This is a genomic window from Pseudomonas silesiensis, from assembly GCF_001661075.1.
Classification (GTDB): domain Bacteria; phylum Pseudomonadota; class Gammaproteobacteria; order Pseudomonadales; family Pseudomonadaceae; genus Aquipseudomonas; species Aquipseudomonas silesiensis.
Map to the genome: position 1 here is coordinate 1,087,210 of NZ_CP014870.1, position 114,064 is coordinate 1,201,273.

A 114,064-nucleotide genomic window follows, 5' to 3' on the forward strand; every position below is an offset into this window, starting at 1 on the left:
ATGCTCGGCAGCGAGCAGGTGCGACCTGTCATCGGTGCCGTCGAGTCCGGCAGTATCGCCGCCAAGGCCGGTCTGAGCGCCGGTCAGGAAATCATTTCCATCGATGGCGAGCCTACGTCCGGCTGGGCGGCGGTCAACCTGCAGCTGGTGCGTCGCCTGGGCGAGAGCGGTTCCCTGCAGCTGCTGGTTCGCGAACAGGGCTCCACGGCGGAATCGCCGCGGGAGCTGGCGCTGGACAAATGGCTCAAGGGGGCCGATGAGCCGGACCCGATTCGCTCGCTGGGTATCCGTCCCTGGCGTCCGGCCCTGCCGCCGGTGCTGGCCGAACTCGATCCGAAAGGCCCGGCCCAGGCTGCTGGCCTGAAGACCGGCGATCGATTGCTCGCCCTGGACGGCAAGGCTCTGGATGACTGGCAGCAAGTGGTCGATATCGTCCGCCTGCGCCCCGATAGCAAAATCGTCCTGCGCATCGAGCGCGACGCTGCTCAACTCGACGTCCCGGTGACGCTGGCGGCGCGTGGCGAGAAGAAGGCACCCAGTGGTTACCTGGGGGCCGGGGTAAAAGCAGTCGACTGGCCGCCCGAGATGATTCGCGAGGTCAGTTACGGTCCGGTGGCAGCAATCGGGGAGGGTGCTCGACGCACCTGGACCATGAGTGTGCTGACCCTCGATTCGCTCAAGAAAATGTTGTTCGGCGAGCTCTCGGTAAAAAACTTGAGTGGACCGATAACCATTGCTAAAGTGGCGGGCGCTTCTGCCCAGTCGGGTGTCGCTGATTTCCTGAATTTCCTTGCTTATCTGAGTATTAGCCTGGGGGTTCTGAATTTGTTGCCTATTCCTGTACTGGATGGGGGGCATCTGTTGTTTTATCTGATCGAGTTGGTGCGTGGTCGCCCCTTGTCGGATCGGGTGCAGGGTTGGGGGATACAGATCGGTATCAGTTTGGTGGTCGGGGTAATGTTGCTTGCTCTGGTCAATGATCTGGGTCGACTGTAACGCTTCGCTGAATTGCGAATCTGCCGCGTTTTGCGGCAGTTTGTTTATTGCCAGTTGGAATAAGAAAGGACTTCATGAAACGTCTGCTGCTAACTGCGGTTCTCTCCGTATTGATGATCGCCGAAGTTCACGCCGAGTCCTTCACCATCTCTGATATTCGCGTCAATGGCCTCCAGCGGGTCTCCGCGGGTAGTGTCTTTGGTGCCTTGCCGTTGAACGTCGGTGAAAAGGCGGACGATCGTCGCCTGGTGGAATCCACTCGTGCATTGTTCAAAACCGGTTTCTTCCAGGATATCCAGTTGGGTCGCGACGGCAACGTCCTGGTCATTACTGTAGTCGAGCGTCCCTCGGTTGCCAGTATCGAGATCGAGGGCAACAAGGCGATCTCCACTGAAGACCTGATGAAGGGCCTCAAACAATCCGGTCTGGCCGAAGGCGAGATCTTCCAGCGCGCCACCCTCGAAGGTGTACGTAACGAACTGCAGCGCCAGTATGTCGCCCAGGGTCGCTACTCGGCCTCCGTCGACACCGAAGTGGTGCCGCAGCCGCGTAACCGCGTTGCGCTGAAGGTCAACATCAACGAAGGCACCGTCGCGGCTATCCAGCATATCAACGTGGTGGGCAACACGGTTTTTGCCGACGAAGACCTGATCGACCTGTTCGAACTCAAGACCAGCAACTGGTTGTCGTTCTTCAAGAACGACGACAAGTACGCCCGAGAAAAACTGTCCGGTGACCTGGAACGTCTGCGTTCCTACTACCTGGATCGTGGCTATATCAACATGGATATCGCTTCGACCCAGGTGTCCATCACCCCGGACAAGAAACACGTCTATATCACCGTCAACGTCAACGAAGGCGAGAAGTACACCGTTCGTGACGTCAAGCTGAGCGGCGACCTGAAAGTCCCTGAAGACCAGGTCAAGTCCCTGTTGCTGGTGCAGAAAGGCCAGGTGTTCTCGCGCAAGCTGATGACCACCACGTCGGAACTGATCACCCGCCGCCTGGGTAACGAGGGTTACACCTTCGCCAACGTCAACGGCGTGCCTCAGCCTCACGATGACGACCACACGGTAGACATCACGTTCGCCGTCGATCCGGGCAAGCGTGCCTACGTCAACCGTATCAACTTCCGTGGCAACACCAAGTCCGAAGACGAAGTGCTGCGCCGTGAAATGCGTCAGATGGAAGGCGGCTGGGCTTCGACCTACCTGATCGACCAATCCAAGACCCGTCTTGAGCGCCTGGGCTTCTTCAAGGAAGTCAACGTCGAAACGCCGGCCGTGCCGGGCGTCGATGACCAGGTCGATGTGAACTACAGCGTTGAAGAACAGGCTTCCGGTTCGATTACCGCCAGTGTCGGTTTCGCCCAGAGCGCCGGTCTGATCCTCGGTGGTTCGATCACCCAGAACAACTTCCTGGGTACCGGTAACAAGGTCAGCGTCGGTTTGACCCGCAGTGAATACCAGAGCCGCTATAACTTCGGTTATGTCGACCCGTACTGGACTGCCGATGGCGTGAGCCTGGGTTACAACGCGTTCTATCGCACCACCGACTACGACGACCTCGACGTCGACGTTGCCAGCTACGCCGTGGACAGCCTGGGTGCTGGCGTGAGCGTCGGCTACCCGATCAGCGAAACGTCGCGCCTGACCTTTGGTCTTACTGCGCAACAAGACAAGATCAAGACCGGCGTCTACACCGTTGACGAGATCTTCGACTTCGTTAACAAGGAAGGCGACAACTACCTGAACTTCAAGGCTTCGGCCGGCTGGTCCGAGTCCACCCTGAACAAGGGCGTACTCGCCACCCGTGGCCGTTCCCAGAGCCTGGTGCTGGAAACCACCACGCCTGGCAGCGACCTGTCGTTCTTCAAGCTCGATTACCGTGGCCAGGTGTTCCAGCCATTGAGCGAAAACTACACCATGCGCCTGCACACCGAATTGGGTTATGGCGACGGCTACGGTTCGACCGATGGCTTGCCATTCTATGAAAACTACTATGCTGGTGGTTTCAACTCGGTTCGTGGCTTCAAGGACAGCACCCTGGGTCCGCGCAGTACGCCTAGTCGTGGTACGAACCCGGGTACATTGGCCGATCCAGACCAGGATCCGCTGCCGTTTGGTGGTAACGTCCTGATCCAGGGCGGTGTGGAGCTGCTGTTCCCTCTGCCGTTCGTCAAGGATCAGCGCTCGCTGCGTACGTCGGTATTCTGGGATGTGGGTAACGTCTTCGACTCGAAGTGCGAAGACACCACCAACGCCAACGGTTCGTCGTCCAATACCAAGTGCAACGATATCAGTCTGAGCAACATGGCCAGTTCCGTCGGTGTCGGCGTGACCTGGGTCACCGCACTGGGTCCGCTGAGTTTCGCGTTGGCCATGCCGGTCAAGAAACCTGATGACGCTGAGACTCAAGTGTTCCAATTCTCCCTCGGCCAGACGTTCTAAGCGTCTGACCCAAGATAACGACAATGGATTTTGTAGGAGTGCATCGTGCGTAAGTTGACTCAATTGGTTCTCCTGGCGACCGTACTGGTAGCAGGTCCGGCTTTTGCCGACATGAAAATCGCCGTTCTGAACTATCAGATGGCACTGCTGGAATCCAACGCAGCCAAGAAGTACGCGGTGGATGCAGAGAAAAAATTCGGCCCTCAGCTGACCAAGCTCAAGACGCTGGAAAGCAGTGCCAAAGGCATTCAGGATCGTCTGATGGCGGGCGGCGACAAGATGCAGCAGGGCGAGCGTGAACGCCTGGAACTCGAATTCAAGCAAAAGGCCCGTGATTTCCAGTTCCAGTCCAAGGAGCTGAACGAAGCCAAGGCCGTCGCCGACCGTGAAATGCTGAAGCAGCTCAAGCCGAAACTGGACAGTGCTGTGGAAGAAGTCATCAAGAAAGGTGCTTTTGACCTGGTCTTCGAGCGTGGCGCAGTGATTGATGTCAAGCCTCAGTACGACATCACTCGCCAGGTTATCGAGCGCATGAATCAGCTGAAGTAATCCATGACAGCGACCATAAAACTCGGTCAGCTGGCCGAGTTCCTCGGCGCCACCCTGAGTGGCGACGCGGAGAAGGAAATTACTGGGCTAGCCACTTTGCAAGAGGCTGGCCCAGCTCAGTTGAGCTTTCTGGCAAACCCTCAATACCGCAAATACCTGGCTGACAGCCGGGCCGCAGCGGTGTTGCTGAAGGCCGCCGATGCTGAAGGTTTCGTCGGTGATGCACTGGTGGTGGCCGATCCGTACCTGGCCTATGCCCGTATTTCCCACCTGTTCGATCCCAAGCCTAAAGCGGTAGCCGGGATTCACCCGACGGCGGTCGTGGCGGTGGATGCGGTGGTCGATCCGGCGGCGAGTATCGGGGCCTTTGCCGTGATCGAAAGCGCGGCCCGCATTGCCGCCGGCGTGACCGTAGGCGCCCATTGCTTTGTCGGCGCCCGCAGCGAGATTGGTGAAGGCGGTTGGCTGGCCCCGCGGGTCACGCTGTATCACGACGTGCGCATCGGCAAGCGGGTGGTGATTCAATCCGGCGCCGTGCTCGGGGGTGAAGGCTTCGGGTTTGCCAACGAGAAAGGTGTCTGGCAGAAAATCGCCCAGATCGGCGGCGTGTTGGTCGGCGATGATGTAGAGATCGGCGTGAACACTGCTGTCGATCGCGGTGCATTGGCCGATACTGTCATCGGCAACGGCGTCAAGCTCGACAATCAGATTCAGATCGCCCACAACGTCCAGATCGGTGATCACACCGCCATGGCGGCGTGCGTGGGGATCTCCGGCAGCAGCAAAATCGGCAAGCATTGCATGCTCGCCGGTGGTGTGGGGCTGGTGGGGCATATCGAAATCTGCGACAACGTTTTCATCACCGGGATGACCATGGTGACCCACTCGATTACCGAACCGGGTTCCTATTCTTCCGGTACGGCCATGCAGCCGGCTGCCGAGTGGCGCAAAAGCGCGGCACGCCTGCGTCAGCTCGATGACATCGCGCGGCGGCTGCGACAGCTGGAAAAGCGAGTAGGGGAAGTGACCCCTGACGATAATGCTTCATCAGATGGCTGATACCATTTCCATATCAAGGGTGCACAGCCGCTAGACGGCCTCCTTGATTTGCTAGAGGAATGCGCGTCAGTCGCGCGCTCCCAATCTTTACATAGGCTTCCCCCCGAAATGATGGACATCAACGAGATTCGCGAATACCTGCCTCACCGTTACCCGTTCCTGCTGGTGGACCGGGTCGTGGATCTGGATGTGGAAGGCAAGCGCATTCGCGCCTACAAGAATGTCAGCATCAACGAACCTTTCTTCAACGGTCACTTCCCTGCGCATCCAATCATGCCGGGCGTATTGATCATCGAAGCAATGGCTCAGGCTGCCGGGATCCTTGGCTTCAAAATGCTCGACGTGAAACCTGCCGATGGCACGCTCTATTACTTTGTCGGCTCCGACAAGCTGCGCTTCCGCCAGCCGGTCTTGCCGGGTGATCAGCTGATCCTGGAAGCCAGGTTCCTGAGCTGCAAGCGCCAGATCTGGAAGTTCGAGTGCCAGGCTTCGGTCGATGGCAAGCCAGTCTGCTCCGCTGAAATCATCTGCGCGGAACGCAAACTATGAGTTTGATTGACCCTCGCGCAATCATCGATCCGTTGGCCATCCTGGCCGACGACGTCGAGGTCGGCCCCTGGTCGATCATCGGCGCAGGTGTGGAAATCGGCGAGGGGACAGTGATCGGGCCGCATGTGATTCTCAAAGGTCCGACCCGAATCGGTAAGCACAACCGCATCTACCAGTTTTCTTCGGTAGGCGAGGACACGCCCGATCTGAAATACAAAGGTGAAGAGACTCGCCTGGTTATCGGTGACCACAACGTCATCCGCGAAGGCGTGACCATTCACCGCGGAACGGTCCAGGACCGTTCGGAAACGACCCTGGGTGATCACAACCTGATCATGGCCTATGCCCACATCGGCCACGACAGCGTCATCGGCAACCACTGCATCCTGGTCAACAACACCGCATTGGCGGGCCATGTGCACGTCAAGGACTGGGCGATCCTGTCCGGTTTTACCCTGGTGCATCAGTATTGCCACATCGGCGCCCACAGTTTTTCCGGCATGGGTACCGCCATCGGCAAGGACGTGCCAGCGTACGTCACGGTGTTCGGCAACCCGGCCGAAGCGCGCAGCATGAACTTCGAGGGCATGCGCCGTCGTGGTTTCAGCGAAGACGCCATCCACGCCTTGCGTCGTGCCTACAAGGTGGTTTACCGCCAGGGCCTGACGGTGGAACAGGCGCTCGCCGAACTGACCGAACCTTCGGCGCAGTTTCCGGAAGTCGCGGTATTTCGTGATTCCATCCAGTCTTCGACCCGCGGCATCACGCGTTAATCATGGCTAATCTGCGTATAGCGCTGGTGGCCGGTGAGGCTTCCGGCGACATTCTGGGTGCCGGTCTGATGCGAGCGCTCAAGGCTCGGCATCCGGCGGTTGAGTTTATCGGGGTCGGTGGCCCGTTGATGCAGGCTGAAGGCCTGACCTCGTATTTCCCGATGGAACGTCTTTCCGTGATGGGCCTGGTGGAAGTGCTGGGCCGCTTGCGTGAGTTGCTCAAGCGCCGCAAGAAGCTGATCGCCGACCTCATCGCCGAAAAGCCAGATGTGTTCATCGGCATCGATGCCCCGGACTTCACCCTCAACATCGAACTCAAGCTGCGTCAGGCCGGGATCAAGACCGTGCATTACGTCAGCCCGTCGGTCTGGGCCTGGCGGCAGAAGCGGGTGCTGAAGATCCGCGAAGGTTGCGACCTGATGCTGACGCTGTTCCCGTTCGAGGCGAAATTCTACGAAGAGAAGGGCGTACCGGTACGGTTCGTCGGGCACTCCCTGGCCGATGCGATCCCGCTCGAAGCGGATCGCGCCGCCGCACGTGCCGAACTCGGCCTGCCGGACGGACCGCTGGTCGCACTGATGCCCGGCAGTCGCGGTGGCGAAGTGGGGCGTCTCGGTGCGTTGTTCCTCGATACCGCCCAGCGCCTGCGCGCCCTACGCCCTGGTCTGCGCTTTGTCATGCCTTGCGCCAGCCCCGAGCGGCGCAAGCAGCTCGAGGAATTGCTGGTCGGTCGCGATCTGCCATTGACCTTGCTCGACGGCAAATCCCATCTGGCCCTGGCGGCCTGCGACGCCGTGCTGATTGCCTCCGGAACGGCGACCCTTGAAGCCTTGCTGTACAAGCGGCCGATGGTGGTTGCCTATCGCCTGGCACCGCTGACGTTCTGGATTCTCAAGCGGATGGTGAAAAGCCCGTACGTGTCCTTGCCGAACCTGCTGGCCCAGCGCCTGCTGGTGCCCGAGCTGTTGCAGGACGATGCGACGGTCGAAGCGCTGGCCCAGACCCTGTCGCCGCTGATCGAGGGTGGCGAAGAGCAGACCCGCGGTTTCGATGAAATTCACCGGACCCTTCGTCTGGATGCCTCCAACCAGGCTGCGGATGCAGTGCTGAACCTGATCGGTCACGTACAATGAAAAAAACAAGCATGCAAATGGGGCTGGATTTCAACTTGGTCGCTGAAGTCGAAGAATTGGTTGCCGGCGTCGACGAAGTCGGTCGCGGCCCGCTCTGTGGCGCCGTGGTGACTGCTGCGGTGATCCTCGATCCGAGCCGACCGATTCTGGGGCTGAACGACTCGAAGAAACTGACCGAGGCCCGCCGCGAAAAGCTTTATGACGAAATCTGCGAAAAAGCCCTGAGCTGGTGCATCGCCCGCGCCGAAGTCGAAGAAATCGACCAGTTGAACATCCTTCACGCTACCATGCTGGCCATGCAGCGCGCCGTCGAGGGCCTGCACATCACGCCAAGGCTGGCGATGATCGACGGCAACCGTTGCCCGAAACTGTCGATGCGCGCCGAAGCGGTGATTCAGGGTGACGGCCTGGTACCGGCCATCGCCGCGGCATCGATCCTGGCCAAGGTCAGTCGCGACCGTGAAATGGCTGCTTTCGAATTGGTTTACCCGGGGTATGGCATCGGCGGCCATAAAGGCTATCCGACCCCCGTTCATCTGGAAGCCCTGGCCCGCCTGGGTCCGACGCCCATCCACCGGCGCTCGTTCGCCCCGGTTCGCCTGGCTTACGAGGCGCGGGCACACCTGATCGTGAGTTAGTCGCAAGGCTGATGTTTTTTCCAAGGCCCGGTACAATCCGGGCCTTGTTGTCTTTACGTTTACAGACAGGATCACTATGCCGGCTTCATTCGTTCACCTACGCCTGCACACTGAATATTCCCTGGTCGACGGTCTGGTGCGGATCAAGCCGCTGGTCAAGACCCTGGTCGGCATGAACATGCCTGCCGTAGCGGTCACCGACCAGAACAACATGTGTTCCCTGGTCAAGTTCTATAAGGCGGCCATGGGCGCGGGGATCAAGCCGATCTGCGGCGCCGACCTGTGGCTGTCGAACAAGGATCCGGATAACGCCCTGAGCCGGATCAGCCTGCTGGCGATGAATGCCGTGGGTTATCGCAACCTGACCGAACTGATCTCCCGCGGCTTCATCGACGGCCAGCGCAATGGCTCGGTCATCATCGAGCGCGAGTGGGTGGCCGAAGCCAGCGAAGGCTTGATCATGCTGTCGGCGGCGAAAGAAGGCGAGATCGGCCTGGCAATGCTCAGCGGCAACCCGGCTGAGGCGGAAAACCTGGCGCGCGAATGGATGGCGGTGTTCCCGGATCGTTTCTACCTGGAAATCCAGCGCACCAACCGTCCCAACGATGAAGAGCAACTGCACGGCGCCGTGGCCCTGGCCGAGAAAATCGGTGCGCCGCTGGTGGCGACCAACGACGTGCGCTTCATCAAGCAGGAAGACTTCGCCGCCCACGAAACCCGTGTCTGCATCGGTGAAGGCCGCGCCCTCGACGATCCGCGACGTTCCAAGAATTACAGCGATCAGCAATACCTCAAAAGCGCCGAGGAAATGGCCGAGCTGTTCAGCGACATTCCCGAGGCGCTGGCCAACACCGTTGAGATCGCCAAGCGCTGCAACATCGAAGTGAAACTGGGCAAGCACTTCCTGCCCAACTTCCCGATTCCCGATGGCATGACCATCGACGAGTACTTCCGCAAGGTTTCCTTCGATGGCCTGGAAGATCGCCTCAGCGTTCTGCTGCCCAAGGACACCACCGAAGACTACGAAGCCAAGCGTCAGGTCTATGTCGACCGGTTGAATTTCGAGCTGGATATCATCATCCAGATGGGCTTCCCCGGTTACTTCCTGATCGTGATGGACTTCATCCAGTGGGCCAAGAGCAACGGCGTACCGGTGGGTCCGGGTCGGGGGTCGGGTGCCGGGTCGCTGGTGGCCTATGTGCAGAAGATCACCGACCTCGATCCGCTGGAATATGACCTGCTGTTCGAACGTTTCCTTAACCCGGAACGGGTATCGATGCCCGACTTCGACGTCGACTTCTGCATGGATGGCCGTGACCGCGTGATCGACTACGTGGCCGAGAAATACGGGCGCAACGCGGTCAGCCAGATCATCACCTTCGGTTCCATGGCGGCCAAGGCCGTGGTCCGTGACGTTGCGCGGGTGCAGGGCAAGTCCTACGGCCTGGCGGATCGCCTGTCGAAGATGATTCCGTTCGAAGTCGGCATGACCCTGGAAAAGGCCTACGAACAGGAAGAAATCCTGCGGGACTTCATCAAGGTCGATGAAGAAGCCGCGGAAATCTGGGAAATGGCGCGCAAGCTCGAAGGCGTTGTGCGTAACGTCGGCAAGCACGCCGGTGGTGTGGTGATCGCGCCGACCAAGCTGACTGACTTTTCGCCGATTTATTGCGATGAGGCCGGTGACGGTCTGGTGACCCAGTTCGACAAGGACGACGTTGAAGCCGCGGGCCTGGTGAAGTTCGACTTCCTCGGTCTGCGAACCCTGACGGTCATCGACTGGGCGCTGAAAACCATCAACCGCGACCGCGCCAAGGTCGATGAGCCGCCGCTGGACATCGCGTTCATCCCGCTGGATGACAAGCCGACCTACCAGCTGCTGCAAAAGGCCGAAACCACCGCGGTGTTCCAGCTCGAGTCCCGCGGCATGAAGGAGCTGATCAAAAAGCTCAAGCCCGACTGCCTGGAAGACTTGATCGCACTGGTGGCCCTGTTCCGTCCGGGGCCGCTGCAATCGGGCATGGTGGACGACTTCATCAACCGTAAGCACGGTCGCGCCGAACTCGCGTACCCGCACTCGGATTACCAGTACGAAGGCCTGAAGCCGGTGCTGGCGCCGACTTACGGCATCATCCTGTATCAGGAACAGGTGATGCAGATTGCCCAGGTCATGGCCGGTTACACCCTCGGCGGTGCGGATATGCTGCGCCGGGCCATGGGTAAGAAAAAACCCGAAGAAATGGCCAAGCAGCGCGGCGGCTTCATTGAAGGTTGCAAGACCAACAATATCGAGGCGGACCTGGCCGGTAACATTTTCGACCTGGTGGAAAAATTCGCCGGTTACGGCTTCAACAAATCCCACTCCGCCGCCTATGGCCTGGTGTCGTACCAGACCGCGTGGCTGAAGACGCACTACCCGGCGCCGTTCATGGCCGCGGTACTGTCGGCGGATATGCACAACACCGACAAGGTCGTGACCTTGATCGAAGAAATTCGCACCATGAAGCTGCGCCTCGACGCGCCGGATGTGAATACTTCGGAGTTCAAGTTCACGGTGAATGACGAAGGCCGAATTATTTACGGCCTCGGCGCGATCAAAGGTGTGGGCGAAGGTCCGGTGGAAGCCATCACCGAGGCGCGTCAGGAAGGTCCGTTCAAGGATCTGTTCGATTTCTGCGCCCGTGTCGATCTCAAACGTATCAACAAGCGCACCCTGGACGGTTTGATCCGCAGCGGTGCGCTGGATCGTCTGGGGCCTTACTTCCATGACGAGCAGAAAGCCTATCAGGCCAATATCGACCGCAACCGGGCGGTCTTGCTGAACGCCATGGAAGGGGCGATCAAAGCGGCCGAACAAACCGCGCGCACCCACGATAGCGGTCATGTCGACCTGTTTGGCGGGCTGTTCGTCGAGGCAGATGCCGATGTCTATGCCAATCACCGCAAGGCCAAGGAGCTGACCCTCAAGGAACGCCTCAAAGGGGAGAAAGATACCCTCGGCCTGTACCTGACCGGTCACCCGATCGACGAATACGAAGGCGAGATCCGCCGTTTCGCCCGTCAGCGCATCATCGACCTGAAACCGGCCCGGGATACCCAGACGGTCGCGGGCATGATCATCGCCCTTCGCGTGATGAAGAACAAAAAGGGCGACAAGATGGGGTTCATTACCCTGGACGACCGCTCTGGCCGGATCGAAGCTTCGCTGTTCGCCGACGCATTCCACTCCGCGCAATCGCTGCTGCAGACCGACGCGATGGTGGTGGTCGAAGGCGAAGTCAGCAACGACGACTTCTCCGGTGGCCTGCGCCTGCGGGTCAAGCGGGTGATGAGCATGGAAGATGCCCGCACCAACCTGGCCGAAAGCCTGCGCCTGAAACTGCAGACCAAGGACCTCAAGGGCGATCAGCTGCGTTGGCTGGGCGAGCTGTTCAAGCGTCACCGTGGTGCGTGCCCGATCACCATGGAATATACGAGTCCCGATGCGAAGGCCTTGCTGCAGTTCGGCGAGACCTGGCGAATCGACCCGGCGGATGCCTTGATTCAAGCCCTGCGTGACCAGTTCGGGCGAGACAACGTCTTCCTCCAATACCGTTGACGGTCAGGCCCTATAGTTAGGGCCTGATCTCGACCTGAATTTTTAATCTCGACCTGAACGCGCCTCTCCCTTAAGGTAGGGCGCGAATAGACAACCGGCCGGCCCAAGCTCTCTTGGATGTCGACCCAAGACGGACGCCTATGAACCCGAATTTTCTAGATTTCGAACAGCCGATCGCCGACCTGCAAGCCAAGATCGAAGAGTTGCGCTTGGTCGGTAATGACAATTCGCTGAATATCGGCGATGAGATCTCCCGCCTGCAGGACAAAAGCAGCACGCTGACCGAAGACATCTTCGGCAAGCTGACCAGCTGGCAGATCGCACGTCTGGCGCGTCACCCGAAACGTCCCTATACCCTGGACTACATCGAACACATCTTCACCGAGTTCGACGAGCTGCACGGCGACCGTCACTTCTCCGACGACGCTGCGATCGTGGGCGGCATTGCCCGTCTGGACGACCAGCCGGTGATGATCATCGGGCACCAGAAAGGCCGGGAAGTGCGCGAGAAAGTTCGCCGCAACTTCGGCATGCCGCGTCCGGAAGGCTACCGCAAGGCGTGCCGCCTGATGGAAATGGCCGAACGCTTCAAAATGCCGATCCTGACCTTCATCGACACCCCGGGCGCTTACCCGGGTATCGACGCCGAAGAGCGCAACCAGAGCGAAGCGATCGCCTGGAACCTGCGTGTCATGGCGCGCCTGAAAACCCCGATCATCGCCACCGTGATCGGCGAGGGCGGTTCCGGCGGTGCGTTGGCGATCGGCGTGTGCGATCAGTTGAACATGCTGCAGTACTCGACCTACGCGGTTATTTCGCCGGAAGGTTGCGCTTCGATTCTGTGGAAAACCGCAGAAAAAGCCCCGGATGCCGCTGAAGCCATGGGCATCACCGCCGAGCGCCTCAAGGGCCTGGGCATCGTGGATAAAGTGATCGGCGAGCCGTTGGGCGGCGCCCACCGTGATCCGGTCAAGGCGGCAGCCTCGATCCGTGCCGAGCTGAGCTCGCAACTGTCGATGCTGAAGAAATTCGATAACGAAGCGCTGCTGGCCCGCCGTTATGAGCGTCTGATGAGTTACGGTCTGTAACTGGGCGCCGCTTCTGCCAACGATGCAAAACACTGTGGGAGCGAGCTTGCTCGCGATGACGGTATAACAGTCAACGAATAGGTTGAACGTTAAGCCGCTATCGCGAGCAAGCTCGCTCCCACATTTGATTTGTGCAAGGTGATGGATATGAGTCAGTCCAATATTGATCTGCACACCAGACTCATGCTGAATCTCGCACCTTGGCGCAACGCCACCACCTGGCGCATCGCCTTCTCTGGCGGCCTCGACTCCACCGTCCTGCTGCACCTGCTCGCCCTGCTCGCAAAAACCGAATCCCTGCCCGTGCTAAGCGCCATCCACGTCCACCACGGCCTTCAGGCTGCGGCCGATGCGTGGCCGGCTCATTGCCAGTCCGTCTGTGATGCGCTAGGTGTGCCGCTAGAGGTGGTTCGCGTCCAGGTTCAGCCCGGCGCCAGCCTTGAGCGTGCCGCCCGGGATGCGCGATATGGGGTGTTCGTCGAGGTCACTCAGGCCAATGAAGTGCTGCTGACCGCCCAGCACCGTGACGATCAGGCGGAAACCCTGTTGTTTCGGCTGTTGCGTGGCGCAGGGGTGAGGGGGCTGGCGGGGATGCCACTTCAGCGTTCGCTGGGCAAAGGTCATCTGCTTCGTCCATTGCTGGGTGTCTCGCGGGCAGAATTGGAGGCCTACGCCGCCGAACATCGGCTGAGCTGGATTGAAGATCCCTCGAACCAGGACCGGCAATACTCGCGCAATTACCTGCGCCATCAGGTGGTCCCGGTATTGACCGAGCGCTGGCCGCAAGCGGTGGCGACCATGGCCCGCAGCGCCGCGCATCTGAGTGAGGCGCAGGCATTGCTCGATGAGCTGGCGCAAATCGATCTTGCCAGTGCGAGCGCGGTCAGTGAATTCGATTGGCTGGGCTTGCCGTCCCTGGAGCTGGCGCCGCTGGCAGCACTCTCTGCCGCTCGCCAGCGAAATGCAGTGCGTCACTGGCTCGCGGCGCTGACGCGTCTGCCGGACAGCGACCACTGGTCGGGTTGGGACGATTTGCGTGATGCGACCGGAGATGCTCGTCCGGTCTGGCGCTTGGCGGACGGCGAACTCCATCGGGCCGGAGGCCGCATCTGGTGGCTGTCGGGACACTGGCTTGGCACTCCGCCCGCCGCCGGAACCTGGCCCGACCCCTCGCTTCCGCTGGCGTTGCCGGGCAACGGGGAACTCAGGCTCACTGGCCAAACTCCCGATGGGCCGCTGCAGATCCGCTATCGTGAAGGGGGAGAAATCATGCATCTGCCTGATCGCGGTCACCGTGACTTGAAGCGTTTGCTCAACGAACGCGGCGTCCCGAACTTCGCCCGTGGCAGATTGCCGCTGCTGTACCAGGGCGAGCAATTGCTGGCGGTGGCGAACCTGCGGGGCCTGAACGGCAGCGCCAGGGACGGCTGGCATTTACATTGGCAGCCACCACCTGCGATCAAGGTTTGAGCTGAAAGGGGCTTTCCGGTAGACTACGCTCCCTTCTTGATACAACTTCTGTGGATTCGCCTGAATTGCAGGAGTTGCCGATTACCAAGCAGTCTTTGCTGGGCGATTCCAAAAAATGTGTAGCGAGCAACGTACCGGTGTTCCACCTTCCGGTCTGTACCAACGCGGCGGTTTTTTCGAAGGTTGCACTGTGATTGATGCAGGTGATCGGGGGCTTCGGCCTTCCTTCGCTTTCCCCGGCGGCTCGGACCGCTTTAACGCAGACTTCTAGGGTTTTTCATGACGCGCTACATATTCGTCACGGGCGGTGTTGTTTCTTCATTGGGGAAAGGCATCGCATCGGCTTCATTGGCGGCCATCCTGGAGGCGCGGGGACTTAAGGTCACCATGCTGAAGCTGGACCCGTACATCAACGTTGACCCGGGCACCATGAGCCCGTTCCAGCACGGTGAAGTGTTCGTCACCCACGACGGCGCCGAGACTGACCTGGACCTGGGCCACTACGAGCGGTTCATCCGCACGACCATGACCCAGAACAACAACTTCACCACCGGCCGTGTCTACGAGCACGTCCTGCGCAAAGAGCGCCGTGGTGATTACCTGGGCGCCACCATCCAGGTGATCCCGCACATCACCGACGAAATCAAGCGCCGGATCATCAAGGGCGCTGGCGATGCCGACGTGGCCATGGTCGAGATCGGTGGCACCGTGGGTGACATCGAATCGCAACCGTTCCTCGAAGCGATCCGTCAATTGCGTTTCGAAGTCGGCGCCAAGCGCGCGATGCTGATGCACCTGACGCTGGTGCCGTACATCGCCACCGCTGGCGAAACCAAAACCAAGCCGACCCAGCACTCGGTCAAGGAACTGCGTTCCATCGGCCTGCAACCGGACGTGCTGGTGTGCCGTTCCGATCACCCGATCGACCTGTCCTCGCGCCGCAAGATCGCGCAGTTCACCAACGTTGAAGAACGTGCGGTGATCGCCTTGGAAGATGCCGACACCATCTACAAGATCCCGGGCATCCTGCACGCCCAGGGCCTGGATGATTTCGTCGTCGAGCGTTTCGGCCTGCAATGTGGCGGCGCCGATCTGTCCGAGTGGGAAGCCGTGGTCGACGCCAAGCTCAACCCCGAGCACGAAGTCACCATCGCCATGGTCGGCAAGTACATGGAGCTGTTGGACGCCTACAAGTCGCTGATCGAAGCGATGAGTCACGCCGGCATCAGCAACCGCACCAAGGTCAACCTGCGCTACATCGATTCCGAAGACATCGAAAACCAGGGCACTGCGCTGCTGGAAGGTGTCGACGCGATCCTCGTACCGGGCGGCTTCGGTCTGCGCGGCGTGGAAGGCAAGATCACTGCCGTTCAATTCGCTCGCGAAAACAAGGTGCCGTACCTGGGTATCTGCCTGGGCATGCAAGTGGCCGTCATCGAGTTCGCACGTAACGTGCTGGGCTGGAAAGACGCCAACTCCACCGAGTTCGATCGTGCCAGCGGTCACCCGGTCGTGGGCCTGATCACCGAGTGGGAAGATGCCACCGGCGCTGTCGAAACCCGTACCGAAGCGTCCGACCTGGGCGGCACCATGCGCCTGGGCGCACAGGATTGCCTGCTCGAAGCCGGCTCCCTGGTGCACGACTGCTACGCCAAGGACGTGATCGTCGAGCGTCACCGTCATCGCTATGAAGTGAACAACAACCTGCTGCCGCAACTGATCGAAGCCGGTCTGAAGATCTCCGGTCGTTCCGGTGATGGCGCGCTGGTCGAAGTGGTCGAAGCCCCGGATCATCCGTGGTTCGTCGCTTGCCAGTTCCACCCTGAGTTCACCTCGACACCACGCGACGGTCACCCGTTGTTCAGCGGTTTCGTTAAAGCAGCTTTGGTCCAACACCAGAAGAAGGCGTAATTCCAATGGCGCAGAAGATCATCCGCGTAGGCGATATCGAGATTGGCAACGACAAGCCAATGGTGCTGTTCGGTGGCATGAACGTGCTGGAAAGCCGTGACATGGCGATGCAGGTCTGCGAAGAGTACGTGAAGGTCACCGAAAAGCTCGGTATCCCTTACGTGTTCAAGGCCAGCTTCGACAAGGCCAACCGTTCCTCCGTGACCTCTTACCGTGGCCCCGGCCTGGAAGAGGGCATGCGTATTTTCCAGGACATCAAGCAAGCGTTCGGCGTGCCGATCATCACCGACGTCCACGAGCCTGACCAGGCCGCGGTCGTCGCTGAAGTCTGCGATATCATCCAGCTGCCGGCCTTCCTGTCGCGCCAGACCGACCTGGTGGTCGCGATGGCCAAGACCGGCGCGGTGATCAATATCAAGAAAGCCCAGTTCCTCGCGCCTCAGGAAATGAAACACATCCTGAGCAAATGCGTGGAAGCGGGTAACGATCAGTTGATCCTCTGCGAACGCGGATCGAGCTTCGGCTACAACAACCTGGTCGTCGACATGCTCGGCTTCGGCATCATGAAGCAGTTCGAATACCCGGTGTTCTTCGACGTGACCCACGCGTTGCAGATGCCGGGTGCTCGCTCCGATTCTGCCGGTGGTCGCCGCGCCCAGGTGCTCGATCTGGCGAAAGCCGGGATCAGCCAGTCGCTGGCCGGCTTGTTCCTCGAAGCCCACCCGGACCCGGACAACGCCAAATGCGACGGCCCTTGCGCCTTGCGTCTGGACAAGCTGGAGCCATTCCTGGCCCAGCTCAAAGCTTTGGACGAACTGGTGAAGAGTTTTCCGACGGTAGAAACCGCGTAATCCTCATTTCTCCGGTAAAGTACCGCACGAATTAATGCTCAGGCCCTCGGGCCTGGGCCTTATCGTCCGCAAGCCTGCCCGCTGCACATCACTTGCCGGCGATACAAGATTTCCTTCAGCTGCGTCGTTTTCGTCAACTTTGGAGTGTTTACAACAATGGCAAAAATCGTCGACATCAAAGGTCGTGAAGTTCTCGACTCCCGTGGCAACCCCACCGTCGAAGCGGACGTGCTTCTCGATAACGGCATCATCGGTAGCGCTTGCGCGCCGTCCGGTGCTTCCACTGGCTCGCGTGAAGCGCTCGAGCTGCGTGATGGCGACAAGAGCCGTTACCTGGGCAAGGGCGTGCTCAAAGCCGTCGCCAACATCAACGGTCCGATCCGCGACCTGTTGAAAGGTGCAGATCCAAGCGACCAAAAGGCGCTGGATCACGCGATGATCAAGCTCGACGGCACCGAAAACAAAGGTTCCCTGGGCGCCAACGCGATCCTCGCCGTTTCCCTGGCAGCCGCCAAGGCCGCCGCACAGGATCAGGATCTGCCGCTGTACGCTCACATCGCCAACCTGAACGGCACTCCGGGTGTCTACTCGATGCCGGTTCCGATGATGAACATCATCAACGGTGGCGAGCACGCCGATAACAACGTCGACATCCAGGAATTCATGGTTCAGCCGGTTGGCGCCAAGTCTTTCTCGGAAGGTCTGCGCATGGGCACCGAGATTTTCCATCACCTGAAAGCTGTTCTGAAGGCCCGTGGCCTGAGCACTGCTGTTGGTGACGAAGGTGGTTTCGCACCAAACCTGGCCTCCAACGAAGACGCTTTGAAAGTGATCTCCGAAGCCGTGGCCAACGCCGGTTACAAGCTGGGCACCGACGTGACCCTGGCCCTGGACTGCGCGGCGAGCGAATTCTACGAAGACGGTAAATACAACCTGTCCGGCGAAGGCCAGGTATTCACCGCTGAAGGTTTCGCCGACTACCTCAAAGGCCTGACCGAGCGCTACCCGATCATCTCGATCGAAGACGGCCTGGACGAGTCCGACTGGGCTGGCTGGAAAATCCTCACGGACAAGATCGGCGAGAAAGTTCAGCTGGTGGGCGACGACCTGTTCGTGACCAACACCAAGATCCTGAAAGAAGGCATCGATAAAAAGATCGCCAACTCGATCCTGATCAAGTTCAACCAGATCGGCACCCTGACCGAAACTCTGGAGGCCATCCAGATGGCCAAGGCTGCGGGCTACACTGCCGTGATCTCGCACCGCTCCGGCGAAACCGAAGATTCGACCATTGCCGACCTGGCAGTGGGTACTTCGGCTGGCCAGATCAAGACCGGTTCCCTGTGCCGTTCCGATCGCGTTTCCAAGTACAACCAACTGCTGCGTATCGAAGAGCAGTTGAATGGCAAAGCCAAGTACAACGGTCGCAGCGAATTCCGCGGCTGATTGCTAAATAGTAAAAAGACAACGGATTGTGTCTAAAAAGTCGCAACAGCGATGGATTTGCCACTAATCTGATGCCTTATCAGCACAAGCCTGGGTCTTCCAGGCTTCGTGCTATCAGCAGCTTCAAAGTTTTTGGCATGGCTGTCTTTTTTCACTGGATACCCGATATTCGATGCGCAGTCCCAATTGGTTGTTCCTCGTCTTGCTCCTGCTGCTGGCTGGCCTGCAATACCGCCTGTGGGTGGGTAACGGCAGCCTGGCGCAAGTGGCCGAGCTGACTCAGCAGATCGCTGATCAACATGCCGAGAACGAGGGCCTGCTTGAGCGCAATCGGGTGATGGACGCTGAAGTCAGCGAGTTGAAAAAGGGCATGGAGACCGTTGAAGAGCGGGCTCGCCATGAGTTGGGCATGGTCAAGGACGGTGAAACCCTTTACCAGCTGGCGCAATGAACCTCTCGTTACCGGCCTTCTGGGCCGTGATTCCTGCCGCGGGCGTCGGTGCCCGTATGGCCGCGGACCGTCCCAAGCAATATTTGCAACTGGGCGGGCGCACTATTCTCGAACACAGCCTCGGCTGTTTCCTTGACCATCCTGGCTTGAAAGGCCTGGTGGTCAGTCTTGCTATTGATGACCCTTATTGGCCGAATCTGGCGTGTGCTGGCGATTCGCGTATTCAGCGAGTTGAAGGGGGCGCCGAGCGTTCCGGCTCGGTACTCAATGCGTTGCTGCATTTGCATGCCCAGGGCGCTGACGATGAGGATTGGGTGTTGGTGCACGATGCAGCGCGGCCCAATCTGAGCCGTGATGATCTGGACAAGTTGCTGGCTGAACTGGCTGACGATCCGGTTGGTGGGCTGCTGGCGGTGCCGGCGCGCGATACCCTCAAACGGGTCGACAAGCTCGGTCGTGTAGTGGAAACCGTGGATCGCAGTGTGATCTGGCAAGCGTATACACCGCAGATGTTTCGCCTGGGGGCGTTGCATCGGGCGTTGGCCGACAGTCTGGTGGCGGATGCGGTCATCACCGATGAGGCTTCGGCGATGGAGTGGGCAGGTCTGGCGCCGCGGCTGATTGAAGGGCGGTCCGATAACCTGAAAGTCACTCGGCCCGAAGACCTTGAATGGTTGAGACAGCGCTGGGCTAATCGTCACTGATTGACTTTGGTACTGTGTTGCCCCAATCGCGAGCAAGCTCGCGATAGCGATGCTCCAGGCAACCAACATCTTGCTGACACTGCGCCGGATCTTCTAACTCCGATACTCCGGCCGCTCAGCCAACCCTCCCTTCAAATAATCCACCAACTTGCGCACCTTCGGCGACAGATGCCGCTGCTGCGGATAAAGCGCCCATACCGCCGTGTTCGGCGGCTGATGCGCTTCCAGCAACGAAATCAACGCACCGCTTTTCAAATGCTCCAGCACGTAGTAATCCGGCAACTGGCACAACCCGACACCCTGTAACGCCGCATCCAGTACCGCTTGCCCACTGTTGCAACGCCAGTTTCCCTGTACCCGCTGGGAAAATTCCCGCCCGTTCTGTTCCAGTTGCCAAATGTCCGAACTGCCGATGAGGCAATTGTGGCGACTCAGTTCCGACAAACTGTGTGGGCGACCATACCGTTCCACGTAGGACGGTGATGCGCACAAGTACATTCGCCGTGGTGCCAGCCGTGCCGCCACCAGCCGGGAGTCCTGCAAGCGACCCAGACGGATCGCCAGGTCCAGGCCCTCGTGCACCAGGTCGAGTTGGCGGTTGCTCAGTTCGATGTCGATACGCAGTTGCGGGTAAAGCCCCATGAAGCGCGTGACCAGCGGCACGATGAAGCGTTCGCCGTACGCCACGGCGCAGGTCATGCGCAGCATCCCTTTAGGCTCACTGGTCAGATCACCGACCGCTCGCAGTGCTTCTTCGCGACCATCCTGCAAACGTTGGCAATGCTGCAGGAAGGTTTGCCCGGCCTCGGTCAGGGTGACCCGGCGGGTACTGCGATAAAGCAGCCGCGTCTGAAGGCGTTCTTCGAGGCGTACGATTTGTCGACTGATGTGAGAGGAAGAAACCCCAAGACGTTCCGCAGCAGCCGTGAACTGACTGCACTCGGCGACTGCGACGAATTCGTCGATCCCTTCCCAGCGATTTTCCGACATCAAGGATTATCCCTGTATGGCAATAATGTTTTGCTTTTGTCCGGATTATTCACCGTAGAGCGCTGTATTACACTCCTTGTCTCGTTTTTATTCACTGGAGAATGCACATGATCAAGTCGCGAGCTGCCGTAGCCTTCGAGGCCAAGAAACCCCTCGAGATCGTCGAAGTCGATGTCGCCATGCCCAAGGCCGGTGAAGTGTTGCTGCGGGTGGTTGCTTCCGGTGTCTGCCATACCGATGCGTACACGCTGTCCGGCGCCGACCCGGAAGGCATCTTCCCGTCGATCCTCGGCCACGAAGGTGGCGCGGTGGTGGAAGCCATCGGCGAGGGCGTGACCTCCGTGGCGGTGGGTGATCACGTGATCCCGCTGTACACCCCGGAATGCCGCCAGTGCAAATTCTGCCTGTCGGGCAAGACCAACCTGTGCCAGGCCATTCGCGCCACCCAAGGCAAAGGCCTGATGCCGGATGGCACCTCGCGCTTTTCCTACAAAGGCCAGCCAATTTTCCACTACATGGGTACTTCGACATTTTCCGAATACACCGTGTTGCCGGAAATCTCCGTCGCCAAAATTCCTAAAGAAGCGCCACTGGAAAAAGTCTGCCTGCTGGGCTGCGGTGTCACCACCGGCATCGGCGCAGTTCTCAACACGGCCAAGGTAAAACCAGGTGACACCGTCGCCATTTTCGGCCTCGGCGGCATCGGTCTGTCGGCGGTCATCGGCGCGGTAAAAGCCAAGGCTGCACGGATCATCGCGATCGACATCAACCCGGCCAAATTCGAGATCGCCAAACAGCTGGGTGCAACCGATTGTGTGAACCCGAAAGACTTCGATCGTCCGATCCAGGAAGTCATCGTCGACATGACCGATGGCGGCGTCGACTTCTCCTTCGAGTGCATCGGCAATGTGCAATTGATGCGCGCGGCCCTCGAGTGCTGCCACAAGGGTTGGGGCGAATCGGTGATCATCGGCGTGGCCGGTGCCGGTCAGGAAATCTCCACCCGTCCATTCCAGCTGGTCACCGGTCGCGTCTGGCGCGGTTCGGCGTTCGGCGGCGTGCGCGGCCGTACCGAGTTGCCGAGCTACGTCGAAATGGCCGAGACCGGCGAGATCCCGCTGGATACGTTCATCACCCACACCATGGGCCTGGAAGATATCAACAAGGCGTTCGACCTGATGCATGAAGGCAAGAGCATCCGTTCCGTCATCCATTTCTGAGGTCGCCCATGAGCCTGGAAAACATTTCCTGCCAGAAAAGCTTCGGCGGCTGGCACAAACGCTATCGGCACCGCTCCGATGTGCTCGGCTGCGACATGGTGTTTGCCGTGTACCTGCCGCCGCAAGCGGAGCAGGGCGGCAAACTGCCGGTGCTGTACTGGCTGTCCGGCCTGACCTGCACCGACGAAAACTTCATGCAAAAGGCCGGCGCCATGCGCATGGCCGCCGAGCTGGGGCTGATCATCGTGGCACCGGACACCAGTCCTCGCGGCCCCGATGTGCCGGGTGATCCGGAGGGCGCCTGGGACTTCGGTCTCGGTGCCGGTTTTTATCTGAATGCCACCCAGGAGCCTTGGTCGCGGCACTATCGGATGCATGACTATGTCGTGCAGGAATTGCCCGCATTGGTCGAAGCCCATTTCCCTGCATCGGACAAGCGTGGCATCAGCGGTCACTCCATGGGGGGCCACGGCGCGCTGGTTTGCGCCTTGCGCAATCCGGGGCGCTATCAGTCGGTGTCGGCGTTCTCGCCGATCAACAACCCGATGGATTGTCCTTGGGGGCAAAAGGCCTTCTCCCGTTACCTGGGGGAAGACCGTTCGAAATGGCGTGAATGGGATGCCTGTGCATTGATCGCCGAGGCTGATGAGAAATTGCCGCTGCTGGTCGATCAAGGCGATCGCGACGATTTCCTCGCCACCCAGCTCAAGCCTGAAGCCCTGCAACAGGCCGCCAGGCTGGCGGGTCATCCGCTGACGTTGCGCCTGCAACCCGGCTACGACCACAGCTATTTCTTCATCGCCAGCTTCATCGACGATCATCTGCAACATCACGCACGCGCCCTAAGCGTCTAATGCAGGTAGAATCACGCCCTGACAAAAATCGGGGCGTTTTTTTATGCGTATTGGCCACGGCTATGATGTGCACCGTTTCGCTGAAGGCGATTTCATTACTCTGGGCGGCGTGCGGATCGCACACGGCTTCGGGCTGCTCGCTCATTCCGATGGTGACGTCCTGCTGCACGCCTTGAGCGATGCCTTGCTTGGCGCGGCCGCGCTGGGCGACATCGGCAAGCATTTTCCGGACACCGACCCGACATTCAAGGGCGCCGACAGCCGCGTGCTGTTGCGTCACGTCGTCGGATTGATCCACGCCAAGGGCTGGAAGGTCGGCAACGTCGATAACACCATCGTCGCCCAGGCGCCAAAAATGGCCCCGCATATCGAATCGATGCGCGCGCTGATTGCCGCGGATCTTCAAGTTGAGTTGGATCAAGTGAACGTGAAAGCCACCACCACCGAAAAGCTTGGCTTTGTCGGTCGCGAAGAAGGTATTGCCGTGCATTCCGTTGCCTTGTTGCTGCGCGCATGAACGACCTGCAATTGCTCGGTCCGCGTGCTTATGGTGAAGCCCTCGGCAGCGCCGTACTGAAGGCGACGGCGGAAGATTTCCAGGTCGATGAAGTGCTCGATATCCCTCTCAGTGGCGATGGCGAGCACCTGTGGATCTGGGTGGAGAAGCGCGGGCTCAATACCGAAGAAGCAGCGCGGCGGATCGCCAAGGCCGCGGGTGTGCCCTTGCGCACCGTCAGCTACGCCGGCCTCAAGGACCGTCAGGCGTTGACGCGTCAGTGGTTCAGCATCCAGCTGCCAGGCAAGGCTGATCCGGATTTGTCGCCTGCCGAAAACGATACCTTGAAAATCCTCAAGACCGGCCGACACAAACGCAAACTGCAGCGCGGTGCCCATTCGGCCAACGGCTTCACTTTGCGCCTGACTCGGTTCGCTGGCGACAAGGCGGCGATCGAAGAGCGTCTGCAGCGGATCGCCACGCAAGGTGTTCCCAATTATTTCGGCGCCCAGCGCTTCGGCTTTGACGGCGGCAACGTGGTCGATGCCCGTGCCTGGGCCGCGCGCAAGGCTTTGCCGGAGCAGCGCAACGTGCGTTCGCGCCTGCTTTCAACGGCCCGTAGTTTTCTGTTTAACCAAGTGTTGGCGGCGCGTGTCGCCGATGGCACCTGGCAGCGTGCCCAGGTAGGCGATTTGCTGGCCTTCACCGATAGCCGCAGTTTCTTTCCCGCCGGCGTTGCCGAGTGCAGCGACCCGCGTCTGGCGATTCTCGACCTGCACCCGACCGGTCCGCAGTGGGGCGAAGGTGACTCGCCGGCCTCGGGCGCTGTCCATGAAATGGAACAGGCAATCGCCGCACGCGAGGCGGATCTACGCGATTGGTTGATTAACGCCGGAATGAGCCACGAACGTCGCATCCTGCGGCTGCCCATTAGTGGGTTGACGTGGCATTATCCCGAGCCTGACATTCTGCAACTGGAATTCGTCCTGCCGGCCGGATGCTTCGCCACCGTATTGGTGCGCGAATTCGTCGATCTGGTGCCGGTGGGGCAGACGGACAGCCCATGCGTATTCTGATTTCTAACGACGATGGGGTAACCGCACCCGGTCTCGCCGCGCTTTATGCTGCGCTGGCGGATTACACCGAATGCGTGGTTATCGCCCCCGACCAGGACAAAAGCGGCGCCAGCAGTTCGCTGACGCTCGACCGTCCATTGCACCCGCAAATCCTGGCCAACGGCTTTATCAGCCTTAATGGCACGCCCACCGATTGCGTTCACCTGGGGCTCAACGGTCTGCTGGAGCAAGAACCGGACATGGTGGTGTCCGGGATCAACCTGGGCGCCAACCTGGGGGACGATGTGCTGTATTCCGGGACCGTGGCCGCCGCCCTCGAAGGACGTTTCCTGGAGCGTCCTTCGTTCGCCTTTTCGTTTGTCTCACGGCAAGTAGAGAACCTTTCCACAGCCGCTTATTTTGCGCGCAAACTGGTGGAGGCTCACGCGGACCTCGATCTGCCACCGCGCACGGTGCTGAACGTGAACATTCCCAATTTGCCGCTGGACCACATCCGCGGAATACAACTGACTCGTCTCGGCCATCGCGCCCGCGCTGCGGCACCGTTGAAAGTGGTCGATCCACGCGGCAAATCCGGTTACTGGATCGCTGCGGCGGGGGACGCCGAAGATGGCGGTCCGGGCACCGATTTCCATGCGGTGATGCAGGGCTACGTTTCAATCACCCCGCTGCAACTGGATCGCACCTTCAATGACGCCTTCAGAAGTATTGATGGCTGGCTGGAGGGGCTGCGCTAATGGCTCGTGAACAAGATCCCATGCTGCATCGCGGCATCGGGATGACCTCGCAACGAACCCGCGAGCGCCTGATCCAGCGTTTGTATGAGGAAGGCATCTCCAACGCCAAGGTGCTGGAGGTGATTCGCCGTACGCCGCGTCACCTGTTCGTCGACGAGGCGCTGGCCCACCGTGCCTATGAAGACACGGCGTTGCCGATCGGGAACAACCAGACCATCTCCCAGCCTTACATGGTCGCGCGCATGAGCGAGCTGTTGCTGGAGGCCGGGCCTCTGGACAAGGTCATGGAAATTGGCACGGGCTCGGGTTATCAGACTGCGATCCTGTCGCAACTGGTCGAGCGGGTGTTTTCGGTCGAGCGCATCAAGGTGCTGCAGGACCGGGCCAAGGAACGCCTGGTCGAGCTTAACTTGCGCAACGTGGTGTTTCGTTGGGGCGATGGCTGGGAGGGCTGGCCGGCGCTGGCGCCGTACAACGGCATCATCGTCACCGCAGTGGCGACCGAAGTGCCTCAGGCGTTGCTCGATCAGTTGGCGCCGGGGGGACGATTGGTGATTCCGGTGGGCTCCGGTGAGGTTCAACAATTGATGCTGATCATTCGGGAAGAACAGGGGTTTTCCAGGCGCGTTCTCGGGTCGGTGCGCTTCGTGCCATTGCTCAACGGGCCACTGGCCTGAGCATTTGTTTCGACGCGCTGAATTCTCTTCGAATGTCCCTGTCTTACAGCGGCATCGATCAATTAAACGGGGCGCATCGACAGGTAGCAAACGTGTGCCTCGCTTCATTAAAGGTAAAGCCTGCACGGCCCGTTATACTTGCGACTTTCTGCCGGAATACGGCAATCCACATTTTCAGCCACCACAAAGGGAGCGGCGGGTGAGTCTTACAGTCATTGCGCAGCGAATGGGTATAACGAGCTTTCAGCGCCTGGTGACTGGCCTCGTCTTGAGCACCTTGCTGGTTGGTTGCTCCAGCAACAAGTCGAGCGACGTGCGCGTCATCGAGCGCAACAAATCTGTCGCGCAGCGTCCGGCAGTGACGACGGGTCAGTATGTCGTCCGCCCCAAGGACACCCTGTTTTCCATCGCCTTTCGCTACGGCTGGGACTACAAGGCACTGGCTGCACGCAACAACATTCCTGCGCCCTACACGATCCATCCAGGTCAGACGATTCGCTTTGACGGTCGCACCGGTTCAACGCCGACAACCGTGGTCGGTTCGGCCAGTTCAACGCCTTCGTCGTCGAGTAGAACCACCGTCTTCCGTCGCCCCGCCAACGGTGCGACCAGCAGCACGGCGGTGGTTGTACCGTCCGTCGCCAACAAACCTGCAGCCGTTCCGATGCCTGCGGCGGGTCCCGCCCCGACCGGCTGGGGGTGGCCATCTAATGGCATTCTCATTGGTAAATTCTCTTCAAACGGCAGTTTGAATAAAGGAATTGATATCGCCGGGGATTTGGGACAGCCTGTTTTAGCTGCGTCTGATGGGACGGTGGTATACGCCGGGAGTGGCTTAAGGGGCTACGGCGAATTAGTCATCATCAAACACAGCGACACCTACGTCAGTGCCTACGGACATAACCGCAGGCTGTTGGTTCAGGAGGGGCAGCAGGTCAAGGTCGGACAGACAATTGCCGAAATGGGGTCCACGGGTACAGACCGGGTGAAACTGCACTTTGAGATTCGCCGACAGGGTAAACCAGTAGATCCGCTGCAATTCCTGCCGCGTCGTTGATCGTTAGCCAGCCTGTTCCGTCGCGTAGAGGGGACAGGCTCCAGCGTTGCCAAGGATAGAGGCGCCGCTTGAGCCTGGGGTCGAACTCACCAAAGGACTATAACAATGGCTCTCAGTAAAGAAGTGCCGGAGTTTGACATCGACGATGAGGTTCTCCTTATGGAGACCGGCATCGACACGGATACGATGTCGAATGATGAAGGGGCTGCTCCACCTTCCGTTCGTGCCAAATCCAAACACTCCGCCTCGTTAAAGCAACACAAATACATTGATTACACGCGTGCACTCGATGCCACGCAGCTGTACCTCAATGAGATTGGTTTTTCCCCTCTGTTATCCCCCGAAGAAGAAGTTCATTTTGCGCGCTTGTCGCAAAGTGGAGATCCTGCCGGGCGCAAACGCATGATTGAAAGCAACCTGAGGCTGGTGGTGAAAATCGCCCGGCGTTACGTCAATCGTGGCCTGTCGCTGCTGGACTTGATCGAAGAGGGCAACCTCGGACTGATTCGGGCGGTGGAGAAGTTCGACCCTGAACGTGGCTTCCGCTTTTCGACCTACGCGACCTGGTGGATTCGTCAGACCATCGAGCGCGCCATCATGAATCAGACCCGGACCATCCGGTTGCCGATCCATGTGGTCAAGGAGCTTAACGTCTACCTGCGGGCTGCACGGGAACTGACGCAAAAACTCGATCATGAACCCTCACCCGAAGAAATCGCCAACCTGCTGGAAAAACCGGTGGCAGAGGTCAAGCGCATGCTCGGCCTCAACGAGCGCGTATCTTCGGTCGACGTCTCGTTGGGTCCGGACTCGGACAAAACCCTGCTGGACACCCTTACCGACGACCGCCCAACCGATCCATGCGAACTGTTGCAGGACGACGACCTGTCCCAGAGCATCGATCAATGGCTCTCTGAACTGACCGACAAGCAACGCGAGGTGGTCATCCGCCGCTTCGGCCTGCGCGGGCACGAGAGCAGCACGCTTGAAGATGTAGGCCTGGAAATTGGCCTGACCCGGGAACGGGTCAGACAGATTCAGGTAGAAGGCCTGAAGCGTCTTCGAGAGATTCTCGAGAAGAACGGCCTGTCGAGCGAGTCACTGTTTCAATAAGTAGTTGCCAGGCACGCTGCGCAAAAACCCCGACTGGTTCGGGGTTTTTTGTTAATGCGGCAAAGGGTTTTGATCGGGCTGCGACATCACATCAGCTTTGTAGTCTCGTGCTGTAAGTCTTTGCTTACCCTCATGTAAGTGTTCGTTATTTTTACAACGTGGCAGTGTTCCATGTTTGTCTTGCCCCCGACTTATCTCGCTGATTTACGTGCTTATTTTATTAAGTTACCAGCATATGACAGCTGTTCCAGGGCTTTTGCGGCCGCTTGCTCCGGGGCGGGAACACTCTAGTATTCAACTTGTGTCCACGGACAGACACGCCCTTCAAGGATGAGGGGAAAGGACATCGCAGGACGCGATTCATCAGGACGATGAAAAGGAACACAGGGACTAAGGAAAAATGTGGGCGGGTCAAACCGCCCCTTTTTTTTGTCTGCAGAAAAGCCAAAAGATCTTCAGAAAAGCAAAAAGGCCCGCAAGGGGCCTTTTCGTGAACGCGGGAGCAATCAGCGTTCGAGGTCTTTGATCTTGCCTTTGACGCCATCCCACTCTTCGGCATCGGGCAGCGATTCTTTCTTCTCGGTGATGTTGGGCCAGATTTCGGCCAGCTCAACGTTCAGCTGAATGAACTGCTGCATGTCTTCCGGGACTTCATCTTCAGAGAAGATAGCCACGGCAGGGCATTCAGGTTCGCACAGTGCGCAGTCGATGCACTCATCCGGGTGAATCACCAGGAAGTTCGGGCCTTCGTAAAAGCAGTCCACCGGACAGACTTCTACGCAGTCGGTGTACTTGCACTTGATGCAGTTGTCGGTGACGACGAAGGTCATTTCTAGATTTCTCCTCAGGCGGCGGCAGCGGAGCCCCTTCACGTTGGGGTCGCCAGGTTCGGGAGCGATAGTCTGCTGGCCAGGCTATTAGCCAGCAGCATCCCAAACCGCGCGAGATTCTAACAGCTTGCAGGCAAGTGCGTTAGACCCGTGTCTTTAGTGTATAGAGCATTTCGAGCGCACGACGCGGGGTCATGTCGTCCAGATCAAGTTTGGCCAGCTCATCCAGCACCGGATGTGGCAGGCTGGCGAACATGTCGCTCTGCTGCGGCGCAGCCTGTTTGCCTTTCGCTGGCTTCGGCACTTCATGAGGCAGCGCTGTGGATTCCAGTCGGCTCAGATGTTCACGAGCACGCACGATCACTTCGCTCGGGACGCCGGCCAGCTGCGCAACAGCCAAGCCGTGGCTCTGGCTGGCAGGTCCAGGCAGCACGTGGTGCAGGAACACAATGCGTTCGTTGTGTTCGGTGGCATTGAGGTGCACGTTGGCCACGAGCGGCTGGGCTTCCGGCAGCACTGTCAGCTCGAAATAGTGGGTAGCGAACAGCGTATAGGCCCGCAGGTGCGCCAGGCGTTCGGCGGCGGCCCAGGCCAGGGACAGGCCGTCGAAGGTGCTGGTGCCGCGACCGACTTCGTCCATCAGCACCAGGCTGCGTTCGGTGGCGTTGTGCAGAATGTTGGCGGTTTCGCTCATTTCGACCATGAAGGTCGAGCGCCCGCCCGCCAGGTCATCGCTGGAACCGATCCGGGTAAAGATCCGGTCCACCAGGGACAGTTCGCAGCTGGCCGCCGGCACGAAACTGCCAATGTGCGCCAGCAGCACGATCAACGCGGTCTGACGCATGTAGGTGGATTTACCGCCCATGTTCGGACCGGTGATCACCAGCATGCGCGTATTGTCGTCGAGGTTCAGGTCGTTGGCCACGAACGGCGTGGTCAGCACCTGCTCGACCACCGGGTGACGACCCTGGCTGATGCGCATGCAGGGCTCGTCGACGAAACGCGGGCAGTTCAGGTCCAGGTTCAGTGCGCGCTCGGCCAGGTTGCTCAGCACGTCCAGTTCGGCCAGGGCTGCGGCGGTGTCCTGCAGGGGCGGCAACTGGGCGATCAGGTCTTCGAGCAGCGCTTCGTAGAGCATTTTCTCGCGGGCCAGGGCGCGGCTCTTGGCCGACAGTGCCTTGTCTTCGAACGCCTTCAGTTCCGGCGTAATGAAGCGCTCGGCACCTTTGAGCGTCTGGCGCCGGATGTAATCGGCGGGCGCCGATTCGGCCTGCTTGCTCGGCAGCTCGATGAAGTAGCCATGAATGCGGTTATAGCCGACCTTCAGGTGCGACAGGCCGGTGCGGGCCTTCTCGCGCGCTTCGAGATCGATCAGGAACTGCCCGGCGTTTTCGCTGAGCGATTGCAGGTCGTCGAGTTCGCTGTCGTAGCCGGTTTTCAACACGCCGCCGTCTCGAATGACCGCGGGCGGGTTGTCGACGATGGCTTTTGCCAGCAGGGCCGCCAGTTCCGGATAGGTGCTGGTGGTCCCGGCCAGTTGAATGATGTGTGGCGCTTCAAGTTCGCTCATCGCCATTTGCAGTGCTGGCAGTGCACCGAGTGCGTCGCGCAGGCGAGCCAGGTCGCGAGGACGGGCATTGCGCAGACCGATCCGCGCCAGGATCCGCTCGATGTCCCCGATTTCCTTGAGCTGCGGTTGCAGTTTCTCGAAGCGGTAGCCGTCGAGCAGGCAGGTGATCGACGTCTGACGCGCCAGCAATACGCTCAGATCGCGCAGGGGGCGGTTCAGCCAGCGGGTCAGCAATCGGCTGCCCATGGCGGTCTGGCAGCGATCGACCACCGATTGCAAGGTGTTATCACGCCCGCCGGCCAGGTTGGTGTCCAGTTCCAGGTTGCGCCGGCTCGCGCCGTCCAGCACGACGGTGTCGTCCAGGCGTTCATGCCGCAGGCTGCGCAAGTGGGGCAGGGCGGTGCGCTGGGTTTCCTTGGCGTAGCTGAGCAGGCAGCCGGCAGCGCCGATGGCCAGGGTCAGGTTCTCGCAGCCGAAACCTTTCAGGTCCTGGGTGGAAAATTGTTGGCAGAGACTTTTCAGTGCCGAGTCACGCTCGAAATCCCACGGCGCACGACGACGAACCCCACGGCGTTTTTCCGCAGGCAGATCTTTTGGCCAGTCATCCGGGATCATCAGTTCCACCGGATTGACCCGCTCCAGTTCGGCGAGCAGGTTTTCCCAGCCCTTGATTTCCAGCACCGTGAAGTTGCCGCTGGTGATATCCAGCACGGCCAGGCCGAACAGGCGCTCGTCACCCAGCACCGCGGCGATCAGGTTATCCCGACGCTCATCCAGCAGCGCCTCGTCACTCACCGTGCCCGGGGTGATGATCCGCACCACCTGACGATCCACCGGGCCTTTACTGGTGGCCGGGTCGCCGACCTGCTCGCAGATCACCACCGACTCGCCGAGCTTCACCAGTTTCGCCAGGTAACCTTCGGCGGCGTGGTAAGGAATCCCGCACATCGGAATCGCCTGGCCGGCGGACTGCCCACGGGCGGTCAGGGTAATGTCCAGCAACTTGGCGGCCTTCTTCGCGTCTTCGTAGAAGATCTCGTAGAAGTCGCCCATGCGGTAGAACATCAGCTGGTCGGGGTGCTGGTTTTTCAAGCGCCAGTACTGCTGCATCATCGGCGTGTGGGAGGACAGATCGGAGAGGGCTTTATTCATCGGATAATCAGGCAAATTCGTTGAAAGGTGTAGGGCAAAGGAGGGGCGTCGGCCCGGCTTTTCCGCGATGGGCGCAAGGTTAACATGGGCGGTCCACCCGACGCAGGCATGAAAGCCCTTGATGGCTGGCGAGAGGGGCAGGCAGAGTCCCGGCTCTACGGCCTGCGGGAACAGGTCAGGCCACACACATTTTGATCGTTTCCGAGCCTTGCATGCGCTATCCGCTCGTGTACGGTAGTCCCATTCAGCCCCTTCAGGAGAGGACCGTGAAAGAAATCACCCAACTGGCCGCTGAACTTGGCAGGCGCTTGCAGGTTCTCAATGCCCACGTCACTGCCGCCGAGTCCTGTACCGGTGGCGGGATCTGCGAGGCGATTACCCGCATTCCCGGCAGCTCGGCGTGGTTCGAGGCCGGTTATGTCACTTACTCCAACCGCCAGAAAATCGAGCAGTTGAATGTTCCTGCTCAATTATTTGCGACGGTAGGTGCGGTCAGCCGCGAGGTGGTCGAGGCGATGGTGCGGGGCGCGCAGGAAAAAAGCCGCGCGTATTTTGCCGTGGCGGTCAGTGGCGTCGCCGGGCCCGATGGCGGGTCGCCCAGCAAGCCGGTTGGCACGGTGTGGCTGGCCTGGGGCGTCGGCGAGCGGGTATTCAGCGAGGTGCAACACTTCCCCGGCAACCGCGACGAGGTTCGCCGACAAACGGTGAAGGCCGCGCTAGAGGGGCTACTGCGCCATGCTGCTGGAGAAATCTCAAATCAGGGGTAGGCGATCCTCGAGCGCTGTGGAATAATACTGTCTACTTATACAGGTGTTGGCCGTCAGGCCTTATTGATTACGTGAGGACTTTAATGGACGACAACAAGAAGAAAGCCTTGGCTGCGGCCCTGGGTCAGATCGAACGTCAATTCGGCAAGGGTGCCGTAATGCGTATGGGCGATCAGGACCGTCAGGCGATCCCGGCTATCTCCACTGGCTCTCTGGGTCTGGACATCGCGCTCGGCATTGGCGGCCTGCCAAAAGGCCGTATCGTTGAAATCTACGGTCCTGAATCCTCGGGTAAAACCACCCTGACACTGTCGGTGATCGCCCAGGCTCAAAAAGCCGGCGCGACCTGCGCATTCGTCGACGCCGAGCATGCCCTGGACCCTGAATATGCCGGCAAGCTGGGCGTCAACGTCGACGACCTGCTGGTGTCCCAGCCGGACACCGGCGAACAGGCCCTGGAAATCACCGACATGCTGGTGCGTTCCAACGCGGTTGACGTGATCATCGTCGACTCCGTGGCGGCGCTGGTGCCAAAGGCTGAAATCGAAGGCGAAATGGGTGACATGCACGTGGGCCTGCAAGCCCGCCTGATGTCCCAGGCCCTGCGCAAGATCACCGGTAACATCAAGAACGCCAACTGCCTGGTTATCTTCATCAACCAGATCCGCATGAAAATCGGTGTGATGTTCGGCAGCCCGGAAACCACCACCGGTGGTAACGCGCTGAAGTTCTACGCTTCGGTTCGTCTGGACATCCGTCGCACTGGCGCGGTGAAAGAAGGCGATGAAGTCGTTGGTAGCGAGACCCGCGTCAAGGTCGTGAAGAACAAGGTGGCTTCGCCGTTCCGTCAGGCCGAGTTCCAGATTCTTTATGGCAAGGGCATCTACCTCAACGGCGAGATGATCGACCTGGGTGTACTGCACGGTTTCGTCGAGAAGTCCGGTGCCTGGTATGCCTACAACGGCACCAAGATCGGTCAGGGTAAAGCCAACTCGGCCAAGTACCTGGCAGAAAACCCGGACATCGCCGCGACCCTCGAGAAGCAGCTGCGCGACAAGCTGCTGACCCCGGCGCCGGACGTCAAGGCATCGCCGGTCAAAGAGACTGCTGATGACCTGGCCGACGCTGATATCTGATTGATCCGATGACCGCCGTACTCGATACACTCGTCGCAGTGCGGCGAACCGCAATGGACCTGCTCGCGCGACGCGAGCATGGTCGAGTCGAGCTGACGCGTAAACTGCGTCAGCGCGGCGCTCCTCCTGAAATGATCGACTCCGCGCTCGACCGCTTGACGGAAGAGGGCCTGTTGTCCGAATCCCGTTACCTCGAAAGTTTCGTTTCCTACCGAGCCCGTTCCGGTTATGGCCCTTTGCGTATTCGCGAAGAGTTGAGCCAGCGCGGACTGCAGCGTCCTGACATCGAACTCGCGCTACGCGAGAGCGGTATCGACTGGCAGGGGCAACTGGAAGATACATGGCGGCGCAAGTTCTTCGGGCATTTACCGATAGACGCAAGGGAGCGCGCCAAACAAGGCCGATTCCTGGGTTATCGGGGATATTCCATGGAGATGATCAGCCGCTTGTTCAGCGGCCGAGGGATGGACGATTGAATGAACGGCTCGCTATTTCGATAGCGGGCCGTTTTTTTTTTGCCTCAGGTAACCTTCAGCGGCTCTCGCGTGCGTTGCGCCTGGGATTTTACATGTGCCCAGTTTTCCGGCAGGTTGATGTAGTCCACCAGTTCCCGCAGGCGTCCATGGTCACGGGCATTGAACGTGAAGGCCAGTCGCGCCAAGTGGCTGAACTGCGGCTCGTCGTGCTCCTCACCGTTATAGGCATGCTGGTGGAAATGATCGCTCAGGCACAGGTCGGCGAACGCGCCTTGCATGTGTTCCAGCGCATCGTCGCTGAGCTTGTGATTCATGCGGATCACAAACTGATGTTTGAGCCAGCGGCTTGAGTGGAAGTTGCTGTAGAACTGATTGATCTGCTCCACTGCGTCTTCGGCGTTATAGACCAGGCTCACCAGCTTCATGTCGGTGGGCAGGATGTAGCGATTCTCCTCCAGTTGCTGGTGAATGAAGTCCAGCGCCCCTTGCCAGAATTTGCCGCCTGGTGCATCCAACAGCACCACCGGTACCAGCGGGCTCTTGCCGGTCTGGATCAGGGTCAATACTTCCAGCGCTTCATCCAGCGTGCCGAAACCGCCGGGGCACAGGACCAGCGCATCGGCTTCCTTGACGAAGAACAGTTTGCGGGTGAAGAAGAAGTGGAACGGCAGCAGATTGGTCGTGCCATTGACGGTGGGATTGGCATGCTGCTCGAAGGGCAGGGTGATGTTGAACCCCAGGCTATGGTCCAGGCCGGCACCTTCGTGAGCCGCTGCCATGATGCCGCCACCGGCGCCGGTGATGACCATCAGGTCCGAGCGCGCCAGCGCCGAGCCGAGCTCTCGCGCCAAGCCATACAGCGGATGTTCTATCGGCGTTCGGGCCGAACCGAAAACGGTGACTTTACGTCGCCCCTTGAACTGCTCCAGCACCCGGAAGGCGTGTTCGAGTTCGCGCAGGGCTTGCAGGGTGATCTTGGCGTTCCAGCGGTTGTGATCTTCCTGGGCCATGCGTAGCACGGTCAGGATCATGTCGCGGTAGATGGGGATGTTCGGGCTGTTGGGTGAAACCAGGTTGAGTTGTTCTTCGACCTTCTTGGTGAGGTCGTGGCCGCTTTCTTCAAAATGACGGCTCAGGAGGTCATTCGGTTGGTAAGGCATTCAGCTTCTCCTTCTGCACAGAACCCTTGGCCCCGACAAGGCAGTTGTCGGCGCCGCGACGCCTCATGCGTCGCTGTCTGCCCAGGCCCGTGCCTGGGCGATCCACCGGACTCGAGTGGCAATCGAGTCATCCATACAGGCTCTGTTTTTTCCCTTGGATGAAAGAAACGTTCTCACAACAAGACGCATGGTGGGCAGCCCCTTTTCTGCCCGGAAAACTCTACGTGAACACTATGAATCTAGACCCTTGCGAGGATTTGCGCTGAATTGATCATTGCGCCGCAATGTCTTTCCTGGCAACCGCTTATTGACGATTTGCAAGGTGGTTTCACCGCTCGTCTGAACGCAAAGCTGATTGTGCATCACTCTGATTTACTAAAAGACAGGCGACATGACAACTTTGCGTCAATGGCTGGACGCGCGACACAAGCGGGTGAAGGATTTTATCGCTCACGCAGGGCGAGGCGCAGGGAGCCGAAGCAATGACCAGAGTCATTCTGGAGATCGAAATCGATACTCAACTGTATCGATTGCTGAAGTCATCGGCCGAGAATCATCATTTGAGTCTCGAGGAGGAGTGTTGCCGACGTCTTGAGGCTGCCGAGCGACGCTCTTGCTATCTGCAGGCGCTGTTGGCAGAACTGCGCGCCGAGGATGAGCAGCGGCGCGCCAATTCCCAGTGATTACTTTTTCTTGGCGGGTGCGGCTTTCGGGCAATCCGATTCCTGGAAGCGCTCGCTCGCGACCGGACGGTTGGTCTTGACCTCGGTGAACTCGTAACGCATGACTGCGCCCTTGGCCATCAGCTTGCGAAAGCCCGGGTTATTGCAGACGGTGGAGCCAAGCTGGAAATACACCGCTTTCGGGTCGGCGCGCATCTTGTTGGCGTGGCTGGTCTGGACGCTGAGGTGGTTGATCAGCTCTTTACCTTCAACGGTGTAGCCCTGATCGAGAATGTCTTCGTTGATCGCTCGTGGAGTGCCGACGCTGCTTTGAGCGGCAACGTTTTGCAGCATTTTGCTCAGTTCCATGTCTTTCAAGGAAGCAGCCTGGGCGCTGAAGGACGACGCCAGCAAAACGGCGGCGGTAGGAACGATAAGGCGCAGCATGAAACTCTCCTGGTTCAGTGACTGGTGGTTCGACCAGCCACATGACTGTGCGTTCAGTGGCGGCGAATTATAGGGGAGGTGGCCTGGACGGTACAGGCTTGCGCCGGCCGGTCTGATAAACTGCGGGCACTTCCTGTCTTGCCGAGTGTTTTTCGTGTCGATTTCCTGTCCCTTCCGGTGTTGCCTGCAATGAGCCATGCACTCAAGCCCTTTGCGTCGAATGCCGTCGCGCGCCTGCGCGACCAGCGCGAAGAGGAAGGCATCAGGCCGATCCAGGCTCGAGGCTGGCGAGCCCCGCGTTGCCGTGCCTGCCGTGTGATCGAGAGCCACTGCCTGTGTGCCTGGCGTCCACAGGTCGAGACCCGTTCCGGGGTGTGCCTGATCATGACCAACAAGGAAGTGTTCAAGCCCAGTAATACCGGTTGGCTGATCGCCGATGTGGTGCGGGACAACCATGCGTTCATCTGGTCACGGACCGAAGTCGATCAGCAACTGTTGCAGCTCTTGTCCGATCCGCAATGGCAGCCCTACCTGGTGTTTCCGGGCGAGTACGTCGAGCCCGAGCGTGTGACCCATGGTGTCGAGGCCGATAGCACCAGGCGGCCGCTGTTCATTCTGCTGGACGCCACCTGGACCGAAGCCCGGAAGATCTTTCGCAAAAGCCCCTATTTCGATGCGCTTCCGATCCTGAGCCTGCTGCCCGAAAAACTGTCCCGGTACCGGCTGCGCCGCTCGACCCGCAGCGAGCACCTGTGCACGGCCGAAGTGGCGGCGCTGTGTCTCGATCTGGCGGGCGATGTCGAGGCCGCGTCAGCGCTGGACGCTTATTTCGATGTGTTCAGTCAGCATTACCTCGATGCGAAACATCAGCTGGAGATGAACGTTGCGACACCGGCACACGCCGAGCTGATGCCCTTCGTGCAGAACGCGGTGCCGGTGACGGGCTGAGCGTCGCCCATACTGCAAGCAGCCGGACGGGCTACGTCGCTTGACCACCCCGGCTTCGCTGGGCATGCTTGGCGCCGATTAGGGCGCGGCCAGGTTTGATACGCCGTATTCTTTACGTGAAAAGCTGTATGAACAGCAACGTAATTGGCGTTGAACGTGCCCTGTTGATGCAGCTCCGTGGCTGCACCTCGTTTGAAAAACAGGATCATTAGAAAAATGGCCACATACGAAATCCTGATTGCCGATGACCATCCTCTTTTTCGTAGCGCCCTGCATCAAGCGTTGACCCTGGGCCTCGGTCCGGATGTCCGTCTGGTGGAAGTGGCGAGCATTGCCGAACTTGAAACCCGACTGGACGAGAAGGCCGACTGGGATCTGGTGCTGCTGGACCTGAATATGCCGGGGGCCTACGGTTTTTCCGGGCTGGTGCTGTTGCGTGGTCAGTACCCGCAGATTCCGGTGGTCATGGTCTCCGCCCAGGAAGAGGCGTCGATCATGGTGAAGTCCCGTGAATTCGGGGCCAGCGGTTTCATTCCCAAGTCCAGCGACCTGAGCGTCATTCAAAAAGCGGTGCGAGCGGTACTCGATGGCGACGTCTTCTGGCCACCCCAGGCGTTCGAAGACGTCAGCGTTTCCGATGAAGCCAAGGCTGCCAGCGCGGGGCTGGCCAGCCTGACGCCGCAGCAGTTTCGGGTGTTGACCATGGTCTGTGAAGGTTTGCTGAACAAACAGATTGCTTACGAGCTGAGCGTGTCGGAAGCGACGATCAAGGCCCACGTCACGGCGATTTTCCGTAAGCTGAATGTGCGGACCCGGACCCAGGCGGCCTTGCTTTTGCAACAACTTGAGTCAATTTCGAGCCACTAAAGCCTGATCGTTCACGCTTTTTTGACCGGTCTTGGTCTAGCTTTCCCACTTCTTTTAATCAGTTGCCTACTCTATGTCACCTTTCAAAGGCCAGACAGGCCTCAAACGTATCCTCAACGCCTCCGGTTATTCGTTCGATGGCCTGCGCGCGGCCTTCACCGGCGAAGCAGCCTTTCGGCAGCTGGTGCTGCTCAATGTCATCCTGATTCCGATTTCGTTCTTCCTGAACGTCAGCCGCGTCGAGCAGGCGCTGCTTATTGCCGTCTGTCTGTTGGCTTTGATTGTCGAATTGCTCAATTCGGCAGTGGAGGCGGCCATTGACCGCATTTCCCTCGAGCTGCACCCGCTGTCGAAGAATGCCAAAGACATGGGCAGCGCCGCGCAGTTGGTGGCGTTGACCATGATCGCCCTCGTGTGGGCGGTGATCCTGCTTTAAGCGATGGTGGGCAGCACGATCTCGTCGCTGCGCTGAACCCCTGCGGTGAACGCGCGGCACAGGTCGAGGAATTCGCGCATCGCCGAGGTCTGGTATTTCTGTTTGTGCCAGATGAAATAGAACTGCCGCGCCAGGTCCAGGTCCGGGGTTTCCACCGGTACCAGGCTGCCGCGGCGGAAGGCATCGCGCAGCGCCAGCCGCGAAATGCAGCCTATCCCCAATCCTGATTCCACCGCGCGCTTGATCGCTTCGGTGTGTTCCAGTTCCAGGCGAATATTCAGTCCGCTACGGTGGTGACGCATGGCCTGGTCAAACGTCAACCGTGTACCCGAGCCTTGTTCCCGCAGGATCCAGGCCTCATGGCTCAACTCATCCATGGTCGCCGTGCCCCGCGTGGCCAGTGGATGCTGAGGCGCGCAGAACACCACCAGCTCATCCTCGACCCAGCTCTGCACTTCGATGTCCGGATGGCTGCAATCGCCTTCGATCAGACCCAGATCAATTTCATAGTGGGCAACCTGCTGCACAATGTTCGCCGTGTTCTGCACATGCAGCTTCACCTGGCTTTCCGGATGACGCTGCATGAAGCTGCCGATCAACAGGGTGGCCAGGTAATTGCCGATCGTGAGGGTCGCGCCGACTGCCAGGGAGCCGAAACCGGACTTGCCGTTGAGCAGGTCTTCGATTTCCTTGGCTTGATCGAGCAGGGCCACGGCTTGGGGCAACAGCTGTTTGCCGAGGGCGTTGAGGGCCAGCCGTTTGCCCGCGCGGTCGAACAGCTGGCAGCTGCACTGGCGCTCGAGCTCGGTAATCGAGGTGCTCGCCGCCGATTGCGACAGGTTGAGCAGACCCGCGGCACGGGATACGCTTTCCTGCTGGGCGACGGCGACGAATACTTGAAGTTGACGGAGAGTAAATCGCATATCGATATAACCGATAACCCTTATCTTAATAATCCAGTTAACAGATATTGTGGCTGCCATTAGAATGCGATGCAATTGCGCACAGCCGCTCATTTTTTGCAGAGCAGGCGCCAAGCGCGCGCAGACACATCTCCAGGAGTCCCACGTACATGAGCAACATGAACCACGAGCGTGTCCTCAGTGTTCACCACTGGAACGACACTCTGTTCAGCTTCAAGTGCACCCGCGATCCGGGCCTGCGCTTCGAGAACGGTCAGTTCGTGATGATCGGCCTGCAACAGCCCAACGGCCGGCCGCTTATGCGCGCTTACTCGATTGCCAGCCCGAACTGGGAAGAGCATCTGGAGTTTTTCAGCATCAAAGTGCCTGACGGCCCGCTGACTTCCCAGCTGCAGCACCTGAAGGAAGGCGACGAGATCATCATCAGCAAGAAGCCGACCGGCACGCTGGTGCTGGACGACTTGAAGCCTGGCAAACATTTGTACCTGCTCAGCACCGGTACCGGCCTGGCGCCGTTCATGAGCGTCATCCAGGACCCGGAAACCTACGAGCGTTTCGAAAAAGTGATCCTGTGCCACGGCGTGCGTTACGTCAACGAAGTCGCCTACCGCGAGTTCATCACCGAGCATCTGCCCCAGAACGAGTTCTTCGGCGACGCCCTGCGTGACAAGCTGATCTACTACCCGACCGTGACCCGTGAGCCGTTCGAGAACGAAGGTCGCCTGACCGACCTGATGCGCAGCGGCAAGCTGTTCAGCGACATCGGTCTGCCACCGATCAACCCGCAGGACGACCGCGCCATGTTGTGCGGCAGCCCGAGCATGCTCGACGAGACCAGCGAAGTGTTGAACAGCTTCGGCCTGAAAGTCTCGCCGCGGATGCGCGAGCCGGGTGACTACCTGATCGAGCGTGCGTTCGTCGAGAAATAAGCAACGATTTCAACTGCTCTGCTTTCCCTGTGGGAGCGGGCTTGCTCGCGAAAGCGGTGTATTAGTCAGCATTACTGTCGACTGACACACCGCATTCGCGGGCAAGCCCGCTCCCACAGTGGTTTCTGGTGTTTAGACGATCGCGGGGATGACTTCGAGGACGCGGATCAGGCCTGATTCGGGGTAATGCCACCGCACATCCACATCCCAGAACTGCGCCCCATATTCCCGCTCCGGTGCAGGTGTCTGATACGCCGGACGCGGATCCTGCGCCAGGCATTGCTCGATCAGCGCCACCAAGGGCTCACCAAGGCGCTGAGCGTGCCCCTGTGCCTGTTGCAACGCCGAATCCATCCACTGCACGGGAATCAATTGCGGCGCAGCGCTGGCGATACTGTTGGACGCTGCGTCGACGATGTCGGCGTAAGGCACGTAGGGTTTGATGTCGAGGATCGGCGTGCCGTCGAGCAGGTCGATGCCGGAGATCCACAGGCGGTCGGCTTCAACCTTGTCCAGCTTGACCACGGATTGACCGATGCCATTGGGTCGATGGGTCGCACGGGTGGCAAACACCCCCATGGATTTGTTGCCGCCGAGGCGAGGCGGGCGCACTTTCAGGCGGGGCTTTTCTTCCAGGGCCTGATGGAACAGGAACAGCAGCCAGACATGGCTGACCTGTTCCAGGCCCTGCACCGCGTCCCCCTGATCGAACGGCGCCACCAGTTCCAGCACGCCGCGAGCGGCCGGGGCCAGTTGCGGCTGGCGCGGGATGGCGAACTTCTCCTTGAAGCAGGAGCGCACGAAGCCGATGGGGGAGACGCTGTAGGTCATGGTTTGGAGTGCGCTTATTGCGGGCGCACGCGCAGGGTCAAGCCCTTGAGGAAGTTGCGCAGCAACTGGTCGCCGCACGCGCGGTAGTTGGTGTGGCCGAACTTGCGGAACAGCGCGCTCAGCTCAGGCTTGGACACCGGGAACTCGGAGGCCTTGAGGATCGCGTGCATGTCGTCTTCCTTCAGTTCGAAGGCCACCCGCAGTTTCTTCAGGATGATGTTGTTGGTCACCGGCGTTTCGATCGGCTGCGGCGGACGGCTTTCGTCCTTGCCGCGCTTGAAGATCACCAGGCCGTCGAGGAAATGCGCCATCACCTCGTCCGGGCAGCGGACGAAGCCTTCTTCGTCTTCTTCTTTCTTGTCGAGGTATGTCAGCAAGTCTGGCAGGGTCACGTCCATGCCGCCGAGCTTGATGATCTCGATGACTTTCTTGTCGCTGATGTCGAGCATGTAGCGCACGCTGCGCAGTACGTCGTTATGAATCATGGTGTGCAATCCTGATAATCGGCAGTGGGCGTCGCATAAGCAGCGGCGCCAGAATGTGTGGCGGCGTGAAAAGTCTTAGAACTTCTCTTTGCCGGACAGGTAGCGCCATTGCCCCAAGGGCACTTTGCCAATGGATACACCGCCAATGCGGATCCGGCGGATGGCAACGACCTTCAGGCCGACAGCCTGGCAGAACAGGGCGATCACCCCCGGTTGTGGGTTCTTCATCGCAAAACGCAGGCGGTTTTCATTCTGCCAGCTGGCTTTGACCGGCGGCAGTTCCTTGCCCTTGTAGGTCAGGCCGTGGTTCAGGCGATTGAGGCCGTGAGCCACCATGTCGCCTTCAACCTCGACCACATACTCTTGCTCGATCTTGGCGGCGTCGGCGGTCAATTTGCGCAGGATCTTCCAGTCCTGGGTGAACACCAGCAACCCGCTGGCATTGGCCTGCAGGTCGGTGCTGGCGGTCAGGCGCAGGAAGTGGCCCTTGAGCGGACGTTTGCTGAAGCGGTGTTCTTCGCTCAGGGTCTCGGCGCTGATGGTCGCCATGGCCGTGTCCGCATCCATGCCTGCCGGGACGTTGAACAGGATGGTCACCGGTTCTGGCGCAGTGGCCTTGGCTTCTGGATCGAGCTCGACTTTCTGGGTGTCGACCTTGAACTGCGGCTCGTCGATGACTTCACCGTCCACGGTGACCCAGCCGCCCTCGATGAACAGCTCAGCCTCCCGACGGGAACAGCCGACGAGTTCGATGAGGCGTTTGGAGAGTCGAATCGGGTCAGTCATGACAGGGCCGTAACAAAAAAGGGGTGGGCATTGTACCTGCCTGGCGCCGGTTAAGCCCGGCTCGATTTGCACCGTACAGCTTTTAGTGTAGGAGCTGGCTTGCTGGCGAAGGCGTCCTGTAGGAGCGAGGCTTGCCCGCGAAGGAAGCACCTCGGTCTATCTGACCGACCGCGGTGCTTCCTTCGCGGGCAAGCCTCGCTCCTACAGGGCCTGCGTTGTGTCAGCCATGCTTTGAGCGCTGCTGGGTTTGGCGCAAGCGCATATGCAACAGCGGATAGGGCTGGCCCATGCCATCGACTTCCGAGCGGCCGATCACCTCGAAGCCCTGCTTGAAGTAGAACCCCAGGGCTTGCGGGTTCTGCTCGTTGACGTCCAGTTCATCGGCATTCAGGTGTTCCAAGGCATACCGCAGCAGCTGCTTGCCCAGCCCCTGGCCGCGGTGCGCCGGGTCGATGAAGAGCATTTCGATCTTGCCCGCCGCAACCCCGGCAAACCCGGTGATGCGCTGGCGCGAGTCTTTGGTGCAGATCAGCATCACCGCATCGAGGTAGCGGGTCAGCACCAGGTTCTTCAGCAGTTCGATGTAACTGTCGGGCAGAAAGTCATGGGTGGCGCGCACCGAGGCTTCCCACACCTGCGTCAGCTCTTCGTAGTCGCTCTGTTTCGGCGTCTGGATGACCGAATGTTGGCGCATGGCCGAATGCCCCTTTTGGCAATTGATCGTGCGAATCCTTTCTCCCACAAAACGATAGACGTAAAAAAGCCCCGCATCTCGTCAGGCGAGCGGGGCTTTTGCTATTTTTTACCTTTAGATCTGTTCAGCCCACAGATCGTATTCGTCGGCGTCGGTCACTTTGCACCAGACCTTGTCGCCCGGCTTCAGGTTGCTGCCGTTGTCGATAAATACGTTACCGTCGATTTCCGGGGCATCGAAGAAGCAGCGACCGACCGCGCCTTGCTCGTCGACTTCATCGACCAGCACTTCGATTTCACGGCCGACGCGCATTTGCAGGCGCGCCGAGCTGATGGCCTGCTGGTGCGCCATGAAGCGGTCCCAGCGGTCTTGCTTGACGTCGTCCGGCACGATGGCCGCGTCCAGCAGGTTGGCCGGTGCGCCTTCGACCGGCGAATACTGGAAGCAGCCGACACGGTCGAGCTGGGCTTCGGTCAGCCAGTTCAGCAGGTACTGGAAGTCTTCTTCGGTTTCGCCAGGGAAGCCGACGATGAAGGTCGAGCGGATGATCAGGTCCGGGCAGATTTCGCGCCAGTTTTTGATGCGGGCCAGGGTCTTGTCTTCGAAGGCCGGACGCTTCATCGCCTTGAGGACTTTCGGGCTGGCGTGCTGGAACGGGATGTCCAGGTACGGCAGGATCTTGCCGGCGGCCATCAGCGGGATCAGCTCGTCGACGTGCGGGTACGGGTAAACGTAGTGCAAGCGCACCCAGACACCGAGGGTGCTCAGGGCTTCGCAGAGTTCGGTCATGCGGGTTTTCACCGGCGCGCCGTTCCAGAACCCGGTGCGGTACTTCACGTCGACGCCGTAGGCGCTGGTGTCTTGCGAGATCACCAGCAGCTCCTTGACGCCGGCCTTGACCAGGCGCTGGGCTTCGTCGAGCACGTCACCGACCGGACGGCTGACCAGTTTGCCGCGCATCGACGGGATGATGCAGAAGCTGCAGCTGTGGTTGCAGCCTTCGGAAATCTTCAGGTAGGCGTAGTGGCGCGGGGTCAGCTTGATGCCTTGCGGCGGCACCAGGTCGATCAGCGGGTTGTGATCCTGGCGCGGCGGCACGGCGTCGTGCACGGCGTTGACCACTTGCTCGTACTGTTGCGGACCGGTCACGGCCAGCACGCTTGGGTGCACTTTACGAATGTTGCCTTCTTCGACGCCCATGCAGCCGGTGACGATGACCTTGCCGTTTTCCTTGATGGCTTCGCCGATCACTTCCAGCGATTCAGCCTTGGCCGAATCGATGAAGCCGCAGGTGTTGACCACCACGACGTCGGCGTCCTGGTAGGTGGACACGACGTCATAGCCTTCCATGCGCAACTGGGTAAGGATGCGCTCGGAGTCGACCAGTGCTTTGGGGCAACCCAGGGATACGAAGCCAACCTTTGGATTGGCCGGCGCAGGAGTGGTGGACATGTCTAACCTCGGTATTTGTGACGCCTCCAGCCGAAGACGGCAAGGCGACAGACGGGCGCTATGTTGCGCCTCTGGTCAAAAAGTGCGCAATTCTAGCGATGAGAGGCGCACTTGACCAGCTTTATACGGGGAAATACGACGAGTGCTGCGCTATGCTTCGCGCCGTTACGCTTTACCGATTTTTTACAGTCAACAAAACGTCTGTAACAACAAGTAAAACAGCGCATGCTGCACGGCAAAGCATAGTGTTTTTTTCCAAGTCCGGATCTGGGTGTAGGAGTGGTGGATGGGTCAGGCAAGTAGTCAGGCGGCGGGTGCCGAGCATTCGGCGGCCAAGCCGATCGGCATGCTGGTCGCGGCGGTCGGGGTGGTGTATGGCGATATCGGCACGAGCCCGCTGTACACCCTCAAAGAAGTGTTTTCCGGTGGCTACGGCGTGCCCGTCACCCATGACGGGGTGCTGGGGATTCTGGCGCTGATCTTCTGGTCGCTGATCTGGGTCGTCTCGATCAAGTACATGATGTTTGTCCTGCGCGCCGATAACCAGGGCGAAGGCGGGATAATGGCCTTGACCGCCCTGGCCCGTCGGGCAGCGGCGGGGCATGCGAAATTACGCACCTTGCTGGTGGTCTGCGGGCTGATCGGTGCGGCGTTGTTCTACGGCGACAGCATGATCACGCCGGCGATTTCCGTACTCTCGGCCATTGAAGGCCTGGGACTGGCATTCGAGGGTATCGACCATTGGGTGGTGCCGCTGTCGTTGATCGTGCTGGTGGCGCTGTTCCTCATTCAACGTCACGGCACCGCGCGCATCGGCATTCTGTTCGGGCCGATCATGGTCACCTGGTTTGTGGTGCTGGGGGCGCTGGGGGTCTATGGCATCCTGCAACACCCGGAAGTGTTGCAGGCCTTGAACCCGGTGTGGGGCGTGCGTTTTTTCGTCGTGCATCCGGGCATGGGCGTGGCGATCCTCGGCGCGGTGGTGCTGGCGTTGACCGGTGCCGAAGCGCTGTACGCCGACATGGGCCACTTCGGTCGCAAGCCGATTGCCCGCGCGTGGTTCCTCCTGGTGTTGCCGGCGCTGGTACTGAACTACTTCGGCCAGGGCGCGCTGCTGCTTGGTGACCCGGAAGCCGCCCGCAACCCGTTCTACCTGCTGGCGCCGAGCTGGGCCTTGATTCCATTGGTCGGCCTGTCGACCCTGGCGACGGTAATCGCTTCCCAGGCAGTGATCTCCGGGGCGTTCTCCCTGACCCGCCAAGCGATCCAGCTCGGCTACATTCCGCGCATGCGTATCCAGCACACCTCCAGCGCCGAACAAGGCCAGATCTACATCGGCGCTGTGAACTGGGCGCTGATGGTCGGCGTGATCCTGTTGGTCCTGGGGTTCGAATCCTCCGGCGCCCTGGCCTCGGCCTACGGTGTGGCCGTGACCGGCACCATGCTGATGACCACGATCCTGGTGTCGGCGGTAATGTTGTTGCTGTGGAAATGGCCGCCGGTCCTCGCTGTGCCGGTGTTGTTCGGCTTCCTGTTGGTGGACGGTCTGTACTTCGCCGCCAACGTGCCGAAGATCGTTCAGGGCGGGGCATTTCCGGTGATCGCCGGTATTGTGCTGTTCGTGCTGATGACGACCTGGAAGCGCGGCAAGCAATTGCTGGTCGACCGGATCGACGAGGGCGGATTGCCACTGCCGATTTTCATCAGCAGCATCGCCGTCCAGCCACCGCATCGCGTCCAGGGCACCGCCGTGTTCCTCACCGCCCGGCCGGATGCCGTGCCCCACGCGCTGTTGCACAACCTGCTGCATAACCAGGTATTGCACGAGCAAGTGGTGCTGCTGACGGTGGTCTACGAAGACATTCCGCGGGTGCCGCCGACACGGCGCTTCGAGGTCGAATCCCACGGCGAAGGCTTCTTCCGGGTGATCCTGCACTTTGGTTTCGTCGACGAGCCGGACGTGCCGCAGGCGCTGAAACTGTGTCATCTCGATGACCTGGACTTCAGCCCGATGCGCACCACCTACTTCCTCAGCCGCGAGACGGTCATTGCCTCCAAGCTCGTAGGCATGGCCCGCTGGCGCGAGGTGCTGTTCGCCTTCATGTTGCAGAACGCCAATGGCAATTTGCGGTTCTTTAATCTGCCGTTGAATCGGGTGATTGAGTTGGGTACCCAGGTAGAAATGTAAGCCCCATCAAAAAAGCCCCCGTTGCCATGTGAAGGCAGCGGGGGCTTTTTTGTGGGCGGAACCTGATCTGAATCCAGTGAAGATCCCTGTGGGAGCGGGCTTGCCCGCGATAGCGGTATGTCTGCCACATCAATGTTGGATCTGCTGCCGTCATCGCGGGCAAGCCCGCTCCCACAGGGATATGTAGTGTTTGCAGGAATGAAAAAGCCCCCGCTACCGTGAGGTATCGAGGGCTCTTTTGTCAGCGAAGCTCAGATCATTCCTGAGCCGCCGTTTACTTCGCCTGACGCTTCTCGATTACATCCACCAACCGCTGGGCCAAAGCCGGATAGTTCTCATCAAAGTGATGCCCGCCCGGCAGCTTCATCGCTTCGCCCACGGCCGTCTTGTCAGTACAGCCGCTCTCATCGACTTCCTCTTCGCCATAGATGCACACCACTTTCTCCGCCGGCAACTTGGCCATTTCCGGGCCGGTGGCGGCTTCCTTGCCGGCGTTGCCGAGCCAGCCTTCGACTTCGATTTCGAAGCTGCCAGTGCGGGCGAAGGCCAACAGGATAATGGCGTCGACCCGTTGTTGCTCCGCGGGCTCCAGGCGGTTGTAGATGGCTGGCAGGACGTCGGCGCCGAACGAGTAACCGGTGAGGATGAAGCGTTTGGTGCCCCATTTCTGCCGGTAATGCTGCATCAGTTCGGCCAGGTCCAGGGCGCTTTGCTCAGGGCTCTTGTGTTGCCAGTAGTAGCGCAGGGTGTCGATGCCGACCACCGGGTAGCCGATCTTGGCCATCTCTCCCGCCACGTCGCGGTCCAGGTCGCGCCAGCCGCCGTCGCCGGAGAGGAACAGGGTGACGGTGTCCCGGGCCTGGCCGGCCGGCACTTCGACCACCGGAATCTGCAGCCCGCCCGTGGCTTTGTCGCCGCCGACCAGGAGTTTGCGCAGTTCGTTGTTCAGCACTTGCGGCAGGTTGATGTCGTAGTCGCTGATGCTGGTTTCGGCGTTCGGTTGGTCGCGCACGAAGCCGGCGCTGGTGTCGTCCGGGTTGTCGTTCCAGGCCACCAGCCAGTGACCGTGAGAGGCGCTTTTCGGCAGCAGGTGCGTGCAGCCGGGTTTTTCCAGGGCCAGGTCCACCGACACGGCCTGGGCCTTGTCGTTCTTCTGCTCGGACAGCCAGCGCCATGCCAGCACAGCACCGGGGCCGATGCCGCTGACCAGGGTCGCCGGGCCGTTCAGCGCCCTCAGGCCCGATTGCAGGGCGCGACTTTGCAGCAGGCAGTCTTTGGGCAGGATCACCTGGACGATCTGCGCCGAGCCGCTGCGGCTGAGGGTCAGCAGTTGTTTGTCGCTGAGTTTCTGCTCGGCGTTGACCGCCACCAGCACCTGGGCGCGTGGTGTGCTGCCGGGGATGACTCGCGTCAGCGCCGCACCGTCGGCGGGTGTCAGCTGTTCGAGGGTCGGTTCGGGTGCCGGACGTTTGAGGTACCAGTAACCGCCACCGAGGATCAGGGCCAGCACTAGCAGTGTGCCCAGTACGTACCGCAGGGAGCGTTGAATCATCAGCGTTTCACCAATCCAGTCAAGCCGCCCGCAATCAGGGCAGCAGTGTCGGCCAGGGCTACCAGCGGATCGAGTCCGGCGGGCACGGCCATATAACGGGGTTCCCAGTCAGGCTGGAACTTGTCTTTGAAGCGGCGCAAGCCTTGGAAGTTGTAGAGCTGCTCACCACGGCGGAACACCATCGAGCCCAGGCGCTGGGTCAGCGGAGCGCCGCGACGGGGTTGCAACCCCGACAGCGGCACCATGCCCAGGCTGAAGCGTGCGTATCCATGATTTTTATAATGCTGGATCAGACCGACCATCATGAACTCCATGGTCAGCTTGGGGGCCTCCGGGTGCGCGCGCATCAGGTCGAGGCTGGCCAGGTCATGGCCATAGGTCTCGAGCAGGTTGGCGAACGCCACCGGGCGCCCTTCGAAGCGAATCACCGCGATGCGGAAATGCTTGAGGTAGTCATCGCTGAAACGGCCGAGGGAGAAGCCTTTCTCGCGCACGTTTTTGCCGGTCAGCCAGGCATCGGAGATCACCTTGAGCTCATCCATCGGTGCTTGCCCCGGCTCATGGATCTCCAGCGACAGGCCGTCGCGGGTGCCACGGTTCCAGGTGTAGCGCAGGTCCTTCATCTCTTTGCCCTTGGCCTCGAGGTCGAAGCGCTGCAGATCGACCCGGGCTTCTTCGCCGAGCTTGATCGCCGTCAGGCCGATGTCCATGTAATAAGGCAGGTTCTCGGCGCGCACCTGATAGAACACCGGGCGGGCGTGGTGAAGGTCACACAGGTCGCGGAACTGCCAGATCATCTCGGCCCGTTGCAGGGCCGGGCCGATCGGGTCGTACAGGGCCACCAGGCTGCGACCACGGCGGGCGTACATCAGGAACGCCTGGTCGTCAGGGTGAAACAGCAACGCCTTGTCACCGGTCAGGGCCAGGCCGCCATCCGGTTGGGCGGATGCCATGAGGATCCTGGTCGCACGCTCCAGCTCCTCGGGCGTCGGCAGGTGGATCACCGGGCGCGCGGTGCGCAGCAGCCAGGTGAGGGATACCACCAGCAACAGGACGGCGGCACCCAGCAGCGAGCGCAAGCCACGGGGGGCATCGGCGTCGAGGGCGAACTGCCACCAGAGTTGATGGCTGTAGGGAACGTCCTGGTAGGCGAACAGCAGCAGCCAGATCGACGCCCCGAGCACGCACAGGCTGGACACCAGATACAGCGGCGAAAAGGGCAGCTCGGTCAGGCGGCTGGGGCGATAGAACGAGCTGCGGAAAACCCCCAGCAGGCTCGCGGTCAGCGTCATCAGACAGGCTTCTTCCCAGTCGAAGCCCTTGAGCAGCGAGAGCAGGGCGCCCACCAGCAACAGGATGGTGGTCAGCATCCATGCCGCCGACAGACGCCGACGCAGGCCTTGGGCCAGCAGCAGGCACAGCACGCCGACCAGGCTGGCGCCGAAGTGCGAGGCGTCGACCAGTCGATGCGGGATCAGAAAACCGATGTGCTCCAGGCGCGTATCGATTTCCGGGGTGACGCCGGAGAACAGCAGGACTACGCCAGACAGGAACACCAGCACCGCCAGGATCGGTGCGGCCAGGCCAGACGCGGCACGCAGTGTCTGGCGTGTCTGAAACACGCGCTGGCCTTCGTTGATCAACAGCAGCAAACAGGCCACCAGCAACGGCAGCACCACATAGATGAGGCGATAGAGCAGCAGCGCGGCAGCCAGGGGGGCGGCACCGAGCTTGTCGGCGAAGGCGGCCAGCAAGATGGCCTCGAACACCCCGACACCGCCGGGCACGTGGCTGAGTACCCCGGCCGCCAGGGCCAGCAGGTACACCAGCAGGAAGGCGCCAAAGGGCGGCGCTTCTGGCAGCAGCAGATAAAGCACGGTCGCGGCGGCGGCCACGTCCAGGGCGGTGATGAGCAATTGCAGGAACGTCAGGCGACGCCCTGGCAGGCGCAAGGTGCGGCGACCGGCCTTGACCAGCAGATTATCCGGGTAGGGCTGTTCCGGCAGGCGACGACGGTAGATGCCGATCGCCAGCACGGTAAACAGCAGCAGTACGGCGACGGCGACCGCCCCCAGCAATGTCTCGGACAGGCCCAGGGCGACGGAAGCGGCAGGCAGGTTGCTGAGTGTGGCCAGGGCCGCGAGCGGGGGCAGGGCACAACCGAGCGAGAGGCTGGCAAACAGCGTCATGTGGGCGACTTCCGAAGCCCCCAGGCCATGACGCGCATACAAACGGTAGCGAACCGAGCCTCCCGAGAGCATCGAAAGACCAATTGCATTGCCGATGGCGAATGCGGTGAATCCGCCCAGGGCGAGGATGCGCGGCGCCAGTGTCACGCCGGCATACCGACTGGCCGACCATTCGTAGCCGAGCAAAATGATGAAGCCGACCACGGTCGCAGCCAGTGCGCCGAGCAGCGCCGGTTGCGGTACTTCGAGCATCGAGTCGTGCAGCGCGTACAGATCGAGTTCGCTCAGCAGGTGACGACAGGCGATCAGCGCAATAGCGAACAACAGCAGCGTGACGGCCAGCCCCAGGGGTTGGCGGTATTTGCTGATCAGGTCCAGCAAGCGCAGACGTTCGGCCTTGATCGGTTGTGTGGCAGTGACGGTGTCTTGTGGATCAGACGAATTGGTGCGCATCAATCACCTCTTGGATTGTGCGCGACAGGATGGGGGTATCCAGTCAAGTTACCAATCCCTTTGGAAAAAAATAGTTACAAATATACCCGTCTCTCACCGGGATCCGGCGACGGCACATCCCCGATCGTAGAGGATTTGGTCTGGGATCGAAGGAAATTGTAGGAGCGAGCTTGCTCCGGGCGGCGTTCCGACGATGGAATCAAGGGCGCCGTGTTTAACCAGTAAGCGCGCGTTGTCGTTAACGACCATCGCGAGCAAGCTCGCTCCTACAGGGGGGGGCATTCGCCGCAGGATGACAGGTCATTGTTGCGAAGGGACTTTTTCAACAGACACAAAAAAGGCCACTCTTTCGAGTAGCCTTTTTTGATGTTTGGTTGCGGGAGCCGGATTTGAACCGACGACCTTCGGGTTATGAGCCCGACGAGCTACCAGACTGCTCCATCCCGCGTCTGTGTGGCGGCATTCTACAGGCGAACGGCGGAGTGTCAACCGTTAATCCTGAACCTGGTCAAATAAGTATAAATCAACTGCAAGCTCCGGCAGTGGGTACCTAAGTTTCGGAATCGGAAACGATTTCTGATTTTTGCACTGCTGATGCGTAAACCCCGCACTCGTACAAAACAGACGCGCACAAAAAAGGCCACTCTTTCGAGTAGCCTTTTTTGATGTTTGGTTGCGGGAGCCGGATTTGAACCGACGACCTTCGGGTTATGAGCCCGACGAGCTACCAGACTGCTCCATCCCGCGTCTGTGTGGCGGCATTCTACAGGCGAACGGCGGAGTGTCAACCGTTAATCCTGAACCTGGTCAAATAAGTATAAATCAACTGCAAGCTCCGGCAGTGGGTACCTAAGTTTCGGAATCGGAAACGATTTCTGATTTTTGCACTGCTGATGCGTAAACCCCGCACTCGTACAAAACAGACGCGCACAAAAAAGGCCACTCTTTCGAGTAGCCTTTTTTGATGTTTGGTTGCGGGAGCCGGATTTGAACCGACGACCTTCGGGTTATGAGCCCGACGAGCTACCAGACTGCTCCATCCCGCGTCTGTGTGTCGGATTCTACAGAGGATGGCGCGGGTGTCAAGCCTAATCCTGAAAAAACCTGTTCCTGTTCAATCGCTTAGCTCTCCAAGGGGAGGTTCTGCAGGCCTGTGAGGCAGGTGTGGCAAGGCCTCCGGCTCTATTGGGTAGAGCTGTTCGATTGAGAAATTAAATTCACCCGGTACTTTTCCTACGCGTGAAAAAGAACATTCGGAGTACTGGTGCTATATACAGGTGTCAGTGAGATACTGCCCATCCGACAAGACCTGACTGCATTTCTTGCCCATGAATACCGCTTTTATATGACCCAGCGAAAAATCATTCACGTCGATTGTGACTGTTTCTACGCCGCCATCGAGATGCGTGACGACCCGCGCCTGGCCGGTAAACCGCTGGCGGTGGGTGGGTCGGCGGATCGGCGGGGCGTGATCGCCACCTGCAATTATGAAGCGCGGGCGTATGGCGTGCGTTCGGCCATGTCCTCGGGGCACGCCTTGAAACTGTGCCCGGACCTGACCATCGTCAAGCCGCGCATGGACGCCTATAGAGAAGCGTCAAAGGAAATTCACACGATCTTTCGCGATTACACTGACTTGATCGAGCCGCTTTCCCTCGATGAGGCGTACCTCGACGTGTCGGACAGTGCGCATTTCGGTGGGAGCGCCACGCGCATTGCCCAGGACATCCGGCGCCGGGTGTCCAATCAGTTGCACATCACCGTCTCTGCGGGGGTGGCGCCGAACAAGTTTCTCGCCAAGATCGCCAGCGACTGGAAGAAACCCAATGGCCTGTTCGTCATTACGCCGGATCAGGTGGAGGACTTTGTCAGCGGTTTGCCGGTCAGCAAGCTGCACGGGGTGGGCAAGGTGACGGCCGACAAGCTGGGCCGGCTCGGTATCGTCGACTGCTCGCATTTGCGCGAATGGGACAAGTTGGCGCTGGTGCGCGAATTCGGCAGCTTTGGCGAGCGGCTCTGGAGCCTGGCCCGTGGGATCGATTACCGTCTGGTGCACAACGACAGTCGCCGCCAGTCGATCAGTGTGGAAAATACCTATGACGTGGATCTGCCGGATCTTGTGAGTTGCCTGGATAAATTACCCGAGCTGCTCGAAACCCTGGCCGGACGCATGGCGCGAATCGACAGCAGTTATCGGCCGGGCAAGCCGTTCGTCAAAGTGAAATTCCATGATTTTACCCAGACCACGCTGGAGCAGGCCGGGGCAGGGCGGGATCTGGGGAGTTATCAGCTGTTGCTGACCCAGGCGTTCAATCGCGGCGGGAAGCCGGTGCGGTTGTTGGGGATAGGGGTCAGGCTGGAGGATTTGCGGGGTGGGTTTGAGCAGATGGAGTTGTTTGAGCGGTAGTGGCAGAGTTTTGATGTCGCGGTGAATGTCAGGCCGCCATCGCGGGCAAGCCCGCTCCCACAGGTATCCGCTGCGAACACATTATTTGTGATTGCTTCAAATCCTTGTGGGAGCGGGCTTGCCCGCGATGCGTTTCAGGCTTTAATTCGGTCCCGGATTCGCCACCAGTCGCCCGCCATCCTTGGTCAATGACTTGAGGAACTCTGCCTGCAACTCCGGATCGTTGCGAGTCAGCTCGATAAGGCTCTGCTCCAGCTCCGTAGCTTCCTCTTCCAGACCCAGTTCCGACAGACGCTTGACCCGGTGTACCCACTGGCTCACTTCGTCGTCTTCGAGGTCGTCGTAAATCAGCCCGTGGGCTTCAAGCAGTTTGCCACGCAAACCACTGCTGACCGCCAGGGACGAGTCGGAATGCACGTCGTCCCGGGCATCGGCGACAGTGATCAGCAGTCGGCTCAGATGGTTGATGTCATGTTCGGCGAACGGACTGTCCAGCAGGTTGACGCGCAAAATGCCGTTTTTGTCGGTATTGAGCTGGAAGGTTTCCTTGCCGGCCTTGACCTCGACCGGACGCTCGCTCCAGGGCAGGCTCGAGTGCTCGGTGCGCTTGTCCAGCTGGACTTCGTCGATGCCGGCCAGGTTCTGCTGCGCGCGACCGTTGGACGGCGCGTTCATGAACGGGTTGAGCCCGGCGAAACCGTAGCTGAACCAGTCCCGGGTCACACTGTCCGGAAGATTGCCGAGGGCGAACACGTTGAGCACGTTCGCGCCGACACCGCCCACCACCGCCACCGCGCCCAGCGGAATTTCGTAGATCTCCCGCCAGGGTTGGTACGGCGTGTAGCGATCATAGTGGCGCGTGACTTCGAATTCGGTGACTTCGAAAGTCTTTTGCTCATGGATTTTCACCCGCCGCTGCGGCAGCTCAAGCACCTTGGGCTCGCCGACATCGATCTGCAGGCTGTGATCGAGCAATTTGCGCTCGACACGTTCCTCGTGCTCGCTGCGTTGCGACATGTGATTGGCACAGCCGCTGACCAGCAGGGTGCCGCACAAGGCGGCACCACCGAGGCCTAAGGTGTTTCGCTTGAACATGACTTCTCTATCTGGTGTCAGCGGCGGATACGGGCCTGGAGGAAAGGCAGCACGTCAGCGACCGGCAGCGCTTGCGCCTCGGGCTCGGTGCGGCTCTTGTATTCCAGGTTGCCTTCGGCGAGGCCACGGTCACTGACCACGATCCGGTGAGGGATGCCGATCAGCTCCATGTCCGCGAACTTGATGCCCGGGCTGGTTTTCTTGTCGCGGTCGTCCAGCAGCACTTCGAAGCCGGCGGCAGTCAGTTCTGCGTACAGCTTGTCGGTGGCTTCGCGAACCTGTTCGGTTTCGTAGCGCAGGGGTACCAGGGCGACCTGGAAGGGTGCCAGGGTATCGCTCCAGATAATGCCGTTGGCGTCGTTGTTCTGCTCGATGGCCGCGGCCACCACGCGGGATACGCCAATGCCATAGCAGCCCATTTCCAGGGTCACCGGCTTGCCGTTCTCGCCCAGCACTTCGCACTTCATCGCTTTGCTGTACTTGTTGCCCAGCTGGAAGATGTGCCCGACTTCGATGCCGCGCTTGATTTCCAGGGTGCCCTTGCCATCCGCGCTTGGATCGCCGGCCACGACGTTACGCAGGTCGGCCACGGTCGGAACCGGCAGGTCACGTTCCCAGTTCACGCCGAAGTAGTGCTTGTCGTCGATGTTGGCACCGATGCCGAAATCGCTCATCAGCTCGACGGAACGGTCGATGATGATCGGCAGCGGCAGATTCAGCGGGCCGAGGGAGCCGGCGCCGGCGCCAATGGCGTCGCGCAGTTCGGCTTCGGACGCCATCACCAGCGGGCTGGCAACGCCTGGCTGGTTGGCGGCCTTGATTTCGTTCAGCTCGTGGTCGCCACGGATGATCAGGGCAATCAGCTTGCCTTTCTCTTCCGCGTGAACCACCAGGGTCTTGATGGTCTTTTCGATCGGCAGGTTGAAGCCTTCGACCAGTTGCGCGATGGTCTTGGCGTTCGGCGTGTCGACCAGACGCAGCTCTTCGGTCGCTGCTGCACGGGACGTTTCCCGCGGCACGGCTTCGGCTTTTTCGATGTTGGCGGCGTAGTCGGAGCCGTTGCTGAAGACGATATCGTCTTCGCCGGATTCGGCCAGCACGTGGAACTCGTGGGAACCGGCGCCGCCGATGGAGCCGTTATCGGCTTCAACCGCGCGGAACTTCAGGCCCAGGCGGGTGAACACATTGCAGTACGCCTGGTACATGCGGTCGTAAGTGACCTGCAGCGAAGGCTGATCGGCATGGAAGGAGTAGGCGTCCTTCATGATGAATTCGCGGCCGCGCATCAAGCCGAAGCGTGGGCGGATTTCGTCACGGAATTTGGTCTGGATCTGATACAGGTTGATCGGCAGCTGTTTGTAGCTGCTCAACTCGTTGCGCATCAGGTCGGTGATCACTTCTTCGTGGGTCGGGCCGGCGCAGAAGTCGCGGCCGTGACGATCCTTGAAGCGCAGCAATTCCGGGCCGTATTCTTCCCAGCGTCCGGATTCCTGCCACAGCTCAGCCGGTTGCGTGCTCGGCATCAACACTTCAAGAGAACCCGCGGCGTTCATTTCTTCACGAACGATGGCTTCGACCTTGCGCATCACTCGCAAGCCCATCGGCAGCCAGGTGTACAGGCCCGAGGCGAGTTTGCGGATCATGCCGGCGCGCAGCATCAGCTGATGGCTGATCACGACCGCATCGGAAGGCGTTTCTTTCTGTGTGGCGAGCAAAAATTGACTGGTGCGCATGGTTGGCCGTTGTCGGTTGCTGATGACGAGAAATGACGGAGCATTGTACGGGCGAGATCTTCCGGCGTACAGGCGTGCGGTCGGCGGGGTCGCAAAGGGCGAGAATCGACGCGCCCTTGGCGAAATTTCTTACGTAAATAGCCTAGGATTCTTCCGCGACCTGGGTCGGCACCGGCTCCGGCGTCGGACCGGCGCGGCGGTTCTCCTGGTACCAGTGCACGGCGATCAACACCAGCGTTGGAACGCCTAGCAGTGCGGTAATGAGGAAGAAATCGTGATAGCCGTATTTTTCCACCATGACCCCTGAGTAGCCGCCGATCAGGCGTGGCAGCAACAGCATGATCGAGCTGAGCAGCGCGTACTGGGTGGCGGAGAACTTGAGGTTGGTGAGGCTCGACAGGTAGGCGACGAACGCCGAAGTCGCCAGGCCCGAACTGAAGTTGTCGAGGGAGATGGTGCCGATCAGCATGTTCAGGTTGGCGCCCATGTCGGCGAGCATCAGGAACAGCAGGTTGGTGCCGGCCGACGTGATGCCGCCGATGAACAGGATCGGCAGGATACCGAATCGCACGATCAGCAGGCCGCCCATGCCGGCGCCGACCAGCGTCATGATCAGGCCGAAGATTTTGCTGACGCTGGCAATCTGATCCTTGGTGAAACCCTGGTCGATGTAGAACACGTTGGCCATAACGCCCATGACCGTGTCGGACATCCGGTAGGTGGCGATCAGCCCGAGCAGCAGCAGCGCTTGCCAGCGGTACCGCAGAATGAAGTCGTTGACCGGCGTCAGCACTGGTGCCAGGCCGCGGCGGCCCATGGATGACAGGCACAGCGCGGTCAGGGTGATGTAGAGGATCGCCCGCAGGAATGCGCGGTCTTCGAGCAACAGGTCGAGCAGGCTTTCGTCCTGGAACAGCACGCTGGCGAAGTCGGTGTTGTAGAGCTGGGTGAACAAGGCCGGGACGGAGACCAGCAGCACGATCAGCACGAATACCGAAGCCAGTTGATGCACGAAGCTGTAGCGCCCGGCCTGCAGCTGCGTGCGCAGCGGTACGGGTGGTTCGCGCATGAAAAAGGAGGTCAGCAGCGCTGGGACCATCAGTGCGCCGAACAGGATGTAAGTGCCGGCCCAAGCCGAATGTTTATAGTTGAAACCGGTGGAGCCGAAGCCTTCGGCGAAGAACAGCGCGCCGGCGGTGGCCAGCAACGCGGCGATCCGGTAGCCGGCCATGTAACTGGCGGCCAGCGCTGCCTGGCGGCTGTCTTCGGCGATTTCCAGGCGATAAGCGTCTACGGCGATGTCTTGCGTCGCCGAGGCGAAGGCGACGACCACCGCGATCGCGATCAGCCAGGCCAAATGTTTTTGCGGGTCGCAGAAACCCATCCCGATCAGGCCGAGAATCACCAGTGCCTGGGAGAGCACCAGCCAGGAGCGGCGGCGACCGAGTTTGCCGAGCAGTGGCAGGCGCCATTGATCGAGCAGCGGTGACCAGACCCATTTAAAGGCGTAGGCCAGACCGATAAGGCTTGCATAGCCGATGGTTTCGCGAGCCACGCCGGCTTCACGCAGCCAGACTGAAAGTGTCGAAAACACCAGCATGTAGGGTAGGCCGGCGGCGAAACCAAGCAACAACAGCACAAGCGTTGAAGGGCTGGCATAGGCGGCGAGCGCGGCGCGCCAGGTTTTACGGGGCATGGGCTGGAGTCTGCCTCAAGAATTACGGAAACAAAGCGCGCACTCTAACCGCTGTGCTCTACCGGGCGCCAGCCATGGCGCTGAATATCAACACGATTATTCTGGACACTGATGCCCTCCATGCGCAAACGCGCCCGTTGTTCATCCCCTGAAACACTGCCCACCGGCAGGCTGATGCGCCCGCCGGCACCGAGTACGCGGTGCCAGGGCAATTTGCTGTCAGGGGGCAGTTGGCTCAGTGTCCGGCCAACCCAGCGGGCGGCACGACCCAGCCCGGCCAGCTCGGCGAGTTGACCGTAACTCACGACTTTGCCCGCGGGCACTTGCGCCAGCGTCAGGTAGAGGGCTGTACGTCGGATTTGCGCCGGGGTCTGGTGTTCAGCGGTTGAATCGGTCACGTCCGCAGTTCCTGGAGGGATTTTCATTACCGTCCGTAGAGTAATGCCTGGATCTGCAATTGAGAAATGAACTCAATAGAAATAGTCGGGTCAGTGCTTGCTGGGGTCTTATTCCTATGGATAATGCCGACTTTTTTTCGCAATCTTGAGCCTGTTTTTGCTTATGGTGTCCAGAACCCTGCTGTGCCTCGCTGTCTTCACTGCTTCCACCCCCTTACTTGCCGACACCGTCTGGTTGAAAAACGGTGACAAGCTGAGCGGCAAGATCACTTTGTTCGACGGTGGCAAGCTGCTGATCCAGACCGAGTATGCCGGCGCGGTCCCGATCGACTGGAAGCAAGTCAAAACCCTGGAAAGCGATCAGCAGTTGCTGGTCAAGCAGGATGCCTACACTGGCGAAAAGGCCAAGGCGCTGCATGCGGCGGAAGATGGCAAGGTGACTCTTGCCAACGGCGACGGTCCCAAGACCGTGGAGCTGGCCAGTATCCAGCAAATGCTCAAGCCCAAGCCGGTGGTCGAAGACCTCGTGTGGAAGGGCAATATCGATGTGGCTCTGGACTATCAGCGCGCAGAAAACGATACCGATGACTATGACGTCGACTTCAAGACCAGTGCCCGTCATGGCAGATGGCGTCATACCGCAGAGGGCGAGTACAACCGCGAATTCCAGGATGACGTGGTCACCACGGACAACTGGCGTGGCGAGTACTCGCTCGATCGCTTCCTGACCGACAAATGGTTCTGGCAGGGTCGCCTGGTGTACAAGCGTGACAAGGTCGAAGACCTTGCCCGTCAGCGCACGGTCGGTACCGGTCCCGGTTATCAGTTCTGGGATGACGAACTGGGTGCGTTCTCCCTGGGCTCGCTGCTCAACCGCACCGATTACGAATACGCCGATGGCGGCAAGGATAATTTCTACTCGGTGGCCATGAAGTGGGACTACAACCGCTACCTGGTCGCAAAGAAAGTAGAGTTCTTCACCAATGGCGAGGTGGGCAAGCCGCTGGGCAACGTGGCGGATTATGCGCTGGATGCCGAAGTCGGGCTGCGCTACAAGGTGACGGATTGGGCGTCGCTGAACCTGAAGGCCGAGAGAGACATCATCAAGGGTAGCGATGAGGCTGACCTGAGCAAGACGCGTTATACGGCTGGGTTTGGCGTTACCTGGTAACGGCTCAAGATCAAAAAAATCGCAGTCTGCGGCAGCTCCGGGATGTATGAAAATCCCATGTAGGAGCTTTCGCAGGCTGCGATCTTTTTTGTGCCGACAAAACAGACGGGCACAAAAAAGCCCCGCTTTTGAGGGCGGGGCTTTTTACTAAAGCAAGTACAAGTTAGATAACTTGAACTTCTTCAGCTTGCATGCCTTTCTGACCGCGGGTAGCGATGAAAGAAACCTGTTGGCCTTCTTTCAGGCTTTTGAAGCCGTCGGATTGGATAGCTTTGAAGTGAACGAACAGGTCGTCACCGGATTGTGGAGTGATGAAGCCGAAGCCTTTTTCATCGTTGAACCACTTAACGGTACCGGTTTGGCGATTAGACATGGTGTAACTCCTTGAACAAAGATAACTGCGACGCAGGAAGAACCCTGGCCGAGACTGAGTGCAAAGAGCAGGAAAAATTCTTGTAGATGGTTGGATCGAAATTCAACATATCGTGTAGAGATTCTCAGTGACACAAGCAGCACAGTGGCGCCACCTTAACCCTTTTTCCGGAACGTGCCAATGTTTCTTGCGAAGGTTTCTCTGTTTTCGTGACTGACGGTCCACTGTTCTGTGGTGAAGGTCCGTAAATCAAGGGGGTTGGCGCCGAGAATATTGCCTCGGACTTTGATCCCGGCGGCGCGCCCGGTAAGATGCCGGACAGAATTTTTCCACCTCGCTATTCAGGACACCCGCCATGAGCATCAAATCGGACAAGTGGATTCGCCGCATGGCGCAAGAGCACGGCATGATCGAACCTTTCGTTGAACGCCAGGTGCGTGGTGAAGCCGCCGAACGCGTGATTTCCTACGGTGTGTCGAGCTACGGCTACGACGTGCGTTGCGCCGATGAATTCAAAGTGTTCACCAATATCAATTCGGCGACCGTCGATCCGAAGAACTTCGACGAGAAGAGCTTCGTCGACGTCAAGAGCGACGTGTGCATCATCCCGCCGAACTCTTTCGCCCTGGCGCGCACCGTGGAGTTCTTCCGCATTCCCCGCAACGTGCTGACCATCTGCCTGGGTAAAAGCACCTACGCCCGTTGCGGCATTATCGTCAACGTGACGCCGCTCGAGCCTGAGTGGGAAGGCCATGTGACCCTGGAATTCTCCAACACCACCACGCTGCCGGCGAAAATCTACGCCAATGAAGGCGTGGCGCAGATGCTGTTTTTCGAATCCGACGAAGAGTGCGAAGTCTCCTACAAGGACCGTGGCGGCAAGTATCAGGGGCAACGCGGCGTCACTTTGCCACGCACCTGATCCATTTCATCGGGCAGCCGGTGGGAATTCCTGGGCGGGTAGACACTCTATTGGGTGTACTGCCCGGTTCGCGTACAGCGGACGAGGCCATTGCTCAGGAGTGTCCCATGAAGATCGATCCGCGAATAAGTGCCGAACTGGCAAGGCTTGAGCCCAATCAGGTCGGCGTCCTGGCCTGGTCCTTGTTGGCGCACCCGCCAATCATGGCGGGGGGCATCCCGGGTCAGCCCGATCCCGATACCCCCAACGAACAACCTACGGAACCGGGAGAGCCTACCCTGCCGGATGAGCCGCCACCCGCGCCTGTTGTCTGATCACAGGGGCCAGATTTCGTTGTCGCCGATGACGAGTATCCTGCAATTGTCATCCTGCTGTACCTGATAGCCGCCGGTAAACGCGCCGAAGGCAGGTAGCAGGGTGATCTCGTCGCCGAGCCTGAAGCACGCCAGGCGCAAGCTTTGCCGCCCCCGGCCGTTCAATCGGTAGACAGGGTGCACATGCCCGGCCAGTACGTGCCGACTCCCATGAGGGGTCGGCTCATGCTGCAAGGCGAACGGCCCCAGCAGCATAGGCTCGGGCACCACTCGAATATTCAGCGAGACGGGCGGGTCGCCGGCGCGCTTGTCATGGTTGCCGCGGATCAGCGTCATGGGCAGGTTGCGGTGCTGCGCTCGCCACTCGGCTAAAGCGCTTAGCGTAGCTTTGGCGTGGGAGCCGGGACCGTGCAGGAAATCCCCGAGAAAAATCAGCTGCCGGCAGGGCAGCGCTGCCAGTAATCCGTTCAATACGGCGATATTGCTGGCGGTCGTGCCCTGCGGCACCGGTTGCCCGAGGCTGCGATAAGCGGCGGCCTTGCCGAAATGTACATCGGCGATCAGCAAGGCCTGTTGCGCTGGCCAATAGATCGCCTTTTCAGGCAACAGCCAGAGTTCTTCACCCGCCAAACGGACCGGATAGGGTGTACTCATCAGGCTTTCCCGGTTTCGGCGGTTTTCTCGAGATCGCTGACCATGCGTCTGATGCGGTCGGCGAGTTTTTCCGAGCTCATGCTTTCGCGCATCCGCTCCACCAGCAGCGGAAACCCGAGGGGGGTAGGGCGTTTGACAGAATGCAGGTCCAATTGCAGGCGATTGAGCCGCGCCAGGGTCTGTTCCAGGCGATGAATATCCAGTTCCTCGCGCAGGACTTCTTCCCCGGCCTGAGCCAGCAGCAGATTCCCTGCGTCGTATTGTTTGAACACTTCAAAGAACAGACCGCTTGAAGCCTGAACCTGACGCGTGCTTTTCGGCGCGCCGGGGTAGCCGGCGAACACCAGCCCGGCGATGCGCGCAATTTCCCGGAAACGACGCAACGCCAGTTCACCGGCATTCAGGCTGGCGAGGACGTCCTTCAACAAAGCGTCAGGGCTCAACAGTTGCGGATCCAGATGCGTCGACCAATCGACGCAGGTGGCGCTGAGCAGTTCCAGGCCGTAATCGTTGACCGCAATCGAAAAGGTCACGGGCAGCCGTTGACTGATCCGCCATGCCAGCAGGCTCGCCAGGCCCAGATGCACCTGGCGCCCGGCAAAGGGGTAGAGGAAAAGATGCCAGCCTTCGCGGGATTTCAGTACCTCGGCCAGCAGGCAGGTCTCGGTAGGCAATCCGGACCAGCGTTTCTGTACCTCTAATAATGGGCGCAGTGCCTGCATTTCCGGGCCGATAAAGGTGCCTTGGTCCGCGGCACTGAAACGCGCTACCACGGCATGCGCCAACTCGCTGGACAGTGGCATTCGGCCGCCATTCCAGCGCGGCACTGCGGCTTTTTTCGTGGCGCTGCGTTTGACATAAGCCGTCATGTTTTCCACCCGGACCAGCTCCAGCAAGCGTCCGGCAAACAGAAAACCGTCGCCGGGCTTGAGCCTTGCGATAAAACCTTCTTCGACACTGCCCAACTGCTTGCCACCGCCGCCTTTGCTCCAGAACTTCAACTGAATGCTCGCGTCGCTGACGATAGTGCCGATGCCCATGCGATGCCGTCGGGCCAATCGCGCATCCGGCACGCGCCAGACACCGTATTCATCAGGTTCGACCCGGCGATAGTCCGGATAGGCTGTCAGAGAAAGCCCGCCATGGCGTACGAAAGCCAGGGCCCAGGTCCAATCCTGCGGTGTGAGATCACGATAAGCCCAAGCCCTGCGCACTTCATCGTACAGCTCATCGGGCAAAAAACCGCCGCCCAAGGCCATGCTCACCAAGTGTTGAACCAGTACATCCAAAGGCTTGTGCGGCGATTCGCGGGGTTCGATCCGGCCTTGCGCCACGGCGTCCTGTGCCGCGGCGGCTTCGATCAATTCCAGGCTGTGCGTTGGCACCAGCGTCACCCGCGAAACCCGGCCCGGCGCGTGGCCGGAACGCCCTGCACGCTGCATCAACCGCGCCACGCCTTTGGCCGAGCCGATTTGCAGGACCCGCTCGACCGGCAGGAAGTCCACGCCCAGGTCCAGGCTCGAGGTGCAGACCACGGCTTTGAGTTGACCGTCTTTGAGCGCTCGTTCGACCCAGTCGCGGGTATCCCTGGACAACGAGCTGTGATGCAGGGCGATCAGGCCGGCCCAGTCCGGGCGGGCCTCGAGCAGCGCCAGGAACCAGATTTCCGATTGCGCACGGGTGTTGGTGAATACCAGGCTGCCGGGGCTGGATTCGAGCTCGGCAACCACCGCCGGCAACATCTTCAAGCCGATGTGGCCAGCCCATGGAAAGCGCTCGAGGGCGGGCGGCAGCAACGTGTCGACCTGCAGTGCCTTGGACGTTTGCCCCTGCACGCTGATGCCACCGCCCTGTGGGATTAATACCTGTTCGGCGTGGGCCTGATTACCCAGCGTTGCGGAAACGCCCCAGACGATCAACCCGGGGTGCCAGCGGCGCAGGCGAGCGAGGGCCAATTGCAGTTGCACGCCGCGCTTGTTGCCGAGCAATTCGTGCCACTCGTCGACCACCACCATGCGCAAGGTCGACAGCGCTGTGAACGCATCGGCGCGGGCCAGCATCAGGGTCAGGCTTTCGGGGGTGGTAATCAGTGCCGAGGGCAGGCGCCGGCTCTGGCGTGCGCGTTCGCTGCTGCTGGTATCGCCGGTGCGCAGGCCGATGCTCCACCGGATCTGCAGGTCGTGCAATGGCGCTTCCAGGGCGCGGGCGGTATCAGCGGCGAGGGCGCGCATGGGGGTTATCCACAGCACTGTCAACGGCTCGGCGAGCGGCTTGCGTTTGCGCGGTTTATCGTCAGGAGGGGTGGAGCGGGCGAAGCGATCGAGCGCGCCAAACCACACGGCATAGGTTTTACCGGCACCGGTGCTGGCATGCAGCAAACCGGACTGTCCGTTTTTTATCGCTGCCCACACCTGTTTCTGAAAGACGAACGGCTTCCAGCCGCGAGCGGTGAACCAGTGTCTTGCAAAGTCGGGGGAGGTTCCCATGCCGGCGGTGTGCGCTCTGGAAGTCTTCCTTCAGTGACCACGGCGGCATGCGAAAGGTTTAATGACACAACGCGGTCCTGTAGGAGCCAGGCTTGCCGGCGAAGGCGTCCTTGAGATCGCCTTCGCCGGCAAGCCTGGCTCCTACGGGGATCGCCTTCGCCGGCAAGCCTGGCTCCTACGGGGATCGCCTTCGCCGGCAAGCCTGGCTCCTACGGGGTCACCTTCGCCGGCAAGCCTGGCTCCTACGGGGATCGCCTTCGCCGGCAAGCCTGGCTCCTACAGGGAGGCGTACGCTACTTCAGGTTGCCGCTGAGGAACTGCTTTAGCCGTTCACTTTTCGGATTGCCCAGCACCTCATCCGGGGCGCCTTCCTCCTCGACCAGCCCTTGGTGCAGAAACAGCACCTGGCTCGATACCTTGCGGGCGAAGCTCATTTCGTGGGTGACCATGATCATGGTCCGGCCTTCTTCGGCCAGGCCCTGGATCACCTTGAGCACTTCACCGACCAGTTCCGGATCGAGCGCCGAGGTCGGTTCGTCGAACAGCATGACTTCCGGCTCCATGGCCAGTGCGCGGGCAATGGCGACCCGCTGCTGCTGACCGCCGGACAGGAACGCCGGGTATTGATCGGCCACCCGCGCCGCCAGGCCGACCTTGTCCAGATAGCGTCGGGCGCGGTCCTCGGCTTCTTTCTTGTCGCAACCCAGCACCCGGCGAGGTGCCATGGTGATGTTCTCCAGCACCGTCATGTGGCTCCACAGGTTGAAATGCTGGAACACCATGGCCAGGCGGGTGCGGATCCGCTGCAGTTCATCGGCGTCGGCAACATGGATGCCGTGGCGGTCCTTGACCATGCGGATGTTCTGGCCATCGAGGCTCATGGTGCCCTCGTTGGGTTGTTCAAGAAAATTGATACAACGCAGAAACGTGCTTTTGCCCGAGCCACTGGCGCCAATCAGGCTGATGACGTCGCCGGTATTGGCCTTGAGCGAAACGCCTTTGAGCACATGATGGTCGCCATAGCTCTTGTGCAGACCTTCGATGGTCAGTTTGTACATGGGGCATGCATCCTCAAGGCGAAAGTAGATAGCCGCTACGATAGGCTTCGATGCCCGCGACGTGCGCGATCACCATCCCGGCAGTGGCCATGCGTCGCAGCGAACGGGCGTACATCAGCCCGGCGGCGGTGCAATGAACGGGGGTGACGCGATCATTGATCGGGTCGATGATTTCGGCGATCAGTTGCCCGGCTTCCAGGTACTGCCCCGGCAACGCCGTGAACACCAGCAGTCCGCCGACCGGGGTTGCCACCGGCTCCACACCCGCCAGCGGCGTGGCCGGGTAGGGCAGGGCGGGCAGTGGCGCCGGTTCGCCGGCAATCGCGCCGTAATGAGTCAGGTAGTCGATCAGTGCCTGGCAGTCGAGGCTGGCCAGCGGGTGATTGACGTCGCCTTGGCCGCGCAGTTCGACGGTGACCGAAAAGCTCCCCTGGGGAATGTCGAAGTGTTCGCCAAAGCGTTCCTGGAGCTGCCACCAGAGCAGGGTGAAGCATTCATCGAACGACTGGCCGCCAGAATCGGTGGCCAGCAGGCAGGCTTCGGCACCGATGTAACGGGCCAGTGGCTCGACCTGCGACCAGGCTTCGGGCGTGGTGTAGAGGTGGGCGACCGCTTCGAAATCGCAATGCAGGTCCAGCACCATATCGGCATCGCAGGCCAGCCGTTGCAGGATCAGGCGCTGGGACTGCAGTTGGGTGGTGGCGCTCTGGCGCGCCAGTGCGTCACGCAGGCTGGCGCGGATCAGTTCGAGGTTACGCTGCGGATCGTCGCCGAGCTGGCCTTCGATCGCATTGCCGACTTCTTCGCTCAAATCGACGAACCAGCGGTTGAAGTTCTGCCCGCTCTCCAGGTCGTAGCGGCCCAAGGGGACATCCATCAGCACCTGTTCCAGTCCGACCGGATTGGCCACCGGCACCAGCACGATTTCGCTGCGCAGGCGCCCGGCGGCCTCAAGTTCTGCCAGACGCTGCTTGAGGTGCCAGGCCACCAGCATGCCGGGCATTTCGTCGGCATGCAGGGATGACTGGATGTAGATCTTGCCCTTGGCCGACGGCGGGCCGAAGTGGAAGCTGTGAATCTGGCGTGCGGTCCCCGGCAGAGGGGCCAGCAGGTCATGAATCTGGTGGCGCATGTTCGTCTCTTTATTTCTGAAAGCGGGTCCTAGTGGGTCGGCCCGAGGAATGCCAGCCACCGGCGTTCGGCGAGGCGAAACAGGCCGACCAGCGCAAAGGTAACGGTCAGGTAGATCAGCGCAGCGATGCCGAACGACTGGAAGGTCAGGAAGGTCGCCGAGTTGGCGTCCCGCGCGACTTTCAGGACATCCGGGATGGTCGCGGTGAACGCCACGGTGGTCGAGTGCAGCATCAGAATCACTTCGTTGCTGTAATAAGGCAACGAGCGACGCAGGGCCGACGGCATGATCACGTAGGCATACAGCTTCCAGCCCGTCAGCCCATAAGCCTTGGCCGCTTCGACTTCACCATGGGCCATGCTGCGAATCGCCCCGGCAAAAATCTCCGTGGTGTAGGCGCAGGTGTTCAGGGCGAACGCCAGGATCGTGCAGTTCATGGCATCGCGAAAGAACGCATCGAGCACGGGCTGGGCACGCACGGCGGCCAGGCTGTAGATACCGGTGTAGCAGATCAGCAGCTGGATATACAACGGCGTACCGCGGAACAGGTAGGTGTAGAACTGCACCGGCCAGCGAATCCAGGCGTTGGGTGAAACCCGGGCGATGGACAACGGGATCGACACCAGGAAACCGATGAAGATCGAGGCGCTGAGCAGCCACAGGGTCATGGCCAGACCGGTGATGTTGTAGCCGTCGGTGTAGAGAAAAGGTCGCCAGTATTCCTGCAAGAGTTCGATCATCGTACGGCCTCCCGGGAACCGGCGGCGTATCGGCGTTCAAGCCAGCGCAGGACAAAATTGGAGGCGCTGGTGATCAGCAGGTAAATCAGCGCGGCAAGCACCAGGAAATAAAACAGTTGATAGGTGCTTTTGCCGGCGTCCTGGGCCGCCTTGACCAGATCGGCCAGGCCGATGATCGAGACCAGCGCGGTGGCCTTGAGCATCACCATCCAGTTGTTGCCGATCCCGGGCAGGGCGAAGCGCATCATTTGCGGGAACACCACGATTCGGAAACGCTGGCCCCGTTTTAGGCCATAGGCGGTGGCGGCTTCGACCTGGCCCCGTGGAACCGCGAGGATCGCGCCACGGAAGGTTTCAGTGAAATACGCACCATAGATGAAGCCCAGGGTGATGACCCCGGCGCTGAACGGGTTGATCTCGATGTATTCCCATTCCATGAAATCGGTAAAGGTCGTCAACCAGGTTTGCAGGCTGTAGAAGATCAACAGCATCAGCACCAGGTCCGGCACGCCGCGGATCAGCGTGGTGTAGAGCTGGGCCGGGATCCGTACCAGTTTGACTTTTGACAGCTTGGCACTGGCACCGAGCAAGCCGAGCAACACGGCCACCAACAGCGACAACACCGATAACTTGATGGTCATCCAGGTGCCTTCCATCAGCAGCGGGCCGAAGCCCTTGAGGCTGAAGGCTGAGAGCCCCAGGTTTTGCAGGAGGTTTTCGAACATAAATCAGCAACCTGATCGGATGAAAAAAGCGCCCATCGCGAGATGGGCGCCGGGCATTAGTTGCCGCTGTGCAGATTCAGGTCGCCGAAGTGTTTCTTTTGAATGGTGGCGTAGGTGCCATCGTCGTGTAACGCTTTGATACCTTTATTCAAAAGTGCGTGGAGGTCTTTGTTACCTTTAGAGATACCGATCGCTGTCTTGGACGGCAGCAATTCGCTGTCGACCGGTTTGCTGACTTCGTAATCGCTGCCTTTTGGCGACTTCAGGAAGCCCAGTTCGGCTTGCAGCATGTCCTGGATAGCCCCGTCGAGGCGGCCAGACATCAGGTCGGAATACACCTGGTCCTGGTTCTGATAGGCCTGGGTTTTCACCCCGGCCTTGTCCAGCACGGCCTTGGCGTAGGCTTCCTGAATGGTGCCTTGCTCGTAGCCTACGGTCTTGCCCTTCAACGAAGCGACATCTTCGCTCAGGCCGGAACCCTTCTTGAACACATAGGCGGTTGGGCCGGAGAACAGCTCATCGGAGAAGTCGATGACTTTTTCGCGAGCGGGTGTGACGGTCATCGACGAGATCACGCCGTCGAATTTATTGGCCTTCAGGCCAGGAATCATGCCGTCGAAATCGCTTTCGACCCATTTGCACTTGACCTTCAACTCGGCGCAGATCGCGTTCCCCAGATCGATGTCGAAGCCCACCAGGCTACCGTTGGCCGCTTTCGATTCAAACGGGGCATAGGAAGGGTCGACGCCAAAACGCAATTCCTTGTATTCCTTGGCCAGCGCGGAGCCAGCTGCCACGCACAACGCCAGTGCAGAAAGGGTCAGCAATGCTTTTTTCATTCTTTAATCCCTAAAAACCAATATGAGCGCTTGTGGCGCAGAATTATTGTTACTGGTAAGCGTAAGACCCCATGGAAGTAGCAATTTCCGAACCAGAGTCCCGAACAAGCGTTTAAAAGGTAGTTCAAGAAATGAAGGGGAGGGATTTATGCACGGAAATGGGCGTTGGAATATAGCTGCACCCATCTGGTTCAGGATGGAGCAAACCATGTGGGAGCGGGCTTGCTCCGGGCGGCGTTCCGACGAAAGCGGTGCGTCAGGAGCATTCATATCGACTGACACTCCCTATTCGCGAGCAAGCCCGCTCCCACAGGAGATCGGTCAGCCCAATAAATCCTGGAGGGTGCCGAGGTTGTCAGCCTCCTCGACCGACTTGTCCTGCCGCCACCGCAACATCCGCGGAAACCGCACCGCAATCCCGCTTTTATGACGCTTGGACAAGGCGATCCCTTCAAATCCCAGCTCAAACACCAGGCTCGGTTTCACGCTGCTCACCGGCCCGAATTTCTCCACCGTGGTCTTGCGTACAATACTGTCGACCTGGCGCATTTCTTCATCCGTCAGTCCCGAATACGCCTTGGCGAACGGCACCAGCGTGCGTTCGCTGGCATCGGCCGGGCCATCCCAGACGGCGAAGGTGTAATCGCTGTAGAGACTGGCGCGGCGGCCATGGCCACGTTGGGCGTATATCAGCACGGCATCGACGCTGAACGGGTCGACTTTCCATTTCCACCAGACGCCCATGTCCTTGGTTCGACCGACGCCATACAGTGCATCCCGGGCCTTGAGCATCATGCCCTCGACACCCAGGCTTCGGGAGGCTTCCCGTTGCCGGGCGAGGTCGAACCAGTCTTCGCCGATGAGCACGGGCGAGGGCAGCAGGACGGGGCTGGCGGAGGCGCTGATCACCTGTTCCAGCTGCGTGCGACGTGTGACCTGAGGCTGATTGCGCCAATCTTCGCCTTGCCATTCCAGCAAGTCGTAGGCGAGAACGACCACCGGCACCTCGTCGAGGATTTTCTTGCCGAGGGTCTTGCGACCGATCCGCTGTTGCAGCAGGGCGAACGGTTGCACCGCGGGTGCGGTTGGCACATGTGGATCGAAGGCATCCTCGGTGTCCGGTCGCGCGGTTTTCCAGGCAACGATCTCACCGTCGATCACGGTGCCATCGGGCAGGTGAACCAGGCTCTCGAGTTCGGGAAAGCGCTCGGTGACCAGTTCTTCACCGCGGGACCAGATCCAGAGTCGGCCGTCGCGCTTGACCACTTGCGCGCGTATGCCGTCCCATTTCCACTCCACTTGCCAGTGGCTGGCGGGGCCGAGCAGGGCTTCGAACTGTTCGACCGGCTGTGACAGCGCATGGGCCAGAAAAAACGGATAGGGCTGGCCGCCCCGTTGCGCATGCTCGTCGGACGATTCGGCGGCGATCAGCTTCAAATAACTGGCCGCGCTCGGACGGTTGGACAGATCGGTATAGCCCACCAGCCGCTGTGCCACGCGTTTGCTATCGAGGTGCGCCATGGAGGCCAGCGCGCGGGTCACCAGCAACTTGGAGACGCCGACCCGGAAACTGCCGGTGATCAGTTTGATGCAGAGCATCAGGCTGGGGCGGTCCAGTTGCGACCAAAGCCCGGGAAGCTGTTCGGCGAGCACTTGCGGTGGCGCGCCACGCAGTGGCAGCAGCTTATCTTCGATCCACACCGCCAACCCGTCGGTGGAACTGTGGGACGCTTCTGGCAACACCAGCGAGATGGTTTCCGCCAGATCGCCGACGGCTTGATAACTCTCCTCGAACAGCCATGGCGACAGGCCGGAAAATGCTACCGCCACTTCGCGCAGGATGCGCACCGGCACCAGTTGCCTGGGGCGCCCACCGGACAAAAAATAAACCGCCCAGGCGGCATCTTCGGGGGCAGCCTCGGCGAAGTAATGTTGCATCGCCGCCAGCTTGGCGTTACTCGATGTCGTGGCGTCCAGCTCGGCGTACAACTGGGCGAAGGTCTTCATGTCAGTACCTCGGCATTTTCTGGCTCCTCTGTTACCGGGCTTTCTTCCTCATCGTCGCCGTACTCGGTATTGAAACTTTGCGCATCGAGTCCCAGCTCGCACAGGTGGCGCACCAATACCCCGACCGAGCCGTGGGTGACCATGACCCGTTCGGCACCGGTTTGCTCGATGGCCCACAGCAGCCCCGGCCAGTCGGCGTGGTCGGACAAGACAAAGCCGCGGTCCACGCCGCGGCGCCGGCGAGTGCCGCGCAAGCGCATCCAACCGCTGGCAAAGCCGTCACTGTAGTCACCGAAACGTCGCATCCAGGTGCTGCCGCCTGCCGAAGGCGGGGCCAGCACCAACGCCTTGCGCATCATGGGGTCGCTCTTTTTCACTTCGCCGGCGTAGATCGTGGGTGGCAGATAAACACCACTGTCGCGATACACACGGTTCAATGGCTCTACCGCACCGTGCACCAGGATGGGGCCAATGCTGGCGTCGATACCGTGGAGAATGCGCTGAGCTTTGCCGAAGGAGTAACAGAACAACACGCTGGCCTTGTCGGCGGCGGCGTTGGCTTGCCACCACTGATTGATCTCGGCAAACACCTGCGCCTGGGGCTGCCAGCGATAAATCGGCAGGCCGAAGGTCGATTCGGTGATGAAGGTGTCGCAGCGTACGGGTTCGAACGGTGCGCAGGTGCCGTCAGGCTCGATCTTGTAATCCCCCGAGGCGACCCAGACTTCGCCGCCATATTCCAGCCGCACCTGGGCCGAACCGAGCACATGCCCTGCGGGATGAAAGCTCAGGGTCACGCCGTGGTGAGTCAGGGGCAGGTCGTAAGGCAGGGTTTGCAGATTGATGTCCATCCCCAGGCGCGAGCGCAGGATGCCTTCTCCGGGAGCCGCCGCCAGATAGTGCTGGTTGCCGCCTTTGGCATGGTCGCCGTGGGCGTGGGTGATGACCGCCCGTTCGACCGGGCGCCAGGGGTCGATGTAGAAATCCCCGGCGGGGCAGTACAGACCTTCGGGGCGGGCGATAACAAGGTCCATGTTTGTTACCAAAAATGGAGGGGTTGTTAGCTATGAGGTTGGCGCGAGGCGAGAAGTTCTATCGATTTTTAACGGACAAACGACATTCCAACTGTGGGAGCGAGCTTGCTCGCGATGGGGCCCTGACAGACACCGCTGATGGTGACTGACAGACCGCTATCGCGAGCAAGCTCGCTCCCACATTGTCTGGGGTGAGGTTATTTACCCGGCGTCAGGGTCAACCGTTTGCTCCCATACACCTTGTCAAAGTTCTGCGGCTGCATCGGCAAGCTCATGTACTGGCCTTTGAGCCACGGATCGATGCTGTCCAGGTAGTTCGCACTCGCCGGGTTGCCGGACTGGCCTGTGCTGTTCTGCCCCATCAGCGGTTCAGCCTGGGCGAAGTCGACGATCAGGCGCACGGCCGGCGCCAGGGTGGTGTTGAAATCCTGGCCCCAGGTAAACGCCGCCGTGTTGAGGGTGGTGTGATCGCCTCCAGCCGGCAACGGACCGCGCACGGTCTGGCCGCGGGCGTTCTTCCATTCGTAGCGGTGCAACTTGCCCCACTGCCAGGCTTTGCGATCGCCCCCCAACTGACTGTCACCGGCGCTGATAGCCGCCGCGAGACTGCGAGCGAGAATCGCCGGTTTGTCTTCTTTCTGCGGCGTGCGAACGTCATCCCAGAATGGACTGTCCTCGCGGCCCAGCAGGTGATCGGCCTGGGCGGCGTAGGACAACTTGCCGTTGGCGATAAAGGCTTTCCACGCCGGGCCGGTGTCCGGGCCCAGTTCGTCGAGGAAGGTCTGCCGGGTGCTTTCCTGGAGGAACAGTTCGTAGATTGCCGCGTCGGCGGAGCCCGGGTTGAGTTTGCCGTCGAACGCCATCAAGCGGGTGTAAGCCTCGCGCGCCTTGCCGCGATCGGCCTCCGGCAGCGCTTCGATGGCTTGCTTGAGCGGTTGGGCCATGCCGGGTGCCTGGAAGGTTTTTTTCAGCTTGGCGGCGAAGGTGGTGGTCTGATCGTATTGCATGGCGATCAGGCTGCGGGTGTCGTGTTTGCCCGCACCGGCCAGCTCGGCCATGCGCTCGCCACGTTCCGGTGCCGACCAGGAATTGGACAGCTGCATGCCGTAGCCATGGGGGATGACCCGCTGGTTGGCGGTGCCGAGCCAGCCTTGGGCCGGGTCCTGGTCGTAGGGGTGCAGCATCGGGTCGGCGTAACCATCCCAATCGTAACGGCCTTCCCAGCCAGGGGAGGGCAGCAGGCCTTCGCCCTCGCGGCGGTTCGGGTAGCGACCGGTCACTTGCCAGCCAATATTGCGCGCGTCAGCAAAGACCAGGTTCAGGGCAATAGCGCGAATTTCGCGGCTGGCATCCGAGGCTTTTTCGACGTTCTGCGCCCGGGACAGGTCGAAAAAGGCGTCCAGGGTCTTGTCGTCGGTGAAGTTCGGCGTCTGCAAGGCCAGGCCGAAGCCGTTGGCCAGCGCGGTGCCTTGAGCACTGTTGAGCAGCGGGCCATGGCGAGTTTCGTACACCGCTTCGCGAATCGACCGCTGGCCTTTGACGAAATAGCTCTCGTTGCGCACGATCACCGGCTGCCATTTGCCGCCGACGTCGTAGGAAAGACCATTGCCCTGGCGTTTGATTTTTTCCAGGAACAGGTCCTGGTTATCGCCCATGACCGAGGTCATGCTCCAGGCCACCTTGCCGTTGTAACCACTCAATACCATCGGCAATCCGGCGATGGTCATGCCGGACGCCTGGTACTTCGGCGCGCGAATCTGCACGTAGGTGTACAACGACGGCACGCCCAGGGATCCATGGCTGTCGCTGGCCAGCAGGCTCTTACCGCTACGGCTGCGTTGCGGGGCGATCGCCCAGTTGTTCGATGAAGTGCCGCCCAGCAGGTTCAGATCGGACAGTTGGGCGGTGGCTTTGCTGATGTCAGCCAGGCCCGGGATCTGCCCGTTGAGCTTGATACCCTGAAGTTTTTCGGCTTCGGCCACCGGCAGTTTTTCATCGGGCGCGGAGGGCGTCAGCCACGGCAGTTTGTCGGCGGTCACTGTCTGCGCCAGCATCAGCGAGGCAATTTCTTCCGGCAGGTTGGCCGATTGGCTGAAATTAAACAGGCAGAAAATCAGCGCCGAGTCTTCCGGTTTCCAGTATTCAGGTTTGTAGCCGGTGGCGGCGAGGTCCGCCGGCAGCTTGTCGCGGTAACGGAACAGGTAGGCGTTGACACCGCGTGCATAGACTTCGAAAAAGCGCTTGAGGCGCGGCGAAGACGCTTTGTACAGCTCACCGGCGCTTTTCTTCAGGTTGACCGCGCGCATGTAGCGGTCGGCGTCCAGCAAGTCCGGACCGGACATCTCCGCCAGACGGCCCTGGGCCAGCAGGCGCAGGGTCACCATTTGGGTGACACGGTCCGTGGCGTGCACATAGCCAAGGGAAAACAGCGCGTCATGGAAACTGTTGCTTTCGATCAACGGCACGCCCATGGCGTTGCGTCGTACCGAAACGTTCTGCGCCAGTCCTTTGAGCGGTTGCACGCCGACGGACGGCGGGAGGGAGTCCTGGGTGTTCCTGGTCTGACAACCGGTCAGGCTCAAGACACCGGCCACTGCTGCGGCAACGCCGAACCGGGGAAGAAAATGTATGAGGGCTGGCGAGGCCATGGCAAAGCTCCTGCGGGGGGTAGCGTCATTAAAGGCGCTACGTTAGTGAGCAGGAGGAGGGTGTGCAAGCGGGGGGCAAGGTTATTTCGCTCGTTCGCAGGCCCCTGTGGGAGCGAGCCTGCTCGAGAAGGCGATTCAACAGGCGAAGAAGGTCTTCGCCCGAAGCCTCAAGCCCCGTGGCACTTCTTGAATTTCTTGCCGTTGCCGCACGGGCAAGGGTCGTTGCGGCCGACGTCTTTCAGGGCATTGCGCACCGGTTCCTGGTGGGCGTGGCCGCAGTTCGGGCCGTGGACATGGCCATGGTCGTGATCATGGTGCTCGTGATGGTCATGATCGTGGTTGCAGTCAGGGCCATGGACATGGGGTTGCTGGGTCATCGAAGTTGCTCCGGAATTAAATCGGCGGGGATTATCACGCCATTGCGCGCCAGGTGCACGTAGTGCGCGATGAATAAACCGGTTTCCATTTCACCCTCCAGTCGATAGGGGATGGGCTGATCGGGTTTCTTCAGCAGTTTCACCACGTCCCGGACCTTGGGCCACAGGTTGGTGCGGATCGGCACCTTGAAGTAGGCGCTGCGCTTGGGACCGACCGTAAACCAGTGCTCGTGCTCGCCTTCGGTCAGCAGCATGTCGCCCAGGTGAATCCGGTATTCGAGGCCACGCACCGTCAGGTCGCTGTCGTTGCGGTTGTCGACGCGAAAGTACAGGAGGAATCGTTGTTGCATCAGTTTGGCCTGGACGACTTCGACCTTGACCAGGTGCACTTCCGGCTCCGGCCCGTCGTAGCTGAACCATGACACACAGCCGCCGAGCCCCGAAAACAGGAGCAGCGTACAGAGATAAAGTACGAGTCGTCGGGTGATCATGGTCGTGTTCTCCCTTGAACTCCAGTTTAGCCCCTCAAGTAGCGAAATACCCCGCGCAACACTTCTTGAACTTCTGCCCGCTGGCGCACGGGCAGGCATCGTTGCGCCCCGTCTTGAGTTGCACGGTAGGATCGATGAAGTACCAACGGCCGGCGTTCTGCACGAACGACGAGCGCTCACGGTGGCTGTGTTCACCGCCGCCGTCGTGCCAGTGCGCCGTGAAGGTGACGAATGCGTGTTCCGGCAGACCGCCGAGGACCTCGGTGCTTTCCACGTCCAGGCCCAGCCAGGTGCTTTGGGCACTCCAGTCGCTGATGGACTGGCGGTCCAGCCCCGCTTGTTGCGCGGGCAGGGTCGTCGCCACCAGATAATCGACCAGGCCCAGCACATAGGCGCTGTAGCGCGAACGCATCAAGGCTTCGGCACAGGGCGCCGGATGCCCGGCGTGGTAATGACCGCAGCAGGCGTCAAGCAGGGTGCCGCTGCCGCAGGGGCAAATGGATGTACTCATTGCATTACCACCAATATTTCCCGAAATTTTCCGGATTGGCCCAGAACCTCGAATTGAGCCAGTCGGGTACTTGTTTGTAGTCAAGCAGATCATAGGTAAACAGGGTCAGCACCTGCTCGTCGCGCTGGAAGCGCTCGCTGGCTTGCAGGGCCAGGGAGAAGAAGTCGGTCTCTTGCCAGCCGCTGGCCGGCAAGTCCGCCAGCACCGCGATGCGGCTGGCGTTGAGGTTGCGTATCCCGCCCAACAGGTTCAAGCCATCGCGTTTGGGCAAATGTTCCAGGCAATCGACCACCAGCGCCAGGTCAAACCGGCGTGCCGCCAGTTCGTCCGGCAAGGGGCCAGGTGCCGCATGGGCCACGCAGGTGTCCGGGTGGGCGAGCTTGAAAGCTTCAAGCGCGGGGAATTCGCTGGCGCCAATCAGCAACAGACGCGCCGGGGCGTAACGATCAAGCAATGCGGCCAGCGCCTGCTGGGGCGTGCGCGAAGAAATACCTGCAATCATCGAAGATCCTCAATCAGAGCGCCAAGACTAGCCTGCCCACACGTCCTTATATAGAGCCTGATACGGACAAAAGTGTCGATCAGCCGCGAACACGGGACCCAACAGCACTGGCCTATTGCTGGCGGAGATTAAATGTGGGGTCTTTACTCCCTAGAATCGGTCTTCAAGCCGATCCCCTCAGGAGAAAACTAGATGAGCATAGTTCGGACAGCATTACCCTTGGTTCTGCTAACCAGTGTGTTGACTGGTTGCGCAGGTTTGCAGAAAACCGACTGGCCGACCTGTGCGGCGGTCGGTGGTGTCGTTGGTGCGGGTCTTGGCGCAACCGAGAGTTCGGCTTGGGCAGGGTATGGCGCGCTGCTGATCGGCGGCACGGCTGCGGCCTATTGCTGGGTTCACGGTGATGGCGACGAAGACGGCGATGGCGTGCCGGACAGCCGCGACAAGTGCCCGGGTACGCCTCCAGGCGTACGGGTCGACGCCGACGGTTGCCCGCCACCGGTGCCTGCGCCAGTGGTCGAAGAGGCCGTTGTGGTCAAGGAAGAAGTCATCGTTATCCGCGATGTTCATTTCCAGTTCGACAAAGCCACGCTGACCGCTTCTGATAAAGAGGTTCTCAACACCATCGCCACTCGCCTGAAGCAGGAAGCCAGCACCGCCCAGTTGACCGTCACCGGCCACACCGACAGCGTCGGCAGTGATGCCTACAACCAGAAACTGTCGGATCGACGTGCGCATTCGGTGGTCGAATACCTGATATCCCAAGGCGTTCCACGCAGCAGCTTCGTGTCCGTAGCCGGTGCCGGTGAAAGCCAGCCGGTAGCCGAAAACAAAACCGCTGACGGCCGTGCACAGAACCGTCGCACCGAGATCAAAATCAACCGCTAGAACCCTCGCATTCCGTGGCTTGTGCAGTCGCGGATGCGAGTCTTGACTCCTGTGTAACCGGCATCGGCCGGTAACACAGGAGCTTTCACCATGAGTGTTCTCACAAGGACCGTCTTGCCGGTTCTGCTGCCTGGCAGCGTGTTGACCGGTTGCGCCAGTCACCGTCGCGTGGAGTTGCACATCAATCGCTGAGGCCCGTAATAGAGCCGTCGGACAGCCACCCTGGTCAATCCGTCGTCCATTCGGCACCTTCATGAAGAATTTGCCATTGCCCTCTGGCTTATCCCGTGCGGAAGCCGTTACTGTGCGTGCAAAGAATAATTCTCAACGGGGGCGCGTATGAAGGTGTTCTGGTGGCTGGGGAAGCTGTTGACCCTGCTGTTCTGGCTGGTGGTGCTGGCCAACCTGCTCATGCCGTTTGTCTATCCGCTGCACCTGTTGGTCAATGTGGCTGGCAGCCTGCTGGCAGGCCTTCATCTGCTGGAGGCAGTGTTCTGCTTTCGCAGCCTCAGAGGGCGCGCGCACCCTTGGCGTGATCGCCTGAAGATCCTCTTTTTCGGTGTCTACCACCTGCAAACCATCCCGGCTCCTACCGTATCGAAGGCTTCCCATGCGTAATCTCTGTCTGCTCGCCGCACTCGTCAGCCCATTGGCTTGCGCTCAAGTGGTAAGCGTTGAAACCAACTCGCTGATGCGCTTGCCCAACACCGCCAGCACCCTGCACCTGGAACGCCTGGAAGTGGCCGATTACGGCACCTTGTTGATCCCCTCGAACGTGACCGAAGTGACTGTCGATCAACTGTATCTGGGGCGTGAAGCGCGGATCGCGATCGTGCCCGGCGAACAGGCACTGGCGCTGAAGGTCAGTCGTGCCCGATTGGGCGAAGGCAGCCAGATCACTGCGCGCGGTGCGCCGGGAACCTACCTCAAGGCCGCCCGTTCCGGGCGTAACCTGACGGTGCAGATCAAGGCGCTGGATGCGCCGCAATTGTCGGTGGACGCTCGTGGTGGCGCCGGCGCACCGGGTTTTGTCGGTCTGGATGGGGCCAATGGGCAGGCACCGGGTTGCACCTGGGGCCAGGCGGGTCCCGGAGCCGATGGCACGAATGGCGCCGACGGCCGGCCGGGGGCACCCGGTGCGCTGGTCCGGCTGGAAGTGCCACGCGATTACCCGGCCGAACAGATCAAGGTCCAGGTTGCCGGCGGTGCCGGTGGCATGGCTGGCCCTGGCGGCAAGCCGGGGGCAGGCGGCAAGGCCAAGGGCTGCCTGGTGTACGAGGCCGACGGTGGCAAGAGCGGGCGCCCTGGTGCTGATGGCCAGCCGGGGCCTGCGGGTGCGGCTGGGTCAGTGACTGTACAGCGGTTGTAGGTTGTTTCTGGAATGTGTGTGTAGTCGATTAGATCGCCTTCGCGGGCAAGTCGGATCGCCGCACCGCACGCTCCCACAGGGTTTGAGTCGTTCACCAAATTTGTGAACGACTCAAGACCTGTGGGAGCGTGGCTTGCCCGCGATGACGTCAGACCAGCCGCCTCAAAACATCGGCCGCGCCGCAGCAATCGCCACCAACACCAACCCGACCATCAGATTGATCCCCACCAACCGGCGAATCCTCCCCAGCACCGCAGCCCCCGCCGGCCAGTCCTGCGCCGTGACCGCAATGCGCAACTCAGGCAACATCAACGCCTGGATCCGGATAAACAGCGCCGTCATCACCACATACAACCCCATCATCACCTGCACATAACGCGGCGCGGTTTCAAATCCGGCGTACTGCAGATGGATCATGCCCACGCCGCTGATCGGCAGAAGCACCACCGCCACCCAGACCCAGCGGAAAAATCCTTGAAACACTTCTACCCACAGTTTCAACCGGGCAGGCCCTTCCAGTGCCTTCATCGCAGCGGGGCGCAAGACCATCCAGGCGAAAAACATGCCGCCGACCCAGACCAGGGCGGACAAGACATGCAGGGTATAAACGATGCCAAAAGGTGTCATTGAGGTACTCCGTTCTGCGCGGGATTAATTAGCGGGGTATGATAGCGACCGAACCGAACCACTGAAAATTTATCCAGCGTTTTTTGCGCCCGACAATCCATGATCAGCACCGAACTCAAAACCACGATCCAGGGCGCCTACTCGCGTTTTCTCGAAGCCAAGAGCCTCAAGCCGCGCTACGGACAACGCCTGATGATCGCCGAAATTGCCAAGGTCCTCGGTGACATCGACACCGACGACGAAGGCCGGCGCAGTGGCGACCCCGCGATTGTCGCGGTGGAAGCCGGCACCGGTACCGGTAAAACCGTGGCCTACAGCCTCGCGGCCATCCCCACGGCCAAGGCGGCCGGCAAACGCCTGGTGATTGCCACGGCCACCGTGGCCCTGCAAGAGCAGATCGTCTACAAGGATCTGCCCGACCTGATGCGCAACAGCGGGCTGAATTTCAGCTTCGCCCTGGCCAAGGGGCGCGGGCGCTACATGTGCCTGTCCAAGCTCGACATGCTGCTCCAGGAAGGCCACGCGCAAACCGCCACCGCGCAGCTGTTCGAGGAAGAAGGCTTCAAGATCGAGGTCGACGAAGCCAGCCAGAAGCTGTTCACCAGCATGATCGAGAAGCTCGCCGGCAATAAATGGGACGGCGACCGCGACAGTTGGTCCACCGCCCTGGAAGACGCCGACTGGGCGCGCCTGACCACCGATCACAGCCAGTGCACCAACCGCCATTGCCCCAACTTCGGCCAGTGCGCCTTCTACAAGGCCCGCGAAGGCATGGGCAAGGTCGACGTCATCGTCACCAACCACGACATGGTGCTGGCTGACCTGGCCCTGGGCGGCGGTGCGGTGCTGCCCGATCCGCGCGATACCATCTACGTCTTCGACGAAGGTCATCACCTGCCGGACAAGGCCATCGGCCACTTCGCCCACTACACGCGCCTGCGTTCCACCGCCGACTGGCTGGAAACCACCGCCAAGAACCTGACCAAGCTCCTGGCCCAGCACCCGCTGCCCGGGGATCTGGGCAAGTTGCTCGAGCAGGTGCCGGAGCTGGCGCGGGAGATCAAGACCCAGCAACAGTTCATGTTCACCGCCTGCGAGCAGGTCGCCGATTTCAAACCCGGCGAAGACGTCGAAGGCCGCGAGCGGCCGCGCCACCGTTTCGTCGGCGGGGTGATTCCCGAGCACATGCGCGAAATGGGCATCGAGCTGAAGAAGGGCTTTGCCCGCCTGACCGACCTGTTCACCCGGCTGACGGAACTGCTCAAGGAAGGCATGGACGGCGAGGTCAACATCGGCATCGCCAGCAACCAGGCGGAAGAGTGGTATCCGCTGTTCGGCAGCCTGTTGTCCCGTTCTTCGGGCAACTGGGAGCTGTGGACCGCCTTCACCGTCGAGGACCCGGAAGACAACCCGCCCATGGCCCGTTGGCTGACCCTGGCTGAAAGCGGTTCGCTGTTCGACATCGAGGTCAACGCCAGCCCGATCCTCGCGGCCGAAATGCTCCGACGCAATCTGTGGAACGTGGCGTACGGGGCGTTGGTGACCTCGGCGACCTTGACCGCGCTCGGTACATTCGACCGCTTCCGCATGCGCGCCGGCCTGCCGAAAAAAGCCGTCACCGCCGTGGTCCCGAGCCCGTTCCACCACGCCGACGCTGGCGTGCTGCGGGTGCCGGACCTGAAGGCCGATCCGCGTGACGCACCGGCCCACACCGCGGCGATAATCCGTGACTTGCCGGCGCTGGTCGAAGGCTCGCGCGGCACCCTGGTGCTGTTCTCCTCGCGCAAACAGATGCAGGACGTGTTCGACGGCCTGGATCGCGACTGGCGCAAGCAAGTGTTCATTCAAGGCAACCTGTCGAAACAGGAAACCCTGAACAAGCACAAGGCGCGGGTCGATGGTGGGGATTCCAGCGTGCTGTTCGGCCTGGCGAGCTTCGCCGAAGGGGTCGACTTGCCCGGAGCGTATTGCGAACACGTGGTGATCGCCAAGATTCCGTTCTCGGTGCCCGATGACCCGGTCGAAGCGGCCCTGGCCGAATGGATCGAGGCCCGGGGCGGCAATCCGTTCATGGAAATCTCGGTGCCGGATGCCTCGCTGAAACTGGTCCAGGCCTGTGGTCGTTTGCTGCGTACCGAAGAAGACCGCGGCACCATCACCTTGCTCGATCGGCGCCTGGTGACCCAGCGCTATGGCAAGGCGATCCTCAACGCGTTGCCACCTTTCCGTCGCGAAATTTCCTGAAACATCGGTGGGCAATTTTGCCCACCGCGTTGTCTATCTCTCTACCATCGCTTTTCCATTGGCCTATTGAAGGTCGTTAGGGAGAATTTCGTTCTCATGATTCGCCGTTCGTTGCCTGCCGTTTTTGCCCTGATGTTTGCAGCCCCTGTACTGGCAGCCCCTGCCGGCCAACAGACGCTGTTCAACTTTGTGCGCCCCGCCGATGTGGTCCAGGTGGCGACTCAGGACGCCAGCCTGCCGCAATCCAACGCCGAGCAAACGGCCGAAGGCGAGGTATTGCGCCGGGTGACGTTCAACCCGGCGGCTCAGCCGACCTTGCGCCTGAGCCCGCAAACCGGTGCCTGGGACTGGTCGCAGTCGGGTTTCATGAGCCTGCGGATTCAAAGTGCGATGAATTGGGCCGTGACCCTGTACGTCAAAATCCAGAGCAACGACGGCAAGACCCTGGTCAGTCGCATCGATTTACCGGCCGGCCCGGCGCAAACCTTGCTGGTGCCACTGCAGCCGTTTACGCCGTTGAGCCTGGGCATGAAAGCCGGGCCGCCGATGCCGATGACCTTTGACGGTCAGCGCGTATTGCTGGCCAGCAGCGCGGGTGAGCTGGAGCGCAGCCAGGTGGTGTCGGTGACCTTGTCGATGGATCAGCCGAAAGTCGCCCAGAGCATCCTGCTCGAGCGGTTCGGCGTGCAGGAAGGCGAAGCGGTGACCAAAGCGGCTTATGGCGGCCTGGTGGACGCTTATGGGCAGTCCACCCGCGCCAAATGGCCAGAGAAGGTCGGCAACGACGAACAACTCAAAAGCGCGGCGGCCAAGGAGCAGCAACAGCTGAAAACCTGGCTGGCCGAGCGTCAGAAGGCGTCGTTGGACAGGTTCGGAGGCTTGGACAAAGGCCCGATCTTCAAGGCCAGTGGCTTTTTCCGCACCGAGAAACGTGACGGTCGCTGGTACCTGGTGACGCCAGACGGGCATCCGTTCTACTCGCTAGGGGTCAACAGCGTGACCCCGGACGTCAATCGAACCTACGTCGCCGGTCGCGAATGGATGTTCGAATCCCTGCCCAAACCCGATGAGCGCCTGGCCAGCCACTACGGCGAAGGCGACAACCGCGGTGGTAATGGTGCCGATCAGGGCCGTGGCTACAACGCCGGTCGCTGGTACGACTTCTATGGGGCCAACCTGCAGCGCCTGTATGGCGAACCTTGTGCCCTGGGCAGCGAAACCAAGGCCGGGGTTGCCGAAGCGGCCCAGGCCGATGCGGTCGAAGCGACGGTCGACAAGACCGTTGAGCAACCCGTTGTCCCTGAGGCTAACGATTCCAAGGCCGGTGTTGCCGAAGCGGCCAAGTCCGATGCCGTCGAATCAACGGTCGTAAAAACCGCTGAACAGGCAGTGGCTGAACCTTGCAAAGCCGTGGTCGATGAAAAACTGTGGGCCAGCCATGCGCTTGACCGCCTGCAAGCCTGGGGTTTCAACACCGTCGGTAACTGGAGTGCTCCGGTACTGGCCAACGCCGACCGCGTGCCGTACACCTTGCCGCTGTCGATCGTCGGCGATTACGCCAGTATCAGCACCGGAACCAACTGGTGGGGGGCCATGCCCGACCCATTCGATCCGCGGTTCGCCATGGCCACCGAACGCGCCGTGGCCATCGCGGCCCGCGACCATCGCGACGATCCGTGGCTGATCGGCTACTTCGCCGATAACGAACTGGCCTGGGCCGGTCCCGGCGACGACCCGAAAGCCCGTTACGCACTGGCCTATGGCACCTTGAAAATGACCACCGACGTGCCGGCCAAACGCGCGTTCCTCAAGCAACTGCGGGACAAGTACCGTAACCAGGCGGGCCTGTCCAAAGCCTGGGGCATTGACCTGCCAGCCTGGGAATTGATGGAAGACCCGGGCTTCGTGCCGCCACTGCCAAGTGCTGAACACCCGGAAATCGAAGCCGACTTCAAGTACTTCCAGAAGGTCTTCGCCGACACCTACTTCAAGACCATTTCCGATTCGCTGAAGTGGCATGCGCCGAATCAACTGTTGCTGGGCGGCCGCTTTGCCGTCAGCACGCCGGAAGCCGTGGCGTCCTGCGCACAGTATTGCGACGTGTTGAGTTTCAACATGTATACCCTGCAACCACAGGACGGCTATGACTTCGCCGCCCTGCGCAGTCTGGACAAGCCGGTACTGATCACCGAATTCAACTTCGGCTCCGCGGATCGCGGCCCGTTCTGGGGGGGCGTGACGCAACTGGCCAAAGAAGAAGACCGTGGGCCGGCCTATGCGAACTTCCTCAAGCAGGCGATGAAGGAACCGTCGATTGTCGGGGTGCATTGGTTCCAGTACCTCGATCAACCGGTGACCGGGCGTCTGCAGGACGGGGAGAACGGTCACTTTGGCCTGGTGGGCATCACCGACCTGCCGTTCCAGGGGTTCGTCGACAGTGTGCGCAAAAGCAACCTGGCGTTGGTCGAGCAACTGGGTAAGGAGACCGGGAAGGTCAAAGCCGAGGCGGAGAAAGCCAGCCACGATGCCGAGGGCGGCAAGCAGGGCGACGCAGGCATGGGACCGGGGTAGGGCGACCGACCACTTGGCCCGCCCCTGTTCCCAAAAGCCTCAATGGCTGGAACAATGCGGGCCACTTTGTAGTGCGTTTATCCAGGGGAGTTGCGGGTGCTGATTCAGGGTTATTACGATCTAAAGTTCGAAGCGGTGCGTGAAGCGTTCGCGGCGTTGTTCGACGACCCCCAGGAACGTGGTGGCGCGTTGTGCATCCAGGTCGGCGGCGAGACCGTGGTCGATCTCTGGGCGGGCAGTGCCGACAAGGATGGTGCCGAAGCCTGGCACAGCGACACCCTCGCCAACCTGTTCTCCTGCACCAAGACTTTTACCGCCGTGACCGCCCTGCAACTGGTGGCCGAAGGCAAACTGCAGCTGGATGTTCCGGTTGCCCGCTACTGGCCCGAGTTCGCCGCCGCCGGCAAAGCGTCCGTGACCTTGCGCCAGTTGCTCTGCCACCAGGCCGGTCTGCCCGCGCTACGCGAACAGCTGGCGCCTGAAGCGCTTTACGACTGGCATACCATGGTCGATGCCCTGGCCGCCGAAACGCCTTGGTGGACGCCGGGGGAAGGTCACGGTTACGCCGCGATCACGTATGGCTGGCTGGTCGGCGAGCTGCTGCGGCGTGCCGACGGTCGAGGACCGGGCGAATCGATCGTGGCGCGGGTTGCCAAGCCGTTGGGGCTGGATTTCCATGTCGGCCTGGCGGACGAAGAATTTCACCGCGTGGCGCACATCGCCCGTGGCAAGGGCAACGTCGGCGATGCCGCGGCCCAGCGTTTGCTGCAAGTGACGATGCGCGAACCGACGGCCATGAGCACGCGGGCGTTCACCAACCCGCCGTCAATCATGACCAGCACCAATAAACCGGAATGGCGCCGCATGCAGCAGCCAGCCGCCAATGGCCACGGTAATGCCCGCAGCCTGGCCGGGTTCTACGCCGGCCTGCTCGATGGCAGCCTGCTGGAAAGCGAAATGCTCGACGAGCTGACTCGCGAACACAGCCTCGGCGAAGACAAGACTTTACTGACCCGGACCCGTTTCGGCCTGGGTTGCATGCTTGATCAACCGGACGTCGCCAACGCGACCTACGGCCTTGGCCCTCGCGCCTTCGGCCATCCGGGTGCGGGCGGTTCCATCGGTTTTGCCGATCCGGAATACGATGTGGCCTTCGGTTTTGTGACAAATACCCTGGGGCCGTACGTCTTGATGGATCCGCGAGCGCAAAAGCTGGTGCGGGTACTGGCCACTTGTCTGTAAAACCTGCTCGAGGGTTCCAGGGCCGGAACCCAAAGGCCTTTATGTTTTCTAAACGTCTGTTTATCCGGATTTTTGATCCGACCTGATTTTTTTCATTACTTCATTTTGTGGAAATCCAATGTCATCCAATAAAACTTTCGCCTTGGCCCTGTGCTTCGCCATCACCGGTTGCGCACAAACCCCACAAAATGACTCGGATGGCAGCAGCTGGTGGTCGTTCGGTTCGTCCGACAAAGTCGCCGCCAAAGATCCGGCATCGGCACCGGCCCCTCTGAAGCCTGCCGCAACCGCGCCGGTGGCCAAGGCTGAAAGCGCCAGCCCCTGGTACTGGCCATTTGGCTCCGAAGAGGTGCTCGACAAGAAGCCGGAGGTGAAACCTGAGGCCAAACCTGTCGAAGTGGCCAAGGCGCAGGCCGATGCAGGGGGTAAATGGTGGTGGCCATTCGGTGGTAAGGAGCAAAGCACCGCCAAAGTCGTGCCGATGCCTGATCCGAAAGTCACCCAGGCCTGGCTCGACGACTACGAACCACGCCTGCGCGCGGCCATCAAAGACAGCAATCTGCAACTCGAGCGTCGTGAAAATGTGCTGGTGGTCACCGCGCCGGTAGAAGGTTCGTTCAACCCTGACCGTCCGGCGATGCTGCTGCCGGTCACCCTCGGTCCCTTCACCCGGGTTGCAAAAATCCTCGAAGTCGATCCAAAGACCGCCGTGTTGGTGCTCGGTCACAGCGATACCTCGGGCGCCGCACCGGCCAACGTGAAACTGAGCCATGAGCGGGCCCAATCCGTGGCCGCGATTTTCCGTCTCAGCGGCTTGCAGCGTGATCGCCTGATGCTGCGCGGCATGGGCGGCGAAGCCCCGCGTGCTGCCAACGACAGCAATGAAGGCCGTGCCCTGAACCGTCGTGTGGAACTGCTGGTGACCCCGCAGAACACCATGGTGGCGCTGCTGAGCAAGTACAATATGCCAGCGCCGGCGCCTGTACGCCTGGTCGCTGCGCAGGACGTCAAGCCAGTGGTCGCACCGGTTACCCCGGCACCCGCAGCGAAGAAAGCGGCAGTCCCTGCGGCGAAAAAGGCACCGGCCAAGAAAGCTGCCAAGGCGCCAGCCAAGAAAACACCGGCCAAGACTCCGGCGAAAAAGACCGCACCGGCCAAGGCCGCAGCCGCCGACAAGAAAGTCGCCGCTGCCGATGCTGCAAAAAAGTGATTAGTTAACCAAAAGGAATGCGCCATGACCAAGGGCCTGGCTGATATGCGTCGCGACTACACCCGGGACGGCCTGACCGAGGCGCAAGCCCCGGCCGAGCCGTTCGCGCTGTTCCATCAGTGGTTCGCCGACGCGGTGAAAACCGAACAGGCGCCGGTGGAAGCCAACGCCATGACCCTGGCCACCGTCGATCAGGACGGTCGGCCGCATTGCCGCATTCTGCTGCTCAAGGGGCTGGACGAGCAGGGCTTCACCTTTTTCACCAACTACGACAGCGCCAAGGGCCAGCACCTTGCAGCGAATCCGTTCGCCGCCATGACCTTTTTCTGGCCGGCCCTGGAGCGCCAGGTGCGCATCGAAGGGCGGGTGGTAAAGGTCACGCCCGAGGAGTCCGATGCCTACTACCAGGTCCGGCCGCTGGGCAGCCGGCTCGGTGCCTGGGCTTCACCGCAAAGTCGTGTGATTGCGGGTCGTGACGAACTGCAAGACTTGCTCAAGAACACCGAGCAACGCTTCAGCGACACTCAGCCGCACTGCCCCGAGCATTGGGGCGGTTATCGTCTGCTGCCTGAGCGCATCGAATTCTGGCAGGGCCGTCCGAGCCGTCTGCACGATCGCCTCAACTACCGTCTGGACACCAACTGGATTCTTGAACGTCTGGCACCCTGAGCAGTCTACCGACCGGGATAGCCTGCCGCAGCGGCTTCCAGCCACTGGGGCAGGTCCCGACGCTTGATCTTCTGCGCCTGAGCGCTGGCCAATTGCTGGAGCATGAAGGCTTTTTTATGCTCATCGCTACCCGCCAGGGCCAACGCCAGGTCGCGGTCCATCCAGCGTTTGATCCGCACGTACAGCCACCAGTGGAAGTACAGGCCGGCGACAGTGGTGACGACAATGATGAAGTAATCCATGACAATCCTTGAATCAGCGGGGCAGACCCCGAAATTTGCCGCTAGTGTGTGGTGAGTTCGCGACGGCGTCTGTACCGGAACTGAATGAAACCAATTTTATCCGGGCGATGCCGTGACAGGCGTCAAGCTGCGGAGTTTAATGATTACCTGTCTTTTTGGAGTTGATGCTATGCGTAAGTCTGTTCTGTTGGTTGCTTCTTTTTCGACCATGGCGATGTTGCTCACTGGCTGCCAATCGAACCTGACCGGTGACTCTTACTCCCGTGACGAAGCGCGTCGTGTGCAGACGATTCGCATGGGCACCATTGAAGCATTGCGTCCGGTAAAAATCGAAGGCACCAAGACCCCGATCGGCGGCGCCGCGGGCGCAGTCGTGGGCGGTGTCGGCGGTAGCGCCATCGGCGGCGGTCGCGGCAGCATCGTCGCCGCCGTCATCGGCGCAGTGGCGGGCGGTCTGCTCGGTTCCGCGACCGAAGAAGGCCTGACCCGTACCCAGGGCGTGGAAATCACCGTTCGTGAAGACGACGGCAGCATGCGCGCCTACGTGCAACAGGTTCAGGAAAACGAAGTGTTCCGTGTCGGCGAACGTGTGCGGATTGCCACGGTGGATGGTACGAGCCGCGTTTCGCACTAAGCGAAACAACGCAAAAGAAAACCCCGATCAGGTGAACTGGTCGGGGTTTTTTGTTTTGGACAGTTGTACGCTAAGCCGTTTGCAGCGCGCTCTTGCGACTAGCCATCGCCGTCACTGCATACCCGATCACCGCCGCCAGTATCGACCCCGTCAAAATCCCCATCCGATCCATCCCGGCGTATTCGCTGGCACCCGGCACAAACGCCAGGGAGCCGACAAACAAACTCATGGTGAAGCCAATGCCGCAGAGGATCGCCACGCCCAGTACCTGACCCCAGTTGGCGCCTTGGGGCAGGGTGGCGATGCCGATTTTCACCGCCAGCCAGGTCAGGCCGAACACGCCCAGCATCTTGCCCAGCAGCAGGCCGACCGCGATGCCCATCGGCACATCGTGGGTGAAGTTTTCGATGGTGACCCCGCTCAGGGACAGGCCCGCGTTGGCGAAGGCGAACAGCGGCAGGATGCCGTAGGCCACCCAGGGATGCAGGGCGTGTTCCAGGGTCAGCAGCGGCGAAGGCTCGGCATTTTTGGTGCGCAGCGGAATGCAAAAGGCCAGGGTCACGCCGGCCAGTGTCGCGTGGACACCGCTTTTGAGAACGCAGACCCACAGGATCAGACCGATGATCATGTACGGCCCGAGCTTGACCACCCCGAGCCGGTTCATCGCGATCAGCGCCACGATGCAGGCTGCCGCCAGCGCCAGTGACAGCGTAGACAGCGCACCTGAATAGAAAATCGCGATGACGATGATGGCGCCGAGGTCGTCAATGATCGCCAGGGTCATCAGGAACAGTTTCAGCGACACCGGCACCCGCTTGCCCAGCAGGGCGAGCACGCCGAGGGCGAAGGCGATATCAGTGGCCATCGGAATGGCCCAGCCACTGAGGGCTGGCGGGTTATCCCGGTTGAGAAACCAGTAGATCAGCGCCGGCACCACCATGCCGCCAATGGCGGCCGCGCCGGGCAGGACGATCTGCGAAGGTTTCGACAACTGGCCGTCAAGCACTTCACGCTTCACTTCCAGGCCGATCAGCAGGAAGAACAAGGCCATCAGACCGTCGTTGATCCAGAGCAGCAAGGGCTTGGCGATTTTCAGCGCGCCGATCTGGGCGACCACGGGGGTGTCCAGCAGGCCGTTATAGAGCCATGACAGCGGGGAGTTATTGATGATCAAAGCCAGGGCTGCAGCGGCGATCAGTAACAGACCGCTGGCAGCTTCCAACTGAAAGAAACGCGTGAAAGTGCTACGCAGAGGCAAGGTCGCTCTCCATCGATGGATTCAAAAGGTGGCACACCCTAACCCGTACCGTTAGTTGTTAAAACAAAAGTTATATTCTTTTTTGTTATATAGCGTTGCAAGGTTTATGGCCAACACGGAACTGAGCCTAGCAGTTGCTGGCTGTATTGAACCTCAGCTGTATCTGTGCGTGATGTAGGATTCTTCCTAAGCTTGTCAATTGAGCCTTGCCAGAGGCCTACTCGACGAGAAAACCACCATGAGCGACAACCGACAGTGGGCCCGCGAAGCCATCCGGATTATCGAAGCCGATTTCCAGCGCAGTGCCGACACCCACCTGATCCCGTTGCCGCTGCCGGGTTTGCCCGGCATCGAGTTGTATTTCAAGGACGAATCCAGCCATCCCACCGGTAGCCTGAAACACCGGTTGGCGCGCTCGTTGTTCCTCTATGCACTGTGTAATGGCTGGCTCAAGCCCGGTGCACCGGTGATCGAGGCGTCCAGCGGCTCGACGGCGATTTCCGAAGCGTATTTCGCCCGTTTGCTGGGATTGCCGTTCATTGCGGTGATGCCCGCAAGCACCTCCATAGAGAAGATCGAGCAGATCGCGTTCTACGGCGGCAAGAGTCACCTGGTCGACGATCCGACGCGGATTTATGCCGAATCCGAACGCCTGGCGCGCGAGCACGACGGGCATTTCATCGATCAGTTCACCTACGCCGAGCGCGCCACTGACTGGCGGGCGAACAACAACATCGCCGAATCGATCTTCCAGCAGATGCGATTCGAACATCACCCCGAACCGAGCTGGCTGATTTCCAGTCCCGGTACGGGCGGCACCACGGCGACCCTCGGCCGTTACGTGCGTTATCGTCAGCATTGCACCCGCGTACTCTGCGCCGATGCCGAACGTTCGGTGTTTTTCGATTACTACCTGACGGGGGACGCCAGCCTGCGCCTGGATCACGGTTCGCGGATCGAAGGCATCGGTCGGCCCCGGGTGGAAGCGTCGTTTTTGCCCAAGGTGATCGATGCGATGGTCAAGGTGCCGGACGCCCTGTCACTGGCGGCGATGCATTACCTGGCGCAACGTTTGGGACGGCGTGTGGGCGGATCGAGCGGGACCAACCTGATCGGCGCCCTGATGGCGGCCCGGCAGATGGCAGAGGCGGGGGAGTCGGGGTCTATCGTGGCGATTCTGTGTGATGGTGGCGAGCGTTATGCGACCACCTATTACGATCAGGATTGGCTCAAGGCCCAGGGGTATGAGTTGAGTGGTTTGATGGCCGCGGTGGCGGCGAGCGTCGAGCGCGGCGAGCCGCTGCCGGACACCATACTCCGCGCCAATATCTAAGCTCGACACAACCCCTGTAGGAGCGAGGCTTGCCCGCGAAGAACGATAATGCGGTCTTCCAGATAGACCCCGTCATCGTTCTTCGCGGGCAAGCCTCGCTCCTACAAGGAAATGTGTCGAACGCGGCTTTTTGTTCAGGCCTCGAGGCCGAGGATATCCCGCGCTACCGCTTCGGCAATGCGAATCCCATCGACACCCGCTGACAGAATCCCGCCCGCATAACCCGCGCCTTCACCCGCCGGAAACAGGCCCTTCACGTTCAGGCTCTGCATCGACTCGTTCCGGGTAATCCGCAGCGGCGATGAAGTTCGCGTTTCGATCCCGGTCAACACCGCGTCGTGCAGCGAGTAGCCACGGATCTGCTTCTCGAACGCCGGCAAGGCTTCGCGAATGGCTTCGATGGCAAATGCCGGCAAGGCCAGCGCCAAGTCGCCCAAGGCCACCCCTGGCTTGTAGGACGGTTCGACACTGCCCAACTCGGTGGACGGTTTGCCCGCGATAAAGTCGCCAACCAGTTGCGCCGGCGCTTCGTAATTACTGCCGCCCAGCACAAAGGCGTGGGATTCCAGGCGCTCCTGAAGTTCGATCCCGGCCAGCGGGCCGCCTGGATAATCGACTTCCGGGGTGATGCCGACAACGATCCCGGAGTTGGCGTTGCGCTCGTTCCGCGAGTACTGGCTCATGCCGTTGGTGACCACGCGGTTCGGCTCTGAGGTCGCTGCGACGACCGTGCCGCCCGGGCACATGCAGAAGCTGTAGACCGAGCGCCCATTGCTGGCGTGGTGCACCAGTTTGTAGTCGGCGGCACCGAGTTTCGGGTGGCCGGCGTACTTGCCCAGGCGTGCGCGGTCGATCAGCGATTGAGGGTGTTCAATGCGGAAACCCACCGAGAACGGCTTGGCTTCCATGAACACACCACGGGCATGAAGCATGCGGAACGTGTCCCGGGCGCTGTGGCCGAGCGCCAGAATCACATGTTTCGAATGGATCTGCTCGCCGCCGTTGAGTTCGACGCCGACCAGTTGGCCATCCTCGATCAAGACCTCAGTGACACGCTGCTGGAAGCGCACTTCGCCGCCGAGGGCACGAATTTGCTCACGCATGTTTTCCACGACACCGGTCAGACGGAACGTACCGATATGCGGTTTGCTGACATAGAGGATTTCTTCCGGTGCGCCGGCCTTGACGAACTCGTGCAGCACCTTGCGCCCGATGAACTTCGGATCCTTGATCTGGCTGTAGAGCTTGCCATCGGAGAACGTTCCCGCGCCGCCCTCGCCGAACTGCACGTTGGACTCGGGGTTGAGCACGCTCTTGCGCCACAGGCCCCAGGTGTCCTTGGTGCGTTGGCGCACTTCGGTGCCGCGCTCGAGGATGATCGGCTTGAAGCCCATCTGCGCCAGCAGCAGCCCGGCGAAAATCCCGCACGGACCGAAACCTACGACAATCGGACGTTGCTGCAGATCGGCCGGCGCCTGGCCAACCGGCTTGTAGCTGACATCCGGCGCCACGTTGACGTTGCGGTCATCGGCGAACGTGTGCAGCACCGCCGCTTCGTCGCGAACGTTGAGGTCGATGGTGTAGATGAAGCACAGCTCGGAGGACTTTTTGCGCGCGTCGTAGCTGCGCTTGAACAAGGTGTAATCGAGCAGGTCATCACTGGCAATCCCCAGGCGCTGCACGATGGCAGGGCGCAGGTCTTCTTCGGGATGGTCGATCGGCAGCTTGAGTTCGGTGATTCGTAACATGACGGGATCCGGTTCGCGGGGCGCACAACTGCGCCAAGGCGTTTGAAACCGGCGATTATAAGCCCCAAAGGTGCATTCCCGTGAGGCTTAAACGATCAGTCGTCCCGGGATCCGCCGAAATACCCGCAGCCGCGCTCAACCTTGCCATCGATGCGCAGTTCGGCGCTCATGTGCTGGACACTGCCGGTCTTGCTATCGACACAACGTTGCGGCGCGACCCACAGTTCGATGTGCTGTTTATTGGCTTCGGTGCTGAGGTTGAAGCGGCCATCGCCCAGTTGTTCTTCAACGTACGGCACCGCCAATGGCGGCTGACCGGCGCGTTCGATGACCATGCCTTTGGCGCTGACTTTCACGTTCCACTCGGGGCCGTGGCCGGCAGCGCGCAGGATCAACTTTTTGAAGTCGGGTTCGTCACAGGCGGTGCCCGAGCGCTCGACGCGGTACAGCTGCTGCAGATCGAGTCGGTTATCGGCGCCATCGGCAACGATACGGCCACGCACGTCGGCAAACAACTTGCCCCGGGCATTGGCCAGCGTGGCGGCCTCTTGCAGGACGCTGGTGCCGCCTGTGTCGTTGATCACGAAACTACGTTGCTCATTGCACGGCTGGAACAACAGCTTGCCGTCGGCCGCCGTCAGTTGGCCCTGCATGCGGGTTTGCCCCGACTGGGAGGCGCTTTCATCGGGGCCATCAAGCAGCTGACAGGCTGCGAACAGCGGGAGCATGGCGACAAGCAGCAAGGAACGGGCAACACGCATTTTCGGGTCTCCTGACAAGTGCCGTCACGTTACTCAGCCTGACCGTTCATCACAACCCATGAATTGGCCTTGTCGAGGATTCGATGTCGGTGCAGGTAACATCCAGCCGTATTTTTGGCTTTAGAGCACGAGGTGTTTGGGCTTAACCTTCAGCCTTTACTGTCGGGAGAAGCGTATGCGGGGATCAAGAAGGCTGCTACTCGGGGCATTCGCAATGACTGCAGCACTGCCGTGTCTGGCGGCAGACATCGCGTTTTCATCGGTCACCGATTTCACGCAGATGAGCCTGCAACTCAGGACGGCAGACAATGCAAACCCACAGTCCATCGGGCTTCAGGTCACGCTGGCGCCAGAGGCGCGACGCCGCTTGGCGCAGGTGACGCGGCAGGCCATGCATCAACCCTTGCGGCTGGTCATCAATGGCGTGCTGGTGTCGACCGCGACGATACAAGCGGTGGTGGAAGGCCCGGGGCTGATGATATCCGTGCCGCGGGACATTGCCCGCGATCTGGTCCCCACGCTGCTGGAACCTTCGACACCCTAGCGCGACGCTGAGCCAGCGCCGCACATTGGTTTTATTCAGCCAACGTGAAACGTCTGGCCCGTCTGCAGGCCTTCCACGCTTTTGGCATAGGCCAGTGCCACATCGGCGGCCGGAACCGGCTTATAGCCGCGAAAGTACGGTGCGTACTTGCCCATCGCTTCGACCAATACGTTAGGGCTCACCGAGTTGACGCGCAGACCGCGAGGCAGTTCGATCGCTGCGGCGCGGACGAAGCTGTCGATAGCGCCATTGACCAGGGCTGCCGAGGCTCCGCTGCGAATCGGGTCATGGCTGAGCACGCCGGTGGTAAAGGTGAACGACGCGCCGTCGTTGGCGAATTCACGGCCAATCAGCAGCAGGTTGACCTGCCCCATCAGTTTATCCTTCAGGCCCAGGGCAAAACTGTCTTCGGTCATTTCGCCCAAGGGGGCGAAGGTCACGTTACCGGCGGCGCACACCAGGGCATCGAATTTGCCGGTTTGCTCGAACAGTTGGCGAATCGAGACACTGTCGCTGATATCGACCTGCAGATCACCGCTGTTACGGCCGATGCGGATGATGTCGTGCCGTTCGGACAGTTCCTTGTCGACGGCTGAACCGATGGTGCCGCCGGCGCCGATCAAGAGAATTTTCATGTGCTGATCCTCGAATGAGTTGAACGAGGCCACAGTCTAGAGTGGTTTTTTCCCTTGATAATCGCGCTAATAGGCAACCTTTGGTTTTCAAATGGAAACAATCCATGAGCGAAATGGATGATCTGGCGGCGTTCGCGGTGTTGATCGAAGCGGGGAGTTTCACCCAGGCGGCCCAGCAACTGGGTTGCAGCAAGGGGCAGCTGTCCAAGCGCATCAGCCTGTTGGAATCGCGGTTTTCCGTGGTTCTGCTGCAACGTACGACGCGCCGCCTCAGTCTGACCGCGGCGGGCGCGGCATTGCTGCCACAAGCCCAGGCGCTCGTAGTGCAGGTGGAGAGGGCGCATCAGGCGTTGGCGCGATTGAAGGACGATATGGCCGGCCCGGTGCGTATGACGGTTCCGGTATCGCTGGGGGAAACCTTCTTCGATGGCTTGTTGCTGGAATTTTCTCACACCTACCCCGACGTGCAGATCGAGCTCGACCTCAGCAATGACTATCGCGATCTGTCCCGCGAAGGTTTCGATCTCGCGGTTCGCTCCGAGGTGGGCAATGACGAACGCCTGGTCGCCCGCCCCCTGCTGGCCTGGCACGAAATGACCTGCGCAAGCCCGGCCTATCTCGAACAGTACGGCGAACCGTCGACGCCTCAAGCGCTCGCTGCACACCGCTGTCTGCTCAACAGTCATTACAGCGGCCGCGAAGAGTGGCTTTACCACCAGCAACACGAGTTGTTGCGGGTTCGCGTGTCCGGACCCTTCGCCAGCAACCATTACAGTCTGCTGAAGAAAGCGGCTCTGGCCGGCGCCGGCATTGCACGGTTGCCTTCCTATCTGCTGCATGTGGAATTGGCCGACGGACGATTGCGCTGGCTCCTGCGCGACTATCAGACCCGCAGAATGCCGATGTATCTGGTACATCCCTATCAGGGCGGTTTGCCCAGACGCACCCAGGTGCTGGCGGATTACTTGATTGATTGGTTCAAGCGCAGTGGCGAGGCGTTGGACAGGCTCTGATGGATCACACAACCCCTGTAGGAGCTGGCTTGCCAGCGAAGGCGTCATAACAGGCAATGAAGATGTTGACTGGTCTACCGCTTTCGCTGGCAAGCCAGCTCCTACAGGGGATTTTTGGTGTTCGTGGGAATGGGGCGGGCACAAAAAAACGGCCCGAAGGCCGTTTTTTGATTACTGCAAAGGCTTAACCACCCAGGTACGCTTCGCGCACTTTAGGATCGGTCAACAACGCCTCGCCCGTGCCTTGCATCACCACCCGGCCGTTTTCCAGCACGTAGGCGCGGTCTGCAATTTTCAGGGCCTGGTTGGCGTTCTGCTCCACCAGGAACACCGTCACCCCATCCTTGCGCAGCTGTTCGATGATATCGAAGATCTGCTGGATGATGATTGGCGCCAGACCCAGCGAAGGCTCGTCGAGCAGCAGCAACTTCGGCTTGCTCATCAGCGCCCGGCCGATGGCGAGCATTTGCTGTTCGCCACCGGACATGGTGCCGCCGCGCTGGGCAAAGCGTTCTTTCAGGCGTGGGAAAAGTCCGAGAACCTTGTCCATCTGCTCCTGATAATCGCCCTTGTCGGTGAAAAAGCCGCCCATGGCGAGGTTTTCTTCCACGGTCAGGCGGGCAAACACCCGACGACCTTCCGGCACGACGGCAATGCTCTTGCGCATGATCTGCGCCGAGGTCTGCCCCACGAGCTCTTCGCCCATGTAGCGGATGCTGCCGCTGTGGGCTTGCGGCGAGCCGCAGAGGGTCATCAGCAGGGTCGACTTGCCGGCACCGTTGGCACCGATCAGCGTCACGATTTCGCCCTGGCGGATCTCCACGTTGACGCTGTGCAGGGCCTGGATCTTGCCGTAGAAGGTGGAAACGTTTTCGAATTGCAGCATTTACGCTTCCCCCAGGTAGGCTTTGATCACTTCAGGATTGTCGCGGATCTGTTGCGGCGTGCCGTCAGCCAGGGGGGTGCCCTGGTTGATCACGACGATGTGGTCGGAAATGCTCATGACCAGTTTCATGTCGTGTTCGATCAGCAGCACGGTGACGTTGTGCTCTTCACGCAGCATGCTGATCAGCGCCTTGAGGTCCTCGGTTTCCTTCGGGTTCAGGCCGGCGGCCGGTTCGTCGAGCATGAGGATCCGCGGACGGGTCATCATGCAGCGAGCGATTTCCAGACGACGTTGCTGACCGTAGGCCAGGGTGCCGGCCGGCCGGTTGGCAAACGCCGTGAGGTTGACCTTGTCCAGCCAGTACTCGGCGAACTCCATGGCCTCGCGCTCGCTCTTGCGGAACCCCGGGGTTTTGAACAGACCGGCCAGGAAGTTGGTGTTCAAGTGACGGTGCTGGGCGATCAACAGGTTCTCGACCGCCGTCATGTCCTTGAACAACCGCACGTTCTGGAAGGTGCGCACCACGCCTTTGAGCGCGATCTTGTGGCCGGGCAAGCCTTCGATCGCTTGACCGTCCAGCAGGATGCTGCCGCCACTGGGCTTGTAGAAACCGGTCAGGCAGTTGAAGACAGTGGTCTTGCCGGCGCCGTTAGGGCCGATCAGCGCCACCACCTGTTTTTCCTTCACGGTCAGGGCCACGCCGTTGACCGCCAGCAAGCCGCCGAAGCGCATGCTCAGATTTTCGACTTTGAGGATTTCGCGGCTCATTTGCGCAGCTCCATGTGAGGACGTTGCATGGGCAGCAGGCCTTGAGGACGCCAGATCATCATCAGCACCATCAAGGCGCCGAACATCAACATGCGGTACTCACTGAACTCACGCATCATTTCAGGCAACAGGATCATCACCACGGCGGCCAGGATCACGCCCAGTTGCGAGCCCATGCCACCCAACACCACGATGGCGAGAATGATCGCCGACTCGATGAAGGTGAAGGACTCCGGCGTTACCAGGCCCTGGCGCGCAGCGAAGAAGCTGCCGGCGAAACCGGCGAAGCTGGCGCCCAGGGTGAAGGCCGACAGCTTGATCACCGTAGGGTTGAGACCCAGCGCACGGCAGGCGATTTCATCTTCACGCAACGCTTCCCAGGCACGACCCAAAGGCATGCGCAGCAGGCGGTTGATGACGAACAGTGCCGCCAGCGCGAGGAACAACGCAACCAGGTACAGGAAAATCACCTTGTTGATCGAGTTGTAGGCCAGGCCGAAGTACTCGTGGAAGGTCTGCATCCCTTCAGCCGCCTTACGCTCGAAGGTCAGGCCGAAGAACGTTGGCTTCTCGATGTTGCTGATGCCGTTCGGGCCACCGGTGAGGCCGGTCAGGTTACGCAGGAACAGCCGGATGATTTCACCGAAGCCCAGGGTCACGATCGCCAGGTAGTCACCGCGCAGACGCAATACGGGGAAACCGAGCAGGAAGCCGAAGGTGGCCGCCATCAGGCCGGCGATCGGCAGGCAGATCCAGAAGCTCAGGCCGTAGTAATGCGACAGCAACGCATAACTGTAGGCGCCGACGGCATAGAAGCCCACGTAACCCAGGTCGAGCAGACCGGCCAGGCCGACCACGATGTTCAGGCCGAGGCCGAGCATCACGTAGATCAGCACCAGGGTGGCGATATCCACCGCCCCGCGAGAGCCGAAGAACGGCCAGACCAGGGCGCCGGCGATCAACGCGATGATGATCCAGCGCTGGGTGGTCGGCAGGGTCAGGAAGTTACTGGCCTTGGCCGGAATCAGCGGCATGCTGGGCGAGGAACGCCAGGCCGAGCTGATCTGCTGGTCGAACAGCACCCGCAGGAACATCAATACCGAGCACACGGCGATGGTGATCAGTGTGGCGTCACTGGTGCCATGGACTTCGAGGTTGATGCCGACGATGGTCAATTTCAGACCGAGTACCGGGTAGGCGACGGCCCACACCAGCAAGGCGCTGAACAACGCCTGTTTAAGATTCCTAGTCATACTTTCTCAACCTCCGGACGGCCCAACAGGCCGGTTGGCCGGAACAACAACACCAGAACCAGCAGGCCGAACGCCACGACGTCCTTGTACTGGTCGCCGAAGATATCGGCACCGAAAGCTTCCGCCACCCCCAGCACTATCCCGCCGAGCATGGCGCCGGGAATACTGCCGATACCGCCCAGTACCGCAGCGGTGAAGGCCTTGAGGCCGACGAGGAAACCGGCGTTCGGGTTGATCACGCCGTATTGCATGCTCAGCAACACGGCGGCGATGGCGGCCAGTGCGGCACCAATGACGAAGGTCAGGGCGATGATGTTGTTGGTGTTGATGCCCAGGAGGTTGGCCATCTTGATGTCTTCGGCGCAGGCGCGGCAGGCGCGACCCAGGCGAGAGCGGGAGATGAACATCGTCAGGCCAAGCATGGCGACGAACGTCACCACGAACACCACGATTTGCATGTAGGAAATCAGCACTTCTTGTGCGCCACCTGGCCCGAAAGAAAAGTTTCCGGGGATCAGGTTGGGGATGGATTTGTCCTTGGAGTCTTGCGCCAGCAGAACCGTGTTCTGCAGGAAGATCGACATGCCGATGGCGGAAATCAGCGGGATCAGACGGTTGCTGCCGCGCAGGGGGCGGTAGGCGATCCGTTCGATGCTGTAGCCGTAGGCACTGGTGACGACGATGGTCGCGATGAAAGCGGCGGTCATCAACAGCGGAACACTGTCGAGTCCCATCATGGCCAGCCCGGCGATGGCGATGAACGCCACGTACGAACCGATCATGTACACCTCGCCGTGGGCGAAGTTGATCATTCCAATGATGCCGTAAACCATCGTATAGCCGATGGCGATCAGGGCATACGTGCTGCCAATGGTCAGACCATTAACCAGCTGTTGGAAAAAGTGATAGATGTCAGGCATTACAGCGCTCCTAAAAACCTGATACGCATTTCACTGGTGGAGTCATTTTCCCCTCGAGCCCCATGGATCTGCACCCACTTCGAATTCGAGATTGGCCAGCGAACCGCTGATGACGGTTTTGAGATTTTCAGGTGGGGAGGCTGGCGGATCACGCCAGCGCGGCCCAGATACGTTCGTAAAATAAAGCCCACGGCACGCCGTGGGCTTTATTGGCAGTCAATCAGGCAACGCCTTACTGAGGCTTGACTTCAGTTTTCGGTTTGCCGAAGTGCCACTCGTAGACCACGAACTTGAAGTCTTTCAGGTCGCCCTTGTCGTCGAAGCTCAGGTCGCCGGTCGGCGTCTTGAAGGTGCCTTTGTGGATGGCGTCAGCCACTTTGGCAGTGTCTTCGGACTTGGCGGTCTTGATGGCGTCAGCGATGACGGTCACAGCCGAGTAGGACGGGAACACGAACGGACCGCTCGGGTCTTCTTTCTTGGCTTTGAACGCATCAGCCAGGGCGATGTTGGCCGGATCCTGGTCGAAGGACTTCGGCAGGGTCACCAGCAGGCCTTCGGAAGCGTCCTTGGCGATCTGCGAAATCGAGTCGTTACCCACGCCTTCCGGACCCATGAATTTGGCTTTCAGGCCTTTTTCACTGGCTTGACGCAGGATCAGGCCCAGCTCCGGGTGGTAGCCGCCGTAGTAGACGAAGTCGACGTTGGCTTGCTTGAGCTTGGAGATCATCGACGAGAAGTCTTTGTCGCCGGCGTTGATGCCTTCGAACACGGCAACCTTGGTGCCTTTCTTCTCGAGGGTTTGTTTAACGGCGGTGGCGATGCCTTCACCGTACTGCTGTTTGTCGTGCAGAACGGCAACGATCTTCGGTTTCACGAAATCGGCGATGTAGTTACCGGCGGCAGGGCCCTGGGCGCTGTCCAGACCGATGGTGCGGAACACCATTTTGTAACCACGGGAAGTGATGTCCGGGCTGGTGGCAGCCGGGGTGATCATGATCACGCCTTCGTCTTCGTAGATGTCCGAAGCCGGTTGGGTGGAGCTGGAGCACAGGTGACCGACCACGAACTTGACGCCGTCGTTGACGACTTTGTTCGCAACCGCTACCGCTTGTTTTGGATCACAGGCGTCATCGTATTCAACGGCTTGAAGTTGCTTGCCGTCTACGCCGCCTTTGGCGTTGATCTGTTCGATGGCCATTTTGGCGCCACTGAATTGCATGTCGCCGTATTGGGCTACAGGGCCGGTCTTGGGGCCGGCGATGCCGATCTTGATGGTGTCGGCTGCGAACGAATGGCTGGCCACCCCGGCCAGAACCATAGCGGCAAACAGTTTGGAAATCTGCTTAGTAGCCTTTGTCATAGTGCTCCACTCTTACTGTTGTAGTTTTTATAGTCCTGGCGCCGCAGCAACAGAACCGGGTCAGATATCTTCGATATCCTCCGGAAATGCCCCCTGCAACTGTACCGGTACAGTGTAGAGCGCCGATTGTCAGCCTGGGAAGCTGGCGCCAGGGGGCAAAACCTGAGGGTGTCGCTTAATTGAAAGAAAAAGACAGAATCGCGGCGGGGTTATAGCTGAAGTACCAGCATTCCTTGGCTTTCCTGCTCATTTCGATCGGGTCACTTAATTGCATCCGGGTTTTTCTGCCAGAGCATCGACGGTTATGATGACGACGATTTCTTTTCCGGACAGGACCCATGACTCAAGAACCTAGCACCCTCTATGCCAAGCTGCTTGGTGAAACCGCATCTATCACCTGGAAGGAGTTGGAACCGTTCTTCGCCAGGGGTGCCCTGTTATGGGTCGATCCTGGCCTGGATTTGATCGCCGCTGCGCAAGCTGTAGCCACCGATGAGGGTGAGAAAGTGGCTGCCTGGCTGGCCGCCGACCAGCTCGCCAAGCTGTCTGAAACGCGGGCGCTGGATCTTTTCGAACGTGATCCCGAGCTGTGGGCGGTGGTGGTTTCGCCGTGGATTCTGATCCAGGAAAGGGCGACGAGCTGATAGCTTGCACATTTTTGGTGCGTCCATTTGCCGGGTAAAAGTGTGTAGGTGAGTAGCGTGATGGCACGTTGCCGTGAAGAAAGGCCACAGAAGGGTCTTGGCGAGGGTGACGTGCGCGTAACGGGAACAGTTTATTGCCCTGCCTTGGGGCTGCTTAATTGTTTCTGATTGTGAGCGCGACCGGTGTTTTTTGGCTGGGTTGACGATCTTTAATCAAGAGGACGCTGAATAATGGCAACACTACCGCCGCTTGGATTCGCTGGGATCGGCCTGATGGGCTTGCCCCTGTGTCGGCGCCTGCTGGCCGCGGGTTATCCGCTGACCGTGTGGAATCGCAATCCGGCCAAGTGCGCGCCGCTGGTCGAGGCTGGCGCACGACAGGTCGCCACGCCTGCCGAGTTGTGCAAGCACGCGGACGTGGTGATGTTATGCCTGGCGGACACTGCAGTGGTGCGCAAGGTGGTGTTTGGCGCCGCAGGCGTGGCGCAGGGTGCGAAAAGTGGCCAATTGCTGGTGGATTTTTCCAGCCTGGAACCGGCCGCCACGCGGGAAATGGCGGCAGCGCTGTCCAGCGAGACCGGCATGAGCTGGCTGGACGCCCCGGTTTCCGGTGGCGTGGTCGGTGCGGAAGCCGGCAGCCTGGCGATCATGGTCGGTGGCGATGCGACGGATCTGGAGCGCGTCAGGCCATTGCTCCATAGCCTCGGTCAGCGCGTGACCCACATGGGCGCCGTCGGGGCGGGGCAGGTGACCAAGGCGTGCAATCAGATGATTGTCGCCTGCAATGCGCTGGTGATCGCCGAAGTGGTGGCGTTGGCCGAGCGTTCCGGCGTCGATGCCCGCCTGATCGCCGAAGCCCTGGCCGGCGGTTTCGCTGACTCCAGGCCGTTGCAGATACTCGCCCCGCAAATGGCCGAGAGTCGTTTCGAACCGGTGAAATGGCACGTTCGCACGCTGCTCAAGGACCTCGACTCCGCCGTGCAGTTTTCTCGCGAACAGGGTTCGGCCACGCCCATCAGCGGCTTGGCCGCACAACTGATGCGCCTGCATGGGAGCCAGGGCTTTCTGGAAAAGGATCCGTCAACGCTGGTGCAGTTGTACCGTGAGCCAGGCTCGGAGGGCTGACCGCTCGCTGCGATATTGGAGCGTCGCAGCTGTTCTGGAAATAAATCGTTGCATGGGCCTCGCCTGCTGCCATGGGCAGGTATCAGCTTTACGAATAATTACAGACAGCTCCGGCGGGCCTGACTAGATTGCAGGCTCCGGGACAGTGATGTCCCAATAACAATAAAAGAGACGGACCCATGCAGAACTCGACCCAAGCGGCGAATGCCTGGCGCATTCTGTTCCTGCTGTTCCTGGCCAACCTGTTCAACTTCTTCGACCGTACCATCCCCGCCATCATCATCGAGCCGATCCGCATGGAGTGGCACCTCAGCGACTTTCAGCTGGGGATCATCGGCACTGCCTTTACCATCGTCTACGCCATCGCCGGCCTGCCTCTGGGGCGGATGGCCGATACCGGTTCGCGCAGCAAATTGATGGGCTGGGGCCTGGCGGCCTGGAGCGGGCTGACAGCCGTCAACGGGCTGGTGGGCAGCTTCTGGAGTTTCCTGATCGTGCGCATGGGCATTGGTATCGGCGAAGCCAGTTATGCGCCAGCGGCCAATTCGCTGATTGGCGACTTGTTCCCGGCTCACCGCCGGGCGCGGGCGATGGGCATTTTCATGCTCGGCCTGCCGTTGGGGCTGTTGCTCGCGTTCTTCACCATTGGCTGGATGGTCAAGGCGTTCGACAGCTGGCGTGCGCCGTTCTTCATCGCGGCGGTGCCGGGGCTGATCCTGGCGGTCTTCATGTTCTTCATCAAGGAGCCCAAACGCGGTGCCGCGGAAAGCGTGCAAGTCTCCCAGGAGCGGGTGGACCGGCCAATCCGTCGCGTCCTGGCGGTACCGACCTTCCTGTGGCTGGTGATGGCCGGCCTGTGCTTCAACTTCGCGACCTACGCCTGTAATTCGTTCCTGGTGCCGATGCTGCAGCGCTATTTCCTGATGCCGCTGCAGGAGGCGGCGGTGGCGACCGGGGTAATCGTCGGCGTCACCGGGTTGTTCGGCCTGACGCTGGGCGGCTGGGTCGCTGACAAGATCCACCAGCGCATCGCCAACGGTCGCCTGCTGTTTGCGGCCTTCAGCCTGATCATCTCGACGGTGTGCACGGCCTGGGCCCTGCATTCGGGGCGGATCGAGATCGGGGTGTTTGTGGCGGTATTCAGTGTGGGCTGGTTGTTCGCCTATAACTTCTACACCTGCGTATACACCGCCATTCAGGACGTGGTCGAACCGCGCCTGCGGGCGACGGCCATGGCGCTGTTCTTTGCCGGTTTGTATTTGCTCGGCGGTGGGTTGGGGCCGGTGGTAGTGGGCGCTCTGTCCGACCACTTTGCCCATGCCGCCATGCTGTCGGCCGGTGCCGAACAGATGACCGAGGCATTCAAGGCGGTCGGCCTGCATGATGCGATGTACCTGATCCCGGTGGCGTTGTTCTTCACCATGGTGTTTCTGGTCCTGGCTTCGCGGTGTTTTGTGCGCGATGCCAAGCGGATGAAGGATGGGTTGGTGGGGGTAACCGAGCCTGGGATTTCTGCAGCGACTGCGTGATCGCTATCGCGAGCAAGCTCGCTCCCACAGGGTTCAGTGGCGTTCACGGAATTTGTGCTCGACACGGAAACTGTGGGAGATTCTATGGTTGAGGGGAAGCCTCAACCTGCTTTCGGTTGGTATTCGCTCTGCCCTTTCAGCAGGGCGAATACGATTCGAGCGAGTTTGCGAGCCAGTATCACCAGCGCTTGCGTGGTACTGAATCCTCGATCCCTTTGCTCCTGGTAAAACCCGTTCCAGGTTGACGTACGGCTGGCCGACATGGCCGCGTTGTGCAGAAGTCGGCGTGCCTCGGGATCTCCACGTTTGGTCAAGCTCCTTCGACCGTCTTTCTGTCCTGATTTCGAGACTCGCAAATCCATTCCTAGAAAAGCGATGAATGCGTCCGCGTTTCTGAAGTCGCCTCGTTGAAATGCCGCGATCAGGCGAGCGCCCGTCAGAAATCCGATCCCTTCAACTTTCATGCAGCGCTTTAACTGAGCGAGTAAGCCAGCCTCTTTCAAGTGATCATTGATCATCTTTTCAACCAGCACCTCAAGCTTCTGCATTGATGCTACTTGCGCGGCAAAGGCTGTTTTGAGGAGCGGTTCATTCGACCAGCTTTGCACCAAGCCAACTCGGGCCTGAACCAATGCAGAACGACGGCGAAAAAGACTCAAAAGCCTGCGATACAGGGGGGAAGGCGGGATCCATGGATGCAACTCTTCGTGTTCGTTCTTCAGGTAGCGAGCGAGCAATTTGGCATCCAGCGCATCGGTCTTCGCACGAATTTTCACGCCTTTGCGGTAATGGCTCAGCTCATAGCCATCCACCATGTAGATCGTGCAGCCGGCCTCATGGGCCAGATCGGCAAACTCTAAGTGATAGATATTGGTGGACTCAATGGCGACTTCGACAGCCCCTGGCAAGCCCTTCAGCCATTGCTTGATCGCCGTCTTGTTGTTGGGAATCGTCTCAAGCAGATCCAGCTCAGCTTGAAAGATCACCAACTCATTCTTGGCGACATCGACGCCAACGATTGGCATCAGGACAGAAACTGGCATTGCCATTGAAATTCCCCCGAGATATGGTTTTGAACACTTGAAGGGCTCACCCAGGGGCGCAGGCTTGTTCCTATCGTCGGTCTTAGCCTGATGCATTCTTTATCGGCGCTTGAGTGAAAGGAGGAGGGGCGAAATCTCCCACGGATCTGTACTGCGTCAACAGTCAGAATCGGGCTTTGTCCCTTCTCCTCCCTTCAAGTCCTAGCATACAAGCGGGCTTGCCCGCGATGGGGCCATCAGCAACGCCCTAACAATCAAGCAGACAAAAAAAGGCCCACATCGCTGCGGGCCTTCTTTTTTACCGGTGGAACAGGGGGCTTAACCCGCCACCAACACCCGGATCGCTTCCAGTCGCAACGCCGCCTTGTCCAGCATGGCCAAACCTTGCTCACGCTGTTTGCGCAGGGCAATCAGCTCGCTGTCGCGCACGGTCGGGTTGACTGCTTGCAACGCGGTCAGGCGCGCCAGTTCTTCGTCGGTGTCGGCGGCCAGGCGTCGCTGCGCTTCGGCAACACGCTCGGCGTGACGCGGGAAGATCTTCTCTTCGCCGGCGTTGATCCGTGGCGTCAGTTGATCGCGCTGGGCCTGGATGAACTTGTTGGCGCTGGCGCGAGGCACGCTTTCGAGCTGGTCGTTGAGCGTCTCGAACGAGACCCGGGCCGACAAGTCGTTGCCATTGGGATCAAGCAGGCAGCGCAGGGCGGCCGGGGGCAGGTAACGGCCCAGTTGCAGCGAGCGCGGGGCAACCACTTCGCTGACATAGAGCAGTTCGAGCAACACGGTGCCGGGTTTGAGCGCCTTGTTCTTGATCAGCGCCACGGCGGTGTTGCCCATGGAGCCGGCCAGCACCAGGTCCATGCCGCCCTGAACCATCGGGTGTTCCCAGGTGATGAACTGCATGTCTTCGCGAGACAGCGCCTGGTTACGGTCGTAGGTGATGGTGACGCCTTCGTCGTCGCCCAGCGGGAAGCTGGCGTCGAGCATTTTTTCGCTCGGCTTGAGGATCAGGGCGTTTTCCGAGTGGTCTTCGCTGTCGATACCGAAGGCGTCGAACAGGGTTTCCATATAGATCGGCAGGGTGAACTGGTCATCTTGCTCGAGGATGTCCTCCACCAGCGCATCGCCTTCGCCGGCGCCGCCGGAATTGAGCTCCAGCAAGCGGTCACGGCCGGTGTGCAGCTCGGCTTCCAGGCGCTCACGCTCGGCGCGGGCTTCGTCGATCAGGGCTTGCCACTCACCGTCGTCGGCGTTTTCCAGCAGCGGCAGCAGGCGCGGGCCGAACTGATGCTGCAAGGCGTTGCCGGTCGGGCAGGTGTTGAGGAAGGCATTCAGCGCTTCGTGATACCACTGGAACAGCCGCTCTTGGGGGCTGGTTTCCAGGTAGGGCACGTGCACTTCGATGATGTGCTTCTGGCCGATCCGGTCCAGACGCCCGATCCGCTGTTCCAGCAAGTCCGGGTGGGAAGGCAGGTCGAACAGCACCAAATGGTGCGAGAACTGGAAGTTGCGACCTTCACTGCCGATTTCCGAGCAGATCAGCACTTGCGCGCCAAACTCTTCATCGGCGAAGTAGGCGGCGGCGCGGTCACGCTCGAGGATGTTCATGCCTTCATGGAACACCGTGGCCGGAATGCCGGAACGCACGCGCAGGGCGTCTTCCAGGTCCATGGCGGTTTCGGCGTGGGCGCAGATCACCAGTACTTTGGTGCGCTTGAGCATCTTCAGGGTGTCGATCAGCCATTCGACGCGCGGGTCGAATTTCCACCAGCGCTCTTCTTCGTTGGCGTCCGGCAGGGCCTGGAAGCTGACTTCCGGGTACAGCTCGGCGTGATCGCCCAGGGGCAGTTCGAGGTATTCGTCCGGGCACGGCAGCGGGTACGGGTGCAGTTTGCGTTCCGGGAAACCCTGCACGGCGGCGCGGGTGTTGCGAAACAGCACGCGGCCGGTGCCGTGGCGGTCCAGCAGTTCGCGGACCAGACGGGCGGCGGCTTCGGTGTCGCCATCGTTGACCGCGGTCAGCAGGGCTTCGCCTTCATTGCCGAGGAAGCCGTGAATGGTCTTGTGCGCTTCAGGCGACAGGCGCCCTTTGTCCAGCAGTTCCTGAACGGCCTCGGCCACCGGGCGATAGTTTTCGCTCTCGGCGCGGAAGGCCTGCAGGTCATGGAAACGGTTCGGGTCGAGCAGGCGCAGACGGGCAAAGTGGCTGTCCTGGCCCAGTTGTTCCGGGGTTGCGGTCAGCAGCAATACACCCGGGATCGTTTCGGCAAGCTGCTCGACCAGGGTGTATTCGGGGCTGGCCTTGTCTTCGTGCCACACCAGGTGGTGGGCTTCGTCGACCACCATCAGGTCCCAGCCGGCGGCGAACAGCGCGTCCTGGGCCTTCTCGTCTTCCACCAGCCACTCCAGTGCAACCAGCGCGAGCTGGGTGTCTTCGAACGGGTTGGAGGCATCGCTTTCGATGAAGCGTTCTTCGTCGAACAGCGCGACTTGCAGGTTGAAGCGGCGGCGCATCTCCACCAGCCATTGGTGCTGCAGGTTTTCCGGGACCAGGATCAGTACACGGTTGGCGCGACCTGAGAGCAGTTGGCGATGGATCACCAGGCCGGCTTCGATGGTCTTGCCCAGGCCCACTTCATCCGCCAGCAACACCCGCGGCGCAATGCGGTCGGCGACTTCACGGGCGATGTGCAACTGGTGCGCGATCGGTTGCGCACGCACGCCGCCCAGGCCCCACAGCGAGGACTGCAATTGGCGGCTGGTGTGTTCCAGGGTGTGATAACGCAGGGAGAACCAGGGCAGCGGATCGATTTGCCCGGCAAACAGGCGGTCACTGGCCAGACGGAACTGGATGAAGTTCGACAGCTGGGTTTCCGGCAGGGTGACCACTTCGTTCTGTGCATTGAGGCCGTGGTAGACCAGCAGGCCGTCGACGTCGTCGACTTCCTGTACGGTCAGCTTCCAGCCTTCGAAGTGAGTGATCGAATCGCCCGGCGAAAACCGCACACGCGTGAGCGGCGCATTCCGTAGCGCGTACTGGCGAGTGTCGCCAGTGGCCGGATAGAGCACGGTCAACAAGCGGCCGTCCTGTGCCAGAACGGTGCCTAAACCCAGCTCGGCTTCGCTGTCACTGATCCAGCGTTGCCCCGGTTGATACTGCTGCGCCATGCTGCCTGACTCCCACCTTGAAAAAGCGGGCTATCTTAACGGAATGAGGGCTTCAGGGCCAAAGGACTCTCATAAAACTAACGGTATTTACCTTAGACTACCCATGCGAAGGGGGCAGGCCGGGGCACCTATTCGTGCCAACCGGGTCACAGTTTGCGACCGATGGCTAAAGTGGCCGTCCGCGCAGCCGACAGCCTGCTGACAGGAGACCCATCATTATGCTGCCACCGATGCTCCCCTTGAGTGCGGTTCCGATCACCTCACAGCTCGACCCGGTCCGTCCGCGTCCGGATATCCCGCCTGTGGTCCCGGTGCAGGAAAGCTCCAGCGAAAGCACGATCGACCTGCAGCAGCGCGATCCCGAAGAGGCCGCCTTTCAACTGCGCGAAGAACATCGGCGCAAGCAGGAGCGGGACAAGCGTCGTCGTGAAGCTGATGAAAGCGTTGAAGTGCACCTGGCGATTCCCGGTACCGAGCTCAACGCCGACAACACCGTGCCGGTCGTGCCGTTGATTGACGACGAACCGCGTCAGGGTATGTGGGTTGATATCAAGATTTGAGGTGATGGCTGTTCAGGGTTGCCGTCAGACCGCATTATTATGACAAACCTGCCAAGCGATGCACTGAACGCCATGAGCCAAGACGACAAGCTGATCGACCTCAACACCGAACGCGCCAAGCGGGTTCATGACCTCAACGAAAAACGCCTGAACGAAGTGCGCCAGGCATTTGAACAGGCCATGCCGTTGGGCAAAGCGAAGAAAAAGCCGAAAAACAAACCGAAAAAGCGTTGATGCACCCTGCATCGGTTGATGCAGGTCAATTTTCTCCCTCCTTTACGCCCAGTCTCGGGCGACATTGATCCCGGTCAATTTTCTCTTCTGCCCGATTGGTTACCTTAGCCCTATCGCAACAGGGCAATTGCAGGAGAGCCGTCATGTTCCTCGACAATGTGGTGATCGCCGGAGTGCTGACAGTCGGCCTCATGGTTCTGTTTTTTGCAGGGTTTGGATTTTTTATCTGGAAGGACTCGCATAAGCGCAAGCCGTAGGTCTTTTCCGATGTAATGAGCACGCAAGGCATTTTGGGCGACTTCGGTCGCCCTTTTTTTTGTCTGCGCAAATCTATCGAAGCACAGAGATCCCCTGTGGGAGCGAGCTTGCTCGCGATGGCGGCGGCACTTTCAAAATTGATGTGCCTGACACACCGCCATCGCGAGCAAGCTCGCTCCCACAGTGGATTTGCGTTGCCTTGATGTGTGCAATAAAAAAGGCGCGAACCTCACGGAACGCGCCTTTTTTTGTTCCGCTGTGTATCAGCTGCCGAGTGCTTTGGAGGCCAGCCAGAACAGGCCGGCCGACAGCGCCACGGTCGCCGGCAGGGTCAGGACCCAGGCCAGCAGGATGGTTCTGACGGTGCCGCCTTGCAGGCCGCTTTTGTTGGCGACCATGGTGCCGGCTACGCCCGAGGACAGGACGTGGGTGGTGGACACCGGCAGGCTGAAGATGTTGGCCATGCCGATCAGGCTCGCGGTAGTGATCTGGGCCGACATGCCTTGGGAGTAAGTCATGCCTTGCTTGCCGATCTTCTCGCCGATGGTCAGGACCACGCGTTTCCAGCCAACCATGGTACCCAGGCCGAGGGCCAGGGCGACCGCCAGAATCACCCAGAACGGCGCGTATTCGGTGGTGGTGGTGAGGTCTTTGCGCAACTTGTCCAGGTCGGCCTTTTCACGGGGCGCGAGACCAGGCAGTTTGCCGACTTTCTTCGCGGTGTCATCAAGGCACAGCAGGTAGCGACGCACTTCGATGCGGCTTTCCGCCGGCAGCGAGTGGTAGTCCGCTACACCCTTGAGGGTGCCAAGCAGGGCGGTGATGGTCGGTTCGGTCTGTTGCGGGTTGCAACGGAATTTCTCCGGCAGATCGCCTTCAACGCTTTTGCCCAGGGCCAGGTATTCACCCAGGGTATCGGCGTTGCGTTTGTAGAACTGGCTCAGGTGCAAGGTCGCGTCGCGAGTCCGTTCGATCTGGTAAGTGGTGCTGCCCAGGTCGAGCACGAACTGGGCCGGCACGATACCGATCAACACCAGCATGATCAGGCCGATACCTTTCTGGCCATCGTTGGAACCGTGCACAAAGCTCACGGCCATCGCCGAGATCACCAGTACCAGGCGGTTCCAGAACGGCGGGTGCTTCTTGTCGTCGATCTTGCGGCGCTGTTCCGGCGTCTTGTGCATCTTCGACAGCGGACGCCACCATTTAAGGCCGATCAATATCAGGGCGGCGACCAGGAAGCCGGCCATCGGCGAGAACACCAGGGAGGCGCCAATGTCGATCGCTTTCTGCCAGTTCACGCCATCGGCCAACGGAATGTCGTTGATCAAGGCATTGGCCAGGCCGACACCGAGAATCGAACCGATCAGCGTGTGGGAGCTGGAAGCCGGGATGCCGAAATACCAGGTACCCAGGTTCCAGGTAATGGCGGCGGCAAGCAACGAGAACACCATGGCCAGCCCGTGACCGGTGTTCACATTGATCAACAGCTCTACCGGCAACAGGTGGACGATGGCATATGCCACGCCAACCCCGCCCAGCAGCACGCCAAGAAAGTTGAACACACCGGAAAAGAACACCGCCAGATGAGGCGGCATGGCTTTGGTGTAGATAACAGTGGCCACCGCGTTAGCGGTGTCATGAAAGCCGTTGATGAACTCGAAGGCGAGGACAAAGGCCAGGGCGAGCAAGAGGCTCACAAGCACCCAAGCATCCAGTCCGCTGAATAAATCGATCATGAAGGTTTTCTGACCCGGTCGTAAGGGGGCGCGATTATGCCAGAAAAGACCGCTAATCGATGCACTTGCTGCTCATCGGTAACATTCTTCAACGAATTAATTTGTAAAAATACCTTGGGCCCCCAGTTTTTACCGGGTTTTACAAGTCATTGAATTCCTTTGGAAAGCCCGCAGGCACAAGGGTTTCTCTCGTAGGACCGAGAGGCTTCAACGCTTGTGTGAAATATCTGTAAAGAGGGCCGGACATATGCCGTTTACCTCATCCGGAGGGTGAGGCAGCCGCTGCCCGCGGATAACGGGCGCGAAAAGGCAACATCTATACACCCCGCTTGTAACGGGTGCAGACACCAGGCCCTTGAAAGGAATCCAGCCGAGACGGTCAAGGCTCTTCGGCTTTGAGTTCCTTTTCCATTTTCTGCAATTCTTGAGTGAATGCCTGATCCTGAACGGTGGCGCGTTTACGCCACGGCTTGCGTTCCGGTTCGGGCTGGGCGGCGTAGGTGGTGACTGCCCCGCCGTAAACTTCCTTGTAACGTTGTTCCTGGCGCTCAAGTTCCGCGCGCAGTTCGTCTTTTGTCACAGTGGTACCTGATTGAGATGAGATTAATTCTGGTGAAACGCGCTGCATCAAACCTATCGATCACGCTCGCCGAAAGGACACAACCCGCGAAGGCATCGTATTCCGGGCATTTGCGATCAATATTTCCATGTTGCAGGCGGCCACGGCACCAGAGACAAATAGCTGACGTAGCATCAGTTCCTGTTTCAGCGAGCGCCGGGTCAAAGCATACGAAATGAGCGTCTGGCGCTTGCTGCGGGCAGCGGCGATGGGACATCGCGCTACCGAGTGACGAACCCCGGGTAACAAACCGGGCACCACTCAACTCTATTATAGCGGTCGATTCGAAGAACACTATGGTCAACGAGTTAAAAGTTGTTCTCCATGTGTGATTGTTTTGTTGTTCCTAACTTCAGGGCTCTATGTCAGGTTACAGCGGTGTCTTTCTGGCGTCATTAAGTCGGTCAAGTAAGACAACTATATTTACCCTTGGATACTATGCCCCGCAAGCGTAAATCCGCTGAGAAATCATCAAGACGCTGGAGGCTACCGGTTGCGATTATCGGTTGCTCGTTCGATAATCGCCCAATGTTGGCCGCCCATGGCTTGTGCAGGACACCGGGGGCCGCTTGTAATAGTCGCTGATCCGTGTGGGAAAGGACCTGATATGAACGATCAAATGCGCAACTCCTTCGCCTCAGTGGCACCGCCGATCGTTGCGTCGCCGGCCAAGCGGATCCAGGCCATGACGGGCGACCCTGATTTCATGACGTCCCTGGCCCGTGGCCTGGCCGTGGTGCAAGCGTTCCAGGAGCGCAAACGGCACCTGACCATCGCTCAGATCAGCCATCGTACGGAAATTCCCCGCGCCGCGGTGCGACGTTGCCTGCACACGCTGATCAAGCTCGGCTACGCCACCACGGACGGTCGCACCTATTCGCTACTGCCCAAAGTGCTGACCCTCGGCCATGCTTATGTGTCCTCGACGCCGCTGGCGGTATCCGCCCAGCCTTATCTGGACCGCATGAGCGAGCAACTTCACGAAGCGTGCAACATGGCCACGCTGGAAGGCGATGACATTCTGTATATCGCCCGCTCCGCCACTACCCAACGCCTGATTTCGGTTGATTTGTCGGTGGGTGGTCGTTTGCCGGCCTATTGCACGTCAATGGGCAGGATTCTGCTCGCCGCGCTGGACGATAGTTCGTTGCACGAGTACCTCGATCATGCGGAGCTGCAAGCCAAGACCAGCCGTACCTTGCACACCCCGGAGGCGTTGCTCGAATGTCTGCAGCAAGTGCGACAGCAAGGTTGGTGCATCGTCGATCAGGAACTCGAGCAGGGCCTGCGCTCGATTGCCGTTCCGGTGTACGACGCGTCCGGACAGGTCGTGGCGGCCTTGAATGTCAGTACTCACGCCGGCCGGGTCAGCCGCAATGAGCTGGAACAGCGTTTCCTGCCGGGGCTGCTGAGCGCCAGCCGTGACCTCAGTGCGCAGCTTTTTGCCTAAGCTGTTCGATAATCGCACAGAGTCGCGTTTGTCGAATTGACGCTCTTTCACCTGGATCACTAATGTCGCGGCAGCGCCAGCCTTGGCTGGCTCCTGTCCGACTGCGTTCTTGCGTGGAATAAAAATAATGAACCAACCCCAGTCTGCTGTAGGCAACTGCCTTGACGTGCAGTCCTTCATCAATGCTCAACCCATTTCGCGCTACCAATGGCGAGTGGTGATCCTTTGTTTCCTGATTGTCTTTCTCGATGGCCTCGATACGGCGGCCATGGGTTTCATCGCGCCGGCCCTGTCCCAGGATTGGGGGATCGACCGTGCCAGCCTGGGCCCAGTGATGAGTGCCGCCTTGATCGGCATGGTGTTCGGTGCACTGGGTTCCGGCCCATTGGCTGACCGCTTCGGGCGAAAAGTCGTACTGGTCGGCGCGGTGCTGTTGTTCGGCGCCTTCAGCCTGGCATCGGCCTACAGCACTAACGTCGATCAATTGCTGGTGCTGCGTTTCCTCACTGGCCTGGGGCTTGGCGCCGGGATGCCGAACGCCACGACCCTGCTGTCGGAATACACGCCGGAGCGCAAGAAGTCCCTGCTGGTGACCAGCATGTTCTGCGGCTTCAACCTCGGTATGGCCGGTGGTGGATTCATCTCGGCGAAACTGATTCCGGCATTCGGCTGGCACAGTTTGCTGCTGATCGGCGGGATCCTGCCGCTAATCCTGGCGGTGGTGTTGCTGTTCTGGTTGCCGGAATCGGCGCGCTACCTGGTCGTGCGCAATCGCGGCACGGACAAAGTGCGCAAGACTCTGGCGCCGATCGACCCGAAGGTCGTCGCCCAGGCTTCAAGCTTCAGCGTGCCGGAACAGAAAACCGTGAAAGCGCGCAACGTGTTCGCGGTGATCTTCTCCGGCACCTACAGCGCCGGCACCTTGTTGCTGTGGTTGACCTATTTCATGGGCCTGGTGATCGTTTACCTGCTGACGAGTTGGCTACCGACGCTGATGCGTGACAGTGGCGCGAGCATGGAGCAGGCGGCCTTTATCGGGGCGCTGTTCCAGTTTGGCGGCGTGCTGAGCGCGGTGGGGGTGGGCTGGGCCATGGACCGGTTCAATCCGCACAAGGTCATCGGCATTTTCTACCTGCTGGCCGGGGTATTTGCCTACGCGGTAGGGCAGAGCCTGGGCAACATCACGTTACTGGCGACCCTGGTGCTGGTGGCCGGGATGTGCGTGAACGGCGCGCAATCGGCGATGCCATCGCTGGCAGCGCGGTTTTATCCCACTCAAGGGCGCGCGACCGGTGTGTCGTGGATGCTCGGGATCGGCCGCTTCGGCGCGATTCTTGGTGCGTGGATGGGCGCAACGTTGCTCGGCCTGGGCTGGAACTTCGAGCAAGTGC

The 114,064-nt window shown here is 60.3% G+C and carries 103 protein-coding genes, 3 tRNA genes and 1 pseudogene (2 of these 107 running past the window's edge); 57 read left to right on the forward strand and 50 right to left on the reverse strand.

Annotated elements, in window-relative coordinates; all coding sequences use genetic code 11:
- The 16 genes and pseudogenes from rseP to ispD form a co-directional block, all read left to right on the forward strand.
- On the forward strand, positions 1-996 hold the 3' portion of the coding sequence (gene rseP, locus PMA3_RS04860; protein WP_064676106.1) for a sigma E protease regulator RseP. Its footprint begins 357 nt before the window's first position; the window shows 996 of its 1,353 coding nt (coding positions 358-1,353); the start codon falls outside the window, past its left edge; the stop codon is at positions 994-996.
- A 74-nt stretch (positions 997-1,070) separates the two neighbouring features.
- Positions 1,071-3,446 carry an outer membrane protein assembly factor BamA gene (gene bamA / locus PMA3_RS04865; protein WP_064676107.1) on the forward strand — a complete coding sequence of 792 codons (2,376 nt, stop codon included), beginning with the start codon at positions 1,071-1,073 and terminating at the stop codon, positions 3,444-3,446.
- A gap of 45 nt (positions 3,447-3,491) precedes the next feature.
- Positions 3,492-3,995: an OmpH/Skp family outer membrane protein gene (locus tag PMA3_RS04870; protein WP_064676108.1), complete on the forward strand. Its 504-nt coding sequence runs from the start codon at positions 3,492-3,494 to the stop codon at positions 3,993-3,995.
- Positions 3,996-3,998: 3 nt separating this feature from the next.
- Positions 3,999-5,054 (forward strand): UDP-3-O-(3-hydroxymyristoyl)glucosamine N-acyltransferase, encoded by a 1,056-nt coding sequence (gene lpxD / locus PMA3_RS04875; RefSeq protein WP_064676109.1) that lies wholly within the window; start codon positions 3,999-4,001, stop codon positions 5,052-5,054.
- Between the two features lie 108 nt (positions 5,055-5,162).
- Positions 5,163-5,603, forward strand: a complete 441-nt coding sequence (fabZ, locus tag PMA3_RS04880) for a 3-hydroxyacyl-ACP dehydratase FabZ (RefSeq protein WP_064676110.1) — start codon at positions 5,163-5,165, stop codon at positions 5,601-5,603.
- Positions 5,600-6,376: an acyl-ACP--UDP-N-acetylglucosamine O-acyltransferase gene (gene lpxA, locus PMA3_RS04885; RefSeq protein ID WP_064676111.1), complete on the forward strand. Its 777-nt coding sequence runs from the start codon at positions 5,600-5,602 to the stop codon at positions 6,374-6,376. The genes fabZ and lpxA overlap by 4 nt, the downstream gene beginning before the upstream one ends.
- Positions 6,377-6,378: 2 nt before the next feature.
- Positions 6,379-7,509, forward strand: coding sequence for a lipid-A-disaccharide synthase (gene lpxB / locus PMA3_RS04890; protein WP_064676112.1), 1,131 nt, complete (start codon positions 6,379-6,381; stop codon positions 7,507-7,509).
- Positions 7,510-7,520: 11 nt separating this feature from the next.
- Complete coding sequence (rnhB, locus tag PMA3_RS04895) at positions 7,521-8,147, forward strand: ribonuclease HII (RefSeq protein ID WP_064676113.1); 627 nt, start codon at positions 7,521-7,523, stop codon at positions 8,145-8,147.
- A gap of 76 nt (positions 8,148-8,223) precedes the next feature.
- Positions 8,224-11,745, forward strand: a complete 3,522-nt coding sequence (gene dnaE, locus PMA3_RS04900) for a DNA polymerase III subunit alpha (RefSeq protein ID WP_064676114.1) — start codon at positions 8,224-8,226, stop codon at positions 11,743-11,745.
- A gap of 140 nt (positions 11,746-11,885) precedes the next feature.
- Positions 11,886-12,833, forward strand: coding sequence for an acetyl-CoA carboxylase carboxyltransferase subunit alpha (locus PMA3_RS04905; protein WP_064676115.1), 948 nt, complete (start codon positions 11,886-11,888; stop codon positions 12,831-12,833).
- 147 nt (positions 12,834-12,980) lie between these two features.
- Positions 12,981-14,308 (forward strand): annotated as a pseudogene (gene tilS, locus PMA3_RS04910) (tRNA lysidine(34) synthetase TilS).
- Positions 14,309-14,582: 274 nt separating this feature from the next.
- A complete protein-coding gene (locus PMA3_RS04915) occupies positions 14,583-16,214 on the forward strand; it encodes a CTP synthase (RefSeq protein WP_064676116.1) in 1,632 nt (543 codons plus the stop codon).
- 5 nt (positions 16,215-16,219) lie between these two features.
- Positions 16,220-17,065, forward strand: a complete 846-nt coding sequence (gene kdsA, locus PMA3_RS04920) for a 3-deoxy-8-phosphooctulonate synthase (protein ID WP_064676117.1) — start codon at positions 16,220-16,222, stop codon at positions 17,063-17,065.
- Positions 17,066-17,221: 156 nt separating this feature from the next.
- Positions 17,222-18,511, forward strand: a complete 1,290-nt coding sequence (gene eno, locus PMA3_RS04925; RefSeq protein ID WP_033059918.1) for a phosphopyruvate hydratase — start codon at positions 17,222-17,224, stop codon at positions 18,509-18,511.
- Between the two features lie 172 nt (positions 18,512-18,683).
- Positions 18,684-18,962 (forward strand): cell division protein FtsB, encoded by a 279-nt coding sequence (ftsB, locus tag PMA3_RS04930; protein WP_008028992.1) that lies wholly within the window; start codon positions 18,684-18,686, stop codon positions 18,960-18,962.
- Complete coding sequence (gene ispD / locus PMA3_RS04935) at positions 18,959-19,666, forward strand: 2-C-methyl-D-erythritol 4-phosphate cytidylyltransferase (protein ID WP_064676118.1); 708 nt, start codon at positions 18,959-18,961, stop codon at positions 19,664-19,666. The genes ftsB and ispD overlap by 4 nt, the downstream gene beginning before the upstream one ends.
- Positions 19,667-19,759: 93 nt before the next feature.
- Here the strand turns inward: ispD and PMA3_RS04940 are convergent, their stop codons facing one another.
- Positions 19,760-20,656: a LysR family transcriptional regulator gene (locus PMA3_RS04940; protein ID WP_064676119.1), complete on the reverse strand. Its 897-nt coding sequence runs from the start codon at positions 20,654-20,656 to the stop codon at positions 19,760-19,762.
- Positions 20,657-20,763: 107 nt separating this feature from the next.
- Between PMA3_RS04940 and PMA3_RS04945 the strand changes: the two genes are divergently transcribed.
- From PMA3_RS04945 to rpoS, 8 genes are all read left to right on the forward strand, one after another.
- Positions 20,764-21,876, forward strand: a complete 1,113-nt coding sequence (locus PMA3_RS04945) for an S-(hydroxymethyl)glutathione dehydrogenase/class III alcohol dehydrogenase (RefSeq protein WP_033059912.1) — start codon at positions 20,764-20,766, stop codon at positions 21,874-21,876.
- A gap of 8 nt (positions 21,877-21,884) precedes the next feature.
- Complete coding sequence (gene fghA / locus PMA3_RS04950) at positions 21,885-22,730, forward strand: S-formylglutathione hydrolase (protein WP_064676120.1); 846 nt, start codon at positions 21,885-21,887, stop codon at positions 22,728-22,730.
- A gap of 43 nt (positions 22,731-22,773) precedes the next feature.
- A complete protein-coding gene (gene ispF, locus PMA3_RS04955; protein WP_064676121.1) occupies positions 22,774-23,247 on the forward strand; it encodes a 2-C-methyl-D-erythritol 2,4-cyclodiphosphate synthase in 474 nt (157 codons plus the stop codon).
- Positions 23,244-24,302, forward strand: coding sequence for a tRNA pseudouridine(13) synthase TruD (gene truD, locus PMA3_RS04960; protein ID WP_064676122.1), 1,059 nt, complete (start codon positions 23,244-23,246; stop codon positions 24,300-24,302). The genes ispF and truD overlap by 4 nt, the downstream gene beginning before the upstream one ends.
- Positions 24,290-25,039: a 5'/3'-nucleotidase SurE gene (gene surE, locus PMA3_RS04965; RefSeq protein WP_064676123.1), complete on the forward strand. Its 750-nt coding sequence runs from the start codon at positions 24,290-24,292 to the stop codon at positions 25,037-25,039. The genes truD and surE overlap by 13 nt, the downstream gene beginning before the upstream one ends.
- Before the next feature lie 41 nt (positions 25,040-25,080).
- Positions 25,081-25,716 carry a protein-L-isoaspartate(D-aspartate) O-methyltransferase gene (locus PMA3_RS04970; protein ID WP_178110502.1) on the forward strand — a complete coding sequence of 212 codons (636 nt, stop codon included), beginning with the start codon at positions 25,081-25,083 and terminating at the stop codon, positions 25,714-25,716.
- 199 nt (positions 25,717-25,915) lie between these two features.
- The gene (locus PMA3_RS04975; protein WP_064676125.1) at positions 25,916-26,773 is read left to right on the forward strand and encodes a peptidoglycan DD-metalloendopeptidase family protein; all 858 of its coding nucleotides are present in this window, start codon (positions 25,916-25,918) and stop codon (positions 26,771-26,773) included.
- A gap of 105 nt (positions 26,774-26,878) precedes the next feature.
- Positions 26,879-27,886, forward strand: a complete 1,008-nt coding sequence (gene rpoS, locus PMA3_RS04980; RefSeq protein WP_064676126.1) for an RNA polymerase sigma factor RpoS — start codon at positions 26,879-26,881, stop codon at positions 27,884-27,886.
- Positions 27,887-28,392: 506 nt separating this feature from the next.
- Here rpoS and fdxA read toward each other — a convergent pair.
- Both fdxA and mutS read right to left on the reverse strand, forming a co-directional pair.
- Entirely contained in the window at positions 28,393-28,716 is a 324-nt protein-coding gene (gene fdxA / locus PMA3_RS04985; protein WP_008154011.1) for a ferredoxin FdxA, read from the reverse strand.
- A 142-nt stretch (positions 28,717-28,858) separates the two neighbouring features.
- Entirely contained in the window at positions 28,859-31,438 is a 2,580-nt protein-coding gene (mutS, locus tag PMA3_RS04990) for a DNA mismatch repair protein MutS (protein WP_064676127.1), read from the reverse strand.
- Between the two features lie 266 nt (positions 31,439-31,704).
- Between mutS and PMA3_RS04995 the strand changes: the two genes are divergently transcribed.
- The 3 genes from PMA3_RS04995 to recX all read left to right on the forward strand — a co-directional run bounded on the left by PMA3_RS04995 (position 31,705) and on the right by recX (position 33,817).
- Positions 31,705-32,205, forward strand: a complete 501-nt coding sequence (locus PMA3_RS04995; protein ID WP_064676128.1) for a CinA family protein — start codon at positions 31,705-31,707, stop codon at positions 32,203-32,205.
- Positions 32,206-32,288: 83 nt separating this feature from the next.
- Entirely contained in the window at positions 32,289-33,341 is a 1,053-nt protein-coding gene (gene recA / locus PMA3_RS05000) for a recombinase RecA (RefSeq protein ID WP_064676129.1), read from the forward strand.
- Between the two features lie 8 nt (positions 33,342-33,349).
- Entirely contained in the window at positions 33,350-33,817 is a 468-nt protein-coding gene (gene recX, locus PMA3_RS05005; RefSeq protein WP_064676130.1) for a recombination regulator RecX, read from the forward strand.
- Between the two features lie 44 nt (positions 33,818-33,861).
- Here recX and PMA3_RS05010 read toward each other — a convergent pair whose 3' ends face one another.
- The gene (locus PMA3_RS05010) at positions 33,862-34,977 is read right to left on the reverse strand and encodes an LOG family protein (RefSeq protein WP_064676131.1); all 1,116 of its coding nucleotides are present in this window, start codon (positions 34,975-34,977) and stop codon (positions 33,862-33,864) included.
- Between the two features lie 482 nt (positions 34,978-35,459).
- Between PMA3_RS05010 and PMA3_RS05015 the strand changes: the two genes are divergently transcribed.
- The gene (locus PMA3_RS05015; RefSeq protein ID WP_064676132.1) at positions 35,460-35,660 is read left to right on the forward strand and encodes a hypothetical protein; all 201 of its coding nucleotides are present in this window, start codon (positions 35,460-35,462) and stop codon (positions 35,658-35,660) included.
- Here PMA3_RS05015 and PMA3_RS05020 read toward each other — a convergent pair whose 3' ends face one another.
- Positions 35,661-36,086, reverse strand: a complete 426-nt coding sequence (locus tag PMA3_RS05020; protein ID WP_064676133.1) for a quorum-sensing-regulated virulence factor family protein — start codon at positions 36,084-36,086, stop codon at positions 35,661-35,663.
- Positions 36,087-36,275: 189 nt separating this feature from the next.
- Here PMA3_RS05020 and PMA3_RS05025 point away from each other — a divergent pair, with 189 nt between their 5' ends.
- The 3 genes from PMA3_RS05025 (at position 36,276) to PMA3_RS05035 (ending at position 38,337) form a co-directional block, all read left to right on the forward strand.
- Positions 36,276-37,034 (forward strand): tRNA-uridine aminocarboxypropyltransferase, encoded by a 759-nt coding sequence (locus PMA3_RS05025; protein ID WP_064676134.1) that lies wholly within the window; start codon positions 36,276-36,278, stop codon positions 37,032-37,034.
- Between the two features lie 216 nt (positions 37,035-37,250).
- Positions 37,251-37,901, forward strand: a complete 651-nt coding sequence (erdR, locus tag PMA3_RS05030) for a response regulator transcription factor ErdR (protein ID WP_064676135.1) — start codon at positions 37,251-37,253, stop codon at positions 37,899-37,901.
- Between the two features lie 73 nt (positions 37,902-37,974).
- The gene (locus tag PMA3_RS05035; protein ID WP_064676136.1) at positions 37,975-38,337 is read left to right on the forward strand and encodes a diacylglycerol kinase; all 363 of its coding nucleotides are present in this window, start codon (positions 37,975-37,977) and stop codon (positions 38,335-38,337) included.
- Here PMA3_RS05035 and PMA3_RS05040 read toward each other — a convergent pair.
- Positions 38,334-39,260 carry a LysR family transcriptional regulator gene (locus tag PMA3_RS05040; protein WP_064676137.1) on the reverse strand — a complete coding sequence of 309 codons (927 nt, stop codon included), beginning with the start codon at positions 39,258-39,260 and terminating at the stop codon, positions 38,334-38,336. The genes PMA3_RS05035 and PMA3_RS05040 overlap by 4 nt on opposite strands.
- 149 nt (positions 39,261-39,409) lie before the next feature.
- Here PMA3_RS05040 and fpr point away from each other — a divergent pair, with 149 nt between their 5' ends.
- Positions 39,410-40,189: a ferredoxin-NADP reductase gene (gene fpr / locus PMA3_RS05045; RefSeq protein WP_008054100.1), complete on the forward strand. Its 780-nt coding sequence runs from the start codon at positions 39,410-39,412 to the stop codon at positions 40,187-40,189.
- Between the two features lie 132 nt (positions 40,190-40,321).
- On the opposite strand, the gene tsaA is transcribed toward fpr, so the two are convergent.
- From tsaA to rimO, 5 genes are all read right to left on the reverse strand, one after another.
- Positions 40,322-41,020 (reverse strand): tRNA (N6-threonylcarbamoyladenosine(37)-N6)-methyltransferase TrmO, encoded by a 699-nt coding sequence (tsaA, locus tag PMA3_RS05050; protein ID WP_064676138.1) that lies wholly within the window; start codon positions 41,018-41,020, stop codon positions 40,322-40,324.
- A gap of 14 nt (positions 41,021-41,034) precedes the next feature.
- Positions 41,035-41,505: a YehS family protein gene (locus PMA3_RS05055; RefSeq protein WP_064676139.1), complete on the reverse strand. Its 471-nt coding sequence runs from the start codon at positions 41,503-41,505 to the stop codon at positions 41,035-41,037.
- Positions 41,506-41,580: 75 nt separating this feature from the next.
- Positions 41,581-42,291 carry an rRNA pseudouridine synthase gene (locus tag PMA3_RS05060; protein WP_064676140.1) on the reverse strand — a complete coding sequence of 237 codons (711 nt, stop codon included), beginning with the start codon at positions 42,289-42,291 and terminating at the stop codon, positions 41,581-41,583.
- Positions 42,292-42,511: 220 nt separating this feature from the next.
- A complete protein-coding gene (locus tag PMA3_RS05065; protein ID WP_064676141.1) occupies positions 42,512-42,985 on the reverse strand; it encodes an acetyltransferase in 474 nt (157 codons plus the stop codon).
- Between the two features lie 114 nt (positions 42,986-43,099).
- Positions 43,100-44,437 carry a 30S ribosomal protein S12 methylthiotransferase RimO gene (gene rimO / locus PMA3_RS05070; RefSeq protein WP_064676142.1) on the reverse strand — a complete coding sequence of 446 codons (1,338 nt, stop codon included), beginning with the start codon at positions 44,435-44,437 and terminating at the stop codon, positions 43,100-43,102.
- A 286-nt stretch (positions 44,438-44,723) separates the two neighbouring features.
- On the opposite strand from rimO, the gene PMA3_RS05075 reads away from it, so the two are divergent.
- Positions 44,724-46,625: a potassium transporter Kup gene (locus tag PMA3_RS05075; protein ID WP_064676143.1), complete on the forward strand. Its 1,902-nt coding sequence runs from the start codon at positions 44,724-44,726 to the stop codon at positions 46,623-46,625.
- Between the two features lie 274 nt (positions 46,626-46,899).
- On the opposite strand, the gene PMA3_RS05080 is transcribed toward PMA3_RS05075, so the two are convergent.
- The 5 genes from PMA3_RS05080 to PMA3_RS05100 form a co-directional block, all read right to left on the reverse strand.
- Positions 46,900-48,177, reverse strand: a complete 1,278-nt coding sequence (locus PMA3_RS05080; RefSeq protein WP_064676144.1) for a virulence factor family protein — start codon at positions 48,175-48,177, stop codon at positions 46,900-46,902.
- Positions 48,177-50,819, reverse strand: coding sequence for a bifunctional lysylphosphatidylglycerol flippase/synthetase MprF (gene mprF, locus PMA3_RS05085; RefSeq protein ID WP_064676145.1), 2,643 nt, complete (start codon positions 50,817-50,819; stop codon positions 48,177-48,179). Before mprF ends, PMA3_RS05080 begins: the two co-directional genes overlap by 1 nt.
- Positions 50,820-51,190: 371 nt before the next feature.
- Positions 51,191-51,267: transfer RNA gene (locus PMA3_RS05090), tRNA-Met, on the reverse strand.
- Between the two features lie 222 nt (positions 51,268-51,489).
- A tRNA-Met gene (locus PMA3_RS05095) sits at positions 51,490-51,566 on the reverse strand.
- Positions 51,567-51,788: 222 nt separating this feature from the next.
- A tRNA-Met gene (locus PMA3_RS05100) sits at positions 51,789-51,865 on the reverse strand.
- A 299-nt stretch (positions 51,866-52,164) separates the two neighbouring features.
- Between PMA3_RS05100 and dinB the strand changes: the two genes are divergently transcribed.
- Positions 52,165-53,226 (forward strand): DNA polymerase IV, encoded by a 1,062-nt coding sequence (gene dinB, locus PMA3_RS05105; RefSeq protein WP_064676146.1) that lies wholly within the window; start codon positions 52,165-52,167, stop codon positions 53,224-53,226.
- A gap of 141 nt (positions 53,227-53,367) precedes the next feature.
- On the opposite strand, the gene PMA3_RS05110 is transcribed toward dinB, so the two are convergent.
- The 4 genes from PMA3_RS05110 to PMA3_RS05125 form a co-directional block, all read right to left on the reverse strand.
- Positions 53,368-54,321 carry a hypothetical protein gene (locus PMA3_RS05110; protein WP_064676147.1) on the reverse strand — a complete coding sequence of 318 codons (954 nt, stop codon included), beginning with the start codon at positions 54,319-54,321 and terminating at the stop codon, positions 53,368-53,370.
- A 17-nt stretch (positions 54,322-54,338) separates the two neighbouring features.
- Positions 54,339-56,054 (reverse strand): proline--tRNA ligase, encoded by a 1,716-nt coding sequence (locus PMA3_RS05115; RefSeq protein ID WP_064676148.1) that lies wholly within the window; start codon positions 56,052-56,054, stop codon positions 54,339-54,341.
- 142 nt (positions 56,055-56,196) lie between these two features.
- On the reverse strand, positions 56,197-57,750 hold the full coding sequence (locus PMA3_RS05120) for an AmpG family muropeptide MFS transporter (RefSeq protein ID WP_064676149.1): 1,554 nt from the start codon (positions 57,748-57,750) through the stop codon (positions 56,197-56,199).
- A gap of 44 nt (positions 57,751-57,794) precedes the next feature.
- Positions 57,795-58,175: an MGMT family protein gene (locus tag PMA3_RS05125; protein WP_237140688.1), complete on the reverse strand. Its 381-nt coding sequence runs from the start codon at positions 58,173-58,175 to the stop codon at positions 57,795-57,797.
- A 136-nt stretch (positions 58,176-58,311) separates the two neighbouring features.
- Between PMA3_RS05125 and PMA3_RS05130 the strand changes: the two genes are divergently transcribed.
- On the forward strand, positions 58,312-59,319 hold the full coding sequence (locus PMA3_RS05130) for a DUF481 domain-containing protein (RefSeq protein ID WP_064676151.1): 1,008 nt from the start codon (positions 58,312-58,314) through the stop codon (positions 59,317-59,319).
- A 163-nt stretch (positions 59,320-59,482) separates the two neighbouring features.
- Here PMA3_RS05130 and PMA3_RS05135 read toward each other — a convergent pair whose 3' ends face one another.
- Positions 59,483-59,692 (reverse strand): cold-shock protein, encoded by a 210-nt coding sequence (locus PMA3_RS05135; protein ID WP_002554837.1) that lies wholly within the window; start codon positions 59,690-59,692, stop codon positions 59,483-59,485.
- A gap of 355 nt (positions 59,693-60,047) precedes the next feature.
- Here PMA3_RS05135 and dcd point away from each other — a divergent pair, with 355 nt between their 5' ends.
- Both dcd and PMA3_RS05145 read left to right on the forward strand, forming a co-directional pair.
- A complete protein-coding gene (gene dcd / locus PMA3_RS05140) occupies positions 60,048-60,614 on the forward strand; it encodes a dCTP deaminase (protein ID WP_064676152.1) in 567 nt (188 codons plus the stop codon).
- Between the two features lie 107 nt (positions 60,615-60,721).
- Positions 60,722-60,928 carry a hypothetical protein gene (locus tag PMA3_RS05145; protein ID WP_064676153.1) on the forward strand — a complete coding sequence of 69 codons (207 nt, stop codon included), beginning with the start codon at positions 60,722-60,724 and terminating at the stop codon, positions 60,926-60,928.
- On the opposite strand, the gene pdeM is transcribed toward PMA3_RS05145, so the two are convergent.
- From pdeM to PMA3_RS05215, 14 genes are all read right to left on the reverse strand, one after another.
- Positions 60,929-61,582, reverse strand: coding sequence for a ligase-associated DNA damage response endonuclease PdeM (gene pdeM / locus PMA3_RS05150; RefSeq protein ID WP_064676154.1), 654 nt, complete (start codon positions 61,580-61,582; stop codon positions 60,929-60,931).
- Positions 61,582-64,068: a ligase-associated DNA damage response DEXH box helicase gene (locus PMA3_RS05155; RefSeq protein ID WP_064676155.1), complete on the reverse strand. Its 2,487-nt coding sequence runs from the start codon at positions 64,066-64,068 to the stop codon at positions 61,582-61,584. Before PMA3_RS05155 ends, pdeM begins: the two co-directional genes overlap by 1 nt.
- Positions 64,069-64,361: 293 nt before the next feature.
- A complete protein-coding gene (locus PMA3_RS05160; RefSeq protein ID WP_064676156.1) occupies positions 64,362-65,126 on the reverse strand; it encodes an ABC transporter ATP-binding protein in 765 nt (254 codons plus the stop codon).
- Positions 65,127-65,139: 13 nt separating this feature from the next.
- On the reverse strand, positions 65,140-66,258 hold the full coding sequence (locus tag PMA3_RS05165; RefSeq protein ID WP_064676157.1) for a succinylglutamate desuccinylase/aspartoacylase family protein: 1,119 nt from the start codon (positions 66,256-66,258) through the stop codon (positions 65,140-65,142).
- A gap of 29 nt (positions 66,259-66,287) precedes the next feature.
- Entirely contained in the window at positions 66,288-66,998 is a 711-nt protein-coding gene (locus PMA3_RS05170) for an ABC transporter permease (RefSeq protein WP_064676158.1), read from the reverse strand.
- Positions 66,995-67,723 (reverse strand): ABC transporter permease, encoded by a 729-nt coding sequence (locus PMA3_RS05175; RefSeq protein WP_064676159.1) that lies wholly within the window; start codon positions 67,721-67,723, stop codon positions 66,995-66,997. The genes PMA3_RS05170 and PMA3_RS05175 overlap by 4 nt, the downstream gene beginning before the upstream one ends.
- Before the next feature lie 56 nt (positions 67,724-67,779).
- Positions 67,780-68,562 (reverse strand): transporter substrate-binding domain-containing protein, encoded by a 783-nt coding sequence (locus PMA3_RS05180; RefSeq protein ID WP_064676160.1) that lies wholly within the window; start codon positions 68,560-68,562, stop codon positions 67,780-67,782.
- Between the two features lie 321 nt (positions 68,563-68,883).
- On the reverse strand, positions 68,884-70,569 hold the full coding sequence (locus PMA3_RS05185) for an ATP-dependent DNA ligase (protein ID WP_064676161.1): 1,686 nt from the start codon (positions 70,567-70,569) through the stop codon (positions 68,884-68,886).
- On the reverse strand, positions 70,566-71,603 hold the full coding sequence (locus PMA3_RS05190; RefSeq protein WP_064676162.1) for a ligase-associated DNA damage response exonuclease: 1,038 nt from the start codon (positions 71,601-71,603) through the stop codon (positions 70,566-70,568). Before PMA3_RS05190 ends, PMA3_RS05185 begins: the two co-directional genes overlap by 4 nt.
- 197 nt (positions 71,604-71,800) lie before the next feature.
- A complete protein-coding gene (locus PMA3_RS05195; RefSeq protein ID WP_064676163.1) occupies positions 71,801-74,251 on the reverse strand; it encodes a penicillin acylase family protein in 2,451 nt (816 codons plus the stop codon).
- Positions 74,252-74,418: 167 nt separating this feature from the next.
- Positions 74,419-74,628, reverse strand: coding sequence for an SEC-C metal-binding domain-containing protein (locus PMA3_RS05200; protein WP_064676164.1), 210 nt, complete (start codon positions 74,626-74,628; stop codon positions 74,419-74,421).
- The gene (locus tag PMA3_RS05205) at positions 74,625-75,119 is read right to left on the reverse strand and encodes an LEA/WHy family protein (RefSeq protein ID WP_064676165.1); all 495 of its coding nucleotides are present in this window, start codon (positions 75,117-75,119) and stop codon (positions 74,625-74,627) included. The genes PMA3_RS05200 and PMA3_RS05205 overlap by 4 nt, the downstream gene beginning before the upstream one ends.
- Before the next feature lie 34 nt (positions 75,120-75,153).
- Positions 75,154-75,630: a YchJ family protein gene (locus PMA3_RS05210; RefSeq protein ID WP_064676166.1), complete on the reverse strand. Its 477-nt coding sequence runs from the start codon at positions 75,628-75,630 to the stop codon at positions 75,154-75,156.
- 4 nt (positions 75,631-75,634) lie between these two features.
- Positions 75,635-76,132 (reverse strand): DUF6231 family protein, encoded by a 498-nt coding sequence (locus PMA3_RS05215; protein WP_064676167.1) that lies wholly within the window; start codon positions 76,130-76,132, stop codon positions 75,635-75,637.
- Positions 76,133-76,324: 192 nt separating this feature from the next.
- On the opposite strand from PMA3_RS05215, the gene PMA3_RS05220 reads away from it, so the two are divergent.
- The 3 genes from PMA3_RS05220 (at position 76,325) to PMA3_RS05230 (ending at position 78,389) form a co-directional block, all read left to right on the forward strand.
- Positions 76,325-77,020: a PA1041 family peptidoglycan-binding anchor lipoprotein gene (locus PMA3_RS05220; protein ID WP_064676168.1), complete on the forward strand. Its 696-nt coding sequence runs from the start codon at positions 76,325-76,327 to the stop codon at positions 77,018-77,020.
- Positions 77,021-77,359: 339 nt separating this feature from the next.
- The gene (locus tag PMA3_RS05225; RefSeq protein WP_064676169.1) at positions 77,360-77,638 is read left to right on the forward strand and encodes a DUF1145 domain-containing protein; all 279 of its coding nucleotides are present in this window, start codon (positions 77,360-77,362) and stop codon (positions 77,636-77,638) included.
- A complete protein-coding gene (locus PMA3_RS05230; protein WP_064676170.1) occupies positions 77,631-78,389 on the forward strand; it encodes a hypothetical protein in 759 nt (252 codons plus the stop codon). The genes PMA3_RS05225 and PMA3_RS05230 overlap by 8 nt, the downstream gene beginning before the upstream one ends.
- Positions 78,390-78,551: 162 nt before the next feature.
- Here the strand turns inward: PMA3_RS05230 and PMA3_RS05235 are convergent, their stop codons facing one another.
- Positions 78,552-79,016, reverse strand: coding sequence for a CopD family protein (locus PMA3_RS05235; protein WP_064676171.1), 465 nt, complete (start codon positions 79,014-79,016; stop codon positions 78,552-78,554).
- A 99-nt stretch (positions 79,017-79,115) separates the two neighbouring features.
- Between PMA3_RS05235 and dinG the strand changes: the two genes are divergently transcribed.
- The 5 genes from dinG (at position 79,116) to pdxH (ending at position 86,952) form a co-directional block, all read left to right on the forward strand.
- Positions 79,116-81,260: an ATP-dependent DNA helicase DinG gene (gene dinG, locus PMA3_RS05240; protein ID WP_064676172.1), complete on the forward strand. Its 2,145-nt coding sequence runs from the start codon at positions 79,116-79,118 to the stop codon at positions 81,258-81,260.
- Positions 81,261-81,356: 96 nt separating this feature from the next.
- Complete coding sequence (locus PMA3_RS05245; protein ID WP_064676173.1) at positions 81,357-83,831, forward strand: beta-galactosidase; 2,475 nt, start codon at positions 81,357-81,359, stop codon at positions 83,829-83,831.
- Between the two features lie 96 nt (positions 83,832-83,927).
- On the forward strand, positions 83,928-85,073 hold the full coding sequence (locus PMA3_RS05250; protein ID WP_064676174.1) for a serine hydrolase domain-containing protein: 1,146 nt from the start codon (positions 83,928-83,930) through the stop codon (positions 85,071-85,073).
- 118 nt (positions 85,074-85,191) lie between these two features.
- Positions 85,192-86,283: an OmpA family protein gene (locus tag PMA3_RS05255; protein WP_064676175.1), complete on the forward strand. Its 1,092-nt coding sequence runs from the start codon at positions 85,192-85,194 to the stop codon at positions 86,281-86,283.
- Between the two features lie 24 nt (positions 86,284-86,307).
- Positions 86,308-86,952, forward strand: coding sequence for a pyridoxamine 5'-phosphate oxidase (gene pdxH, locus PMA3_RS05260; RefSeq protein WP_064676176.1), 645 nt, complete (start codon positions 86,308-86,310; stop codon positions 86,950-86,952).
- Positions 86,953-86,957: 5 nt separating this feature from the next.
- Here the strand turns inward: pdxH and PMA3_RS05265 are convergent, their stop codons facing one another.
- The gene (locus tag PMA3_RS05265) at positions 86,958-87,194 is read right to left on the reverse strand and encodes a hypothetical protein (protein ID WP_064676177.1); all 237 of its coding nucleotides are present in this window, start codon (positions 87,192-87,194) and stop codon (positions 86,958-86,960) included.
- Positions 87,195-87,363: 169 nt separating this feature from the next.
- Here PMA3_RS05265 and PMA3_RS05270 point away from each other — a divergent pair, with 169 nt between their 5' ends.
- On the forward strand, positions 87,364-87,828 hold the full coding sequence (locus tag PMA3_RS05270) for an outer membrane lipoprotein (protein WP_064676178.1): 465 nt from the start codon (positions 87,364-87,366) through the stop codon (positions 87,826-87,828).
- A gap of 70 nt (positions 87,829-87,898) precedes the next feature.
- Here PMA3_RS05270 and nhaA read toward each other — a convergent pair whose 3' ends face one another.
- Positions 87,899-89,086 carry a Na+/H+ antiporter NhaA gene (nhaA, locus tag PMA3_RS05275; protein WP_064676179.1) on the reverse strand — a complete coding sequence of 396 codons (1,188 nt, stop codon included), beginning with the start codon at positions 89,084-89,086 and terminating at the stop codon, positions 87,899-87,901.
- Between the two features lie 238 nt (positions 89,087-89,324).
- Here nhaA and PMA3_RS05280 point away from each other — a divergent pair, with 238 nt between their 5' ends.
- Positions 89,325-90,419: a PLP-dependent cysteine synthase family protein gene (locus tag PMA3_RS05280; RefSeq protein ID WP_064676180.1), complete on the forward strand. Its 1,095-nt coding sequence runs from the start codon at positions 89,325-89,327 to the stop codon at positions 90,417-90,419.
- A 134-nt stretch (positions 90,420-90,553) separates the two neighbouring features.
- Here the strand turns inward: PMA3_RS05280 and PMA3_RS05285 are convergent, their stop codons facing one another.
- Both PMA3_RS05285 and PMA3_RS05290 read right to left on the reverse strand, forming a co-directional pair.
- Complete coding sequence (locus PMA3_RS05285) at positions 90,554-92,167, reverse strand: NAD(P)/FAD-dependent oxidoreductase (protein ID WP_064676181.1); 1,614 nt, start codon at positions 92,165-92,167, stop codon at positions 90,554-90,556.
- A gap of 95 nt (positions 92,168-92,262) precedes the next feature.
- Positions 92,263-92,928 (reverse strand): COG3650 family protein, encoded by a 666-nt coding sequence (locus tag PMA3_RS05290; protein WP_064676182.1) that lies wholly within the window; start codon positions 92,926-92,928, stop codon positions 92,263-92,265.
- A gap of 214 nt (positions 92,929-93,142) precedes the next feature.
- Between PMA3_RS05290 and PMA3_RS05295 the strand changes: the two genes are divergently transcribed.
- Positions 93,143-93,472, forward strand: a complete 330-nt coding sequence (locus tag PMA3_RS05295; RefSeq protein WP_237140689.1) for a hypothetical protein — start codon at positions 93,143-93,145, stop codon at positions 93,470-93,472.
- Between the two features lie 35 nt (positions 93,473-93,507).
- Here PMA3_RS05295 and PMA3_RS05300 read toward each other — a convergent pair whose 3' ends face one another.
- Positions 93,508-94,107, reverse strand: coding sequence for a short chain dehydrogenase (locus tag PMA3_RS05300; RefSeq protein ID WP_064676184.1), 600 nt, complete (start codon positions 94,105-94,107; stop codon positions 93,508-93,510).
- A 104-nt stretch (positions 94,108-94,211) separates the two neighbouring features.
- On the opposite strand from PMA3_RS05300, the gene PMA3_RS05305 reads away from it, so the two are divergent.
- A complete protein-coding gene (locus PMA3_RS05305; protein WP_064676185.1) occupies positions 94,212-95,120 on the forward strand; it encodes a LysR family transcriptional regulator in 909 nt (302 codons plus the stop codon).
- Between the two features lie 184 nt (positions 95,121-95,304).
- On the opposite strand, the gene PMA3_RS05310 is transcribed toward PMA3_RS05305, so the two are convergent.
- From PMA3_RS05310 to PMA3_RS05330, 5 genes are all read right to left on the reverse strand, one after another.
- On the reverse strand, positions 95,305-96,006 hold the full coding sequence (locus PMA3_RS05310; protein ID WP_064676186.1) for an ABC transporter ATP-binding protein: 702 nt from the start codon (positions 96,004-96,006) through the stop codon (positions 95,305-95,307).
- Positions 96,007-96,774 carry a high-affinity branched-chain amino acid ABC transporter ATP-binding protein LivG gene (gene livG, locus PMA3_RS05315; protein ID WP_064676187.1) on the reverse strand — a complete coding sequence of 256 codons (768 nt, stop codon included), beginning with the start codon at positions 96,772-96,774 and terminating at the stop codon, positions 96,007-96,009.
- Positions 96,771-98,027, reverse strand: coding sequence for a high-affinity branched-chain amino acid ABC transporter permease LivM (locus PMA3_RS05320; RefSeq protein ID WP_064676188.1), 1,257 nt, complete (start codon positions 98,025-98,027; stop codon positions 96,771-96,773). The genes livG and PMA3_RS05320 overlap by 4 nt, the downstream gene beginning before the upstream one ends.
- Positions 98,024-98,947, reverse strand: a complete 924-nt coding sequence (livH, locus tag PMA3_RS05325) for a high-affinity branched-chain amino acid ABC transporter permease LivH (protein ID WP_064676189.1) — start codon at positions 98,945-98,947, stop codon at positions 98,024-98,026. The genes PMA3_RS05320 and livH overlap by 4 nt, the downstream gene beginning before the upstream one ends.
- 232 nt (positions 98,948-99,179) lie before the next feature.
- Complete coding sequence (locus PMA3_RS05330; RefSeq protein WP_064676190.1) at positions 99,180-100,307, reverse strand: branched-chain amino acid ABC transporter substrate-binding protein; 1,128 nt, start codon at positions 100,305-100,307, stop codon at positions 99,180-99,182.
- Positions 100,308-100,645: 338 nt separating this feature from the next.
- On the opposite strand from PMA3_RS05330, the gene PMA3_RS05335 reads away from it, so the two are divergent.
- From PMA3_RS05335 to PMA3_RS05345, 3 genes are all read left to right on the forward strand, one after another.
- Complete coding sequence (locus PMA3_RS05335; protein ID WP_064676191.1) at positions 100,646-100,951, forward strand: DUF2288 domain-containing protein; 306 nt, start codon at positions 100,646-100,648, stop codon at positions 100,949-100,951.
- 228 nt (positions 100,952-101,179) lie between these two features.
- On the forward strand, positions 101,180-102,076 hold the full coding sequence (locus PMA3_RS05340) for an NAD(P)-dependent oxidoreductase (RefSeq protein WP_064676192.1): 897 nt from the start codon (positions 101,180-101,182) through the stop codon (positions 102,074-102,076).
- 179 nt (positions 102,077-102,255) lie between these two features.
- Complete coding sequence (locus tag PMA3_RS05345) at positions 102,256-103,605, forward strand: spinster family MFS transporter (protein ID WP_064676193.1); 1,350 nt, start codon at positions 102,256-102,258, stop codon at positions 103,603-103,605.
- A gap of 101 nt (positions 103,606-103,706) precedes the next feature.
- Here the strand turns inward: PMA3_RS05345 and PMA3_RS05350 are convergent, their stop codons facing one another.
- A complete protein-coding gene (locus tag PMA3_RS05350) occupies positions 103,707-104,654 on the reverse strand; it encodes an IS110 family RNA-guided transposase (protein ID WP_064680598.1) in 948 nt (315 codons plus the stop codon).
- Positions 104,655-104,966: 312 nt separating this feature from the next.
- Positions 104,967-107,813 (reverse strand): RNA polymerase-associated protein RapA, encoded by a 2,847-nt coding sequence (rapA, locus tag PMA3_RS05355; RefSeq protein WP_064676194.1) that lies wholly within the window; start codon positions 107,811-107,813, stop codon positions 104,967-104,969.
- 218 nt (positions 107,814-108,031) lie between these two features.
- Between rapA and PMA3_RS05360 the strand changes: the two genes are divergently transcribed.
- From PMA3_RS05360 to ccoM, 3 genes are all read left to right on the forward strand, one after another.
- Positions 108,032-108,373, forward strand: a complete 342-nt coding sequence (locus PMA3_RS05360) for a hypothetical protein (RefSeq protein WP_064676195.1) — start codon at positions 108,032-108,034, stop codon at positions 108,371-108,373.
- Between the two features lie 39 nt (positions 108,374-108,412).
- Positions 108,413-108,607: a hypothetical protein gene (locus tag PMA3_RS05365; RefSeq protein ID WP_064676196.1), complete on the forward strand. Its 195-nt coding sequence runs from the start codon at positions 108,413-108,415 to the stop codon at positions 108,605-108,607.
- Positions 108,608-108,750: 143 nt separating this feature from the next.
- Positions 108,751-108,864, forward strand: coding sequence for a cytochrome c oxidase subunit CcoM (gene ccoM, locus PMA3_RS33510; protein ID WP_318183103.1), 114 nt, complete (start codon positions 108,751-108,753; stop codon positions 108,862-108,864).
- A 264-nt stretch (positions 108,865-109,128) separates the two neighbouring features.
- On the opposite strand, the gene PMA3_RS05370 is transcribed toward ccoM, so the two are convergent.
- Positions 109,129-110,604, reverse strand: a complete 1,476-nt coding sequence (locus tag PMA3_RS05370) for an inorganic phosphate transporter (protein ID WP_064676197.1) — start codon at positions 110,602-110,604, stop codon at positions 109,129-109,131.
- Positions 110,605-110,983: 379 nt separating this feature from the next.
- A complete protein-coding gene (locus tag PMA3_RS05375; protein ID WP_064676198.1) occupies positions 110,984-111,184 on the reverse strand; it encodes a hypothetical protein in 201 nt (66 codons plus the stop codon).
- Between the two features lie 646 nt (positions 111,185-111,830).
- On the opposite strand from PMA3_RS05375, the gene pcaR reads away from it, so the two are divergent.
- Together pcaR and pcaK are read left to right on the forward strand one after the other, a co-directional pair.
- Positions 111,831-112,673 carry a pca regulon transcriptional regulator PcaR gene (gene pcaR, locus PMA3_RS05380; RefSeq protein ID WP_064676199.1) on the forward strand — a complete coding sequence of 281 codons (843 nt, stop codon included), beginning with the start codon at positions 111,831-111,833 and terminating at the stop codon, positions 112,671-112,673.
- Between the two features lie 127 nt (positions 112,674-112,800).
- Positions 112,801-114,064, forward strand: the 5' portion of a protein-coding gene (pcaK, locus tag PMA3_RS05385; protein WP_064676200.1) for a 4-hydroxybenzoate transporter PcaK. It continues 83 nt past the right edge of the window; only the first 1,264 of its 1,347 coding nucleotides appear in the window; the start codon lies at positions 112,801-112,803; its stop codon lies beyond the right edge, outside the window.

Bases quoted from the DNA above. Each gene is read 5' to 3' on its own strand.
- bamA (WP_064676107.1), top strand. From the start codon at position 1,071: ATGAAACGTCTGCTGCTAACTGCGGTTCTCTCCGTATTGATGATCGCC.
- lpxD (WP_064676109.1), top strand. From the start codon at position 3,999: ATGACAGCGACCATAAAACTCGGTCAGCTGGCCGAGTTCCTCGGCGCC.
- fabZ (WP_064676110.1), top strand. From the start codon at position 5,163: ATGATGGACATCAACGAGATTCGCGAATACCTGCCTCACCGTTACCCG.
- lpxA (WP_064676111.1), top strand. From the start codon at position 5,600: ATGAGTTTGATTGACCCTCGCGCAATCATCGATCCGTTGGCCATCCTG.
- lpxB (WP_064676112.1), top strand. From the start codon at position 6,379: ATGGCTAATCTGCGTATAGCGCTGGTGGCCGGTGAGGCTTCCGGCGAC.
- rnhB (WP_064676113.1), top strand. From the start codon at position 7,521: ATGCAAATGGGGCTGGATTTCAACTTGGTCGCTGAAGTCGAAGAATTG.
- dnaE (WP_064676114.1), top strand. From the start codon at position 8,224: ATGCCGGCTTCATTCGTTCACCTACGCCTGCACACTGAATATTCCCTG.
- PMA3_RS04905 (WP_064676115.1), top strand. From the start codon at position 11,886: ATGAACCCGAATTTTCTAGATTTCGAACAGCCGATCGCCGACCTGCAA.
- PMA3_RS04915 (WP_064676116.1), top strand. From the start codon at position 14,583: ATGACGCGCTACATATTCGTCACGGGCGGTGTTGTTTCTTCATTGGGG.
- kdsA (WP_064676117.1), top strand. From the start codon at position 16,220: ATGGCGCAGAAGATCATCCGCGTAGGCGATATCGAGATTGGCAACGAC.
- eno (WP_033059918.1), top strand. From the start codon at position 17,222: ATGGCAAAAATCGTCGACATCAAAGGTCGTGAAGTTCTCGACTCCCGT.
- ftsB (WP_008028992.1), top strand. From the start codon at position 18,684: ATGCGCAGTCCCAATTGGTTGTTCCTCGTCTTGCTCCTGCTGCTGGCT.
- ispD (WP_064676118.1), top strand. From the start codon at position 18,959: ATGAACCTCTCGTTACCGGCCTTCTGGGCCGTGATTCCTGCCGCGGGC.
- PMA3_RS04940 (WP_064676119.1), bottom strand. From the start codon at position 20,656: ATGTCGGAAAATCGCTGGGAAGGGATCGACGAATTCGTCGCAGTCGCC.
- PMA3_RS04945 (WP_033059912.1), top strand. From the start codon at position 20,764: ATGATCAAGTCGCGAGCTGCCGTAGCCTTCGAGGCCAAGAAACCCCTC.
- fghA (WP_064676120.1), top strand. From the start codon at position 21,885: ATGAGCCTGGAAAACATTTCCTGCCAGAAAAGCTTCGGCGGCTGGCAC.
- ispF (WP_064676121.1), top strand. From the start codon at position 22,774: ATGCGTATTGGCCACGGCTATGATGTGCACCGTTTCGCTGAAGGCGAT.
- truD (WP_064676122.1), top strand. From the start codon at position 23,244: ATGAACGACCTGCAATTGCTCGGTCCGCGTGCTTATGGTGAAGCCCTC.
- surE (WP_064676123.1), top strand. From the start codon at position 24,290: ATGCGTATTCTGATTTCTAACGACGATGGGGTAACCGCACCCGGTCTC.
- PMA3_RS04970 (WP_178110502.1), top strand. From the start codon at position 25,081: ATGACCTCGCAACGAACCCGCGAGCGCCTGATCCAGCGTTTGTATGAG.
- rpoS (WP_064676126.1), top strand. From the start codon at position 26,879: ATGGCTCTCAGTAAAGAAGTGCCGGAGTTTGACATCGACGATGAGGTT.
- fdxA (WP_008154011.1), bottom strand. From the start codon at position 28,716: ATGACCTTCGTCGTCACCGACAACTGCATCAAGTGCAAGTACACCGAC.
- mutS (WP_064676127.1), bottom strand. From the start codon at position 31,438: ATGAATAAAGCCCTCTCCGATCTGTCCTCCCACACGCCGATGATGCAG.
- recA (WP_064676129.1), top strand. From the start codon at position 32,289: ATGGACGACAACAAGAAGAAAGCCTTGGCTGCGGCCCTGGGTCAGATC.
- recX (WP_064676130.1), top strand. From the start codon at position 33,350: ATGACCGCCGTACTCGATACACTCGTCGCAGTGCGGCGAACCGCAATG.
- PMA3_RS05010 (WP_064676131.1), bottom strand. From the start codon at position 34,977: ATGCCTTACCAACCGAATGACCTCCTGAGCCGTCATTTTGAAGAAAGC.
- PMA3_RS05015 (WP_064676132.1), top strand. From the start codon at position 35,460: ATGACCAGAGTCATTCTGGAGATCGAAATCGATACTCAACTGTATCGA.
- PMA3_RS05020 (WP_064676133.1), bottom strand. From the start codon at position 36,086: ATGCTGCGCCTTATCGTTCCTACCGCCGCCGTTTTGCTGGCGTCGTCC.
- PMA3_RS05025 (WP_064676134.1), top strand. From the start codon at position 36,276: ATGAGCCATGCACTCAAGCCCTTTGCGTCGAATGCCGTCGCGCGCCTG.
- erdR (WP_064676135.1), top strand. From the start codon at position 37,251: ATGGCCACATACGAAATCCTGATTGCCGATGACCATCCTCTTTTTCGT.
- PMA3_RS05035 (WP_064676136.1), top strand. From the start codon at position 37,975: ATGTCACCTTTCAAAGGCCAGACAGGCCTCAAACGTATCCTCAACGCC.
- PMA3_RS05040 (WP_064676137.1), bottom strand. From the start codon at position 39,260: ATGCGATTTACTCTCCGTCAACTTCAAGTATTCGTCGCCGTCGCCCAG.
- fpr (WP_008054100.1), top strand. From the start codon at position 39,410: ATGAGCAACATGAACCACGAGCGTGTCCTCAGTGTTCACCACTGGAAC.
- tsaA (WP_064676138.1), bottom strand. From the start codon at position 41,020: ATGACCTACAGCGTCTCCCCCATCGGCTTCGTGCGCTCCTGCTTCAAG.
- PMA3_RS05055 (WP_064676139.1), bottom strand. From the start codon at position 41,505: ATGATTCATAACGACGTACTGCGCAGCGTGCGCTACATGCTCGACATC.
- PMA3_RS05060 (WP_064676140.1), bottom strand. From the start codon at position 42,291: ATGACTGACCCGATTCGACTCTCCAAACGCCTCATCGAACTCGTCGGC.
- PMA3_RS05065 (WP_064676141.1), bottom strand. From the start codon at position 42,985: ATGCGCCAACATTCGGTCATCCAGACGCCGAAACAGAGCGACTACGAA.
- rimO (WP_064676142.1), bottom strand. From the start codon at position 44,437: ATGTCCACCACTCCTGCGCCGGCCAATCCAAAGGTTGGCTTCGTATCC.
- PMA3_RS05075 (WP_064676143.1), top strand. From the start codon at position 44,724: ATGGGTCAGGCAAGTAGTCAGGCGGCGGGTGCCGAGCATTCGGCGGCC.
- PMA3_RS05080 (WP_064676144.1), bottom strand. From the start codon at position 48,177: ATGATTCAACGCTCCCTGCGGTACGTACTGGGCACACTGCTAGTGCTG.
- mprF (WP_064676145.1), bottom strand. From the start codon at position 50,819: ATGCGCACCAATTCGTCTGATCCACAAGACACCGTCACTGCCACACAA.
- dinB (WP_064676146.1), top strand. From the start codon at position 52,165: ATGACCCAGCGAAAAATCATTCACGTCGATTGTGACTGTTTCTACGCC.
- PMA3_RS05110 (WP_064676147.1), bottom strand. From the start codon at position 54,321: ATGTTCAAGCGAAACACCTTAGGCCTCGGTGGTGCCGCCTTGTGCGGC.
- PMA3_RS05115 (WP_064676148.1), bottom strand. From the start codon at position 56,054: ATGCGCACCAGTCAATTTTTGCTCGCCACACAGAAAGAAACGCCTTCC.
- PMA3_RS05120 (WP_064676149.1), bottom strand. From the start codon at position 57,750: ATGCCCCGTAAAACCTGGCGCGCCGCGCTCGCCGCCTATGCCAGCCCT.
- PMA3_RS05125 (WP_237140688.1), bottom strand. From the start codon at position 58,175: ATGAAAATCCCTCCAGGAACTGCGGACGTGACCGATTCAACCGCTGAA.
- PMA3_RS05130 (WP_064676151.1), top strand. From the start codon at position 58,312: ATGGTGTCCAGAACCCTGCTGTGCCTCGCTGTCTTCACTGCTTCCACC.
- PMA3_RS05135 (WP_002554837.1), bottom strand. From the start codon at position 59,692: ATGTCTAATCGCCAAACCGGTACCGTTAAGTGGTTCAACGATGAAAAA.
- dcd (WP_064676152.1), top strand. From the start codon at position 60,048: ATGAGCATCAAATCGGACAAGTGGATTCGCCGCATGGCGCAAGAGCAC.
- PMA3_RS05145 (WP_064676153.1), top strand. From the start codon at position 60,722: ATGAAGATCGATCCGCGAATAAGTGCCGAACTGGCAAGGCTTGAGCCC.
- pdeM (WP_064676154.1), bottom strand. From the start codon at position 61,582: ATGAGTACACCCTATCCGGTCCGTTTGGCGGGTGAAGAACTCTGGCTG.
- PMA3_RS05155 (WP_064676155.1), bottom strand. From the start codon at position 64,068: ATGGGAACCTCCCCCGACTTTGCAAGACACTGGTTCACCGCTCGCGGC.
- PMA3_RS05160 (WP_064676156.1), bottom strand. From the start codon at position 65,126: ATGTACAAACTGACCATCGAAGGTCTGCACAAGAGCTATGGCGACCAT.
- PMA3_RS05165 (WP_064676157.1), bottom strand. From the start codon at position 66,258: ATGCGCCACCAGATTCATGACCTGCTGGCCCCTCTGCCGGGGACCGCA.
- PMA3_RS05170 (WP_064676158.1), bottom strand. From the start codon at position 66,998: ATGATCGAACTCTTGCAGGAATACTGGCGACCTTTTCTCTACACCGAC.
- PMA3_RS05175 (WP_064676159.1), bottom strand. From the start codon at position 67,723: ATGTTCGAAAACCTCCTGCAAAACCTGGGGCTCTCAGCCTTCAGCCTC.
- PMA3_RS05180 (WP_064676160.1), bottom strand. From the start codon at position 68,562: ATGAAAAAAGCATTGCTGACCCTTTCTGCACTGGCGTTGTGCGTGGCA.
- PMA3_RS05185 (WP_064676161.1), bottom strand. From the start codon at position 70,569: ATGAAGACCTTCGCCCAGTTGTACGCCGAGCTGGACGCCACGACATCG.
- PMA3_RS05190 (WP_064676162.1), bottom strand. From the start codon at position 71,603: ATGGACCTTGTTATCGCCCGCCCCGAAGGTCTGTACTGCCCCGCCGGG.
- PMA3_RS05195 (WP_064676163.1), bottom strand. From the start codon at position 74,251: ATGGCCTCGCCAGCCCTCATACATTTTCTTCCCCGGTTCGGCGTTGCC.
- PMA3_RS05200 (WP_064676164.1), bottom strand. From the start codon at position 74,628: ATGACCCAGCAACCCCATGTCCATGGCCCTGACTGCAACCACGATCAT.
- PMA3_RS05205 (WP_064676165.1), bottom strand. From the start codon at position 75,119: ATGATCACCCGACGACTCGTACTTTATCTCTGTACGCTGCTCCTGTTT.
- PMA3_RS05210 (WP_064676166.1), bottom strand. From the start codon at position 75,630: ATGAGTACATCCATTTGCCCCTGCGGCAGCGGCACCCTGCTTGACGCC.
- PMA3_RS05215 (WP_064676167.1), bottom strand. From the start codon at position 76,132: ATGATTGCAGGTATTTCTTCGCGCACGCCCCAGCAGGCGCTGGCCGCA.
- PMA3_RS05220 (WP_064676168.1), top strand. From the start codon at position 76,325: ATGAGCATAGTTCGGACAGCATTACCCTTGGTTCTGCTAACCAGTGTG.
- PMA3_RS05225 (WP_064676169.1), top strand. From the start codon at position 77,360: ATGAAGGTGTTCTGGTGGCTGGGGAAGCTGTTGACCCTGCTGTTCTGG.
- PMA3_RS05230 (WP_064676170.1), top strand. From the start codon at position 77,631: ATGCGTAATCTCTGTCTGCTCGCCGCACTCGTCAGCCCATTGGCTTGC.
- PMA3_RS05235 (WP_064676171.1), bottom strand. From the start codon at position 79,016: ATGACACCTTTTGGCATCGTTTATACCCTGCATGTCTTGTCCGCCCTG.
- dinG (WP_064676172.1), top strand. From the start codon at position 79,116: ATGATCAGCACCGAACTCAAAACCACGATCCAGGGCGCCTACTCGCGT.
- PMA3_RS05245 (WP_064676173.1), top strand. From the start codon at position 81,357: ATGATTCGCCGTTCGTTGCCTGCCGTTTTTGCCCTGATGTTTGCAGCC.
- PMA3_RS05255 (WP_064676175.1), top strand. From the start codon at position 85,192: ATGTCATCCAATAAAACTTTCGCCTTGGCCCTGTGCTTCGCCATCACC.
- pdxH (WP_064676176.1), top strand. From the start codon at position 86,308: ATGACCAAGGGCCTGGCTGATATGCGTCGCGACTACACCCGGGACGGC.
- PMA3_RS05265 (WP_064676177.1), bottom strand. From the start codon at position 87,194: ATGGATTACTTCATCATTGTCGTCACCACTGTCGCCGGCCTGTACTTC.
- PMA3_RS05270 (WP_064676178.1), top strand. From the start codon at position 87,364: ATGCGTAAGTCTGTTCTGTTGGTTGCTTCTTTTTCGACCATGGCGATG.
- PMA3_RS05280 (WP_064676180.1), top strand. From the start codon at position 89,325: ATGAGCGACAACCGACAGTGGGCCCGCGAAGCCATCCGGATTATCGAA.
- PMA3_RS05285 (WP_064676181.1), bottom strand. From the start codon at position 92,167: ATGTTACGAATCACCGAACTCAAGCTGCCGATCGACCATCCCGAAGAA.
- PMA3_RS05290 (WP_064676182.1), bottom strand. From the start codon at position 92,928: ATGCGTGTTGCCCGTTCCTTGCTGCTTGTCGCCATGCTCCCGCTGTTC.
- PMA3_RS05295 (WP_237140689.1), top strand. From the start codon at position 93,143: ATGACTGCAGCACTGCCGTGTCTGGCGGCAGACATCGCGTTTTCATCG.
- PMA3_RS05300 (WP_064676184.1), bottom strand. From the start codon at position 94,107: ATGAAAATTCTCTTGATCGGCGCCGGCGGCACCATCGGTTCAGCCGTC.
- PMA3_RS05305 (WP_064676185.1), top strand. From the start codon at position 94,212: ATGAGCGAAATGGATGATCTGGCGGCGTTCGCGGTGTTGATCGAAGCG.
- PMA3_RS05310 (WP_064676186.1), bottom strand. From the start codon at position 96,006: ATGCTGCAATTCGAAAACGTTTCCACCTTCTACGGCAAGATCCAGGCC.
- livG (WP_064676187.1), bottom strand. From the start codon at position 96,774: ATGAGCCGCGAAATCCTCAAAGTCGAAAATCTGAGCATGCGCTTCGGC.
- PMA3_RS05320 (WP_064676188.1), bottom strand. From the start codon at position 98,027: ATGACTAGGAATCTTAAACAGGCGTTGTTCAGCGCCTTGCTGGTGTGG.
- livH (WP_064676189.1), bottom strand. From the start codon at position 98,947: ATGCCTGACATCTATCACTTTTTCCAACAGCTGGTTAATGGTCTGACC.
- PMA3_RS05330 (WP_064676190.1), bottom strand. From the start codon at position 100,307: ATGACAAAGGCTACTAAGCAGATTTCCAAACTGTTTGCCGCTATGGTT.
- PMA3_RS05335 (WP_064676191.1), top strand. From the start codon at position 100,646: ATGACTCAAGAACCTAGCACCCTCTATGCCAAGCTGCTTGGTGAAACC.
- PMA3_RS05345 (WP_064676193.1), top strand. From the start codon at position 102,256: ATGCAGAACTCGACCCAAGCGGCGAATGCCTGGCGCATTCTGTTCCTG.
- PMA3_RS05350 (WP_064680598.1), bottom strand. From the start codon at position 104,654: ATGGCAATGCCAGTTTCTGTCCTGATGCCAATCGTTGGCGTCGATGTC.
- rapA (WP_064676194.1), bottom strand. From the start codon at position 107,813: ATGGCGCAGCAGTATCAACCGGGGCAACGCTGGATCAGTGACAGCGAA.
- PMA3_RS05360 (WP_064676195.1), top strand. From the start codon at position 108,032: ATGCTGCCACCGATGCTCCCCTTGAGTGCGGTTCCGATCACCTCACAG.
- PMA3_RS05365 (WP_064676196.1), top strand. From the start codon at position 108,413: ATGACAAACCTGCCAAGCGATGCACTGAACGCCATGAGCCAAGACGAC.
- ccoM (WP_318183103.1), top strand. From the start codon at position 108,751: ATGTTCCTCGACAATGTGGTGATCGCCGGAGTGCTGACAGTCGGCCTC.
- PMA3_RS05370 (WP_064676197.1), bottom strand. From the start codon at position 110,604: ATGATCGATTTATTCAGCGGACTGGATGCTTGGGTGCTTGTGAGCCTC.
- pcaR (WP_064676199.1), top strand. From the start codon at position 111,831: ATGAACGATCAAATGCGCAACTCCTTCGCCTCAGTGGCACCGCCGATC.